We start from the raw sequence: 111,059 nt of genomic DNA, 5'->3' as shown, positions 1-111,059 counted from the left end.
CAGCGGCAGCACCTCGGCCCGCAGCCAATTGCGGGTGTAGCGGGTATCCGCGTTGCTGGCGTCTTCCAGCCAAGGCTGCTGCCACTCGCTCAGCGCCGCCGTGAGCTGCGCCCGGCTGACTCCCAGCCAGGGGCGATGAAGGGGGCCGCGCTCGGACGCGATGCCGCTCAACACCGCTTCGCCGCGCAGCAGTTGCCACAGCACCGTTTCGGCTTGGTCATTTTGGGTGTGGGCCGTCAAGATGAGCTGTGCGCCGCGCTGCTTGGCGGTGCGTGCCAAAAAAGCGTAACGCAGCCGCCGCGCCGCTTCCTCGGTCGTCCAGCCGCGCTCGGCGGCTACGCGGGCCACTGGAGCCGTTTGGGTAACGTACTCTGCGCCCAAGCCCGCGCACAGTTGACGTACCCACTCGGCGTCCCGTTCGGATTCGGGCCGAAGTTGGTGATCCAAATGGGCCACCACCGGCTTGATGCCGAGCATTAGCAGCGCCCGGAGCAGCGCCACGCTATCGGCCCCGCCGGATACTCCAACGACAAGCGGTGGTACGTCCGGCGCAGCATACCGGCGCAGTGGTGTGAGCAGCGGCGCGAAAACAGAGGCGGGCATCTGCGCTGCATGATAGGGCGGCCGCGCCGGTCTTGCCCGTCTCTTGCCCTTAAGACGGCTGGCCGCGCATACTGGCTCCATGTCTTTACGTTCCGGCCAAGCGGCTCCCTTGTTTGAGGCCAGAAGTGACGATGGGCGGCGCGTCGCCCTGCGGGAGCTGCGGGGAGAGTGGGTGGCGCTGTTCTTTTTCTCGGGAGCGCTGACCCCAGCGGGCCGCCTAGAAGCTCAGCAATTTGAAGCGGTGCAGCGTGACTTTCAGCAATTGGGCGCTCAAGTCATCGGCGTGAGCAGCGATACCGAGGCCAGTCAAGCGTTGCTGCGCCAGACCTGTCAGTTGAGTTTTCCCCTGCTGCCGGATGCTCAGCGCCGTATTGGCAAGGCTTACGGCGTGCTGGGCGGCGCTCTGGGCCTGCTGGGCTTCAACCAGCGCCGCACTTTTTTGATTGATCCAGCAGGCCGGGTCGCTTACGTGTGGCGCGGCGTCAAACCAAACCGCCACGCCGCCGAGGTGCTGTGCGAACTCAGCCGGCAGCAAGGGCAGGCGGGGCCGCGCTCCCAGCAGATTTCGCACGGGCCGGTTTAAAAAGCAGGTTCATGCCGCTGCCTGCCGACGTTTTCTCCGCCCTCAGAGCTTGGCGCTGGCTTTCATAGCCGTGAGTTTCAAGCTGTCGCCCGCCATACTCTGGCCCTGCGTAGCCTGAACGCCGAAGTACCCGTGCCCGGCTTTGGCGGCCCGGTCGAGGGCGCTGCCCGACAAGCTAAAGCCGGTGACCACACCGTTTTGCACCGTTAAAGTGCCGACTTTTTGGCTAATCTCGCCGCTGGCGTCGCAGATTTGGGCCTTACTGCTGGGTACGGCGTTGCAGCTCGGCAGACTGCTGCGCAGGTACACCGCCACCCGCTGAAGGTCGCCCGCGCCCGCGTACATGACTTGGCCGCTGACGCTGACGTTGCTCAGGATGCCTGGAATGGAAGTGCCAGAAAAGGCGTCGCTGCCGTCATAGGCGACGTAACTTTCAAAGCCCGCGCTGGGCGGCAAAGTCAAGGTCTGGTCGGGAATACTGGCGGCGGGCAGCGGCACCATCCCGCAGGCGCAGAGGGCTGCGGAGAGAGCGGCCAGCAGGGTAAAAGTCTTCATGGCGCTCAGCTTAAAGGACTGCTTCTCACAGCAATCCGGCAATTGGCGTGCCAGACGTAATAAATCTCCTATTGCCAGCGCCCACAGCCCACTGCGTTTCTCGGCGTGGAATACTTTCAGCATGAATGTGAAGATCAAAACCCAAGCGCTGCGCCGTCTGCGTGGCCGGTACCCTTTCGGTCACACCGGCGATATTGCCAGCGCCGATGCTGGAATAACGGCAGGCGAAGTGGTGGACGTCCTCACCGAAGAAGGCCGGTTCGTGGGGCGTGGTTACTTCAATGCCGCTGGCGCGACGCCGCTGAGGATGCTGACCTTGCAGCGCGAGGACATCAACGAAGCGTTTTACCGCAGGCGCATTCGGGAAGCCCTCCAGCGGCGCGAAAACCAGATTCACCGCACCGACGCCCTGAGAGTCATTCACGCCGAGGCCGACGGCCTACCGGGCGTGGTGGCCGATCAATTCGGCAATTCCTCATCTGGCGGGGTCTTGGCGGTGCAGCTGCGCAACGCGGGCACCGAGCGCCACCGCGATTTGATTCTCAGCGCCCTCAAAAAAGAAACCGGCGCGGCGGCGGCTTACGAGCGCAGTGATACCGGCGAGCGCCGCCGCGAGGGACTTGATCTCAAAACCGGCGAACTGTGGGGCGAAGTTCCAGCACGGGTGCGCTTTGTAGAAGATGATTTGGAGCTGTTTTTCGAGTGGAAAACCGCCCAGAAAACCGGCTTTTTTCTCGATCAGCGCGACAACCGCCGGATGATGGCCGAGCTGGTGCGGCCCGGTCAGAATTTTTTGGACGTCTATTCCTATACCGGGGGCTTCAGCTTGCAGGCGGCCAAGCGGGGCGCGACCACGCTGGCGGTAGACAAAGACGTTGCCGCCCTCGCCACGCTGGAAGCGGTGGCCCGCGCCAACAAACTCAAAGCGGGCGCGAGGCTGGGCGACGCGCTGGAGGTCTTGTCGCAGCTTGAGCGCGAAAAGCGGCGCTTCGACGCCGTGGTGCTCGACCCGCCCACCCTCGCCAAGCGCCGTGACGACGTCCCCAACGCCAAACGGATCTTCACGGCGGCGGCCACCAGCGCCCTGAAGATGCTCAACCCCGGCGGCCACCTGCTGATCTCCACCTGCGCCCATTATTTGCGTGTCGATGATCTCTTGGACGCCGCCCGTGTCGCGGCAGGTGAAGCTGAGGCCGCCGCTCAGGTCGTGGCCATCACTTACCAACCCGCCGACCATCCTTACATGTTGGCAGTGCCGGAAAGTTTGTACCTTAAAAGTGTATTGCTCAAAAAAGAGTGAGTTGGCAGATGCCAAGGAGCGGCAGTGTTGCCCCCGGCGGGACAAACATCACACACGCCGCTGATTTTTAGTGTATAGTTTACCCTTAGTGTCCGTCCCCGTGCTTGCGGGTGACTGACCGGGCCGAGAATGCCACGAACCGCCTGCAACGCCTTCACCGTGTGTTAGAACCAAAAAGGCAGGCAGGTAGATTAAATTAGGTGGCAGGGTTGTTGCACCGGACAAAAAAGCTTTGACATGCAAGGTTGGAGATGAGTGAGATGACTCCTAAATGCGGCATGAATGAGGCTTTCACCGGCGAGCGTGCAAAAAACCCCGGCAAAGGTACTCAATGTTATTTAGTGAACTGATCAACCCCGAACTTGCCGCACGCCTTGAAGCCCAGGGCATCACCGAAGCCACTCCTATTCAAGTCGAGAGCCTGCCGCACACCTTGGCCGGCCGTGACTTGATCGGCCGCGCCCGCACCGGCACCGGCAAGACGCTGGCTTTCGCGCTGCCGATCATCCAGAGCTTGGAGCCCAGCCGTGAGCGTGGCCGCACGCCCCGCGCCCTGATCATGGCCCCGACCCGCGAACTGGCCAAGCAAGTCGCCGAGCATTTCAACAAAGCCTCGGGCAACTTGGAAGTCTTGACCATCTACGGCGGCGCGGCTTACGGCCCCCAAGAAAAGGCCCTCTCTCGCGGCGTGGACATCGTCGTGGGCACCCCCGGACGCATCATCGACCATATCGAGCGCCGCAACCTGATGCTCGACGCGGTGCAGTTCGTGGTACTCGACGAAGCCGATGAAATGCTCAGCGTAGGGTTTGCCGACGCCATCGAAGAAATCCTCAAGGCCACCCCTCCTGAGCGCCAGACCATGCTGTTCAGCGCCACGCTGACCCGCGACATCTTGCGCATCGCCAAGCAGTACCAGAACGATCCGGTGACGGTGGATCTGGTCGGCGAAGGTAAGAGCCAGGCTGCCGTGAGCGTCGAGCACCTCAAGATCCGTGTGGGGCGCACCCGCACCCGCTTGCTGGCCGACTTGCTGACCGTCTACAACCCCGAACGCGCCATTATCTTTACCCGCACCAAGCGTGAAGTGGACGAACTGGCGATGGAACTCATCCATCGTGGCCTGGAAGCCGAAGCGCTTCACGGCGACCTCGCCCAGAGCCAGCGTGAACGCGCCCTCGGTGCTTTCCGCGCCGGACGGGTGCGTGTGCTGGTCGCCACCGACGTGGCCGCCCGTGGCCTCGACATTCCTGAAGTGGATTTGGTGGTGCAGTACCACTTGCCGCAAGACCACGAAAGCTACGTTCACCGCTCGGGCCGGACGGGCCGCGCTGGGCGCACCGGCACTGCCATCGTGATGTACGGCGACCGCGAGCAGCGTGACCTGCGCAACTTGGAGCACGCCACCGGCGTTCACTTCCAAGAGCGCCTGCACCCCACCCCCAAAGAAGTCCGTGACGCTTCGGCCAGCACCGCTGCCGATCAGGTTCGCAAGGTGGACTCCGAATTTGCCGAGCCTTTCCAGCAAGCAGCCGAGCGCCTCTTCAGCGAACTGGGCATCGAGGGTCTGGCCCGCGCTCTGGCCCGCATCGCCGGAGCGGTGACGGCTGCCCGCAGCGTGAGCCTGCTCAGCGGCGAAGAAGGCCAAATTACTGTGATGCTGCGTGGTCAGCGTCTCAGCGTGGCCCGCACAGTCGCTCTGATTGCCCGCAGCACCGACATCGACAGCCGCGCCCTGGGCAAAGTGCGTTTGTTCCAAGACGGCGCGGTGGCTGACTTGCCCAGCGAACTGGTTGCCAAGTTGCTGGCCGCTTCGCCCCTCGATGACCAGATCGAAGTCAGCGTGCCGGACGAGTTGCCCGAACTCACCGACGCCCCGCAGCGTGAGCGTTTCAGCGACAGCCGCAGCGGTGGCGGTTACCGTGGCGGAAGCCGTCAGGGTGGCGGCGGCGGCGGAAGCCGTTTCAGTAACGACCGTGGTGGCAATGGCGGCGGCAGCGGCGGGAGCAATTTCCGTGGCCGCAGCAGCAGCAGCCGTGAAGATTTCGGCAGCCGCGAGTTTGTTCCCAGCGGCCCCGAGCGCAGCGGCAGCAGCGAGCGGCGGGATCGCCGTTAAGCGCTAAAAACTATTGAGCAGGGCGGGTGTCTGGAGAAGACGCCCGCCCTGCTTTTTGGTTTGGGGGGCTGGGTTGTGGGTTCGTTTTCCCCCACTCCCAGTCCTCTCCCCGTTGGGAAGGAGGGAGCTGATCGCTGCGCTCGTTACTGTGACTGTGCGGGGTGACTTTTGGTCAATGCCTCCGGTGTTCTCTACGACTGGGACTTCTGTTCTGTTTTGGCCGACGCGGTTTGTACTTTCCCAGCTTGGCGTGTGGGAAGGCAAAAGTGGGTGGTTGGAGAGCTGCTAGGCTTGCTGAATCAGCTTGGAGACGATCAAAGCTCCGCCCAGAATCGCCGGAATGCCGCCGCCCGGATGCACCGCCGTACCGACTTGCCAGAGCTTGGCCGACACGCGGTACGGCTGAGGATGAAACGGCCCGCTGCGCCACGCCGGATACGCCGCGCCGTAGATCGCGCCTCCCGCCGTGCCGAGTGCGGCGTAATGGACTGGATCAAGCGCCTGAATGTCCAGCGCCTTGCGGAGGAAATTTGGCACGCCCAAGACCCTTTCAACCCGCTCTATTTGCCCGCGTACCCAGGGCTGAGTGAGGTTGAGCGCTTGCCCCGACGCGGGAACGGTGAGCAGCAGCGCCAATTTACGGCCATCAGCGTGAACGAGCGCCAAGGTGTCAGGCGGCAGCGCTTGGGCCTGCACGGCCCGCCGGAAGGTTTGAAAATTGGACGGCGCAATGATGCTGGTGGCGGGCAACGGCACAAGCTCAGCAAAGGCAGCATAGATCGCCAAGCCGCTGACGGTGCGGGCCTGCGGCTTGCTAGTCTGCCCGCTCAACTCGGCCCGCCGCGCCGGATCGAGGGCGCTGACGATCAAATCATGCCGCGCCGTTCCGCTGCCTAATTTGAGAATGCCCCGCGCCGCGTCCAAGTGGATCACGGGCGTTTGTTCTAGCAGTGTGACGCCCCGCTCACGGCAAAAGCGCAGCAACTCGTCGAGCAAGCGCGTCATCCCACCGGCGGGCCGCGACACCTCGGCGGCGATCAGGGCCGGAAGCAGCGCGTAGAGGGCGGGCGCGTCTTTTGGACTCAGGCCCGCGTTCAGCGCGTGGGTGTTGAGCGCGTGAGCCAGCAGCGGCGAAAAATGCTGGGCGCTGATCCAGCTTTCAGCGCTCAGGTGGCCGCCCAGCACCCGCCCGACACGGGCACTCGCCCGCAAAAATGCCGGGTCATTCAAGCGCGGCGGCCGGGTCAGCAGAGTTTCGACCTCAGCTTGAATGGGGCCAACCCGCGCTAGGTAGCGCTGCCACTCGCCGGAGAGCGGATGATCCGGCGGCACCGGCAGCGCTACGGCTCCGAACGGTGTGTGATGTAGGCCCAGCCCGCCTTCAAGCGGCTGCAAATCAAGCGAGTCGGGCTCATTCAGTGCGGCCAAATAGTGCCGCCAAACGCCCGGAAAGGTAAACAAACTCGGCCCCGTGCCAAACGCCAACCCGCCCACCGACAGCCTTGAGAGTTTGCCGCCGAACTCGCCCGCTTCATACACCGTGACGGAGTGGCCCGCTTCAGCCAACAGCGCCGCCAGGCTCAGTCCCGCGAGGCCGCCGCCGAGAACGCCTATGGATCTTTCCGGTTGTTGGCGGTACGTTGTTTGCCCCACTCTTTTCCTGTTTCCCACAGCCCACTAGCCTTTTGCCAGTACATACACCAGTTGCACCCCGCTCACCGCGCCCACGATCCACGGCGAGACGATGCTCAGCGGGTACAAGCGGGCGGCCTGCTCGGAAGTCGGGCGGCGCAGCAAACGGAGCGCCATACCACCGCACACCAGCCACAGCGCCGAGCTGCTCAGCGGACTCAGCGGCCACAGCAGCGCTCCGGCGAGGGCAAACCAAGCCAGTGCGTAGCGGGCTGCTCCGGGTGCGCCCAATGTAGTCGCCACCGTGCGGGTGTGGGCGTCGGCGTCGGCGGGAATGTCTTGCACCGCGTCAAAGGCGTGCTTGCCCACCGCGTAGGCGCACAGTGCGGCGCAGGCCAGCGCGGGCACCGCCGCGCCCACCATCAGCGCCGGAATCAGCAGCGGCAAGGCGTAAGCCACGTTGGACAGGCCGTCTAAAAAGGGGCGGGTTTTGAAGCGCAGCGGGCGCAAGCTGTAAGCCGCGAACAGCCCCGCACACAGCAGCAGCACGCCGTAAGCGGCGGGGGAGAGCAGCCACGCCAGCGCCAGCAAAAACGGCAGGTTCAGCGCCAGGATCAGCCACAACAAGCTGTTTTCCTCGCCGGAGCGCAGCCTCGCGCCCTGCCAGCCGCCCTTGCGCTCGCTGCGGGCATCCTCGGCCATGTCGGAGAAGTCGTTGAGGCCGTAGATCAGCAAGTTGAACGGCAAGCTGAGGTAAACCAGCAGCAGCAACCAGCCCGCGCTCATGTTCCAGAGCTGCCCCGACAGCCACAGGCCCGTGACCGCCACCCCAAGCGTGTTGACCCACAGCGCAGGCCGCGAAACGAGCAGCACTTGGCGCAGCGGTAACAAGTTGAAGGCAGAAGAACGGGGTTGCAGTCGGCTCATGGGGCAAGTCTCACTCCGGTCAGTATAGAGGCGCGGTTCGGGGCGTTTTGTCTGGGTCGGTCTGAACCAACAAAAACGGGAGAGCGGTTAAACTGCTGCCTATGGCCCGCCGCGTTGATCCTGTTCAAGACCGCCTGCGCCGTGCCGCCTTGGAGCAGGCCGCCTACCAAGCCATTTTCGAGTGCGGCTTTGCCAGCGTGACGCTTGGTGATATCGCCGCCCGAGCGGGAGTCAGCAAAGGCACGTTGGTTTACCACTTCGGCAGCAAAGAAGAGTTACTGGCTGCCGTGATGCGCCGCTTCGTGCGAACTGTCACCGCTGCCACCCGCCGCGCCCTTCGGCAAGCGCCCAGCCCTGAAGCCAAGTTGCAGGCCTACGTCGAAAACCAGTTTTACGGGGTGCTCAACACCAAGCGGTTTTACACGGTGTCTCTCGATCTGCTCTCGGCGGCGGCCCGCAGCCCCGCGCTGATGAAGGTGCAGCGCGACTTTGTGGCGGCCAGCCTCAGCTTAGACCTTGAACTCTCGGCGCTGGGCGGCGGGGCCGACCTGGCAGCGCGGGCTTGGCAACTCCGCGCCCTGGTCGACGGCCTGAGCGTCCGGTTTTTGGCCGATGAACAGCCGGATTTGTACCTCTACCGACGAATTTGCCTGACGGGTCTGAGAGCGCTCTTATGGCCCCCTTGAGAAGGCGAGAAACGAGGCCAAATTGCCCCGCCGCCTATGCTAGGGTTTGATGGATGAGAAACGCTTTTATCGTGTCTGCGGCGCTGCTGTTAGTCGGTACGGTGGGGGGCGGCTATACCGCTTACCATCTGGGAACAAGCCATGAAGAAAAAGCTGCTGGGAGCGCAGGTGAAACCAAAAGTCCCGCAGCCGTGATGAACAATGACGCGGCCTCGGCGGGCGTCAGTCCAGCGGCTGGTCAGGCTCCGGCAACCGGCGACGCTGCTCCCGCCAGCACCGAGGGCAAAAGTGTCAGTGACGCTTCCGGCGCGGCTGCGGCTCCTGCTGCGGGCGAGTCCGGCACCACCCCGGCGGGCACGCCAGCGGGTAACAAAGCCGACAGCTTGTCGGCGGGTAGTATGCCGACGAGCGGAGCCAGTCAGAGTCCCAACGCGGCGGGCAACAAGCCCGGCGACAACCAACCGGCGGGCAACGCCAGCGCCGCCGAGGGCGCTTCTGTCGTCGCCACAGACCGCGCTTCGGGAACGTCGTCCACCACTGCTGCGCCCGGTGCGCCCACCAAGCCCACCAATGCTGCCAACCCCTCAGGCAGCGCTCCTGCGCCGGACAGCACCAGCGCCGCTGCGGCTGCTCCTGCCAGCGGCGCGGCCACCTCCGGCGACGCGGAGGCCGGCAAGCTGATTTTTGCCGGAGCCAAGAAGCCGGAAGTCAACTGCGCGGTGTGTCACGGCGCACAGGGCAAAGGCGGCGTGGGAGCCAACCTGACCACCCCCGACGGCCCCAAGGGCTGGGACGAAACGCAGTTCTTGATGGCGCTGCGCCAGGGCCAGACGCCTCAGAAGATGCTCAACGCCACCATGCCGCGCTTTGCTGACACCCAGCTCAGCGACACCGAGATCAACGACATTCACGCCTTCATCAAAACCCTGCCTTAAGGAGCTGGACTCCGCGCGTATTTGTGCCCAAACATGTTACTTCCGCTCGCTTAGGCAGCGGTAGCGATGTGTTTGTCTTTTATTTATGCTGGAACCTTTAGCAGCCGAGCATCCATTTGGGCCTGAACTTGGCGCATTACCTTGACGGGATGAAACGCCGCCTTCTCGCTTTGCCTTTGCTGCTCACCCTGGGAGTGGCCCTTACCGCCTGCAACCCGGTGGGCACCCTCAACCGCGCCACCAGCCTCAGCGGCCTGAGCGTTACCCACGACCTCCACTACGGCTCCGACCCGCGTAACGTGCTCGATATTTACGCGCCGCAAGGCGCTGCCAACAAAGCGGTGGTGCTGTTTATTCACGGCGGCTCGTGGGACAGCGGCAGCAAAGACGAATACGTGTTCGTGGGCGAAAGCTTGGCGCGGGCCGGATACGTCACGGCGGTGATGAACTACCGCCTTGCCCCGCAGCACCCTTACCCTGATTACGTAATCGACGCTGCCAGCGCCCTCAAGTGGCTGCAAGACAACGCCGCTCAGTACGGCGGCAACGGCCAGCGCCTCTACGTGGTGGGCCACTCGGCGGGGGCTTTCAATGCGGTGGACGTGGTGGACGACAGCCCCTTTTTGAGCGACGCGGGTGTGCAGGCAGGCACAGTGCGCGGCGTGGTGGGCATCGCCGGCCCCTACGACTACGATTTCCGTCAGTTTCCCACCAAAACGGCTTTTCCGGCAGGCGGCGATCCGGCCCAGATTATGCCGACCCAGCATATCCGCGCCGACGCGCCGCCCAATTTGCTGCTGGTGGCGGGCAACGACCAAACGGTCGATCCCAGCAACGGCGAGAAGATGAAAGCCGCCCTTCAAGCGGCGGGCGTGCCGTACACCTACACGGTGTTGCCGGGCCTGAGCCACATCACTGTCGTGGCAGCGTTGTCGCGCCGCCTGACCTTTTTGGGCGGAACCCGTCAGGCCGTCTTGGACTTCTTGAACACCCAGGAAGCCAGCGCCGCCAATAAATAAGCACGAAAATCACCCGCTGTGCCTAGACAACCCTGATCTGCGTCAGGTTCAACTCACCTTGGGATGAGCCTTTCATGATGGGATGGATGTTGTGTGTCGTTTGCCCCTCTTCCGTACTCTGCGTTCCGTGCTGCTGTTCAGCTTGGCCAGTTCAACCGCGTTTGCCGCTGTCACCGTTCAAAAAGGCGATACCCTCTTCACTCTCTCGCGGCGCACCGGAGTCAGCGTGGCGCGGCTGCAAGCGCTTAATCAGCTGCCCAGCACTCTCATTCGCGTCGGCCAGGTGCTCAGAACGGGCGGGCCGCTGCCCGTCACCAAAGCCGCGTCCAAAGTTGCCGCTCCACCGCCGAAAACTGCCAGCGTCAAGCCGCAAAGACTCAGCCGCTACACTGTGCGCTCCGGCGACACCTTGAGCAAAATCGCATCCAAAATTGGCGTCAGTGTCCGCGCTTTGCAGGGAGCCAACCAGCTCACCGGCACGCTGATTTTGGTGGGCCAAGTGCTCAAGGTGCCGCCCGCCGGCGCGTCGGCCGCCCGCGTTCCGGCGCTACCGCCCAACACCGAAGCCCGCGTCGTGTACACCTACCGCACGGTGGGCGTGCGCGACACGTTCGTGACGCTGGCCCAGACCGCCCAGCAAAACGCCAAGCTGACTTCGGCGCAGTTTATGGATCTCAACCATTTGAGGATCGCCTGGGTTTATCCCGGCATGAAAGTGCTGCTGCCCCAGCGTATTCCAGTGCCGATTCCGCCCGCGCCGCGCCGCCGCGCCGTGAGCTTATCGGCCGTCCGTGTGCTCGACACCGCCGTGCAAGTGGTCAGGGTGGATTTGCGCTGGCGCGACGTATTGGTTTCTCCGGTGCTGCCTTTGCGCGGGATTGGCAGCAGCGCCCGCGTCAGCACGCTGGCCCGGCAAAGCGGCGCGACGGCGGTGATCAACGGCAGTTATTTTCATCCGCGCAGCTATATTCCGGCGGGCGACTTGGTGGTGCAGGGCAAGCGCTTGTCGTGGGGCCGCATTCCGGTGGCGCTGGCGATCACGCCCGACAACCGCGCCTACATTGGCGGGGGCGGTGGCGCAGGCAGCAGCGGTGTAGGCAGCAACTGGACAGGCATGGAAACGGTGATTGCCAGCGGGCCGCAAATCGTGCGCGGCGGTCAGATCAGCACCGCTTACTCGCGCGTCTTCCAAGACCCCGCGCTGTTTGGCCGCGCCGCCCGCAGCGCCATCGGCCTGAGCAGCAACCGCGACCTCATTTTGGTCAGCACCCACGCCCGGCTGACCATCAGTGAAATGAGCAAAGTCATGGCCCGCCTCGGAGCCAAAGACGCTTTGCTGCTCGACGGCGGCTCCAGCGCCGGGTTGTCTTGGAACAACACCCCCATTTTGGAAAGCGTCCGCAGCGTGTCATACGGTATCGGGGTTTTTTCGGAGTATTCGGGGCGGCGGTATTCGCGGACTTAACGTCCCGCCCGCACGTCCTCGATCAGTTCGCGGCCTATCTCCAAAGCCACCGGCCCCAAAGGACTCAGGCCCGCGCCCAGCACGGTGCTGAGTTTGGCCTGCCGGGCGCTGCTGAGGTGGTTCCAGCGCTCCAAGTCGCTTCGCCACAGCAGGGCGGCTTCGTCGCGCACAAAGCGCACTGCGCCGTCAAAATAACCGGCTTGCTGGGCGAGTTTGGCACGTTTTTCGGTTTGCACCAAGTTCAGGCCGCGTGTGGCCAGCAGCACGCGGCGGGCTTCGTCTGCGCCGCCAAAGCCGTAGAGCTGGTCTAAATGATAGACCGCTCTGGGAAAGGCCAGCCCCGCCTGCGCCCGCCAGTGGTGCGGCAACCGCACGCCGCCGTCCGGCCAACTGGCGGGCCAGAGGTGCAGGTGTGTCAGCAGCGCCGGATAAAGGCGGCGAGTGGCGATTCGGCGGGTTTCGGTGAGCGCCAAGAGTTGCCCGGCAATGCCGCTGCCGCGCCTGAGCCACTCGCCAGCGGCGCTGAGTTCGGCGGCGGCTTGATCAAGGAGGGCGGTTCTGGCTGCGCTCAGTTGCGGCGCGGACGCTTGCCGGAGTTGGCGGCCCAACTTGGCGAGATTTCCACTGGGGTCATACACGGCCTTACCGTTTGCCAGCCACTCCAGCGGAGCCTCAGCCCGGTACAGATCGGCCCAGTCTTCCAGCTTTTCGTACGGAAACTGCCAGAGCTGCACGCCGTTTTGTGTCGTTTGCTTGGCGTCGCTCAGGCCGCGCTCAAACACCAACAGCGCCGGGCGGCTGCCTGCCCACGTGGGGGCGCTGCTCATGACCTCGGCCACCGCCCTGACTTTGCGCTCCGCCGTCAAGCGCTCAAGGAGGAGCAGGGTGGATTCGGTCAGAGCGCTGGTGGGTTCGTCGCGGATTGGGGCAGAAGGCATCAGGCCATACTGTACAAAGGAACCCGAATCAGAATTGGAGCGGCGAGTGGATAGTTCTCTGGCACACGGGGGAAGCTGCACAGGCCTTTACCTTCGGCCCGCTGGCGACTATGCTAGCAGCGTGATTCGCGTACTGACCAACGTAGCCTGGTGGTGGCCCAAGTTCCTTGGGTGATGTTCGGCTGCTTTCAGATTTGATTTCAGCGCCGCGCCCAAGAACGTCATCGTTCGGGGCGCGGTTTTTTGTGGTTTCGCTGCTCGACTTCAGCTCCATAAGGAACTTGTATGACCTCAACCACCCAAACACCTGTCACTCAACCCTTCACCGAAGTACGCGAGCTCAATGCCGACCTCGATACGCCGGTCAGCGCTTACCTGAAAGTGACCGGCGGCGCGAAGAAACTGAGTTTTCTCCTGGAAAGTGTGGAAGGCGGCGAGCGTCAGGCCCGCTATTCGTTTATCGGCGTGGGCGAAATCGGGCGCTTTACCTTGAGGGGCAAGCAAGCCACCCTCAGCGGAATTTTGGCTGAAGGTTCGGACGCTGAAACGTTTGAAACTGCTGATCCGCTGGACTTGCTTTACAGCCGCGTCATCAGGCCGATTCACTTGCCTGCCGAGAAGTTCAGTGGCCTGCCGCCCTTTTTTGGTGGCGCGGTGGGGTACGCTTCCTACGACCTGATCCGGGTCTACGAGCAGTTGCCCGACCACAACCCCGATGAACTCAACGTGCCCGACGCGCTGTTTATCGTGCCGGAAGGCTTGGTGATTTTTGATCACTTGCGTCACCGCCTTTACGCGGTAGCCATTTCGCAAGATCAGGCGCAGGCGCGGCGGATCGTCGAACAGTTGGAAGCCGATTTGCGCGGCCCGCTGCCCGCCGTACCCGGACGCGAGAAAGCTGAGCCGATGACCTTCAAGAGCAACATGACGCCCCGCGAGTACGAACAAGCGGTAAAAAAGTGCATCGAATACATTCACGCTGGAGACGTTTTTCAAGTGGTGCCGTCGCAGCGCTTTTCGGCGGAGCTGACGGTGGAGCCGTTCGCGCTCTACCGTGCCCTGCGCGGCATCAATCCCAGTCCGTATCTGGGGTTTCTCAATCTGGGCGAAGTGACTTTGGTGGCCAGCAGCCCCGAGAGTTTGCTGAGAAGCGACGGCGTCAGCATCGTCACCCGCCCGATTGCCGGAACACGGCCACGCGGCAAAACGTCCGCTGAAGACGAAGCGCTGGCCGCCGAGCTGCTCGCGGACGAAAAAGAACGCGCCGAACATCTGATGCTGGTGGACTTGGGCCGCAACGACATTGGCCGGGTGGCCGAATACGGCAGCGTCACGGTGGAAGACGCCTTCTCGGTTGAGCGCTACAGCCACGTGATGCACATCGTCAGTGGGGTGCGCGGCAAATTGCGGGCAGGGCAAACCCCGCTGCACGCGCTGGCCAGCGCCCTGCCGATGGGAACCGTCTCGGGAGCGCCCAAAATTCGGGCCATGGAAATCATCGATGAAGTGGAAACGGTGCGGCGCGGGCCTTACGGCGGCGCGTTCGGCTACATCGCCTTCGACGGCAGCTTGGACATGGCCCTGACCCTGCGCACCATGGTGATTACCGGCGGCAAGCTCCACATTCAAGCTGGAGCGGGCATCGTGGCCGACTCGCACCCGCCCACCGAGCAAGAGGAAACGCGCAACAAAGCGGCGGCGCTGATGCGGGCGGCGGAGCGGGCAGCGGCGGGCCTGTGATGATTCGGACAGCGACTGTTGACGACTTGCCTGCGTTATTTGCCTTGCAGCATCTGGCCTTCCAAAGTGAAGCGGAACTGTATCCCGAAACGGTCATCTCGCCGATGCGCCAGACCTTGCCGGAATTGGAAAGCGAGTTCTCCCAGTTCGAAACGCTTATCGCTGAGGAGGATGGCAAATTGATCGGCTCGGTGCGCGGGCAGATGGTGAGTGAGTGCGGAGAGATCGGGCGGCTGATGGTGCGTCCGGAGTGGCGCGGGCGAGGGCTGGGGCGCAGACTCGTTCAAGAAATGGAGTTGGCGCTGGGCGTTCAGACCTTCAGACTGTTTACGGGCGAGCGCAGCTTGAGTAACCTGAGGCTTTACGAATCGCTCGGCTATGTTCGGGGCGGCCAGTTTGCCTCGGGGCCGATCAGTCTGGTTGAACTGACCAAAACGGGAGTTGTGGTTTAGATGGCCCAGGTCAAGATCTACGCCCGCGCCGCGCACCTCGCGCTGTACCGTCAGGCCCTTTCGGACGCCATTCACGCGGCGGCGGTGCAAACATTGGGATTGCCCGAAGACAAACGTTTCCACCGCTTTTTTTCCTTGCAAGACGTGGACTTTATTTATCCGCCTGACCGCAGCGCTGCCTATACCATTCTGGAAATTTCCATGTTTGAAGGCCGCCGGGCCGAAACGATTCGGTCTTTTCTGCGGGCCTTGCAACAGAAGGTGCCCGCCAGCGCCGGAATGCACCAGAATGATCTGGAAATCACGCTCTTTGAAACGCCCCGCGCCCATTGGGGGATTCGCGGAAAGATCGGCGACGAACTTCAACTGTCTTATGAGGTCACGAAATGAACGACGCTTCAACACCCGCTCCCCGCATCCTTATCATTGACAACTACGACTCGTTCACCTTCAATCTGGTTCAGTACTTCGGTGAACTGGGCTGTGAGCTTACGGTTTGGCGCAATGACGCGTTCACTTTGCAAGAAGTCGAAGCGCTTAACCCCGACGCCATCGTAATTTCACCCGGCCCCTGCACGCCGCTTGAAGCTGGACTGAGCGTGGAGGTGGTGCGGGCCTTCGCGTCCAAGTACCCGCTGCTGGGCGTGTGCCTGGGCCACCAGAGCATCGGTGAGGCGTTCGGGGCCACCATCAAACGCGCTCCGATTCCGGTTCACGGCAAAACCAGCCGCGTGAGGCACGACGGCCAGACCTTGTTCGTGGGCCTCGGCGAGGAGGTCACCGTGACGCGCTATCACAGCTTGGTGGTGGAAGACTTGCCGCCCGAGTTGCTGCCCACCGCTTGGACGACCGATCAGACCCCCAGCGGCGAATACCGCGCTCTGATGGCCCTGCGACACCGCGACTATCCGGTGTTCGGCGTGCAGTTTCACCCCGAAAGCATTGCCACCGAAGATGGCAAAGTGATGATCCGTAACTTTTTGGCCGAAGTCAGGCGGCACCAAGCGCAGGCTCCGGCATGATTCACGCCCGCTTGATGAACGGCGAGCGGCTCAGCCAGATCGAGGCCGCCGCTTTTATGGACGAGGTGATGAGCGGCGATATCAGCGCCACCCGCCTCGCTGCCGCGCTCTCGGCCCTGCGGGTACGTGGCGAAACGCCCGAAGAAATAGCAGGATTTGCTCAATCGATGCGGCGGCACGCGGTGCGGGTTCCGGTGACGGCGCATCCGATTTTGTTAGACACAGCCGGCACGGGCGGCGACGGAGCCAACACCTTCAACATCTCCACGACGGCCGCTTTTGTGATCGCGGCGGGCGGCGTGCCGGTTGCCAAGCACGGCAACCGGGCCGCCAGTGCCCGCGCCGGAAGTGCGGACGTGCTGGAAGCTCTGGGCGTCAACTTAGACGCGCCGCCTCAGCGCTCGGCACAGGCCATCGACGAGTTGGGCGTGGGCTTTATGTTTGCCCGCAATTACCACCCGGCCCTGCGCCACGCCGCGCCGGTTCGCACTGAGCTGGCTTCGCGCACCGCTTTTAATGTGCTGGGGCCGATCAGCAATCCTGCCGGGGCGACCCATCAAGTGGTGGGCGTCTACAGCCCCAAACTGACCCGCACGCTGGCTGAGGTGCTGCGGCTGCTGGGCAGCAAAGCGGCGCTGGTGGTGTCGGGCGAAGGCCTGGACGAACTCACCGTTTGCGGCCCCACTCAGGTCAGCGAACTGCGGGCGGGCGAGGTCACCGACTCGGTGCTATATCCGGCAGATGTGGATTTGGACACGTACCCGCTCAGCGCTCTGGTCGGCGGCGACGCCCATGAAAACGCCGCCTTCACCCGCGCCATTTTGTTAGGCGGCGGCACAGCAGCGCAGCGGGATGTGGTGGCGCTGAACGCCGGAGCAGGCTTGTATTTGGCCGAAAAAGCGCCAGACTTGCGCGGCGGGGTGAAGTTGGCTCAGGGCATTTTGCAAAGCGGCGCAGCGTGGGATCTTCTGGAGCGGTACGCGGCGTATACGCATCAGTGAACGGCCTCACGCACCCAAGATCAAGCCGATCTTAACTGAGTTGCAACTCCGCCTTATCCCAATTCCGATCCCCAGCCGCTAAGCTAAAAAGATGAGTAAAAAACATACCTTAGGTCTGTGGGTAGCGGTCGCGGCGCTCGGCCTCAGCGTCACTTTGGGCCGGGCTGGAGCGCAGGCTGACACGGGCTCATCCTCAGTGGCGTCTGCTCAGCCCGCATCAGCTCAGCTCGGAGCCGTTCAACCTTCCGGCCTCCGCAGCGCCCTCGGTGCCGAGCGGCGTTTCGTGGACGTGCCGGGTTTCGGCGCAGTCGCCTACTATCTCGATACGCGCGGCTCGGGCCGCCCCCTGGTGCTGACCACCAGCATTAACGCCGCCGCCAGCGCTTACGAAATGAAGCCGCTGTTTGACACTTACGTCGGCACGCGGCCCATTTATGTGCTGGAATGGCCCGGTTTCGGCAGTTCAGACCGCCCAGATGTGCAGTACACCCCCGAACTGATGACCCGCGCCCTTACCGCCCTGCTCGACAAGATCGGTCAGGATGTGGACGTGGTGTCGCTCTCGCTCGGCTCGGAATTTGTGGCGCGGGCGGCGCTGAGTGATCCGCGCATCAAGTCGCTGGCGCTGATTTCGCCCTCGGGCCTCGGCAGTGCACGCGGCGGCACTCAGCGGGCACGTGATGAGGACGGCGGCCAGAAGCTGTATGACCGCCTCAAAACCTTCGGGACGCCGCTGTTTGCCCTCATTCGCAGCCAGCCCAGCGTGTTGTATTTCCTCAATCAGAGTTTCGTCGGGCCAGTGGACGACGGCCTGTTCCGTTACAGCTTGGAAAGCTCCGATCAGCCTGGTGGCAAGTACGCCCCGCTGTATTTCATCAGTGGCAGGCTGTTTACGCCAGACGCCTACGAGCAGCTTTACAGCAAACTGAGCATTCCGGTACTGGTGCTTTATGACAAAGACAATTTCGTCAACTTTGACCGCCTACCGGAGTGGGTCACCCAGGGCAACGTGAGCGCGACCCGCATTGTGCCGAGCAACGGCTTGCCTCAATTTGAAAAGCTGCCGGAAGTCAAAGTGGCGCTGGATGGGTTTTGGCAAAGCATGGGGCTGCAAGGCAAATAAAATTTGACAGTTTACCGATTGAGAAAATGGTGGTTTGCGTTCAGCGTCTTCTTCATAATCGTCTCTTTATTTGAAATCCTCACTTCTGATCCCAAGATATCATCTTTTGACTACACATTCGGATGTTTACTTTTGTTTACTTCGATATGCTGGCTTTTCGTTTCTGCTCTATCAAAAATAGTGATCACGTCCAACTCAATTTCCAAACAGAGCCTTTTCGGCAGCTGGGAAATTAAGGGGGCGGATATAGACGGAATCGCTATTGAGTTTGTTTCGAGGTCACCCGGCCTCATTCTGAAACTCCGTACTGTTCACGGAAAAGTCGTATCCATAGATTTCAATTCCTACAGCGGTCAGCAGGAAGCGTGGCGGGAAATCCGTAAGATGGTCGCGCCGGATGTGGTTCGGGGACGCTGGCCCAAGTGCCTGATCTAGTTACCAGACCGCGACAAGTTTTGAACTTGGATGGTCGGGTTGAAGCTGTGCAGTGTTGTCTCCGGTATCCTCAGTTCATGAAATTTCTCCGTCCTTCATTGGCCCGCGCTTGAGCGTCCGTATTCTGGGCGGCGTCGCCAAGGGCCGCGCCCTCAAGGTCCCGCAAAGCGCCCGCCCCAGCACCGCGCGCCTCCGCAAGAGCTTATTCGACTTGCTCTATTCGCGCACGCCCGACGGCGCGACATTCATTGACTTGCACGGCGGCAGCGGCGCAATCGGCCTGGAAGCGGCCAGTCGCGGCTACCAAGTGACCCTGATCGAAAAGGATTCGCGGGCCATCAAAGACATCGAGCAGTCGGCGCGTGATCTGGAACTGAGAGTACGGGTGCTGCGCGGCGATACCAACGTGCTGATCGGTCAATTGCCGCCGCATGACATTATTTTTGCCGATCCGCCGTATGCCCAGGACGTTCCCAAGCTGGCCCGCCAGATTCTGGGAAGCCCGCTGATGGGCGAGGACTCGCTCTTAATCGTGCAGCATCCCAGCCAAACCCGTTTTGACGAAATGGAAGGCTTTGCCGCCGAACGCCGCACGTACGGCAGCAACGTACTCACCCTTTATACCCGCCAGCCCGCCGGAGAGTTGCCATGAGCCAACCACCCAAAACCTTAGAAAACAGAGGCATGAACGCCGTATTCCCCGGTAGTTTTGACCCGGTTACCAGCGGTCACATGGACGTGCTGACCCGCGCTTCCAGAATCTTTGATCACGTGACGGTGACCGTGATGCACAATGCCCGCAAGCAAAACAAACACCTGTTCAGTTTGGAAGAAAGAATGGCGATTCTCAGTGAAGCCGCTCAACATTTACCCAACGTCAGCATAGATACCTTCGGCGGCTTGCTGGTGGATTATATGCGATTGCAAAACCGTAGTATTATCGTGCGCGGCTTACGGGCGGTATCGGATTACGAATATGAACTGCAAATTGCCCATCTCAATCGGCAACTCGGGGATGTAGAGACGGTTTTTATTATGGCAGCGACCCGTTGGAGTTTTGTCTCCAGCAGTATAGTGCGCGAAATCGCTTCTTACGGCGGCGAAGTAGACGAAATTGTGCCGCAAGCCAGCGCCAAAGCGCTGAGGCTTAAATTTGCCGACGTGCAGCGGCCCGAATAGGAGTGACGTTAGGCCAATATTCATGCGGTGTAATCGGTGGGGTGTGCTGTGCTTGAATAAAAGTGCTTTGACACTTTGAATGACCTTCTCAAGAAAAGAATTCAGGAGGATACCTATGAGAACCATCAAACTTGGCACTACGGATTTAGATGTTCCTGTCGTGGCAGTCGGCTGCATGAGGCTCGATACCATTGACCGCGCCGACGCTCAAGCGTTTGTTCAAACGGCGCTGGATCAGGGCGCGACCTTTTTTGACCACGCCGATATTTATGGCGGCGGCAAGTGCGAAGAAATTTTCGCCGACGTCATCGAGATGAGCAGCAGCGTGCGTGAAAAGATCATCTTGCAATCCAAATGCGGGATTCGCAAAGACTCGTTCGACTTTTCTAAAGAACACATCCTGAGTTCGGTAGACGGCATTTTGAAACGCCTCAAAACCGATTACTTGGATATTTTGCTTCTTCACCGCCCTGATGCTTTGGTCGAACCTGAAGAAGTCGCCGCCGCCTTTGACCAATTGGAACAGGAAGGCAAAGTTCGGCATTTTGGAGTGTCCAACCAGACCCCGCGTCAGATTGAGTTGCTTAAAAAGTTCGTCAAGCAGCCGGTTGTTGCTAATCAATTGCAGCTCAGTATCACCAACGCCAGCATGATTACTCGGGGCTGGAATGTGAATATGGAAAATGCTGAAGCGGTTGACCGTGACGGAGGCATTCTGGATTACTGCCGCTTACACGACATCACCATTCAGCCCTGGTCGCCATTTCAATTTGGCTTTTTTGAGGGTGTGTTTTTGGATAACCCCAAATTTCCCGAACTCAATGCCAAGATTGACGAAATCGCCGCCAAATACAATGTCAGCAACACGACGATTGCGATGGGATGGTTGCTGCGCCATCCGGCCAAGATGCAGCCAGTGACGGGCACCATGAATGTGCAGCGGCTCAAAGACTGCGTCAAGGCCAGCGAGATTAACTTGACGCGGGAAGAATGGTACGGCGTGGCAACGGCGGCGGGGTACGTGCTGCCGTAAGCGGGAAGGAACGGGGTGCGGCTCTGACCAGAAGTCTTACGCGAGAGGACTGGGCTAGAGCCGTTTTTTGAATCAACCTGGGGAAGCATGGAGCCGACATCGCGTGGCTGTTCCATTCATACTGCAACATCATGGATGACTGCACGTCTACCGCCGAACCAGAAATTGAACCTGAGTTTGGCGAATTGCCGCCCCACTCTGACTCAAGACCTATCCCGAAGGCGCGACCCGACAAGTCACTGTCAACGTCTATGAACGAAACCGCGCCGCCCGTGAAGCTTGCATTGCTTACCACGGCACCATCTGCTCCGTTTGTGACTCGGACTTGGAAGAGTTTTATGGCCCCGTCGCTTACGGCTTTATCCACGTTCACCACTCCAAACCTCTTTCTGAAATCGGTGAACGGTATACCGTAAATCCAGAAACCGACCTCATGCCGGTTTGCCCCAATTGCCACGCCATGCTGCACCGCACCCAACCGCCGCTGACCACAGAGCAGCTCAGAGAACTGATTCAGGAGGCCCACCGATGACCCAATCAAGCCCATATCCTCAAACGATGGCCGAGCGCATTCTCTCTCAGCGCGGCGGCGGCACCTTTTACGCGGGCGACCTCGCGGTGGTGGAAGTTGATCAGGTGATGGTGGTGGATTCCATTGCCCAGAGTTTTATCGAGCGGATGCAAAAAGACCTCGCCGCCGTGCCCAAGTACCCGGAGCGCGTGTCCATCGTGATTGACCACGTGGCCCCCGCCAGCACCGTCAGCGTGGCGCAGGCGCAAAAAGAAGCCCGCGAGTACGCCGCTCAAACTGGCGTGCGCCTCTTTGACGTGGGGCGCGGCATCTGCCACCAAGTCTTGATGGAAGAGGGGCTGGCGAGGCCGGGTTGGATCGTGCTGGGCAGCGACAGCCACTCCACCACTTACGGCGCGGTGGCGGCCTTCGGCACCGGCATGGGAGCCACCGACATCGCTCTGGCGGCCGCCAGCGGCAAAACTTGGCTGCGGGTGCCGGAAAGCGTCAAAGTCACCTTGACGGGCGAGTTGCATCGCAGTGTCAGTGCAAAAGACGTGGCGCTGGAAATGATCTCGCGGCTGGGAGCGGACGGGGCCACCTATCAGAGTGTGGAGATTCATGCGGGCGACAAGTTTACGCGCGGCGAGCGGATGACGCTGGCGAATTTGTGCGTGGAAGCGGGCGCAAAAGCCGGCTTGGTGGTGCCGGGCGGCGAGATTCTGGAAATGTACGACGTGCCGGAGTGGATCTACCCGCAGGAAGGCGCGAAGTACGTCCGCGAACTGGAGATTGACCTCTCGGTGCTGCGCCCCCGCATGAGTGCGCCGAGCGAAGTGGACAACGTGTATGACGTGTCCGAGTTGCGCGGCCTCAAGGTAGATCAGGTCTTCATTGGCACCTGCACCAACGGGCGCTTGGATGACTTGCACGCCGCCGCCGAAGTGCTGCGGGGCCATAGAGTTGACCCGACCACCCGCCTGCTGGTAATTCCCGCCAGCAGCGAAGTGATGGAAGCAGCGATGGCTGACGGCACGCTGCTGACCCTGATTCAAGCGGGCGCAGTGCTGGGCACGCCGGGCTGCGGGCCGTGCATGGGGAGGCATCAGGGCGTGCTGGCCCCCGGCGAAGTCTGCGTGAGCACCAGCAACCGCAACTTCATAGGCCGCATGGGCGACAAGGACGCCAAGATTTATCTGGCCTCGCCCGCAGTGGCGGCGGCAACAGCGGTGATGGGGAGGATTGCTTTGCCGGAGGATTTGGGAGCGGCGTAGTGGTTCCTGAATCATTTGCTTCAATGAACTGTGCCCAGGTTGAGTGGCGAATTGGGATTTACTCCAAAACCGTAGCCGATAGGGAAGCTGTTTTACTTCAACGTGAGGGCGAAAGAAAGAAGAGCGGTCATCCGGCGATACTCAATCCGGCTGAACAGTTTCTCCTCACACTCGCGTAACTAGAGTTGCCGTGCTTGTGCCGCTCCCTATCACTCGATGAGATTTATGTTGGCTTGCTGAGCTGATTCAGTTCAGCACCCGCTCCCCCGCTTCCGCCGCGCCCTGCGAGACCCAGGCGTTGGCCCAGTCGGCACGGAAAAGGTAAGTGGCGTCCTCGCCTTCGCGGGCGTACCACAGCCGCACGCCTTCGTGTGGGCCACCGCGCATGGGTGACCAAGGCATCAGGTAAACGGTTTCTCCGGCGCTCAGGGTAGACAGGAGTTCGCCGTCTGCGCTGCGGGTACGCAGCCAAGCGTTGCCACTGGCGGGCGACCAACCCGCCAAATGGAGGGTGTGGCCGGAGGTGTTGACCAGTCGGGCGGCGTTCACGTCCAGCGTTAGCTCAAGGTCGGCGACTGCTGGAGTTACTGCGCCTTGCCAGCGCCGTAAAAAAGTGGGAGACACCTTGAAATTCGGCGCGATCACGTTGAAGCGCTTGGGATACAGCGTTGCGGAGAGCAGCAGGGCCAAGCTGTAGAGCGTCAGTGCCGCTGCGCCGAACAATAGATTGGCGCTCTGCATTTGCACCCCCCAGCTTACCGACAGCAGCCCAGCGATCAGGAGCAGCCACATCAGGCCGCCCTCAGCCGGTCTTGGCGGCCCCCGCAGGCGCAACACCGGCCAGTAAGCGGCGATCAGCACCAGGCCCGCGCCCATGCCAAACAGCGCGGGCACGTCTAGCACTGGTGCGGCCAGTAGCGAGGTCAGGCCCAGCGGCATCAGGATGCCCAAGCGGGGCCACAAACTCCTCCGGGCCGACTTGGCGACTTGCCACAGCCAAGTGATCGCCACGCCGAGGAGCACGGCGGCATAAAGGGGAGTGAGTTGGGTCAAGGTCGTCATGATTGGTCGGGTTCCTTGGGAGTTGGGCGGTGGGGTGTCAGGTGTGGCAAATAGGGAAAGATATGTGGACTCAGAAGCAGTTCTCAGGTGGGCTTAGTGGTCTCAAGGCGCGTTTGCTGTGGTGACTACACAGGACTGACTGAACGCTGTTCTGTTATTCGGTTCGGCTCAGTGCTGCCCGTGACGGGTCATTTCATATACCAAATGGCCGAGTTCGTCACGCAGCAGGCCTTCCCAGGCGGTTTGCACGGCGTTGAGACTGCCCGGCAAAGCAAAAATCAGGGTGTGGCCCGCCAAGCCTCCCACCGCCCGCGACAGCATCGCCGCGCCGCGCACTTCCTGATAACTCAGCATTCGGAACAGTTCGCCAAATCCCGGCATCGGTTTGGTGATCAGCGATTCCACCACCGGAATGGTCACGTCGCGCCCGGTGATGCCGGTGCCGCCGGAGGTAATCAGCACCTGAGCCTCGGCCATTAAGCGCAGAATGGCGGGGCGAATGAGCGTGGCGTCGTCTTTGACCAGCGCCGAGCCGCTGAGCTGGTGGCCTCCGGCGGTGAGCTGGTGGCGCAGATAGTCGCCGCTGGTGTCGTTGTCCGGCGTGCGGGTGTCGCTGATGGTCAGCACGGCAGCGCGAACGTGGCGGGGTGCAGCTTGTTGGTGGTCATCACGGCCCATGCGCGTCACTTTACGCCGCTTGGCGAGGAGAGTGAGCAATTAAGGCACGGTTGAGGTGCTTGATCAGGGAGTGGGCCGCTCGTTCAGTCCGTCTGGCCCCGCTCTTAGTACCGCCAGCGGCCCAGCGGGGAGGGCGTTCCAATCGGCCTTGCTCAGCCGCGTGCGGCGGTGAAACAGCTTGAGGTAAAGGGCGGCCTGCTCCTTCAAAAAGGCCCGGTAATGGTCGTCGTTGCCTGCCTGCACGCATTCCAGCGCCAAGTTCTCCAACTTCTCGCTGAGTGCCAAGAGCGCCAGAAAGCGGGCCGCGTCGGTGCCGCTGTTGCCCAGCATGTCCGGCAGGGCGCTCAGGCCCGAGGGGTCGCGGGCCAGCCGCAGCGCCGAGCGCTTCACGTTGGGGTCTTCCAACGTCAGGGCGCAGGCGTGACAGGGCTGCTGCTTGCTCGGCTCTCCGCACACTGGGCAGGGCGCGTAACCCTGCTGCTCGCGCCAACGCCGGGCGCGGGTCACGGCTTCGGCGGCCCTGAGCGCCACGTCGTGCAAGCTGTCGGGTGCGGCCTGCGCCAGTTTGCGGGCGCGGGCGCGGTCAGGGGCGGGCAGCACTTCTGGCAGCGGCGCGGCAATGTGCGCGTTCAGGCGGCCCACCGAAAAACGCAGTTCGGTCACGCTCTGGTCGCCGAGTTTTTCTTGCAACAATTTCAAAAATGCCGGGCGCTGCAAAGTCAGGAAGTGGGCCATGCTGCTATCTCTGACCTCGACAAAGAGGGTGTTGCCCTGCTGGCTGCGGGCGCGGGTCAGGCGGGCCAAGTCGGAGCCGACCACCTCCGGCCACAGCAAAATGCTGCGGGCCTTCGAAACCCCGCTCTGCAAGCGGTGCTTGGACAAGGTGGTGCCCAGCACGTCGCGCAGGCCGCGTGTGCCGCCTGTTCTGCTGCCCCCTCTGCCCGAGAAGCCGCGCCCCCGCGTCATCCGCCGACCTGTTCCAGTGCGGTGTGTTTGGTGGCTTGTTCAGGCGTGCTGCTTTGTTCAGGAGCACTGTTCTGTTCAGGAGCAAAGATGCCCGACTCGGCCCGGAAGCTGAGCGCCGCGCCGGGGGCTTTTTCGGTGCCGGTCACGATGGCCTGCGGCACGCTGGCGGCCAGGCTCAGCAAAAAAGCCCGCCGCGAGGGATCAAGTTCGGCAGAAAAGTCGTCGATCAGCAGCAGCGGCATTTCACCAAAGCGCTCGTGCAGCAGCTCGAACTCGGCTTTCCTTAGGCTCAGGGCGATGGTGCGGGCCTCGCCCCGACTGGCGTATTCGCCCGCCGGGAAGTCGCCCAGCGTCAAGCTCAGGTCGTCGCGGTGCGGGCCAATTACCGTCGAGCCGCGTGCCCGTTCCTCGGCGGCCCGGCGGGTAAAGTCGGCGCGGAAGGTTTCGGGGGTGGTGGTTTCGCTGAGTCCGAGTTTCAGCGGTTTACTCGATCCCAGCGCGGCGTTGGCCTCAAAGGCCAGTTCGGCCAGCCGGATCACGGCGCGGCGGCGCACGTCCATGATCTCGCTGCCAAGTTTGGCCAGCGTTTCTTCCCAGATGGGCATGGCCCAGTCTTCTCCAGCCTTCAGCGCGGCGTTGCGCTGGGCGACGGTGCGCTCATAGCGCGAGAGCTGTTGGCCGTAGCGGGCGCTGATTCGCGAGAGGAGTTCGTCGAGGTAAGCGCGGCGCACACTCGGCGCACCGTAGACGAGTTCCGAGTCCTCGGGGCGAATCCAGACGGCGCTGCCGCGTGGGAGCTCCTGCCCGCGCACCCGCACGCCGTCAGCCTTGAGGGTGCGCCGCCCGCGTCCCAGCCCGACTTCCAAGACGCTGAGGCTGCCGCCCTGCCATAGATCGGCCCGCACGTAGGCCTCGCGCTCGCCCTGCAAGATCAGTTGTTCGAGGCGGGTCACGTCGCTCAGGCCGGTCAGGGCCAGATAAACGGCTTCCAGCAAGTTGGTTTTGCCCGCTCCGTTCGGCCCCCACACGGCGCTGACGCCCGCCGGAAAATGCAGCGTGGCGGGCGCGAGGTTGCGGTAATTGAGGGTGGTGAGGGTTTGCAGGAGCATGCAGGCATTCTAGCGGGGACGTCTAGGTGCGAACTAGGAGCAAAGGGGAACTTCACCAAAATCGGCCAAGCGCGGGTCTACTCCCTGAGCCGCCAGATAAGCGCCCAGCTCGAAACCGTGCTGGACCAGGTCGCTGAGCAGGGTACGGGCCTGCTCCCAGACGCGCTCGGCTTGCTGCTGTGGCAAGTAGCCCGCGAGCGCCGCGCTCAAAAACTCGTCTTCGTCCACCACTTCGGCCCGTTTTCCGCGCCAGATCAGCACGTCGAGGTAGTGGTCGTGCATCGTCCAGACGCCGCCGTCCTCGCTGATGGTGGCCAGATCGAGGTAGTAATCGTGCTCGCGCACGCCGTAAAAGTCGTAGCGGCAGATTTGCAGCCCCAGTGCGGGCAGCAGGTGGGCGTGCCAGGCCCGGATGCGCGGGTGGGCCACGAAGCGGCGCGAAACGAACAGCCCGTCGCTGTGCTGGCTGTAGCGGTCAACAGGGCGCAGGCCGGTGTTGGTGTGGTGCAACTTGGCCGCGAGGTCGTGGCGCTCGATTTTGGGCGGCTTGGCTGGAGCCAGTGGGCAAGAAAGCGGCCCAGAGAGAAGGGGAGTGGCCCAGTCGGTAAAGAGCGCTTGTGCCGCCATACCTCACCCTACAAGATGCCCTCTCTCAAAAAAATACAGGACGCTGAGCTGTGTAGACGCCTGCCCAAGCATGAATACTTTGAATCCGTAGGAGTTGGAGCGGCGACCTCGCTCTCAACACATCGCTAGACTGGAGCCATGACCCACGACCCAACGTCCGGTGAAGCGCAGCCCCGTTTCTCTTTCCTGCCCGTTCCCACTGAAGCCGAGGTGCCCGAAAGTGTCGCCAAGCTCTGGAGCAAGGCGCAAAGCAATCTGGGCTTCGTACCGAATGTGTTCAAAGCGCAGGCGCTCAATGGCGAGCAGTTTCAGGCGTGGTGGAGTTATTTCAATTTGCTGCTCAATAAGGAAGGCCACCTGCCGCCGCAGGAGCGAGAACTGGTGGCGGTGGTCGTGAGTAGTCTCAACGCCTGCCTTTACTGCGCGGTGTCGCACGGCGCGGCGCTGAGACTGACGGGCATGGAGGCAAGCAAAGCCGACGCGGTGGCCGTCAACTGGCGGCAGGCTCCGCTGAGTGCGCGTGAAGCGGCCCTGTGCGCCTACGCCGAAAAGCTGACCGTGACGCCGGCCCAGATGACCGAAAGCGACTTGGGGGCCTTGCGGGCGGTGGGTCTCGGCGACCACGAAATTATGGAACTGGTGCAAGTCACCGGGATGTTCAACCTGACCAACCGCGTGTCGAGCGCTCTGGGCTTTGTGCCGAACGCGGAGTACTTCTCGGCGGGTCGGTAAGCGGCGTCCGCGTGAGGCCTGAAGCGCGGTGACCTTTAGCCCTCAACCGAAACGCAACATCACAGGCGACGCTAGCCCAGTCTACGTTCCCCCAACTACTCGGCAAGGCGTGGTACGGCCTCCCACTCGACGCGGAGGGGCGGCGGTTCGGTGTGCCCCTCAGGAGAACATTCATGCTCAGCCCCATTCCTGCCCGCCACGACCACACTCCCGCTTATACCGCTGCCCTCGGCTTGCCGCAAGGAGAAAGTGTCACCCTGCGCGTCTGGACGGGTCTGCCGGTGACAGGCGTATCGCTGAAAGTCGTGCGGGTGGGCGAAATCGAATACCTGCCCGCCGAAGCCGTGACGCTGCCGAACTGGAGCGGTGAGGGCCAGTGGTTCGAGGCCCGCTTGCCCATTCACGCGGGGCGGGTGCGCTACGCCTGGGAACTGCGCCTCCCGGACGACCACCTCAACCTGACGGCGGCGGGTCTGACGCACGGGCGGCGCGGCTTTCGGAGTTGGTTTCAATATCTGGCCGGACACATTGCGCCCGAGTGGGCCTGGCAGAGCGTCTTCTACCAGATTTTCCCTGACCGCTTCCGCGACGGCGATTCCAGCAACAACGTGCGTGAAGGTGAATACCAGTATCAGGGCCGCCCCATCGAAACGCGCCCTTGGGGAGCGCCGATTGACCAGGCGGGCGACGTTCACGCCCACTATGGCGGCGACTTGCGAGGCATTCAGGACGCTTTGCCTTACCTCACCGATCTGGGCGTCAATGCCCTGTGGCTGACCCCGATTTTCGTTTCGCCCAGCAACCACCGCTACGACATCTCGGATTACCGCCACGTCGACCCGCACCTCGGCGGCGACGCAGCCTTTGACGACCTGATCGGCGCGGTTCATGCGGCCAACCTCAAGATCGTCCTGGATGGCGTGTTCAATCATGTCGGCAACGAACACGCCCTGTTTCAGGCGGCGTTAGCGGGGGCCGAGCGCGAGCGGGCCATGTTCACCTGGCGGGATGAGCAGGAAAAAACGCAGCATGAGTTGCCCTACCACGCTTTTTTTGATGTGCCCACCCTGCCCAAGCTCGATTACCTCAGCGGCGACGCCGAGCAGGAGTTCTTGGCGGGCGAGCAGAGCGTGGTGCGCCAGTGGCTGCGGCGCGGTGCGGACGGCTGGCGGCTGGACGTGGCCCACATGATCGGCAAGGGCGGCACCGACGAGGGCAACTTGGATCTGCACCGCTCGCTCAAGCGGGCCGCCCGCGCCGAGAAGAGAGACGCTTACGTGTTCGGCGAGCGCTTCTTTGACCCAGAAGCTGCCCTTGATGGCAGCGGCGAAGACGGCGCGATGAACTATCACGGCTTTGGCCTGCCGCTGATGCAGTGGTTTTCGGGCCACAGCTACACGTTCACTCCCAGCCGCTTGGGTGGCGAAGAACTGTGCGCCCTGTTGGCCGATACTTATCACGCTCTGCCGCCGCAAGTGGCGCTCAGCATGTTCAATCTGCTCGACTCGCACGACATTCCCCGCGCTCTGTTTCGGCTCGGCGGCGATACCCGCAAGCTGCGGGCCGCTCTCACTTTGCTGCTGGCCTACGCGGGCGTGCCGTGCCTGTACTACGGCACCGAGATCGGGCTGTCGCAGGCTCAGGAGGGCGCAATGCCGTGGTGCCGCGAGAGCATGCCTTGGAACGAGGCCGAGTGGGACACCGAGTTGCGGGCCGAGGTTCAGCAGCTCATCAAAGTGCGCCGCAACGCGCTGGCCCTGCAACAAGGGCATTTGCGCTTCGTGTTGCAAACGCCGGACGCCGTCGGCTTCGTGCGCGAGTACACCGCCGGAAGCGGCCACGCCGAGCGGGTCTTGGCGCTGGCCTCACGCACCCCTGAAGCCATCATGTTGACCTTACCGCAGGGCGACTGGACGGACTTGCTCAGCGGCGAGGTGCTACGTGGTCAAGTCAGCCTAGACCTCAGCACGGGGCGGCTATTGGGACAAGGCCAAGCAGACTGAGCAGGGCGCTTACATCTCCCAGGTTGAGCGGTACTTTCGTGCGTCTAACCGCTCTGAGAGTTCTACGGCCACGCTCAGCGTCTTTTCCAGCCTTGCGGCAATCAAAGGTTTCAGGGTGTCACCTTCCCAGTCCTCGCCCACCGCGTAGACGTGATACGGGTTGAGGATGCATTTGAAATCGGTCAGCAGGCCCAGCGCCAGCGGGTGATGCGAAACGTAGCTGTGCATCAGGCCGCCTGCCACCAAAAAGGTCACGACCTTGTCGAACCAAACGGCGGTCAGGCCGCGCGTGGTGCTGTGAGAGCCAGTCAGCTCGATCAGGTTTTTCGCGCCGCTGCCGGTGGCCCAGTTGTAGACTGGCAGCGCCAAAATTACCCCGTCGGCCTGCTCAATCGCCTGACGGTACAGATGCACGTTGGGGTGCGCGTAGGTGGCGTCGTCGTCAAAGGTGGGCAGCGGCGTGTCGCGCAAATCCAGCAGCGTGACTTGGTGGCCTTGCTGACTCAGGCGCTCGGCAGCAAGTCGCGCCAGCATTCGGCTGCGGCTCTGGGGGCTGAGGCTGGTGGAGAGGACGGTGAACTTCATGCCGCCAGCCTAACGCCTTTCCTCACCGCTACAAGCTGCGCTTCAAATACTTCTCGCCGCGCTCGGTCAGCCGCAGCAAGTGAAAATCTGGCGTTTCGTCGCCAAAGTTGCGGCACATGCTTTTGAGGCTGCACCCGTTGCACGAGCAGTCGCCGTTGCCTTGCACGGCTTCTTGCACGTAACCTCCGGCGTAGAGGGTTCGCAGCATGCCTTCAAGCGCTTCAGGCGAGCTGCCCAGATGGCGCGAGAGTTCCGGCAGAGTGCGGGGATTTCCCGCCAAGCTGCCCAAAATGGTAGAGAGGGGAGAAGTCATAGAAAGTGCCTCGCAATCTGGTACACGATCAGGCCCGCCACCCAGGCGATGCCCATTTCGTAAGCCACCGTCATCCAGGCCACCCGCCGCCCGTGCTCGGCTTGCATAGCTCCGATGGTGGCCACGCAAGGCGTGTACAGCAGCACGAAGACCAGGTAAGCCAGCCCCGCAGCGGGCGTAAAGGCTTTGGCCAGCGCCTTGGCCAGTGGCGTTTTCTGCTCGGCGCTGGAATCGGCCCCCAAGCTGGGCAGGGCGATCAGGGTGGGCAGCGCCTGCACCGAAGTCTTGACTGCTTCCCAAGTGGAGAGCGCAGTTTGCCGAAGGCCGGCCACCAAGCCCAGCGGCTCGGCCCGTTTGGCTTCTTCGCCCAGGTAGATCTGGCCCAGCGTGCCGACCACCACTTCTTTGGCGATAAAGCCGGGAACGAGCGCCCCCGTCGCTTGCCAGTTGCCGAAGCCCAGCGGCGCGAAGATGGGGCTGACCGCCTCGCTGGCCCGTCCAAACAAACTCTGGGCGGGAGCGACTTCACCGAACGCCTGGCCGCTGACGGCCGGAATGGAGAGCAGCACCCACACCACCGCGACGGTGGCCAGAACGGTGGTGCGGGCGCGTTTGGCAAAGCTGGCGGTGCGGCGTGTGGCGTGCGTCCACATCACTTTCCAAGCGGGGAAGCGGTAGGGCGGCAGCTCCAGCAGCACCCCGCTGCCCTCGGCGGGCAAGGAGGTTTTGCGCAGCACCCAGGCAAACGCGAACGCCACCGCCATGCCCAGCACGTACATGCTCCAGACCACCCACGCGCCCGCTTTGGGAAAGAGCGCCGCCGAGAAGATCACGTAGACCGGCAAGCGGGCCGAGCAACTCATAAACGGCAAGATCATGCTGACCAGTACCCGGTCTGATTTGCGCTCCAGGGTGCGGGTGGCGTAGACGGCCGGCACGTTGCAGCCGAAGCCCAGGATCAGCGGAATGAAGGCGCGGCCGTCCAGCCCCAGCCCGCGCATGGTGCGGTCAGCAAGGAAGGCGGCGCGGGCCATATAGCCGCTGTCTTCCAGAAAGCTCATGGCGAGGTAGAGCACCAGCAGGGTGGGCAAGAAACTCAGCACCGTGCCGACGCCGGGAATAATCGCGCCCACCACGACGTCTTTGAGCAGCGGAATGCCGCCCAGCAGGCTCACCGCCCAGCCGCTCGCCACGTCTTGCAGCGGCCCGCCGATCAGGTCTACGAACGGCGCGGCGATGGTAAACGTCAGCCGGAAGACCAGCAGCACCAAGCCGAGGAAAATCGGAATGCCCAGCCACGGGTTGAGCGCCAGTTTGTCCAAGCGCTCGGTCAGGGTCAGTTTGAGTTCGGCATTCGGCACGGCGCGGCGGGCAATGTCTCCGGCGCGGGCGTAGCGGGCCTCGGCAATTTCAATCAGCGGATCGAAGCCGCCGAGTTCCAGCGCGGCGCGGTGGGCGTCGGCAGCGTCCACGAGTGGCGTGTGTCCGGTGGCGCTCAGTCGGCCCCGCAAACTCGGATCGCCTTCCAAGAGGCTGAGTGCCAGATAGCGGTAGGCGTGCGGCGGCAAGGTCGCTAGAGCTGCCATCTTGTCTTCCAAGTCGGCGGCGGCGGTTTCGATGGCTTCCGGGTAGCGCAGCGGGTGGCCGATTTGCGCTCGGCTCAGCGTGGCATCGAGCAGGCCCGCCGTGCCGATATTCTTGACACCGACTGTTTCCACGACCGGCACGCCGAGTTCTTGGCTCAGCGCGGCGGCGTCCACTTCCAGCCCTTTGTTCTTGGCTTCGTCCACCAAGTTGAGGGCCAGCAGCATCGGCACCTGGAATTCGAGGAGTTGCAGCGTCAAATACAGATTGCGCTCCAGGTTTCCGGCGTCCACCACATTGAGCAGCACGTCCGGCGCTTCGTCGAGCAGGGCGGTGCGGGTAATCAGCTCTTCGGGGGTGTGGGGCGAAAGCGAATACGCGCCGGGCAAGTCGAGCAGGTGAATGGTTTGCTCGCCGCGCTTGAGGTGCGCTTCCCGCTTTTCTACCGTGACGCCCGACCAGTTGCCGACCTTCAGGCGGGTTCCGGCCACCGCATTGATCAAGGTGGACTTGCCGGTGTTGGGGTTGCCCACCACCAAGGTGCGCGGCTCGCGGTGGGCACGCAGGCGGGCGACGGTGTCGGCGCAGGCCGCTTCGTCTACACGCGGCGAGGGCGGGGGGGAAGCGGTCACGAGCGCCTCACCGTCACGCCCACCAAGTCGGCAGCCCGCAGCGCCAGATCGGTATTGCCCAGCCGCAGATGCACCGGGTCGCCCATCGGCGCGAGGCGCATCACGTCCACTTTCGCGCCGCGAATAAAGCCGAGTTCAAGGAGGCGGCGGCGCAGCGGATGCTTGGGATCAAGCGCGACCACATACGCCGCCTCGCCGGGTTTGAGGGTGCTGAGCGTGACATCGCTGGGAGAAACGGTCATAATCCTGACTATACTACTCGGATTAAGGTGGATTTCAAGGGCCTGCGTTACGCAATTCGTCTCAGAGCGCGGCTACCGCTTCGTGGACGCCCGTTTCGCCGCTGACGATTTCAAAAGTGTGGCCAATGCTGCCTGCGTTCTCCAAGCAGGCCACCACCACGCGGGCCACGTCCTCGCGGGGAATCTGTCCTCTGGGAGCGGGCTGCGCCAGCGTGATCTGGCCGGTACCGGGCTGGTCGCTCAGGCCGCCGGGCCGCACAACTGTAAACGCCAGTCCGCTTTGCTGCACGTGCGCGTCTGAAACAGCTTTGACCTTGAGGACGGGCATCAAAAACGGCGGCATTTGTTCTGGGCGGTCTACGCCCATGCTCGACACCACCACCAACCGCTTTGGCCCCTGCTGGGCTAAGGTGTCAGCCACGTTCACCAGCGCGTCCCCGTCGATGGCCTGATATTTGCCGCTCATTCCCGCGCCCGCCGCCCAAACCACCGCGTCCGTGCCGTCCAGCACCTGCTGCCACTCGCCCGTCAGGTCGCCCATCACCGGGGCCGCGCCGTGGAGGCTGAGCATATCGGCCTGCTCCTGCGTGCGAACCAGCGCCCGCACTTCGTGGCCCGCCTGTACCAACTGACTCGCCACTTGCCGCCCAACCCCGCCCGCCGCTCCGATGACTGCAATCTTCATGCCTCAAGGCTAAGCGGACGGGCCGTCAATCAGATTCAAAACAGATGGGCAAGGGGTGAAGGGCTATTGGCTTTACGCTTGACTGGCGCTGGCCTTGCTCGCTGCTGCTGTGTCATTCAGGCTCGTCTGCACAGAGGTGACAGCCTTAAAAGCCCAGCAGTCCCAGCGCCGCCGTCGCGGTGAGTTCGCTTTTAAACGGCTGGATCAGGGCGGCGGTTTTGGGGTCGGCCTCCAGCTTGACGGCGGTGTTCAAATCCGGCAGCTTGCCATTTTTCAGCTCGGTAGCGATTTTGCCGAAATCGATGTCCGGCAAGCCCAAAGCGCGGTTCACGTCGTCTCTGAGGACGTTGTAACGCTCTCGGCTGAGCTTCTCGCTCGCCAAGCCCGCCGTCTGCGCCGCCCGTACCGCGCCCACCGAACTGCCCACGCCCCGCAGCACGCCCGTCACTTGCCAAAAGCTGGGCGTCTGCCCATTTTGAACTTGCTGGAAAATGGTCTGGACGCTTGCGAAGTTGCTGCCCAGAGCCTGACGCTCGGCCCGGCGAATCCGCACGAACTTTTCGATATCGGCCTTGCTGGGTACGGCCCGAATGTTGCCGCTGGCCGCCGGAACCCCCGCCGACTGACCCGGGGGCGCTCGCAGCCCGTCTACAAAAACCGCCACTGGGCGATAAACCAAAAAGTAGCCCGCCGTCAATAAGACGATCAGCAGCACCAAGGAGCCGCCGCAGCCGCATCCACATCCCCGTCTTGCCCACATGCTCCTGATACGGGGGAAGGGTGCGGAAAGTTGCAGTTAGAGGTTTAGACGGCCCTAAACCCAAATGGCTACAAACCCTAGTACCTACAAACCCAGCAGGCCCAGCGCCGCCGTCTCCAGCAGGTCAGTGCGCTTCGGCTCGATCAGCGCTTTGGTCTGCGGATCGGTATCGGTGTTGACGGTGCTGCCGAGATTAGAGAGGTCGCCGCTCCTCAGTTGGCTAAACAGCTTGTCAAATTCAACGCCAGGCACGCCCAGCGCTCTATTGACTTGGCTGCGAACGGCGTCGAAGCGCTCGCGGCTGAGGTTTTGCTTGGTCAGCGCCGCTTTCTGAGCGGCTTTGGCGTCGCCCACCGAGCCGCCCAGTTCGCGCAGCGCTCCCGTCACCTGCAAAAAGCTGGGGGTGTTGCCGTCTTTGATGCCTTGCCAGAGGTTTTGTAAACTCGAAAAACTCTCGCCCAGCGCTTGGCGTTCGGCGCTGCGAACTGCCAGGAATTTACTGAGTTCAGCTTGGGTAAGCGGCGTTTGGGGTTTACTGGTCTGATCAGGGGTGTTGGCCCCAGCACTTTGCGCCAGCAGCTGGCCGCTAGGCTGCGGAGTTGAAGCTGCCGCCGTACTGACCAACACCAAAGTCAGGGGAAGCGCGAGGCGGCTGAAACGGAAATTGTACATAACCTCAGAGTAGAGCGGCAAGCTGAAGGGCAGTTGAATAATCGGGTGAAGTCGGCTTAAGCCCGCCTTACTTCGCTCAGCACCGTCAGCAGCGCCACGCCTCCTTGCAACTCGGCGCTCAGCAGACCGCCCGCCGCTTCGTTGCTGACGGTCAGGCCGCTGCCCATCGGCACGTCCACACCCGTCAGCGGCCAGCGAGCGCCGCGCAGCGTCAGCCCCCGCAGCGGCGAGGCGGCCAGCACGCTGAAGGTCTGCCCAGTCTGCAGCGCCAGATGCACCGGAGAGCTTGGCAGCAGTGGATAGCCCGCTTCGTTGCCGCTGTGCAGCACTACCTTAAGCCCTTCGCCAGCGAGTCGGCAGGCCCCCATCGCCAAAGCGAAGGCGTGGTCAAAGCGGCCCCCGAACGCGCCCAGAATGATGAGTTCGGTCGCGCCTCTTTCTCGGGCCACCGACACGGCCAATTCGAAGTCGGTGCTGTCTTTGGCCGCCGGATGCACTTCGCGGGGCGCGTCCAGCGTCAGGCCGTCCGAGGAATCAAAATCGCCCACCCAGGCGTCTACTTGGACATCCAGGGCAGCGGCGTGCCGCACTCCCCCGTCGGCGGCGACGACGAGGTGCGGGCGGGGCAGGGCGGCGAGGGCGGGCGTGAGAACCAGTCGCCCACCCACCAAAATCCAAGCGAGCATGGCGGCCACTCTAGCGCAGCGCTGAGCACCGTACTGAGGGCGGCACTGACAGCACCCACAGCGGACAACACCTACGGCAAGTTCAGCGCGGCCTTGATGTCGGCCAGCATCGTGTCCACATTTTTGCTCAGCCCGTCCAGCGCGGGCGTGGCGGCGCGGGCTGGATTAAACGCCGACAAATACACGATGCGCGGCCCACTGCGGGTATTCAGGCTGCCCTCACTCGCCACGGCCAACTGCGCGAAGCGCTCGCTGCCGTCCGGCAGCGTATAAGTCAGGCCGACGAGGCGGTAAGCGCCCGCATCTTCGCCGGGGGTGACGCTGAATTTCAGCTTGGCGGCGGCGCTCAGCGTTGCGGGTGTGGCCGCCGCCAGCATCGCTTTGACAGCCACGGGGTTGAGTGGATCGCTGGTAAACAAGCCGCTGACGTCACCCAAACTCAGGGCCGAGAGCGCTGCGCCCAGCAATTGCACGGTGCTGGCCGCCTGCGCGGCAGTGGGGCTGCTCGGCGTGGTGGTCACGGTGCTGCTCGTCACGGTGGTGACCGTTGCAGAGGGTGTTTGAACGGTGGCTGCTGTGCCGAGCGGCGCACCGGCTGCCACCGTCAGGTAAGGCTTGATGGCGGCGCTGCCGCTAAATTTCTGCACCAATTTGCCCGCGCAGTCGGCGGCGGCTTTGCTTTCGTCGCTGTCAAAACTCACGCCGCTCCACCAATACCAGGAGCTGTATCCGGCGCTGGTGCCTTCGCAGGTGTCTTGCCAAATCACCGTGCCAGTGGCCGCGTCGTCGATTTCAAAGCTGGCCTTGACCGTTTTGGCATTCAGGCAACCGACAATCGGCAAGCACACGCCGCCCCCACCCGTGATGTCGTTGATGCCCGCCTTCATCACCAGGTTGGCTCCCGCCGACTGGCGCACTGGCCGCACAGAGCCGCTGGCTTTGAGGGCCTGAGTAATGGCCGTGTCGAACGAGGACCAGACGCTGTAGCCGCAGTAGCCGCCGCTGCAATAGTTGTCGCCGATATACACCACCGCTTGCGGCCCGCTGTAGGTCGGGGCTTGCTGCGCCGAGGCCGCTCCCAACAGAGCGAGGCTGAGAACACCGAAAAACCGTAGATTGTTTGCGCTTTGCTTCATGACCTCTCCTGACCGCCAGCAGACTAAAAGCGTGGTTTCGTTCAGTCTAAAGGCCTGTGCGTCAAAACGGTGTCAAATGCTGAGGCGGTCATCCGGCACTTCACGCACCCTGCTTTGATCCAAGCTCAGCCGCAGCACACCGCCGCTGGCTTGTTCGGCCTCGCGGCTGCTCAGGTGCAGGGTGATTTCACCGAGTTCGTGGGCCACCCGCACGGTTTGGCCCTCTTCGGTGCTTTGCCGAAAAGTGACGCTGTAACTCGGCCCCTCGCCCAAACGGAAAGCACTTTCGGGAACCAGCAGCGCCGTATCTCCCCGCCCAAATACGTTCGGCTGACCCAAAAACTCGGCCACCCAGGCTGTCGCGGGCGTCCCGAAAACTTCAGCGGCCCCGCCCACCTGCACCACTCGCCCGCTGCGCATCAGCGCCACGCGGTCAGCCAGCGCCAAAGCCTCGCGCTGATCGTGCGTGACGATCAAGACGGTGGTGCTGAGGCTCTCAAACAGCGTCCGCAAATCCTGACGCAGTTGGCCCCGGAGTTGCTCATCCAAATTGCTCAGCGGCTCGTCGAGCAGCAGCAGGGGCGGGCGCGGCGCGAGGGCGCGGGCGAGGGCCACGCGCTGCTGCTGCCCACCCGATAGCTCCCCGATGCGCCGCCCTTCCAGCTGCGAGAGGCCCACCAATTCAAGCGCCTCACGGGCTTGCTGCTCGGCCTGCGCTTTGCTCTTGCCACGCCTGCGCGGGCCGTAAGCCACATTTGCCAGCACCCGCAGATGCGGAAAGAGGGCGTAATCTTGAAACACGAGGCCCAGGTTTCTGGCTTCCGGCGGCGCACGGCTCACGTCTTGCCCCGCCATCCACACCTCGCCGCTGTCTTGCCGCTCCAAGCCTGCCACCATCCGCAGCACCGTGCTCTTGCCGCTTCCCGACGGGCCGAGCAGGGCCAGCGTCTGGCTTGTCTGTAGGCTGAGGCTCACCCCACCGGCAGCCACGACTGGGCCGTAAGCGCGGCTGAGGCCAAGCGTTTGCAGAGCGGGGAGATCAGTCGGCACGGCGCTCAGGGTAACGCTTTGGGCAGCGGGGAAAGGCGAACTGGCAAAAAAAGCCCCCGACCACTTCGGCGGGGGAGACTTCGACTTTTGAATTTGGGTGCGAACTCTTTTCCGTTAAAGGTTAAAGCCGAACATCCGCATCTGGCGCTTGCCGTCTTCGGTCATCTTCTCGGGGCTCCAGGGCGGTGACCACACAAAATCCACGTTGACGCGATTGACGCCGTCTAGGCGCATCACGGCCATCTCGGCGTCCGAGCGAATCAGGTCTTGCACCGGGCAGCCGACCGAGGTCAGGGTCATGGTCACGTCCACCACGCCCTCGGCATTGATGTCCACGCCGTAAATCAGGCCCAAGTCCACCACGTTCACCGGAATTTCAGGGTCTTTGACGACTTTCAGCGATTCCAAAATTTGCGCTTCGTTGGGCAGGTTACCCGCAGCGGGCGCGGCGGCAGGATTGATACCGTTACTGATTTCGTCGCTCATACTGCTCCTGTTTGGGTGGGCAGGCCGGTGTCTTGCCAAGCAATCGTACCGCCGGTCAGGTTGACGGCCTTGTTGTAGCCGTGATCGAGCAGAAACTGGGTGGCCCGTCCGCTGCGTGCGCCGCTGCGGCAGATCAGCACCAGTTCTTTGTCTTTGGGCAACTCGGCGTAGCGCGTCTCAAATTCGCTCAGCGCCATGAGCTGTGCGCCCTCGGCGTGAACTTCTTCGTACTCGTTGGCTTCGCGCACGTCGATCAGCAGTGCGCCGTGTTGAAGGCGGCGTTGAGCTTCTTTTGGACTCACTTCTTGCATAAACTCCAGCATAGCCCAGACCTGAGCGCCGATTGTGACAGGCCCCGAGTTGACCCCGGTACGCTAAGATTTTGGCGATGAATCCCAGTCCTCCCCACCTCTTCATTGACCTGCGGGCCGCCGCACTGCGCGAAGTCGAGCCGCTCGGCTCACTCATTTCCAATCCCCACCGGATGCTGAGTTTGGCGCAAATCGAAGAAGGCCAGCACGGCCTCACCTCGGCGGACGGCCCGGTGGTGGTGATTTGTGAACGGGGGATTCGCAGCAGCCTGGCAGTTCGTTTTCTGCGCTCGGACGGGGTGGACGCGCAGGCGTATGAAGGCGGCGTTCTGGCAATGAAGCAAGCGCTCTCGGCGCGGTGAAGGGAGAAGGGCCGCCCGCCATTCACGCCCTGCACGGTTTTTTGGGCAGCGGCAAAACCACGTTTGCTCGCCAACTCGAAACCGAGTTGCCCGCCCTGCGCTTTTCCAGCGACGAGTGGATGGTCACGCTCTACGGCCAAGACCCACCCGAAGCCCTTTTCAGCGAGTACCGCTTCCGCATCTACGCGTTGATGCGCCGCTACTGGACACGCGCCCTCGCTCTGGGCCTGCCTGTGGTGCTCGACGAGGGTCTCTGGACGCGCCGCGAGCGTGACGACCTGCGGGCAGAAGCGGAGCAGCTCGGCGTCCCGCTGATTCTCTACGCGCTCAGCACGCCCGAAAGCGTGGCCCGTGAGCGTATTCGGCAGCGCAACCAAGAGCCGCACAGCCTCTGCATTGCCGAGAACACCTACGACCTGTTTCGTCCGCGCTTCAAGCCGCTGGAACCTGATGAGCTGCACATCCTAATCTGAAGCCAACAAAAAACCCCAGCCAATTCGACTGAGGTCTTTTCATACTTTGGTTGCAGGGACAGGATTTGAACCTGCGACCTCCGGGTTATGAGCCCGACGAGCTACCAGACTGCTCTACCCTGCGTTACCTTGGTGCTTGGCCGGATTTCCGGCGCTTAGGAATAGTACAGCCGAGTTCAAAACCTGTCAACCCCGACGAGGTTACAAAGTGGATCGGCTCAGTGCGGCCCCGGGGACGGCTTGATTGTCTTGGCCGCTGGCCTGTATAGTTTCTTCTTGGCCACAAGTGGGGCTAGGCATATCAACAGCGTCCGTGTAAGTTGGCGCGGCCCAGACCCCCAGACGACACCGCCAACAAGGTGTCCGCCTGGCCCAAGGAGGCAGCAATGCCGAAGATGAAGACCAAAAAGAGTGCTGTTCGCCGGATTAAAATCACGGCGACGGGTAAAGTGATGGCGTTCAAGAGTGGCAAACGCCACCAGAACACCGGCAAGAGCGGCTCGGACATCAGCAACAAAGGCAAAGGCTTTGTGCTGGCCAAGAGCGAGTGGGCGCGTATGAAACTTGCTCTGCCGGGAGGGAAATAAACTATGCCACGCACCAAAACAGGTATTGTCCGCCGCCGCCGTCACAAGAAGGTGCTCAAGCGGGCCAAGGGCTTTTGGGGTTCACGCTCCAAGCAGTACAAGATGGCCTTCCAGACGCTGCTCAACGCCGCGACTTACGAGTACCGCGATCGCCGCAACAAAAAGCGCGATTACCGCCGCCTCTGGATTCAGCGCATTAACGCCGGTGCCCGCCTCCACGGCATGAACTACTCCAACTTCATCGCCGGACTGAAGTTGGCCGGTATCGACCTCAACCGCAAGGTGCTGGCCGATATTGCCGCCCGCGAGCCGGAAGCCTTTGCCATGCTGGTGGAGAACGCCAAGAGCGCCCACAGCAACAAGCAAGCCGCTTAAACTCAATCGGCACCGCCCAAACCGCTTCTCTGGGAGCAGTTTGGGCGTTTTCTTTTGAGAATTGGGCGTTTGCTGGCTCGGCTTTGTGATCAGTCCTTTACCCGTTTCTACGCCGCAGGCCCCAGCCCAGCGCTCCGCCCAGCACCACGCCCCATACGGCGCTGCCCAGTCCCCACCAGCTCAGCCCCGAGGCGGTGACGAAAACGGTGACGGCGGCGGCCTCGCGCCAATCGGCCTCGCCCAGCGCCGAAACCAGACTGTTCGTTGCCGTGCCGAGCAGTGCCAGGCCCGCCAGTGCAGCGATGAAGGCGGGCGGCACGGCCCCCACTGCGCCCGCCACCCAGCCCGCGAAAATGCCCAGCAACAAATAGAAAAAGGCGCACGACAAGCCTGCCACGTAGCGCCGCGCCGGGTCGGGATGGCTTTCCTCGCCCGCGCCGATGGCGGCGGTGATGGCAGCGAGGTTGGTGGTGTGCGCTCCAAAGGGAGCCGACAGCAGCGAAGTCAGGCCGGTGGCCCAGATCAGCGGCGAGGTCGGTACCCGCCCATAGCCGAAGGTTCGCAACACCGCCACGCCCGGCAGGTTTTGTGAGGCTAGCGTCAGCAGGGTCATCGGCAGGGCCAGCGAGAGCAGCCCGTGAAGCGTGAAGTGGGGCGCGGTGAAGACCAGCGTGCCGAACACGCCCGCTCCGCCAGCGGCCCCGACTTGCCCGGTCAGCACGGCCACGGCCACGCCTGCCAGCAGTGAGAGCAGCACGGCGTAGCGCGGCGCAAGCACCCGACCGATCAAAAAGCCGCCTATCATTGCGCCCACCAGCAGCGGCGCAGTCGGCAGCACTTTGAAGGCGCTGATCACGAAGGGAATCAGCACGCCTGCCAGCAGCGCGGCGGCCAGAGGCCCCGGAATCCGCGCCGTGATGCGCTCGAAGGCCCCGCTGATGCCGATGGCGGTGATCAGGGCGGCGCTGATCAAGTACGCGCCGATCATCTCCGGCAAGGTCAAGGCGCTGGCCTGCGTGGCAATCAGCGCCAGTCCGGGTGTCGTCCAAGCCGTCAGAATCGGAGCGCGGTAGCGCCAGCTCAGCAGCCACCCGCTGACGGCGATGCTGATGTAGACGCTGAAAATCCAACTGCTGGTCTGGGCGGGGCTCAGGTGGGCGGCTTGGGCAGCGGCAATCACGAGGCCGATGCTGCTGGCCGCGCCGACCAACACCGCGATAAATCCGGCCAGCACCGCCGAGAATGAAACGTCGCGTTTCAGGTCACTCAAGGTCGGGGCGCTGAAGTGGAGTTCGCTCATGGTTCGAGTCTGCGGGCCGCGCCCCCCACCCAGACCTCGCTGGCTCCGCTCGGCTGTGGGAGGTACTGGGCGCTGAGGCGGGAGGGTTGCCCCGGCATCATCTGAAGGCCGCGCACCAGCGGTTCGTCTTTGGGCAGCGCTCCGCGCACGCTGAGGGCTCCCACCAAGCAGGCGAACATGTTGCTGCTGGCGGCGTCCTCGTCAAAGCCCTTCAGCGGCCCGAACGCCCTCAAGCTCACCTCGGCGCGTTCAGCTTCCAAGGTGTAGACGATCAGGCCGGTGGTGGCGGTGGCGCGGCCCAATTGCTTTATTTGTTCAAAATCAGGTTGAAACGAAGTCAAAGCCTCCAGCGTCGGCACTTCCAAAATGAGGTTGGGTCGGTTCGTGCTGGCGATCTGGACATATTCGAAAGTCAGGCCGAGGCTGCTCACAGCTGCTCCCGGCGCGGCGCTCACGCTTACGTCGCCCTGCTTCAGCAGCCACTCGCCGCCGCAAAGCTGAGCAGGAAATTCTTGGCCGTTCATCCAGACGCTTGAGACATCGGCAATCTGGCCCGCCGCCTGGAGGTGGCTTAGGGCTGCTATCGCCGCGCTGTCGCTCTCGCCCTTGTCGCGCAGGGGCGTGAAGACGCGCAGGTGTGCGCCGCCCGTGTCCGCCGCCTCGATGAAGACTGAAAGCGGCGTGCCGGCTTGCTTGGCCTGAGCCTGCAAATCGCCCTCGGCAGCCGTGAACAGTGAAACGAGTTTGCCGCCTTCGGTGCGCGGCGCGGCGTAAACGCGGTAAGAAGTGGGGGGGGCATCGGTCATCTGAGCAGTCATCTGGGAGCTATTGTGCCGCCCGCCGCACAGAATTCAAATACTGCCGGGTACCGAGCGAGCGCACAAGCTGTCCGAAAGGCCGCCCCAAACGGTAAAACCCATGGGCAGGCTGGCTATCGGCGCTCAGACTGAAGGTCACGCGGTCATCTGGGTGCCACTCCACCACAAACAATTCCTCGCCGCGTTCAGGGTGGCCGGGCAAGCTGCCGTAAGCAAAGCCGTATTGCCTGACGCCGTCCAGCACGCGCACGACGCGGCAGCCGAAAGCCAAACACAGGCCCGCGCCGGTGAGCAACACCAAGACGGTTTGCCCCTCGGCGGGCGGCTGGTCGTCCGGGTACAGCCGCAGCCAGCGCGATTGATGGGTCTGCCAGCTCCTCAGAGCCGCCTTGCCGCGTTCAAAGGTCGCCTGACCGGTGCCGAGCAAAACGGTGTGCTGCTCCATCTCGGTTTGCGGATCAAGCGTGACGCCGATGTGACTGTAGGTCGGATTCAAGCTGCTGACCCGCTTCAGAACGCGGCTGAGGGCGGCGGGCGTGGTGCGGGTCAGTTGCATCTCACCCCTGCCGCATCAGTTCCCTGAGCTGAAATTCGTGCCGAACCGGGTGCATCACCGCGTGTTCCAGCATGGCGTCTACCCAGTACGGCATTCCGGCGAAGTAGAGTTCGGGGTCAGGTTCCATTTGAGCGTCTGTCACGGCGGCCAAAGGCAAGCGCCAACGCGCCAGCAGATCGTCGAGGTACTGATCGGTCTGCGTAGGCAAGTTCCCGATGTCCGGCACAGGCCCAATTTCAGGCGTGGGCAGCTTGAGGTTCTGGCAGATTCTGAGTAGATAAATTCTGGCCGAGCGCAGGATGTGGTGGAGCAAGACGTCGAGCGATTGGTAATGCTCCTCTGCTGTAATCGGCAAGCTGATCCCTTGTGCCTTCGCTTGTTTCACTGCCTCCACGCACTGCCGAAGCTGCTGTTCGTGGAGCAGCACCAGCGCTCTGGCTCCGCGTGATCGGTAGTGGGCGAGTTCTTCAGGCATGCCCGAACTTTAACATGGCTTCCTGTGCTGGGCCGCTGCCCTAAGCCGAAACCCATTCGCGCAGCAATTTCTCCAAGTGGGCGTCGTCCAGTTCGTCTTGTTCGGCCAAGGCCTTGATGTGATCGGTCACGCGCCGCAGCGCGTCCTCGCCGTAGTGCAGGCCCATTTCGCGGGCTTTATAAGCGATGGCGTGTTTGCCGGTCACTTTGCTGGCGGCCTGAATGCGCCGGCCCACCCCGAAAACCTCCGGCGGAATCGCTTCATAAGCGCCGGGATTGAGATAAATCGCTTTGAGGTGCATTCCGGCTTTGTGGTTGTAAGCAAACTCGCCGGTGAGGTAATTGTTCCAGGGAATAGACAAGCCCACCATCCGGGCAATCATTTGATCCAACTGGGGCAGCATATCGAGATTGTATTTGTCGATCAGGCCCTGCGGATCAAGAGTGAACATGCGGGCCAAGAAGCCGCCGAGCGGGGTGATGCCGTTGCGCTCGCCGATGCCCAAAATGGTGGTGTCGATGTGGGTGGCTCCAGCTTCAACCGCTTCGTAAGCGTTGCTGATCGCGCAGCCGGTGTCGTTGTGGCCGTGAAACTCGATGCCGCACTCGCTGTGAATGACTTTGCGAACCTCGCGCACCAGCGTATAGACCTGCCTCGGCGTGGCGACCCCCACCGTGTCGGCCAGACCCACTCGGTGTACGCCCAGATCGCTGACGGCTTTATAGACGGCCATCAAATCGGCTTCTTCGCTGCGGAAGGTGTCTTCTGCCGAAAAGCGCAATTCCAAATTGGGGTGGTTGGCTTTGATCCAGCCGATGACGGTTTGGGCCGACTCGATAATCTGGCTGATGTTTTTGCCGTGGCTGAATTCGCGCAAGAAACTGGAAGTGCCGAACAGCAAATCTAGGCCGTCCACGCCAGTATCCACCGCCCGCTGCACGTCGTCCATGGCGCAGCGCACGTGGGTCAGCAGTTTGGCCTTCAAGTTCAGGCTGGCTAGCTTGCGGATGTCGGCGGCAGTGGCCGCACTCACCATTGGGGTGGTCAACTCAATGTATTCGGCTCCAAAGGCGTCGAGGGCTTTGGCAATTTCGATTTTGTCGTCGGTCTTGAAGTTGCCGCGTGCAAACTGCTCGCCCTCACGCAAAGTGGAATCGATAATCGCCCACGAGCGGGCCTGAATCGGCGGCGCGGAGACGCGGTCAGTGGGGGTGTCGGTGGCGGTCATACGGCGAGTGTAGCGCCAAGTGTTTACGAATGTCAATTCAGATGACCATTAACTTGTCATTTGAAAGGCTGTGTGGATCAGCTATTCGGCACTGTGAACAGGGCAATGGGCATCCGGAAGCGTACACTGAATCACATGGATAACTTCACGCTGTTCAGAACTGATCTCATCGGTCAGGACACAGTGATTCGCACCCCCTTCGGCGATCGGCGCGTGACTTACGCCGATCACGTTGCTTCGGGCCGCGCTCTGCGGTCGAGTGAAGCCTTTATCGTCGAGCGCGTTTTGCCGCTGTACGCCAACACCCACACTGACGACTCGGCCACCGGAGCCATGACCACCCACCTGGCCCACCAAGCCTGTGAGTATGTCAAAACCCAGCTTGGCGCGGATAAGAATTGCACTTTGGTGTGGTGCGGCTCGGGGAGTACCGGAGCGGTCAAGCGTCTTCAAGAAATTTTAGGCTTGGCGGTGCCGCCCACTTTGCTGGCAAAACTGCGGGCCAGTTTCCCGCCCGACGAGCGTCCGGTGGTGTTCGTGGGGCCGTATGAGCACCACAGCAACGAAGTCACCTGGCGTGAAACGCTGGCCGACGTGGTAGAAGTGCCGCTTTGTCCGAGAGGCGGAATCGATCTGGACGCGCTGCGAACGCTGCTCAAAGCGCCGGAATACCGCAGCCGCCAGAAAATAGGCTCGTTTAGCGCCGCCAGCAACGTGACGGGTTACCTCAGCGACACCCGCGCTCTGGCCCGTTTGCTGCACGCACACGGCGCACTGGCGTTCTTCGATTTTGCCGCGTGTGCGCCGTATCTCAAGATCGACATGCGCTCTGGGCGGCCCGACGGCTACGACGCCGTGTTTCTCAGCCCCCACAAATTCGCGGGCGGCCCTGGCACACCGGGCTTGTTGTGTTTCCAAAACCAGATTTACCCAGCGGGCGCACCCACCACAGCCGGCGGCGGTACGGTGAGCTATGTCAGCCGCACGGCCCATCACTTTGTCGAAGATATAGAAGCGCGGGAAGACGCCGGAACGCCGGCCATTCTCGGCAAAATTCGCACGGCGCTGGCCTTCAAAGCCAAAGAGCGCCTCGGCATAGACGCCATTGCAGAGCGCGAACACGCTTTGATCAGCCGCGCCATTGCCCGCTTGCGCACCCATCCGCGCCTTCAATTGCTGGGCAACCTGGACGAACCGAGGCTGGCGGTGCTGTCGTTTTTGGTTCGCACTGAAGACAGCTCCATGCTGCATCCCCGCTTGGTCGTGCGCCTGCTCAACGACCTGTTCGGGATTCAGTCCCGGGGCGGTTGTGCCTGTGCCGGCCCGTATGGTCACGCGCTGCTCAATATCGACGATCAAACCAGTCAGCGCTACATGCACTGCGCTCTGGGCGGTCTGGGCGGCCTCAAGCCCGGCTGGACGCGCCTGAATTTCGCGCCGTGGACGAGTGAAGCCGAATTTTTATTCCTGCTCTCCGCGCTTGAATTTGTGGCGGACTTTGGTGAGCGGTTCGTGCCGCTGTACGACATGGACTTTCACACCGGCACCTGGACGCACCCGGCTGACCAGCCGCTACCAGACCTGTTTGATTTTCCGGTTCCGGCGCGTCAGGAGGGTGAGGTGCCTTATGCGGCTTATCTGGCCCAGGCGCGGGAGTTGGCGAGCACGCTGCGCTCCCCAGAGGCGCGGCCCATTCCGCCTGAAGTGCCGGGGGAGCTGGTGTTTTTTAGCTACTGATACAGCTTCCGATACCCGAATAAATGCCTGAGACTGTGTTTTGCTCAGGCATCTATTCGGGTAAATGCGCTAATGCACACTGCCCCGGCTAATGGTGTAGCTGCTGGTGTTGAAGTTGAAGATCAGGGGGCGGCCATCGTAGACGAAATTCAGGCCCCCAGAATTGGAGAAGCCGCCCTTTCGCAAATCCAGACACTCGGAAACGACCCGGTAATCGCCGCCTTTGGTGAGTTTCGGAAACGTCTTGCCGAGCATAAACTTGTTTTTCCCGTCTGGAGACACGTAAACATCCAGAATCTGCTTGTTTTCTTCCCAGAGGCGGATGCGGATTTTGGTGCACGCCGCTTCTGCCGGGGTGACCATAATATTGATCAGAATGTCGGAGTTTAAAGTTGAACTGGACGCTGCCGCCGCCAATGGGTGACCCGTCAGAAAAAATGTGAGAATGCAGAGATACCGCTTCATAGCTGCTCCTTCGGAACGCCAATCAATATCGAGGAACGAGCGGCAAAGTGCTCGTCAATCGTCCACTCGTCCACTTCTTGAAAGTGCGGACAGGATAAGCACTTCAGCCTTAACACCCTCTTACAATTCCGGACGTGCTGCCCTTGTTTGTCTTCAGGGCGTCAGGCGGTTGCGGTCACGCGGGAAGGCGCGGGCGTACCGGACGTTGGCAATGCCCAGCAGTTTGGCGGTCAGGCGCTCGGCCCCGATCGCAAAGCCGCCGTGCGGGGGCATGCCGTACTTGAAGACTTCCGAGTAGCCGCTCATGGCCTCGCGGTTCATTTTGTAGGCGTCGATCGACTCCATCAGCATGGCGTGGTCGTGGATGCGCTGACCGCCGGAGGTGATCTCGATGCCCCGGAACAGCAAATCAAAGCCGCGTGTCAAATCGGGGTTGAGGCTGCCGTCTTCTTGGTGGTCGGCGTGGGTGTAAAACGGACGGGCGGCGCGGGGATACTTGGTCACGAAGACAAAGTCGCTGCCTTCAGTCTCGGCGTAGTGCTGGCAGAGCAATCTCTCGGCTTCGGGGTCGAGGTCCTTACCGCCCACCTGATGCCCGAATTTCTCAGTGACGAGCGCTCTAGCGTCCATCAGCGTGATGCGGGGTATGCGCTGCGGCACCTTCGGAATACTCGCGCCCAGCAGCTCGAACTCGGCGGCGCAGCTTTCGCCTAAGCGCTCCATCGCGAAGCTCAGGAAGCCGGTTTCCAGCTCCATCACGTCGTCCTCATCGTCGATGAAGCCCATTTCCACGTCTAATGACAGGTATTCATTCAGGTGGCGGCTGGTGGCGTGCTCTTCGGCGCGGTAGACCGGGGCCACCTCGTAGACGCGCTCGAAAACACCCACCATGATCTGTTTGTAAAGCTGGGGACTCTGGGCCAGGTAAGCCTGCTCGCCGAAATAATCGAGCTTGAAGAGGTTCGCGCCGCCCTCCGCGCCCGCCGAGACGATCTTGGGCGTGCTGATTTCGGTAAAGCCCTGTGAGCGCAGGTAGGTGTGAAAGGCGTAGACGATCTCGCCCTGCACCTTCAGCGCCGCCCGTTCGCGCAGACCGCGCAGCGACACGTAGCGGTAATCCAGCATGGTTTCGGGGTTGACGTTCCATTCCATCTTGGGGATTTCCAGCGGCGAGGCCTGAGTGGCCGCCGACAGGACTTTCATGCTCTCGACCTGCACCTCGTATCCTCCTGGCGCTTTTTTATGGGCCTTGACCGTGCCCAAAATTTCCACGCTGCTTTCCGGCAGGGGCAAGCTGAGGTGGCTGCCGACGCACTGGGCCAGGCCGGTTTTGTCGCGCAGCACCACGAACTGCACCCCGCCGAGGTCGCGCCGGGCGTGGACGAAGCCTTGCAGCTTGACCATTTGGCCCTCAAGCTGGCCGAGGTCGCGGGTCAGGGTGCGGGCGAGTTTGGGCTGGGTCTGGGTTGGCTCGGTTGGGTTGGTCATTTCTCTCCTGGTGGCTCAAAAGGTGGCTCAAAAAAAGCCCGACTCCTCATTGAAGTCGGGGGCGCGGTCAAACTCGGGGGCGTCCCCTACTGGGGATCGTCATTCAGGTTGTCGGCAAAACGGGTCTTCGGAAAGCTGGGGCCGCACATGGGCGTTAGTGTAGCGGCGCGGCGCGGCCACAAGCAAGGGCTGAGCTAGGGGAGTGGAGCGCTTTATGCTGAGCGCATGACTTACGCCCACGAGCGCCAGATTGCCGAACACCTCGCCCGCCAAGCTGGAGAACTGCTCCTGAAACACCGCGCCGCCGGATTCAAAGTGGCTTACAAAACCTCCAAAGACGACCCAGTGACGGTGGCCGATACCGAGGCGTCGGAGTTGATCGTGGCCGGACTGCGGGCCGAGTTTCCCGAAGACGGCATTCTCTCCGAGGAACTCACCGACACCGCCGAGCGCCTCAGCAAGCGCCGCGTCTGGATCATCGACCCGATTGACGGCACTAAAGAATATGTGGACGGCAGCCCCGATTTCGCCGTCAGCATCGGCCTCTCGGTCGACGGTGAGGCGGTGCTGGGCGTGGTGAACGCGCCCGCCCATGACGCCCTTTACAGCGGCGTGGTGGGGGAGGGCGTCTTCAAGAACGGCGAGGCTGCTGGTTTCAGCGCCCGCCCGCCTGAACAAGCTCTTATTTCCGTTTCTGACACCGAGTTCAGGCGCGAGTTGCACCGCTACCCGCTCGCCAACCTGCGCCCGTCCGGCAGCATCGCTCTCAAGCTGGCCCTGATTGCGGCGGGCGAGGCCGACGCCACCTTCACCATGTCGCCGCGCAGTGAGTGGGACATTGCGGCGGGTATGGCCCTGATTGCGGCGGCGGGCGGTCAGGTGACGCGGCGCGGCGGCGCTCAGATTCATCTCAACTCGCCCCAGCCCAGCATCCGGCAGGGCCTGATCGGAGGCCGGAGCGACGTGGTGGCGTGGCTGGAAACCGAACTCCACCGCCTCGCCGTGCCGGAGCAGCAATTAGGGTTGGTTGAGAGTGACGAAGCCTGGGCTCTGCTCAGCCGAGCCGAGCAGGAACGCTTGCGCGGCCAAAGCCACCTGCACATTCGCCACGCGGCGGGGCAGGTGGTGGCGCTGGTGCTGCTTGACGCGGATGGGCGGGTGCTGCGCTCGGAAGGCGACGCCCTGCATCTGGGGGTGCTGACCCGTGACCTGACGCGGGTGTACGGTGCGCTGAGCTGAACTTGGCTGGGCTACCGTGAAAAGGAACGCAGCCAGCGGTATGCGCTCCGCACGCCGAGGAAGATCAGCCACAGCACCCCGCCAGCAGAGAACGCCACGACCAGAAACCCTGCTGCCTCAGTCAAGCCGGGCTGAAGGCGGGCGGGCAGGTGGGGCAGCGCAAAGACAAACAGGAAAATGGCAGCCCAAAAGAGCAGGTAAAGGCCCAATGGCGTGCGCCACTTCACCTGATACACCCGCACCCGCCGAATCTGCGCCCGCATCTGGGGGCTGAGCTTGCGGACGCGGTAAAGCGTGCGAACCCAGACGCCCAGCCCCAGAACAGGCACGAGAATCATGGCCTGTGGCACGATAATAAAGCGCCACGCTGGCGATTGCCGCGAAAATGGAAACGGCAAATACTCGTGAACCAGCGCTCTAAACTGCTCCTGCGCTGCGGCATTGGCGGGGTCGAGCCGAATGGCCGCCAGCGCCGCCGCGAAGGCTTCCTCAGCGCGGCCCTGACGGAGACTGACCCGCGCAAGCAAGTTCAGCGCTGGAGCAAAGTTGGGATCATCGGCGAGCAGGGCACGCAACAGGTGTTCGGCTCGCGTGGGTTGCCGAAGGTCCAGGAGCGCCTGAGCCAGAAAAAGCTGAGCCATGCGGTGCTGCGGCTCAAGGTGCAGAGCGGCGGCGGCGTGCGTCTGAGCGAGCTTGGGCTGATTCATCATCAGGTGGAGCTGCGAGAGCGAGGCGAGGGCGTCGGTGTTGTCCGGCTCTAGCCTCAGCGCTTCATGCACGGCGGCCAGCGCCGGTTCAGCGGCCTTCCAAGCTTTGGCCCACCGCCGGAAGCGGCCAAAGGTCAATCCCTGCACCTGAGCGTTCCAAAGCGCAAGGCCCAGTCTTAGGTGCAAGTGACTGTCCGAGGGGCCAAGGCTGACGGCCCGCTGCGCGGCGTTCAACGCCTGCGGAAAATCGTCGAGTTCAGTGTAAATCTGGCTGAGCAGCCGCCACAGCGTGGGGTTGTCGGGATAGTGGGCCAGCGCCCGCGTCGTCTCGGCGGCGGCTTCACGGGGACGGCCCAAGTCCAGCAAAACTAAGATGCGTGACCAAGTTTGCTCGGTGTCGGTGGAGAGTTCTGGGGCGTCAAATGGGGTCATTGGGTCGTCTCATGGCTCAGGCTTCAGCGTCCGCCGGATTTGCCGCGCAGATAGCTCAGCAAGTCGTCGTATTCGCCGTCATCGTTGGCAAATTGGGCGGCGTTTTTGGCCGTTTCAAACCACGTCTTGGTGCTGGGCCGCACCTCACGCAGCGCCCGAATGAAGTCGGCCTGGCGAATGGGCCGCACCTTGCCGCTTTTGATGGCGTCCTCCATCGCCAGTTCGGTGGCCGAGGCAACCAGATGCGTCAAATCCGCTCCGGAAAAATCGGCTGTTTTGGCGGCGAGGGCAGGCAGATCGAGCGCTTCGGTGGGCCTTGAGCACGTCTCCAATTCCAAGAGGTGCCGCCGCGCTTCCAAGTCCGGCGGCAAGACCAGCAGAGTGCGGTCAAAGCGGCCCGGACGCCTCAGCGCGGGGTCGACGTCCCAGGGGCTGTTAGTGGCGGCCAAGACAAACACGCCCTCGTTGCTGGCCTTGGCACCGTCGAGCTCCGAGAGGAGTTGGCCCACCACGTTGGCCGCGCTGTGGCGCATTTGGCTTCGGCGGCGGCCCAGCGCGTCCACTTCATCCAAAAACAGCACGCAGGGCGCTCGGCGGCGGGCCAGCGCGAACACCTCACTGAGGTTGCGCTCGCTCTGGCCCATGTACATGTCCAGCACATCGGATAGACCGACGTTGATGAATTTGGCGCTGAGTTCACCGGCCACCGCGCGGGCGATAAAGGTCTTGCCGCAGCCGGGCGGGCCGTAGAGGAGCAGCCCGCCGCGCAGGGCCGAGCCGTACATTTTGAGGAGTTCCGGGTTTTTGAGCGGAGCCAGCAGCGAGAGTTCCAAGCGCCGCTTGACATCTTCCATGCCCGCCACGTCCGCTAAAGTCACGCGGGGCGTTTGCAAGTCCCAGCGCTGATCGCTGGTCTCTCCGTCTGGCTCATGCTCCACCAATTCAGCGTGATCCGTGACGGCCAGCACGGGCTTGGGTAAAGGGGCCGCGCCCTGAATCACGCCCGTCAGCGCGTCGTGGAGGTGGTGATAGCGGGCGGCGGTGTCGGTCTGGCCCATTTCGTCGGCGGCCCACGCCGCGAGCTTGAGCGCTCTTACATTGTCCGGCTCGCTGCTCAGCGCCGCTTTGGCCTGCTCCAGCGCGGCGGCCGCCTGACCGGCTTGCAGCAGCAGATCGCTCAGATGCAGCTTCAGCTCCGTGTTGTTGGGGTCTTGCTCGGCGGCCAGTTGAAGGGCGCTCAGCACACTCTGGTGAACCATAGATACCTCGTTGCGGCGTCGGTTTCGCCCTGCTTGGTTTGAAGGCTCAGTTTAGCTTGCCGGGCCAACAAAGTGCCGACCCAAATCAGTAGCCCGCGCCACTTCCCCCTGACTTCGGCTAAAGTGGGAGGATGATTGCCATTGTGACCGACTCGACGAGCGACCTCTCGCCGGAGTTAATCAAGCGCCACCACATCACCAGCGTGCCGCTCTACGTGCTGTTTGGCGGTGAAATGCACCGCGACGGCATTGACATCCAGCTCGGCCAACTCTTCAAGGGAGTCAAGGAAGGCCAAAAAATTCCTTCTACCAGTCAGCCCAGCCCCGCCGAGTTTGCCGCCGTATACACCGAAGCGCTGGGGGCGGCGGACGAGGTGCTGAGCCTGCATATCAGCGGTCTGCTTTCCGGCACGGCTGGCAGCGCCCGGCTGGCCGCTCAGGATTTTGGCGGCAAAGTCACGGTGCTCGACACCAACACCACCAGCATGGCGCTGGGCATGATGGCGATCCGCGCTGCCGAGATGGCCGGAGCGGGCAAGAGCATGGCCGAGATCGTGGCCGAGCTCGAAAAGGTCAAGGCCAAAGGGTACGTGGTCTTTACCGTCGAAACGCTGGATTTTTTGCGCCGCAACGGGCGAATCGGCGGCGCACAGGCGCTGCTCGGCGGGCTGCTCAACATCAAGCCGATTTTGTCGGTCAAGGGCGGACGGGTCGAGTCTTCAGGGCGCGAACGCGGTCAGAAAAAAGCCACCGCCAACTTGGTCGGTCAGGCCCGTGACTACATCGCCAAATTCGGCCCCTCGCGCTTTGCCTTCATGATGACGCCGGGCGGCGACGCCAACGTAGCGGAGCTGCGCTCGGGGCTGGCCGGAGCCGACTACGAAGATGTCGGCACCTTCGATTTCGGCGCAGTGGTCGGCACCCACCTCGGGCCGGGCAGCTACGGCATCGTGATGGAACCCCTCAACCCTTAAGCCGGTTAGAAAGCACCTATGGCGCTCAAATTGGGCCGTTTTCTGCTGTTGGCGGGCGCACTGGGGGGCGGCTACGCGGCGGTGCGCTGGAATGCCCAGTCTGCTCCGCCCACTCCCCTCGCGGTGAAGTTCGTTCCAGCGCCGCTTCACCCCGCGCCTCCAGATCCGCTTCCCAAAGTGATGGAGCCGCCACCCGTTTCTGAGGTTTCACCTCCCCAGACGCCCGCTGACGGCTGCGTCTCGCCGCTGCCCAGCTTGCCCGCTCCCAAGCCGCCCGCTGGACTGAACGGGCAACTGGGGCTGTATGCAGCGGTGATCGACCCCCAGACCTTGCAGCCGCTCCGGGCCGTTTCGTCCTTGCCCAACGCCGAATTTCCGCTGGCGAGTACCTACAAGCAGGCGGTGTTGTGGGCGCTGCTGCGGCAAGTCGATGCCGGAACCTTTGACCTGAACCAGAAGTTCAGCGTCAATAGGCGAACCCAGAGTCTCGGTGCGTACCCCTACGACGGCAGCACCGCCAGGGCACTGGCCGAGCGGATGATTCAGTTTTCCGACAACACCGCCACCGATCTGCTGCACCGCAAAGTGGGCCTGCAAAATGTGCAGAACGTGGCCGACGACCTGAAGTTGTGCCGCACCCGCCTCATTTTGCCGACCAAGGATTGGTGGACGGCGCAGGCGGGGTTGTCGCCCACCTTTGCTGGAACCAAGTTGTGGGCCGAGGCAACCGGCAAAAAGCGGGCGCAACTGGCGGAGCTGATAGACCAAGACGCTCAAAAACAGCGCCCCGATTATTTGCAGCGCAAATTAGATGAGTATTTTGACCAGCGCTACGACGCTGCCGATGATCTGAGCGTCCACAACTTCAGCACCCCTTACGAACTTTCAACGCTGGTGGCCAACGAGTTCTTGCGCTCTGGCCTGACCCCCAAATCTCAGGAGATTCAGCGCAAGCTGATGGCGCTGGGCTGCTGCAAGTCGGGCCTGCTGCCGATTCCGGTGGAGATATGGGGCGGCAAAGGCGGCAACGGCTGGAAAATCCTGACCTTCAGCGGCTACTTCAAAACCAAAGGCGGTGAGCATGTGGTCTACGCCTTTATGCTGCACGGCTCGGAGCAGACCTACACCATGCCGCTGACCCGCAGCGCCTTCAAATGGATTCGCTCGGCGCTGGGCGAAATTCTGGTGGCAGGCGACGGGGGCAAGACGCTGGACGCGCCTGCCCCCCCGCCAAATCCGTAGGTTACTTCTTACCCCTAAACTACTTCTTAAAGGCCACGCCTTCGCGCCCAAACAAGCGAGTCGCCAGCAAGGTCAGCGCTCCCGCCGCCAGCACGTTGCCGCCCAAGCTGAGCAGCAGGTGGGGGCCACTGAGAGCGCCCTTGACCGTGTCTAGGATCACCAACATGCTGCCGATCAGCGGCGCGGCGTAGAGGCCCGCTCCGGTTTTGAGAAAGTCGGCGTACTGAAGCATCACGGCGGGCAAGATAATCAAGATGGTCAGCGGCGCGATGTAGGTCTGGGCTTCTTTGACCGAGCGGGCAAACAGCGACAGCGTCAGCAGCGCGGCGCTGAGCAGCAGGGCCACCGAGGCGGCGGCCAGCAGCACCGCGCCGAACCCGGCGGGGCCGAGCGCCAGCGAACCGCCAAAAGCCTGCTGAATGGCGCTTTGCGAAGCGCTTTGCCCGGCGGGTGTGAGCAGTAGCGCCAGTGGAGCGCTGAGGGATAAGCCGATCACGCTGAAGGCGGCGGCCAGCAGCCCGGTCAGGGTGGTGGCCACCAGCTTGCCCATCAGCACCGTGCTGCGCGGCGCGGGCGTGGCCAGCAGCGCTTCCAGGGTGCCGCGCTCGCGCTCTCCGGCGGTGGAGTCGGTGGCGGCGGCGGTGGCTCCGGCCAAGATGAACTGCAACATAAAAAACGGAATGATAAAGGCCAGTTGCCCGCTGCTGGCTTCGACCGCGTTGCTGGCGTTCACGGTGCTGAGCGTAATCGGCGTCAGCAGCGCCGGACTGAGCTTGAGTTCAGCCAGCTTTTTGCTCACCAGGTCTTTGTTGTAGGTCTGAACCACTGACCGGACTTTGCTGGCCGCGCCGCTCTCGGCTTTGAGGTTGCCAACTTTGTAAAAGAGTTGCAGGGTGCCGCTCTTTCCCGCCTCGCTCGGCAGAGGGGTGGTGGCCTTCAGGGCCGCGTCCACGTCTCCCTTTTGCACGGCGGCGGTGGGGTCGGTCACGCTGACAAGCCGCACGCCTTTTTCGGTTTTGCTGTCGAGGGTCAGTTGGTTTCTCAGGGCGTCCGGCAATTTGCCCACCACGCCCACCGTTTGCCGCGTCTGGGCCTGGCCGCCCAGCAAGGTGCCGAGCAGTAACGGCAGGCCCACCGTGAACAGCGGAATCAGCAGCAGCGGAATCAGGATGCTGCTGGTCAGGGTGCGCCTGTCTCTCAGGGTGGTGAGCAGTTCCTGCTTGGCAACCGTCCAGACGCTAGCCACGGAGCACCGCCTGACCGTGCTGGTTTTGTTTTTGTTCAGACAAGAGCTTGAAAAAAGCCCGTTCCAAATTGCTCTCGCCCGAATCTGCGACCAGCTCCGGCACCGTGCCGACTTTCAGCACTTCGCCGCCCGCGATGACGGCCACGCGGTCACACAGTTCCTCGACCTCGCTCATGACGTGGGTCGAGTAGACGATCAAGCGCTCACGGGTTTTGAGGGCCAGCACCAAGTCGAGTAGGATGCGGCGGGCCAGCACGTCCAGGCCGCTGGCGGCTTCGTCTAGGAGCAGCACGGGTGGGTCGTGAATCAGGGCGCGGGCCACCACGATCTTTTGTTTCATGCCCGTCGAAAAGCCGCCGGCCCGGATGTCGAGGAGGTCATGCAAGTCCAGTTGCTGGCTGAGCGTTTCGATGCGCCCATCGGTTGCGGCGCGGCTCATGCCGTACAGCGAGGCAAAATAACGCAGCGTCTCGCGCCCGGTCAGGCGGTCATGCAGGCCCATGCCGCCGTTGACGAGGCCGATACTGGCCCGCACCCGCTGAGCTTGACGCACGATATCGTACCCGTTTACGCTGGCGGTGCCGGATGTGGGGGAGAGCAGCGTGGCCAGCGTTCTGAGCAGGGTGGTCTTGCCTGCGCCGTTGGCTCCGAGTAGGCCGAAGACCTCGCCGCTGCCGGCTTCCAGCGTGATGTTTTTGAGGGCCTGAAAGTCGCCGTACGCTTTACCGAGATTTTGAATCTTGAGCATCAGTTGTTTCCCTCGTCGCTGAAAATGTCTTCGATTTTGATGCTGAACAGCCGCGCCAATTTGAAGGCGAGCGGCAAACTCGGATCGTATTTGCCGGTTTCTAGGGCGTTGACCGTTTGCCTGGACACGTCTAGCTTATCGGCCAAGTCGGCCTGAGTCAGGTTGTGCTCGGCCCTGAGCACTTTGATGCGGTTTTTCATGTGGGGCCAGACCAGTGTGAGCGAGTCATTCATCTGCCCCCCGCGCGGCCAGGTTGCCGCGAATGACAGCTGTACCATAGGCCAGCACCGCGAACACCAGCACCGTCCAGAGTGGAATGATCACGCCAATGCTGGAGCTGGCGGCAAAGACCGCTGAGGTGGCAAGCACTGTCGCCACGAAAGCGGCGGCGCAGGCCCGCTCCTGAAGCCGCTGCCCAAACTCGTCCATCTGGCGGTAGGCGCGGCGCAACAAGATGAAGATACCGAAGGGCAACACAGTCGGGAGAGCCGTCAGAAATCCGGTCAGGGCATCTGTACCATCCCCAGTTGTGCGGCTGCGGATAAGCCAAGCGAGCGCGGCAATGCCCAAGATGGTCAGGACGTAGACCGAAAGTTTGCGGAGTGTGCGTTGCACGCGGCGTTCGCGGCTGGGAAGTGGCGTGACCTGCTGTGTCTTGGTCACGCCCGCTCCCCCTTCGCCAGCACTGCGCCGCGCACCACTGCCGCCGTATACGTCAGCATGCCGAACACGTACACCGCCCACAGCGGAACAACCACGTTGGCGTAGCTTGCCACCGCGAACGCCACCATCGTGGCGACCATGCTCAGGAGGAAGGCGAAAGCGCAGGCCCGCTCCTGCTGACGCTGACCGAACTCGTCCAGCTGGCGGTAGATGCGCCAGAGCATGTAACCCATGCCCACCGGCAGTGCGGCGAGCAGGCCCAGCGACATCCCTTTGAAAAAGTCGTGGGCATGGCCCTCGGTGCGGGACTGGAGCAGCGCCACGACGATGGCAATTACCGTGATAGCTACGGCGGCACCCACCATCCCCCACATGCTTTGCCAGACGCGGCGCTCGCGCTTGGTGATTTTGGGCTTGTCTTGTCTTGTCATCATGTCTTGTCTCCTTGTCTTGATGTCTAGTTTCCTTGACTAAAGGTAAGCCTGCGCGAGCTTAATGTCAAGTGAGGTTGACATCGCACAACAAAAAAAGCCCCAGCACAGGGCCGGGGCGAAGGCGAAAGGGCCCGTTTCAGTCGTCCAAAGCCTCGAACCCTACCAGCCCGTCAAACAAGCCCCGCATCGGGAAGGCGGGAAGGCCGGTGCGGGTGCCGCCGATCGAAAAGCCCTCGGTGCTGAGCATCCGCTTTTCCATTTCGTCGCGTTCTTCCTGCGACATCTGCCCCATGCGGCTGTTGGGGCCAGTCTGCGAGCCGTGCGCGATGAGCGCGGCCTTCTTGCGCCCAGCCTGTGCCGATACGTCCATTTTCACGGCGATGGTGTTGTCGGCCACGCCGTAAATGTTGGGATCTAAATCCTGACCCATTCGCGCCAGCCCCTGCGCGGCTTCTACGCTCAGCGCACTGAAATACAGCCGCATCAGGCCGCCGCCGCCGAGGTTGCCGCTGCTAAAAAAGGCGGCGGCGGCGGCGCGGTGAATAATTAGGTGGTCAATGTGACCGTAACCGCCGTGCGGGTCGAAGGTAATCAGGATGTCGGGCTTGACTGAAGCAATCAAATCGCGGATTTTGAGTTCGGCGGTAAATGGATTGACGTTCATCAGCGCCAGCGGGTCGTCGTAGCGGGTGCGCTCATAGCGGCCCGAGTCGTGGTAATCCAGAAACACCGGATCGGGAATGCCCAGCTCGGCGGTGGCCCGCTTGAGTTCGTCTTCGCGGTGCTGGCCGAGGTCGGTGATGGTCATGTTGGGGTCGCTGATCTTACCGGCCTCGCCGCGTGTGGCGCAGGCCAGCACCACATTGACGCCCCTTTGGGCGTAGTGGGCCAGGGTGCCGCCTACGCTGAAGGCTTCGTCATCGGGATGGGCAAATACGGCCAAAATGGTGGGCTGCTGCGTCGTCATAGCACTGATTCTAGCTGGCCTGAGGGCGCTCGTTTGCGGTCAAAGCTGCTGCCTGCCCCTCTTTGCCCTGACATTCGCCGCGTATAATCCGCATTCATGTCCGCTCCCTTGCCAAAATTGCCCTTCGCCACTTCGCTCAATCAGCGCTTCAATCTCGAAGAACCTGAAATGAAAATCGCCGTGCTGTGTCATTCCGGTGCGGGCGGCTCCGGCGTGGTCGCCACTGAGCTGGGCCTGGAAGTGGCGCGGGCGGGTAACGAAGTGCACTTTGTCGGCAACGCCGTGCCGTTCCGGTTGCAGGGCAGCAGCGGCGCGAACGGGCCGTACTTTCATCAGGCCAGCGCGTTTGCTTACGCCCTGTTTGACCAGCCCTTTCCCGAACTCGCCGCCGCCAACGCCCTGACCGAAGTGATTCAGGAACACGGCGTACAGCTCACCCACGCCCACTACGCCATCCCGCACGCCAGCTCGGCGCTGCACGCCCGCAGCATCACCGGCAAAACCAAAGTCATTACCACCCTGCACGGCACCGACGTGACTTTGGTGGGCGCAGAACCGGCTTTTCGCCACACCACCCGCCACGCCATTCAGCAATCCGACGCGGTCACGGCGGTCTCGCAGTTTCTGGCCGACCTGACGCTGGAAACGCTGAACGTAGAGGTGCCGATTGAAGTGATCTACAACTTCGTCGACACTCAGCGCTTCGTTCGGGTCACCGACCCCGCCATTCGCGCCCGCTTTGCCCACCCCGACGAAGCCCTGCTGCTGCACGTCTCGAACTTCCGTCCGGTCAAGCGTGTCGAGGACGTGGTGGAAGTGTTTGCGCGGGTCGCTTCCGAGATTCCGGCGCGGCTGCTGATGGTCGGAGACGGCCCTGAGCGCAGCCGCGCCTTCGAGCTGGCCCAGCAGCTCGGGGTGATTGGCCGCGTTCACTTTCTCGGCTCGTTTCCCGACGTGCAAACCGTGATGGGCATAGCCGACCTCTTTTTGCTGCCCTCCAACAAAGAGAGTTTTGGTTTGGCAGCGCTGGAGGCCATGAGCTGCGAAGTGCCGGTGGTGGCCGCCCGCGCCGGAGGCATTCCCGAAGTGGTGGAAGACGGGGTGACGGGCCGCTTGGCCGAGGTGGGCGACGTGGACGGCATGGCGCACGCCGCGCTGGACATCCTCAAAAACCGCGAGACGTATTTGCGGATGGGGCAGGCGGGCCGCCGCGCCGCCGTGGAAAAATTCCATCCGAGTTTGATCGTGCCGCAGTATTTGGCGGCGTACCGGCGGGTGTTGGGGAAAGGCTAAAGCGCTGTCAGCAGGAGGTAAGACCATTTCTCTCTGAGGGCTGAAAAGCCGAGAAACATGACGTCCAGAACCCCCCGCTCCTGCGTGGCCGTGCTGCTCGGGAACAGGGAATAAAGCGCTGAGCAAGTCTTGGCGCTTTTTCCAGATGCTGCGACTCCCAGCTCCTTCCCGTGAATCTTTTATGGGAATTCAGTATACTTTTACACATGAAGACCGTCGGGCCATTCGTGGCCGCTCGCCCGCTCGATAGCCGTGCCAGTGGCAGCCCAGCGCGGCCTGTGGTGACGCTCCACGCGCTTGACCGCCTCACGGGGATGCCCGCACTGGTCTACTTGCTGCCGCAGTTTTTGGAGCCGCTCCAATTGCCCAACAGCCCTTCGCTGCTGCCTTACTTGGAAGCCGGACAGCAGGGCCAGCAAGCTTACCTTGCCTGTGAGTTGCCGCCGCACGCCGGGCTGGCCAGCGACCCGCTGCAAACCGCGCTCGGCGGCCTCAGGGCGCTCAATGCCTTGCACGAAGCGGGCCTGATTCACGGCGGCGTGGAGCCGTATCAGCTCTGGGAGTGGGACGGCGTGGTGCGGCTGGCCGGCGCGGGCTTGCCCTGGGGCGAGGCGGCGGGCGCACTGGCCGCGCCGGAAGGCGGCAGCAGCCCCGCCGCCGACCTCTACGCGCTGGGCGTGACCTTGCTGCGTATGGGGCCGCTGCCGGTGGGCCTGAGCGACTTGCTCAGCCCGTATCCGGCTCAGCGCCCCAGCGCCCGCGACGCGCTGGCCCGTATGAATGCTGGGCCGCCGCTGCCCAGCGAACCGGGCCCGCTGATGGTGCAAGCGCCCCTGCACCCGCGCACAGAGCCGGTTAGAGCTGAGCCGGTTATTCTGCCGCTGATCGCTGATCCGGATGAGCCAGTGGGCGCTCAAAACGCCGCCGTCCACAACCACAGCGTCCCCATTTTGAGTTGGGATGAAGTGGACATCCCTGAATCATCCCTGAGTACGCTGGGCGCGGCTGAACTGGCACCGCTAGCACAAGAGCAGCCGCCTTCTCAAACGACGCCGGAAGCTGGGCAATCCGAACTGCTCGACTTTCTGGCCGCTTTTCCCAATGGCGAAGAAGCGGCGCATTTACCAGTGGCCGGGGCAAGTCCGGTTCAAGGCGCTGATCTTCCGGCTGCCGATTCGGTGATGGCGGAATCGCTGCCAGTGGCCGGTGAAGCGCCATCTAGAGTGCCAGACGAAGCCAGCCCAGATGAAGCGCCGATTGAAAGCGTCTCCGGCACCGGAACAAGTGCAGAGCCAGCTTCCTCCGCCGTTTCGCCTGAACCGCCGCACAGCTTAGACGATTCGGCAGCGGTGCTCGAAAGTGCTGAAACGATTTTCTTGGCGTGGCCAAGCCAGCCGGAAGATGCGTCGCTCCCCGCTGAACCGCTCAGCCACGAGCCTGCGTCCGACGAACCCATGCCCACCACGCCGCAGACACCTGAGCCAGCTTCGGAACCCCACGACTCGGCAGCGGGCCAGACCATCATCCTGGCTGCTGAGCCGCCGCCTTTGAACGTGCCGAATTCAAGCGCCGCGCCGTCACCTGCCGCCGAGCTTGCAGCTTCCACCTCGACTCAGTCCGCCGCCGAGCAACCTACTGACGCCCAACCTGACCTCGGTCAACCCGACTCTATTGAGCCCAGTCGCGTGCCCACTCCTGAATCCACTCAGCCAGATGAAAGCCGCTCTGGCGACTTGCCCGCGCCCACCGCTGTTTCGCCCCGTCAACTCAGGCCCGTCAAGATTGGCTGGAGTCAGGACGGTTCGTGGCAAGTCAAGAAAGGCGCTCGGGAGGGTGGAAATCAGCTCGCGGGCGCAGGCGGCGTGGTCGGCAGTACCGTTGCGCCTGCATCCGATGCGGGTGACAGCCTGACGCCGTTCGTGCGCCAAACCTCGGCTGCGCCTGCCGCATCAGGCAGATTCAATCCGCTGTGGCTGCTGCTGTTGGTGATGGCTCTTGTGCTGGTGGTGGTGCTGGCCCGCACCGCTTTCCGGTCGAGCAGCGCTGCCCTGAGCGCTTCGGCATGCTGCACCGTTTCGGCCCGCGTGGTGGGCAGCAGCGGCCAGAGCCTCAGCGCTCCGGTGCGGGTCAGCGTCAGCAGCGCTCCGGTGGGAAGCCGCCTGAGCGCCGGAACCCTCGTCGGTCAGGCTCCCGGCCCACTGGCGCTGGACGTTCCGGGGGCTTACGCGCTCAAGGTCGAAGGTGACGGGTACGCCGCCCAAACCGTGAATGTCACGGTGCCGGCCACGCAGCCGCTGACCATTACTCTGCAGTAAAACTGGCACAAGCAAACAAACGGGGCCGCACCTTCGGATTAGTGCGGGCCCGTTCTGTGTCAGCAATCTAGCTGCTTACGGCAGGTCGAACCCGCCCATCCAGTCATGCACTTCAGCCTTGACATTTTCGCCTCTCAGCGCCCGGTCAATCAAGTTGGCGATTTTGGGCATGTCGCTTTCGAGCATGCCGCGCGTGGTCACGGCGGGCGTGCCGATGCGGATGCCGCCGCCGTGCAAAATCTTTTCGGTGTCAAACGGCAAAGTGGACTTGGAAATGGTGATGTGAACGGCGTCCAGCGCTTTGGTGGCTTTGGTGCCGTTGAGGCCCTGCGGGCGCAAATCTAAGACGAACAAGTGGTTGTCGGTGCCGCCCGACACCACCCGGTAGCCGAGAGCTTGAAACTCGGAAGCCAGCGCCTGAGCATTTTTAATGACCTGAGCGCTGTAGGTTTTGAATTCCGGCGTCAGCGCTTCGCCAAACGCGATGGCCTTGCCCGCGATCACGTGTTCCAGCGGCCCGCCCTGATGGCCCGGAAAGATGGCCCGGTCGAGCTTGGCGGCAATTTCCAGATCGCTGCTGAGCAGCAGGCCTGAGCGCGGCCCGCGCAGGGTTTTGTGGGTGGTGGTGGCGACCACGTGGGCGTGGGGCAGGGGGCTGGGATGCACGCCCGCCGCCACCAGTCCGGCGATGTGGGCAATGTCGGCAAACAAAATCGCGCCCACTTCGTCGGCAATGGCTCTGAACGCCGCGAAGTCAATGATCCGGCTGTAAGCGCTGGCACCCGCGATGATCATTTTGGGTTTGTGTTCGTGGGCGAGGCGGCGCACCTGCTCCATGTCGATCCGCTCGCTGTCCTTGTCCACCTGATAGCCGACGATCTGATAGCGCATGCCCGAAAAGTTGACGGGGGAACCGTGCGTCAGGTGTCCGCCGTGCGCCAGATCCATGCCCAGCACCGTGTCGCCCTGACTCAGCAGTGCGCCGTAGACCGCGATGTTGGCGCTGCTGCCTGAATGCGGCTGGACATTGGCCCACTCGGCCCCAAACAGCGCTTTGGCCCGCTCGATGGCCAGCGTTTCGACTTTGTCCACCACTTCGCAGCCGCCGTACCAGCGCTTGCCCGGATAGCCCTCGGCGTATTTGTTGGTGAGAATGCTGCCCACCGCTTCGCGCACGGCGGCGCTGGTAAAGTTTTCGGAGGCGATCAGTTCCAGGCCGTAGCGCTGGCGCTGGGCTTCTTCCTGAATCAGATCGAAAACGGCGGTGTCGCGCTGTCCGGCGGCGGGTCTGGCGAGGGTATCAGTCATGCTCTGAAGCGTAACACAGCCCGCCCAGCGGCGGTAAGGGACATCGGCGCTGGGCATTGGCGTGCCGGTTGAAATGGAGGCAGCCTCCTTTACACTGAGGCCGTGTTGAAGTCGGTCAAACGATCAGTCGGCGGCAGGCGCGTAGCGTGGAGCCGCCTGTTTCGCCTCGCACTGGACGTGCTGTTCACTTTCGCGTTGCCGTACGCCCTGCTCAATCCTTCTCCCTTCGGTCTGCCGGACTTGTCGCGTCCGCTGGGCAATTACGGCGTCTACGTGCTAGCCGGCGTGCTGCCGACTTTGTACATCGTCTTAGACACCATGCACCGCCGAGTGCTCAATCCCTTCGGCTTGTTTTTGCTGGCCGGAGCGCTCAGCGGCGCGGCGGTCAGTTTTCTCAAGTTAGACGGAGTGGCGTTTGCCCTCAAAGACGCCATGCATTCGGCGCTGCTGATGCTGGCCTGCGGGGTGTCGCTGCTGCTCAGGCGGCCCCTCTTCGAGTTTTTGTTTTACGGCCTCGTCTCGCCGGAAACGTCTGAGCGTAAGCGGCAACTGGGCGCAGCACTCTCGCAGCCGCAGGTGCGCTTGGCACTGGGCTGGGCGACGGCGCTGGTGGCCCTCAAAGCGGTGATGCTGGGCACCGTCAGCTATCTGGTGGCCCTCTGGTTGGTTACGCTGCCGTTTGGGGTGGCGGGCTTTAACGCTCAGGTGGCCCGCGCCCACGCCCTCACTTTTCCGGCGGCGATTGGGCTAGATATCCTGTTTTACGGCGCGGCGGGCTGGCTGACCTTGCGGGCCACCCGCCGCTTGACCGGGGGCCGTGCTTGGCCCTGGCAGGAGGGTTTCTGGCACGACCTAGAGCGCTCGACTCAACTGGAGCGGCAAAGCGCTGAGCTGTCTGAACGCTGAGCTGTCCGGCATGCTGGATTCCACCGCGCCCTGATCTGCTTTATTTACCATCTGGTCATGACCCGCGCCGCGCTCCTCGCTTTGCTGCTGCTTTCTTCGGCCCAAGCTGCTGCTCTTATTCATCTGCGTCCCTCGCTCAACGCGGCGGGTATCATCACGCATGGGCCGCGCACCCTCAAAACCGGTCAACCCAAACAGGTGGCGCTGACCTTTGACGCCGACATGACCCCCGGCATGGAAAGCGAACTTAGAAGCGGCAAAGTGAGGAGCTTTGACAATGAAACGGTGGTGCAGGCGCTGGAAGCCGCCAACGTTCCCGCCACCTTTTTTCTGACCGGCATGTGGGCGCAGGTGTATCCGGCCTCAGCGCTGGCGCTGGCTAAGCATCCCAGTTTTGAAATTGAAGACCACAGCTACGATCATCCGGGTTTCTCGCAGCCGTGCTACGGGCTGGCCAGCATTGCCGACGCCCAAAAGAGCGCCGACATCGGGCGTTCTCAGCGGGCCATCCAAACCGCCACTGGCACCACGCCTCAGTATTTCCGCTTTCCGGGAGGCTGCGCCAGCGAAAGTGATGTGCAGAAGGTGGAGGCGGCGGGCCTGACCGTGGTTCACTGGGACGTGATCGGCGGCGACGCCAACCAGAAGAGTCCTGCGGTGATCGTCAGCGACGTGCTCAGCCGCGTCAAGAGCGGCAGCATCGTGGTGCTTCACGTCAGCGGCGGCCACGCGCCCGAAACTGGCGTGGCGCTTCCGGCCATCATCAAGGGTCTGAGAGCTGAGGGGTATCAGTTGGTGACGCTCAAGACGCTGCTGGGCCGACCTTAGCGGCTATACTTTGCTTCTGCTTGCTGATCTGCCCATCAGGGCGGCGGCAAAAGGGAGAGATGCCATGCAAGAGTTACTTGAAAAATTGGCTGCGCTCCGGGAGTATCTTTGACGTTCCCGGCAAAACGCGCCGCCTCAGCGAACTTGACCGCGACCTGAGCAACCCCGACCTCTGGAACAACCCTGAACGGGCCAGAAATGTCAACCAAGAAGCGGGCGGCCTGCGCAAAATCGTAGACGCCTACACCCGCCTTCAATCCGACGCCACCGGCCTCAGCGAAATGCTGGAGATGGCCGACGCTGAAGAAATCGAGATGCTGGCCGAGGAGCAAACCCGCCTCCAGCGCGAAGTGGACGAGCTGTACCGCGAGACGCTGTTTATCATGAAGCACTCCGACGCCGCCGCCATCGTGCGGGTCAAGAGCGGCGCGGGCGGCACCGAGTCGCAAGACTGGGCCGGCATGCTCGAGCGGATGTTTATGCGCTGGGCCGAGCGGCGCGGCTACAAAGTCGAACTCTTGGATCAGCAAGACGGCGACCAAGCTGGAATTACCTCCGCCGAGTTCATCATCCGGGGCGAAAAGGCCTTCGGGATGATGGCCCCCGAAAACGGCGTTCACCGGCTGGTGCGCGTTTCACCGTTCGATTCCAACAACCGCCGCCACACCTCGTTTGCCAGTGTGGACGTGGTGCCGGAAGTGCCGGTTGAAGAAATCAACATCCACATTCCCGACTCGGACTTGCGCCGCGACGTGTTCCGTTCGCAGGGCGCGGGCGGGCAGGGCGTCAACACCACCGACTCCGCCGTCAGATTGACCCACCTTCCGACGGGTATCGCGGTGGCTTCGCAGGTCACGCGCTCGCAGATCAAAAACCACGAAATTGCCCTGCAAATCCTCAAGCAGCGCCTCTACGACGTTGAAATGCGCAAGCGCGAAGACGAAGAAGCCCAAGCACGCGGCGAGCAGAAGAAGATCGAATGGGGTTCGCAGATTCGCAGCTACGTTCTCGACAAGCAGTACGTCAAAGACCACCGTACCTCCGTGATGCGTCACGACTCCGGCGCGATTCTCGACGGCGACCTGGACGAGTTCATGTGGGCAGGCCTCGAATGGCTGGCTGGCAAGCGGGCGGCTGAGGAATTAGAGGTAGAAGAGTAAAGTTAGGGCGGGTAAATGACTGACTTTGACGCCTTGCAACGCGCCATCGGGGCGTCTTTAGGCTCACGGCAAGCTGAGGCGCGGGCCTGCGAGGCGTGTTTGACGGCGCTTTATCAGGCGCTGCGCCATGCCAATGGGCCGGGCTTGCCGCTCAACAATGTGATGATGGAACCCGCCTCCGATCTTTTTCGGAGCATCAAACCTGCGCCGCTGGGCAGTTGGCACGCGGCGTGGTTTCGGCTGGGCCTGTGTGAACTGCGTGTGCAGGTGCGGCGCGAAGGCAGCGACTTTGTGGGCGAGTACGGGCCTTCCGGCCACTTCCGAATGCATCTGCTGAGCGAAATGGAGATGCTGGGGCTGGGGCGAGAAGTGCTGAGCCAGCTTATCCGCTTGTACGACGCTGACGCGCAGGTCAGCCGCTTGAAGAATTAGCGGCGGCACAATGAACAGCGGCGCGGGCTGCGGGTGGTAGCACTTTATTTCGGTTTATTAACACTCAAGGTCACGAAGTTTGCGTATTCAGTTCATTGAGCAAGCTTTTGCTGTTCACCTGGTACGTTCTCTGTCCTACTCGAGAAAGTGACGGATACAACGCCCCAACCGCCAGCTACGAGCAGAGTACCGATCACGACAAGGCACATCATAGTTTTTTCTCGAGATGCCAGAGTGAAGACGAACGAGAAAGCTCAACTCGCGGAGCGCTTTTGGTTTTCTGTGTAGTGCCCATACTACTTTTTGTCGTCTCCACGTAGTCGCTGTTTTTGATCAGGTGAGTGAAGACACTGGATCTTGTAGATCATATGCTTAATTCATCACTCTATTTCGGTTGATTTACAGTGATGTTAATGAAATTGGTAAACTTTTTGATAGATGCGATCCCCTCTAAATCTTGGTTCCCCTTGACGGGCGTAATGCCAACGCCAAAAGTGATTTCCGGTACACCATTAAACTGATAGAGGTCAGCCCAAGTCTCATAATCTTTGCGCCAGCCGGGAGAGAAAGCTAGTGGCTCTAGAAGTGCTTGAAAGCCTTTAACGAGTTGCTCAGTCGGCGCATCTGATGTACAGCAGGAGCCATTAGGAGAATTTTCTGTAAAAGTCAGCACACTCGATAGGGTATAGTTTGAGGTCGCGCCGAGCTTCAATGGTTTTGGTTAAAGTCTGAAACGCTTCAGATGGCTGCACTATTCGTCCGTTAACAGAACCACTAGTTAGCGCAGCACCAATGGATATCGCCTGAATTTTGGGTTTCGACTTGGATGCCATACTTGATATCTGCAATCTTATGAGGTATAGACAATATATCTGAGAGATTCTAAAATATCTAATCTCAAGTCAGGTATTCAGTGTCATTTGGTACTCTCTGAGCTATTTCGGATCATTGACAGTAATAGTAATGAAGGACTGATATGGTTTAATCGCCACTGAGCCGTCAAATTCTCTATTCCCCTTGACAGCGCCAACATCTATTCCAAAGGCAGGCAACGTACCGTCTTTAAGCTGGTAGAAAGCGCCGTACACCCCATAGTCTTCGCGCCAACCATCAGTGTAAGCCTTAGCATTGAGACTATTCTCGAGCTGCTGAGCCAACCATGCAGGCTCTTTTGTTGAGCCATAACAAGCCATTCCCTTCATACCCGCTTCTTTATAAAGAGGGTAGACACTGCAATCCAATATTGTAATCTTCCCCGCGAGGCTGTCTTGAACGGTCTTTTGAATTTCTTGCAGCACTAATTCTTGACTGTTCATATTTTTTCCTCCTTTAGAGGGAGCTGTTAACATCCCTATGCCCACTCCTCCCACGGCAAGAACTCCCAAGATGAGGAAGGGGCGTATCATGGTCTGCTCTCTGGATGCCAAGAGTCCCAAACAGTTGGTAATCTAAGCAAAATTTGCGCCCGCACTGCATTCGGAATTTCAACCCCTCCGTCCCGCATCTCAACGAAGGCGCTGTCTTTCAGCGGGTAAATCGGCGGGCCGAAGCCGGTCATCATCGGATGCCGGTAATCGCTTTCGGTGGTTGGAAGCTTGAGCTGCTGACCCAACTGCTTGTCAAACTCGTTCATCGGCAGGCGTGAAGTTCCTCCGAGCAGTTTGACGGCAGCGGTTCGGAAACCCGCATAGGTCTTGCTCACCTGCGGGTCTTTGGCAAGCTGCTCCACGCTCGCCAGCATGGTGTTGTAAGCGATGTTGGCTTCAAAGACGTCCTGATACAGCCCCGCTGCCCGCATGGCCTTGACCGAAGTGGTTTGGCGCTTGGCCTCGATGTTGATGCGCGGATCGTTGGCGGTGGTGTAGTTGCCCGCCGCGACCATGCCCACGTCCTGCGGGGCTTTGGCATCCAGCGTCGCCTCGTCGCGCAGGCCCGAACGCACCAAAGTCTGCTGATCGGCGTCGTGCGCTCCACGTCCGCGCAAGTAGGTGCTGAGCATCGGCGTAACGTGGCCGGAACTGGCACGGGTCAAATCCAGACTGTCGGCCTTGAGGGTAATCGGTGGGTAAGGCCCGGCGCTGCCTTTGGCCTTGCTGACGCGGTCAAAGTAAGTGATGCTGCCCGGTAAGTCGCCGTCGCCGGAGGTCGGTACCACGTCGCCGTCGATGCGGTAATGGCGGGAAGCCACGCCCTGATTGCCGTGAGCCGCGTTGTACTTGGCGACTTTGTCCACGTCTGCTTTGGCAATGGCAGGCGACTGAAAGGTCACGACTTGACGGGTCTGGGCCATGAAGCGGGTCGCCGCGATTTGGGCCAGTGCGCCGCCGAGCGAGTGCCCGGTCAGGGTCAGCGGGCCGTATTTGGCGGCGGCCCGCATATTCACGGCGATCAGGTCGGCGTTGGCATTGATCTGGTTGTAGCCGACTTGGGCAGGCGCGAGGTCACCGATAAGGGTATCGAGCGAGCCTTCAGCGCTTTTGGGATCGCGCGGCTTAAACTGGATTCCCTCGGTGCCCCGGAAGGCGACGATGGCTCCCGGCCATTTGGCTTTGCCAGGAACCGGCGTAAAGACCCGCATCTGAAAGCCCCATTTGCCCTGAATAGCCGCCCCAGCTTGGTAACCGAAATGAGTCAGGATGTCGTGCGGATTGGCTCCCCGGCGCGGTTCTTTGGTCATATCTTGCAGGCCACTGGCCGAGTCGTTGAGGTAGCTGTAGCCCACCGCCAACTGCTCCAGAAAAGCGTCATGGGTGAGCTGCGGCTCAGAAAGAGGGTCAGGAAGTAACTTGAGCAGCCGCTCTCTGGCATTGGTATCGCGGATTCGCTCGCCCAGCACGGCATAAAGGCTCTGGCCGTAGCGACTTTGATAAGCGCTCAGCACGGCGGGAAGTTGCCCTGAGGCCCGCAATTGGTTCAACATGGGTGCCAAGCCCTGAGCGCCTTCGAGTGACGAGTAACGTGGCCCCGACCAAAAGCCTTCGTCCTTGACCAATTTCCGGGTCGAACCCAGGCGCAGATCGGCGGCATTCTCTACTCCGAGGAGCAGCGTGGCGGGCGTGCCCTGCGTAGCCTCACGCTTGGTCTGCGCTTCAATAAGGTCATGGAGTTGCTGTGCGGCCTGCGCCGGAGAGCTGGCCGCACCCTTTGAGGTATTGGCCTGCCGGGCCAGTTCCTGCTGCCGCCGCAGTTCCAAGCGGTCTAAAGGCGAGCCACTTGACTCAGGCGGCTTTGAAGCTGCGGTGTGCGCGGTAGGGAGCGGCGCAGGACTGGGTATTTTTGGCAGCGCGGGCTTGGGTGTACCGTCTTGCTTTTGCTGGAAGTCGGCCATAGTTGAGTTTACCTTTGTGCCTTGCGCTCTGAAAGTGAGCTGTCAAAATCCCATGCGGCGAGCTTAGACTGAGCTTAGCGCGAGAACTCGTCCTTAAAACTTTGCAGAACCGTCAGCCGTTGTTTGGCCGCAGCGTCCATACAGTTGGTAACGCTGACATCAGCCAAACTTCCGCCTTTGTAAAAGGTCTTATAGAGCTTGCAGTCAGCTGTTCTCGTCCTGATCCATAAGTTCTCGGCAGCTTGCAGATTTTTGAGCATGTCCGTGGCTTTTTTGTCGCTCAGTGTGGCCACGAGTTGTTGATATTCTGCGTTGAGTGCCTTTTCGGATTGCTTGAGATTTTGATCGGCGCACTTCTGCATGTCGCTAATCGTTTCCGACTTGCACACGTCAGTCTGGGCGAAAGCAGGCAGACTGAGTATCAAAGTTGCGCTCAAGACTACTGGAGAGAGGAAAGACTGGGCAGTGAGTTTCATAGCCGCTCCTTATGAATAAACCGCTTGCTGTAAAGAGCGAAGCCGCCCACTTGAAGACAACAGCGGGCGGCCAGACAAGAAGAAGAAGAACTTACTTTTGCAGATTGGTTTTGGGAGCGTCGGGTGCTGACGGAGAAGTTGCAGTGGCCAGTGGCTCAGTTTTAACGTCTGTTCTGGCTTCCGAGATCACGCTGCCAAACTGATCGGCGTGGGCTTTTTCGGCGGGCACCCTAAAATCGCGCACTGGTACGTCGCGTGAGGCGTAAGCGATGTCTCTGGCGGCTTGCTGGGCGGGGGTGAGGTGCAGATTGCCGCGCTCGTCCGCGTGGGCTTTTTCGGCTGGGGCACGGAAATCGCGAATCACCACTTCTTTGCTGGCTTTAGGCGCTTTAGGAGCTTTGCCCGCGTCTCCAGCTTGCTTGGTCAGGTTTTGGGCCAACTCCTCCAGCTTGGGCGCGATCACCCGGTCTTGCAGCAGCTTGAAGGCCAGCGTGCCGAGGGTTGCCAGTAGCGCTCCGCCAATGCTCGACGCCGGGCCTTTATGGCGGGCTTGGGCTTTTTCAAAGGCCTTGCGCTCTTTTTTGGAGAGCGTGTCGTCCACATAGATTTTCTTGGTCTTGCTGAACGAGCGCCCCAGCACCAAACCCAGCACCGCGCCGACGCCGGTGGCGATGCCCAGCATCTTCAGCGGCTCTTTTTGCATCTGCACTTGCAAGCTGGCCTGCTGGCCGAGCCGGTCGACCGAATCTTGCAGCCGCATCCGGGCTTCTTCGCGCTGGGTCATCAGTAACCTTCCTTTTTCATGTCGTCCTTGTAAGTGGGTTCAGTGCTGACGCTGATTCCGGCGGGAGCCGACTTGCTCTTGTCCGGCACATGCGGGCCCGCATCGTCGTTGCCGTGCTTCTGGTGCTGGGGATTATGGGCAACGGTACTGGACTGGGCGCTGTTGCGCTCGGCAATGCTGCCCTCGCCTGCATTTTTGCCGGCGGCCAGCGGGGCAGTCGGCACGATGTCTTCTTTGCCACCTCTGACGCCTTCCACTTTGGCTGCGCCGTGTAAATGCACTTCTTGCACGCGGCCCACTTGCTGGCCCTGCGGCACGCTGGCGCGGCCGGCCACGATGGTGTCGTCGTCACGGAGTTCGCCTGCCTGCTGGGTGTACGGCGTTTTGAGGTCGTAGCTCTCAGCGGTTTCGTCGTCCTTAACTTTGGCCGAGAGCCTGCCCAGCCCGATGACCACCAACAAGCCCGCCATGCCGAAGCTGGCCAGTGCGATAAACAGTGCGGCGGCCCAAGCCCCCAGCCCCAAGCGCATCAAGCCGTAAAACAGCGCCAGAATAATAAAAATGAGGCCCAAGGTCAGCGGCGCAGTGGCCGCCAGCAGCAGCACCACCCCAATGCCCTTTGCTTTGACCACGTCCGTGGCCCGCTTGGTCAGCACGCCCGCTTCGGTCTTGATTAAATTCACTGCGGCGTCAAAGACATCTATCAATGACCCGCCGAGACCTTTGTTCTGTTCCATGTTTACATCCTCCGTGCCAATGTTGATTTTGGTGCACCGACTTCAGCGTCACTTCAAATGCCGAGTTGGGTTCAGTCTGAAGGTGCAGCGCCCCCCGCCATCATCTGCCTAGCATAATGGCAGTATGTCTGGCTCTGGGCAACTTGAACAAAGCGTCATTGAAGGAACCGTAAACTTCTCGTCTGTGGGGAGCGCTGCGGCCCGCCCCATTTCACCGTCTGCTCGCACGCCGGCGCAGCGCAGCAACATGCTGGATCTCACCGCCCGGGGGTACGCGCTGTGGCGTGCCCACTCGCTGAGTCTGCTCACTGGCGGCCCGCTGCCGCTGAGCCGTGAGGCCGAGTATTTCCTGTCGCTGTGCCGCCCACAAGCGGGGCAGCACTGGCTTGATGTGGGCACCAGCGCCGGATTTTACGCTGGGGTGTTGGCCCGCGCCGGAGCCGAGGTGCTGGCCTGCGACATCAGCCCCGCCATGCTGCGTGAAGCGGCCAGACGTGAGCCGGACTCGCGCATTCAGTACGCTCTCCTCAACGCCGAGCACACTGGCCTGCCCGCCGAGAGTCTTGACGGTGTGAGCATCGGCGCGACCCTCAACGAAACGGCGTGTCCCCAGCAGATGTTCGCCGAAGCCCAGCGCCTGCTGCGTCCCGGTGGCCAGTTGTGGGTGATGGCTTTGGGGCGCGACGGCACTGCCAAGCAGGCGCTGCTGAGTCGGCTGGGCGGCCTGAGTTTCCCTGACGAGGCCCAGCTCGACGCCTGGCTGCCACAGATGCGCTGCGTGGACGGCTGGCGGCGCTCGAATGTGCTGTTTCGGCACTGGATCAAGCCAAATGGACAAGGCGACGTTTAAGGCTGTAAGCGTGAGCAAGTCTGTAAGCATAGGCGCTCTTTGCCGCCGGACTTTGCCTCTAGACTGCTCACCTAAGGAGGGGGACGTGAGAGAAGGCCTCAGCAGCGGCTGGACATCCAGTGGACGGACATCCAATGAACTTAGCAGCGCCTTAGAGCACTGCCGGACGCTGACCCGTCACCATTCCAAAACGTTTTACTTCGGTTCGCGTTTTTTTCCTTTGTCTCAGCGCCAAGCGGTCTGGGCGGTTTACGCTGCTTGCCGCCAGGGTGATGACATTGTCGACGAACCGGGCGGCGGCCCGGCGGTGCTGGAAGAATGGTGGGACGCCACACGCACTGCGCTGAGCGGCTCGGGTTTTTCTGCTCAGCACGCCCACCCGGTCGGCAAGGCGCTCCGCTGGGCCGCCTCGCAATACACCATTCCTGCCGAGGCCTTCTATGAGCTGTTTTTGGGCCTGCAAATGGACTTGAAGATGGACGCCAGCGGCCAACCGTGCGCCGACTTTGCCGACCTTGAACTGTATTGCCGCCGGGTCGCGGGCGTCATCGGTTTTATGATCGCGCCGATTTGCGGGTACAGCGGTGGAGAACGCACGCTCGACTATGCGCTGCGGCTGGGCCAGGCCATGCAGCTCACCAACATCTTGCGCGATGTGGGCGAAGACCTCGAGCGGGGCCGGGTGTATTTGCCGCAAACCTTGCTCGACGAGTACGGTGTGACCCGCGCCATGCTGGAAGCTGGGCAAGTCACCCCGCCTTACCGCGCCTTGATGCGCTTCCTGACCCAGCAGGCGCGGGCGTGGTACACCGAAGGCCGCGCTGGGCTGCCGTACTTGCACGGCTCAGGCCGCTTGGCGGTGACGGCCGCCGCCCGCGCTTACGAAGGCATTTTGGCCGACTTGGAAGCCAACGACTACGATAATTTCAGCCGCCGCGCCCATGTCAGCGGCCCGCGCAAACTGTTGATGCTGCCCGGCGCGTGGTGGGAAGTCAAATCGCAGCCCAAACTTGCCTAAGCCACTGGTTTTTTCTAACTTCTCCCACATACTCTGGCGGCCCAGCTTTCAACTGTGCTGACGGCCCACACGCCAGAAAGGAACTCCTATGTCCATTCCGACTTCTGCCCATTCCATCACGACTGCGCCTTCCCGCGAAGCGTTCAGCTCCCGACGCAAAACTGCTTTGATTATTGGCAGCGGCATCGGCGGGCTAAGCCTCGGCATCCGCCTTCAGAGCCTCGGCTTCGACACGACCATTTTGGAGCGTATGGACGCTCCCGGCGGACGGGCTTATCAGCGCCGGGTCAACGGCTACGTCTTCGACATGGGGCCGACGGTGATTACTGTGCCTCACTTTATCGAGGAACTGTTCGCCCTTGAGCGTGACCGCGCTCACCTGTCTGAGCCGGACTTTCCCAACGAAAACAGCGCCGAGCCGCCTTCGCACGACCACACCGCCAGATACGTCAAGCTGGTGCCGATTTCACCGTTTTACCGGATCTATTTCGACGACGGGACTTTCTTTGATTATGACGGCGACCCGGTACATACTCGCGAGCAAATCGAAACGCTGGCTCCCGAAGACCTGAGCGGCTACGAGCAATTTCAGCGCGACGCCAGAGCCATCTTTGAGCGCGGCTTTCTGGAACTCGGGTACACCCACTTCGGTGACATGCCCACCATGCTCAAGGTGGTGCCGGATCTGATGAAACTCGACGCTGTTCGCAGCCTGTTTTCATTCGTCCAGAAATACTTCAAGAACCCCAAGATGCAGCAGGTCTTTTCCTTTGAAACTCTGCTGATCGGCGGCAATCCACTGAGTGTGCCCGCCATCTACGCCATGATTCACTTTGTCGAAAAGACCTGGGGCATTCATTACGCGGTGGGCGGCACCGGCGCTTTGGTGCGCGGGATGGTGAAAAAGTTCGAGGAACTCGGCGGCACGCTGCGCTGCGAGGCGGGTGTCGGCGAAATCCTGACCGCCAAAGAAGGCCGGAAAACGGTGGCGCGTGGCGTGAAGTTGGAAGGCAGCGGCGAAGAACTCCACAGCGACATCGTAGTCAGTAACGGTGACTGGGCCAACACCTATCTCAAGCGGCTCGACAGCAAGGCCCGCAAGATCAACTCGGATACCCGCGTCAAGCTCGCGCCGCAGAGCATGAGCTTGCTGGTGATCTATTTCGGCTTCCGCGACGACCCCGCCCGCCCGCTGAGTTTGCGCCACCACAACATCATTCTGGGGCCGCGCTACGAAGAACTGCTGCGCGAAATCTTCGGGCAAAAGGTGCTGGGCAAGGATTTCAGTCAGTACCTGCACGTGCCTACCCTGACCGACCCCGATCTGGCCCCGGCAGGCCACCACGCCGCCTATACGCTGGTGCCGGTGCCGAACAACGCCAGCGGAATCGATTGGGCGACGCAGGGCCCGCGCCTCGTGGACAAGGTGCTGGAAATGCTCGACGAGCGCGGCTACATCCCCAACCTGATGGGCCGCCTGACCCACCTCGACTACGTGACGCCGGACTACTTCGAGCAGACCCTCGACAGCTATCAGGGCAACGCTTTTGGCCTTGAGCCGCTGCTGGTTCAGTCGGCCTTTTTCCGGCCCCATAACCGCTCCGAAGACGTGACCCATCTCTATTTGGTCGGTGCCAGCGCCCAGCCCGGCGCGGGTACGCCCAGCGTGATGATGTCGGCCAAGATGACGGCCCGCTTGATCGCTGATGATTTTGGTATTCATCCGTCCATCGCTGATTGAACCTTGGACGACTTACTCGGGTCATAGGTCGTGAAACGCTTTTTAATCAGGTTGCTGCTGTCTGTTGTTGTTCTGTGGGGTTTTACCGCCTTGATCAAAAGCCAGATCACCCCTCAAGCTTCGCAAGAGATGCAAACGCTTGAAAGACTGACTCGGGACTTCTATCAACCCGGTAAGATAGAAGTCTATCAAACGAGCTGGAATGTGAATCACACCAAGCTGTGCGGCTCGCTCGATTAAAAAGCGAAAGAGGCAGCACGGTTCAACCCCGAGTCGCAACAGGTCTTCAGAGACTCTTTTACTCCGTATGTTTCTCTTGCATGGAGGAGGATGAGGGGTGGGATGAAGAACAAAGTCCTACTCAATATTCACGACGCCGTGAATTTGAAGCGCAACCGCAAGGCCGTATTCTTCGTCACTGAGGACAAGAGAAATGTCTTCGCAACGGATAGAAAAAGCTGGAGTTTTTGTTCCTTTCGGTTGGCTCAATCTCTCACCTTACCGGAACCGGTCAAGGGAAGAATATTCAAGTTCTCTTGGTAGAGGCAGTCTCTTCAGCGGCTTCCGAGCTGATCTGAACTGGGATGCACACCTCAACATTCAGGTTTGCATGAAGGCCGAGAGGAAAATACGCTGGAGACAAGTGTCGGCTGGGCGCGGCCCCAGCAAGCCCTTGACCAAAAAGAGTTGGGCTTTATCTCACCAGTCTCAAACGGTTTTGTGTAAAAATAACAGAGTTGCGCCCAGCTCAAAAAACTGATGGCAGGACATTTGAAGTACACCTTATTGAGCGACGCACTGAACCCATTTGGAGAACCACACTATAGCGCACCTTGCCTCTGGAGGCTCAATGTTTAACCCACCTACCGTCGAAGACCTGCAAGAAACCCGCCGCGCCAACGAAAAACTGGTGCTGGCTGCGCTGGACAGCAAACCAGAGTGGGTCGAGACGGAACTCGCCAAAACCACCAGCTTGGCGCTCTCGCACCTACGTGCGGCGCTGGCCAGCTTGCTCGACCAAGGCCGGGTGCGCCGCTTGCCCGGTACCGGTACCCGCGCCGTGTACGGTCTGGCCGATCCGGGCCTCGCCGACGTGCCCGCCACCCCGCTGACGGCGGACGCCAAGAAAATCCGCGACTACCTCGAAGGCCGCGCCGACAGCGCCCTGCACATGGCCGATCAGCTCCGCATGACCCGCGAAGACATCATGGTGGCCCTGAGCTTGCTCAACGCCCACAAGCAGATCACCTGCACCTTTGTCGGCAGTCTGGTGGTCTTCCGCCTGCGCGAGGCTCAGGCCCTGATCGACCAAAAAGACAACAAGAAAAAGCAAGTGGCCTAAAGCCTCCTGCGCTTTCCTGAGCGGCTCTCCCCATCTGGGCGGGCCGCTTTTTTTGGCTGAGGAGCAATGCCGAGACGCCCCCTTTGCGGATAGGCGGCCTTTCGTCACATCCGCGCCCATCCAGACCCGGCAAATGCGGCAGACTGAGCGGCAATGCGTTTAACTCTCCTCGGCTCAACTGGTTCTATCGGCACGCAAACGCTGGACGTGGCCCGTGAACGCGGCGACACGCTGGTGGCGCTGGCAGCGGGTAAAAACCTTGACCTCCTCGAAGCCCAAGTCCGCGAATTTCGCCCCGCTCTGGTCAGCGTAGATGAAGCGGTGCTCAGCGAAGCCAGACAGCGCTTCGGTTCGCTCGCCCGCGTGATCGCCGACGAACGCGAAGTGGCTGTCCAAACGGCGGAGGTCTGTGTCAATGCCATGAGCGGCCTCAAAGGCCTTGCGCCCACCCGCGCCGCGCTGGAAGCGGGCAGGGCGGTGGCGCTGGCGACCAAAGAAGCCATGGTGATCAGCCACCACCTGATCTGGGAAGCGGCCGAGCGCGGTGGCGGGCGGATCGTGCCGGTGGACTCCGAACACACCGGCATTTATCAAGCGCTGGCGGGCGAAAACATGGACGACGTCGCCGAGCTGATTCTCACGGCCTCGGGCGGCCCGTTTCGGCAAGGCCCCGCTGACCTGAACCAGGTCACTCCGGCGCAGGCCCTCAAACACCCGTCGTGGAGCATGGGCCGCAAAATCACCATCGATTCGGCCACTCTCTTTAACAAGGGGCTCGAAGTCATGGAAGCCGCCAGCTTGTACGGCGTGAATGTGGAAAAGGTGGGCGTGCTGGTGCATCCGCAGAGCATCGTTCACGCGCTGGTGCGCTTTTGCGACGGCAGCCTCAAGGCCCAGCTCGGCCCCACCGACATGCGCCTGTCCATCGCCTACGCCATCGACGCCGCTCCCACAGGGATGCGCGGCCCCGGCGACGTGCGCGGGGCGCGGCGCAGGGGAGAGGTCGCGGGTCACCTCGGCTTTCACCTGAATGGCCAACTCGAATTTGCCGACCCTGACTTGGAGCGCTTTCCCTGTCTGGCACTGGCTTACCGGGCGGGTGTGGCGGGCGGCTTACTTCCCACTGCCCTCAACGCCGCCGACGAAGTGGCGGTGGAGGCCTTTTTGAGTGGTCAGCTCAGCTTTTTGGGGATCGCCCGCGTTCTCGAAACTGTGCTGGACGAAACCCCCAATGGAACACTGACTTGGGACACCCTCGCCGAAACCGATGCTTGGGCGCGGCGGCGAACCGGCGAACTCATTCACGCTGGAACACTGAACAACCGAACACTGAAACCAGAGGTCAACCTATGAATTTCTTGCAAGGCATTGCCTCGGCCCTCACGCCCGCCGGACTGATCTGGACGCTGCTGATCATCACGGTCGCCACCTTCTTGCACGAGCTGGCGCACTACGCCCTCGCCCGCTGGCAAGGCGTCAAGGTCAATTCGTTTTCTATCGGCATGGGGCCGGTGCTGGTCAAGCAGATGTGGCGCGGCACCGAGTGGCGGCTGAGCTTGCTGCCCATCGGCGGCTACGTGGAAATCGACGGCATGGCCCCTGATCTAGAGGACGGCACGGCCCGTGCGCCGACGCGGGGATTTGCGGCGCTCAGTCCGCTCGGCAAAATCGCGGTGTTGCTGGCCGGGCCGGTCATGAATTTGCTGGTGGCGTTTTTGATCATCACTGCCACCCTCAGCGCCAACGGCCTGACTACCCCGATCGAGAGTCAAATCACTATTTCGCAGGTTCTGCCCAACTCGAAGGCTGAGGAGCTGGGCCTCAAAGCGGGCGACACCATCACTGCTATTGACGGCTCAGCCTTGCCGCAAAGCTACCGTGAGGCCGGCCAAGATAAACCCGGCTGGCAGCGCCTCGCCTCGGTGCTGGGCGTCAGCGGAGCGCACCGCCTGACTATCGAGCGCAGTGGGCAGACTTTGCAGGTGCCGTTTGACTGGACGGCCAAAGTCGGCGGCGTGCAGCAAAAGCTGGGCGTGGCGTATGGGCCGGGCCAAAAGGTCACGCCGCTGAGCTTGCCTGGGGCCGCCGTACAGTCCGGCAAAGTGCTGGTGGGTGCTGTGCCGCAGGTACTGAACGCCTTCAAGAACTTGTTCGTCCGCTTCTTTACTCTCAACCTTAAAACCGATGAAGGCGTGGTCGGGCCAGTTGGCACCGTGCAGGTGGTGTCGCAAGCGGCCAGTCTCGGCGGATGGACGCTGCTGGGCATCGCGGCGGCGATCAATCTCAGCCTCGGTTTTTTCAACTTGCTGCCGATTCCGGGTTTAGACGGTGGCCGCATTTTGCTGGTCTTGGTCGGCGTGCTGCGGGGCCGTCCCCTGACCTTCGCGCAGGAGCAGGCGGTGACGGTGGCAGGCTTTGGGCTGGTTATGCTGCTGACGGCATTCGTATTGGTGCGCGATTTGGCACGCTTTTTCTGAGCAGTTGATGCTCGGCCGACAGTTCAACTCACCAGAAATCCGTGTGCCGGGAGAAACATTCCTCGCACGCGGATTTTCGTAAGTGGCCCTGAAAAGACTTCCAATAAAAAAGGCCGTCCCCGAAGAGACGGCCTTCATGTTTCAGCGCTGGCTTAAGCTTTGCCGACGCTGCCCAGCACCCGCATTTTGTGCTCGATGACTTGGCTCATCACTTCGCGGGCGGGGCCAAAGATTTTGCGGGGATCGAATTCTTTGGGGTTGGCGTGCAGCACTTCTCTAATGCCCACCGTGCTGGCGAGGCGCAAATCGGTGTCCACATTGACCTTGGCGATGCCGTGCTGGCAGGCTTGGCGCAAATCGTCGTCGTCGATGCCCGCCGCTTCACCGATGTCGCCGCCCGCTGCCCGGAAACGCGCAATGATGTCGGCTGGCACGCCACTGGAGCCGTGCGCCACCAAAGGAATGCTGGTCATCTCTCCGATTTTGGCAATGCGGGCCTGATCGATGTAGGGGCGGCCTTTGCCTTTGAAAGCCCCGTGCGAAGTGCCGATGGCAATGGCGAGGTAATCGGTGCCTGTCTGCTCGATGAACTGCACCGCTTCTTCAGGATCGGTCAGGAAGGCGTCTTTTTCGTCCACGATGATGTTTTCTTCGATGCCGCCGAGCCTGCCGAGTTCGGATTCCACCGAGATTCCCATGGCGTGCGCGGCTTCCACGACGCGGCGGGTTTCGGCCACGTTGTCTTCAAAGTTGTGGTGCGAGGCGTCGATCATCACCGAGGTAAAGCCCATCCGAATGGCGTTGAGGGCGCTGGCGTAGCTGCTGCCGTGATCGAGGTGCAGGGCCACCGGCACGCTGGCGCGGTTGGCGAGGTCTTTGACGATGTTGGCCAAATCTTGCCCGCCGTACTTGATGGCCCCTTCGCTCATCTGCACGATCACCGGCGAGCGCAGCTTCTCGGCAGTGTGAATAATCGCTTGGGTGATTTCCATGTTGTTGGTGTTGAACGCGCCGACGCCGTATTTGCCAGCGCGGGCGGGCACCAAGATAGCTGAACCGGTAACGAGCATGTGTGTTTCCTCCTGAAAGAAAGCGGGGGGGTGAGCCAAAGGTTGCGCCCAACACCATAGCAAGTGCGGCGCTTGAGGTTGGCGAGTGATATAGGCGGCCCCACCCGCCGGGCTATGCGAGATAACCGGAAGCAGGCAAGCACGGCGGCTTGGCCTTCTCAGGCGGCAGGGGAGTACCATGCAGCATGACGACTCTTGATACTCCAGCCAGCGATCAAGCGCAGCAACAAACCAAGGCCGCCCTCTGGAACGACGCTTTTTGGAAGTCGCGTTTGAGTGACCGCGCCCAGAGCATGACCGCCAGCGCCATCCGCGAAATTCTGAAAATCACCCAGGAACCCAGCGTGATTTCGTTCGCGGGCGGCCTCCCCGCACCGGAGCTGTTTCCGATGGAAGCCATCAAGCGGGCCTTTGACACGGTGATGGAAAAGTACGGCCCCGCTTCGATGCAGTATTCCACCACCGAAGGCCACCTGCCGCTGCGCGAGTGGATCGCTGGGCAGCAGGGTGTTCCCGCCGACCGGGTGCAGATCATGACTGGCAGCCAGCAGGGTCTGGATTTGCTCGGCAAAGTGCTGATCTCCGAGGGCGACGTGGTGCTGGTCGAGAGCCCGACCTATCTGGGGGCCTTGCAGAGCTTTCAGCCGTATCTGCCGCGCTACGTGGAAATGCCCACAGACGAGCACGGCATCGATATAGACGCGCTTGAGGCCCTGCTCAAAACAACCAAGGCCAAGCTGCTCTACGCCGTGCCGAATTTCCAAAACCCAACGGGCCGCAGCCTCAGCCTGGAGCGCCGCGAACGCCTCGTCGAACTGACCAATCAGCACGGCGTCATCGTGATTGAAGACGATCCTTACGGCAAACTGCGCTTTACCGGCGTAGAATTGCCGAGTTTGTACCACATTGCGCTACGCAATGCAGGCGGCGATCATGATAAAGTCAACGTCATTTATTCGTCGAGCTTTTCCAAGACGTTGGTGCCGGGTCTGCGCGACGCTTGGGTGCAGGCGTCCATGCCGATCATTCAAAAGCTGATTCAGGCCAAACAGGGCGCCGATCTTCATACGCCGACCCTCAATCAAATGATCGTGGCCGAGTTGGTTGAAGATACCTTGCCCAAGCAAATTGAAATCGTCAAAAAAGCGTACGGCGAACGGGCCAAGTATATGCTTTCGCAAATCGGTCAGCATTTTCCGGAGGGCGCACACTACACCGTACCGGAAGGTGGGATGTTTTTGTGGATAACATTGCCTGAAAGCGTCAACACGGTCACTTTGCTGAGTGAGGCGGTCAAGCGCAAAGTCGCCTACGTGCCGGGCAGCCCCTTCTTTGCCCTCGGCGGTGGCGAAAACACCTTGCGTCTGAGCTATTCCAGCGCCAACCCTGAGCAGATTGAGCGCGGCATGAAAGCGCTGGGCGAGACTTTCGCGGAAGCGCTATCGAAATAAAAGGAAGTGACGCGCAGTCGGCGGTGAGAGGTTAAAAAGCCTACCCGTCAAGACCCGCAACAACCCAAGAGCTTGGCCCACTTTGAACAGAGAAGTGGGCCGAGTTTGTTGCTGTTTTGTCTCTCCACTGACTTCTGACTGTTCTCCTTCCTGTATCCTGCGGTCACTGTGAGCGACACGGCCAGCCAGTCAAATGCGGATCAGCCCGCTTCTCCTCTTCCTGAAGGAGGCGACTTCAAGGCCCGGATGCGGCTGCTGGCCCGTCAGTACGCTGCCGATCTGCCCGCGCTGGATACCCACAGCCTCATGGACGGCGCACTCCTGCAAGCGGCGGGGGTGCGGCTGGAGTTCATGCCGATGGGTGAGCGCGACGGGGCTTACGACCCCGAAAACAAAGTCGTGCTCATCAACTCGCTCGCGCGCCCAGAGCGGCAACGCTTCACGCTGGCCCACGAGATCAGCCACGCGCTGCTGCTGAGTGACGATGACCTGCTCAGCGACCTGCACGACCAGTATGACGGTGAGCGGCTGGAAATGATGATCGAGACGCTGTGCAACGTGGGCGCGGCGGGCATTTTGATTTCGGACACGCTGATGAACGATGTCCTGACACGCTTTGGCCCCAGCGGGCGGGCGCTTCACGAGTTGGTCAGGCGGGCCGATGTCAGCGGCAGTGCGGCGCTCTACGCCTTACTGGAAGCGGCCAGCGGGCAAATCCTTTTGGTGGTGTGTGCCGTTACGGGGCGGGGCGAGGCCAAGCAGCTCACGGTCAGGGCCAGCGGCGCAACCGAAAGCGTCAAATACCCGCTCAGGCCCGGCACGCCGATTCCCGACGAGCATCCCATTCAAATTGCCCTGGAAACGGGCCTGGAGATCAGCGCCAAAAGCTACGTGCCGTTTCGTTCGGGGCGCAAGATGCCTGCTTGGGTGGACGTGTATCCAGACGGCAATGGGCGGCGGGTGTTCGCCAGTTTCAACCTTGATCCGGCGCGTTTCGGCGGCGAGTGATCCAGCGGCAAGCAGTACAGCGGTGGGTGGACGGCGACAGCTGGACGGCGCGGCGCGGCCCACAAACCCCCGCTGAGCACAGTCTGACCAGCCAAGATCCCGACGGCGAAGACCACGCCCGCGTCATCCACAGTTACGCTTTTCGCCGCCTGCAAGGCAAAACGCAGGTGCTGGGCATTTTTGGCGCGGAGAGCGGCGACTTTTACCGTACCCGCCTGACCCACAGCTTGGAGGTGGCCGAACTGGGCCGCGCCATGCTGGGTCAGTTGCAGCGCCGCGCCGCCGTGCAGAGTGCCGACTGGGCCGCCGTATTGCCCAGCCGCACTTTGCTGGCCAATATCTGCCTCGCCCACGACCTCGGCCACCCGCCCTTCGGCCACGCGGGGGAGCGCACTTTGGACGCGGCCATGCGCGGGCTGGGCGTCCCTGATCTGGGCGGTTTTGAAGCCAACGGGCAGACGCTGCGTCTGCTGAGTCACCTCGAAATCGGGCCGGAACAAGGCGACTACGGCCTTAACCTGACCCGCCGGGCGCTGCTGGGGGTGCTGAAATATCCAGTGGCTTATTCGGCAGCCGTCCACTCCGGCGCTCGCCCGCCCAAGTGCTACCTCGACACCGAACAAAAGGTGGTCGACTGGATTTTGACTCCGCTGAGCGAGTCGGGCCGTGCCGCTTTCACCGCGCTGGGTGGGCGCGAGCGCAGCTTCGATTGCCGCTTGATGGAACTGGCCGATGACGCAGCCTACGGCGTCTACGACTTGGAAGACGGCGTGAACCTTCACTTGCTGGAGCGCGGCGCTTGGGACGCGCTGGCCGCCCATATGCCTGAACTTAGCCAAGTGCCGCAGCTTCCCAGTTGGGCCAATCTGGTTTTCAGCGCTGACGAGGCCGAGCGCAAACGCGGCGTCGCGGCCCTCTCGCGGGCGCTCGTGACCGGCATAGACGTCAAATGGCAGGGCCGTTTTGACGAGCCGCTGCTGGATTTGTGGGCTGCCTTCACGCCCGCCGCCGCCGCCTTGCAACACTTCCTAACCCGCTTGGTGTGGGAACAAGTCATCGACACCCCGCAGGTGCGCGGGCCGGAAGCCGGAGCGTGTCAGCAGCTTCTGGCGCTATTTGAAGCGGCCCAAGCCGAGCCGCTGCGCTGGCTGGGAGCCGAGTCGCGCAGGCGCTTGGCCGGAGCTGAAGGCGCGGCGGAGCGGGCGAGGGTGGTTTGCGATTACGTGGCGGGCATGACCGATCTTTTCGCGCTGCGTCAAGCGGGGCGGCTGGGCTGAGGAGGCAGTGAGGGGGAAGTTTCCCCATATCTCACCCCCAATGAATCCGTCATCAGTTCCAGCTGAGCGCTTCCTCACCGCCAGCCCTTAAAATGCTCGCTATGCGCCGCTTCGCCTTTGTTCTGTTGCCCTTTCTGGCACTCCCCGCCTTAGCCGATTCCTGCGACGGCGGCATCAAGCCGATGCAGCCCAACTGGATCTGGACTTACCGCGACACCGACAAAGACGGCGTGGAATTTTATGAGATGCGCCGCGCCCTGACGGCCAGTGGCTACACCGACACCTACACCACTTCCGGCAAGCCGCCCGCGCCGCAGAGCTTCAAGTGTGACAACGGCGCACAGATCAACATCACCGCGCCCAGTATTGGCGGAGCTGAAATTACTAAACTGGTGGTCACGGGCGTCAGTTTTCCTGCGCCTGCCAACTGGAAAACCGGCTACGCCTGGCAGTACATCATGAACTTGCAAGGCCGCAAATCCGGTTTTAATGCCAAGGCCGCCATTACCTTTGATTACCGTATCGTGGGCCGCGAAAAAGTCAGCGTGGCCGCCGGAACCTTTGATGCGTGGAAAGTGGAGATGAACGGCAACGTGGACGCCCGCGTGGCCGTGCTGCCAATTCGCCAGAAGTTCTCCGAAACGCAGTGGATCGCTGAGGGCGTCGGTATTGTCAAGATCGTGCGGGCCAACAGCAGCTCAGAACTCGCCTCACTCAAAAAGCAGTGACCCAGAGGCCAAGCTGAGCAACGCTGAATGAAGAACCGGGGCAGGCCTGCTCCAAGTGTTAGCTTAAGCGCATGACACAACCAGACGCTGCTCCTGAAATGCCCAAACTCAAACCCGGCGACGCCTTTCCCGCTTTCAGCTTGCCCGACGCCCACAACCAACTGCACAGCCTCAGCGACTCGGCGGGCCAATATCTGGTGCTGTATGTCTACCCCAAAGACAACACCCCAGGCTGCACCAAAGAAGCCTGCGATTTCCGCGACAACATGGCCCTCAAGCAGCACGGCGCACAGGTGCTGGGCCTCAGCATGGACGACGCCGAGAGCCACGCCTCTTTCGCCGCCGAACACAGCTTGCCGTTTGCGCTGCTGTCCGATCCCAGCGCCGAGTTTCTCAAATCGATCGGCGCTTACGGCACCAAAAACATGTACGGCAAAGTTTCCCAGGGCGTCAAGCGCACCACCTTTTTGATCGGCCCAGACGGAAAACTCGTCAAGGCCTGGTATGCCGTTAGCGTGGACGGCCACTCGGACGCGGTCGTCAAGGCCATCGAAGCCGACCAAGCGCGGGCCTGAGATGTCACCCGATTTGGAAGTTCTCAAAAAAGAAGCCGCCATCCGCGCCGTTTCGCTGATCGAAAGCGGAATGCATCTGGGCCTCGGCACGGGCAGCACCGCCAAGTACGCCATCGAAGAACTGGGCCGCAAAGTGGCGGCGGGCGAGCTGTCGAATCTGACCTGTGTGGCGACCAGTCAGGCCAGTGACGTGCTGGCCCGCTCGCTGGGGCTGGACGTCGGGCCGCTGACGCCGCAAGCGTTTGACATTGCCATAGACGGAGCCGACGAAATCGCGCCCAACCTAGATTTGATCAAGGGCCTTGGCGGAGCGCTGGTGCGTGAAAAGCTGGTGGAAGTCCAAGCCAAGCGCCTGATTATCATTGCCGATCACACCAAACTGGTGCAGACTTTGGGCCAAAAAGCGCCGCTGCCGATTGAAGTCTTGCCGTTCGGCGTAGACAGCACGCTGGAGCGCCTCAAAGGATTGGGCGCGGTGGGCGAGTTGCGCCGTCAATCGGGTGAGCTGTACATCACTGACAATGGCAATCTGATTTTCGATGCCCGCTTTGCTGGTCAAGACTTGGCGGAGTTAGAACGCACCCTCAAAGGCACTTTGGGCGTGGTAGAAACCGGACTTTTCCTCAACATGGCTGAGCGTGCGTTCGTGGCTGCGCCGGAGGGCGTGCGTGAGGTGGTGCGTTAAGTAAGTCTCAATCTTATTCACTCCCGTTTGATAAACGCTTCACAATGGGTCATGGACGTTCAAACCCAGATTGACCAAACACCCTTTCCGGACGGTACGCAAGTCAGCAGTTACGAGGAAATGGAAGGCCGCGTGTTCCGGATTCGCCAGCGATCAGGTGAAGTGCGCCGAGGTTTGGAGATTTTGTTGACTGATGAAGCGGCCCAGAGGTACGGCGAAGAACCGATGGTCGCCACTGTGTTGCAGCAGCTTCAAAAGCATGCTGAAGCAGGTCTGCCTGTCTTGGAAGCGGGCAAAGAATACGAGCGCTTGGTGTTTGTGGGCGACTGACAGCGCAGAGGTGTGCGGCACTCAACTGTCTCTTAACACTCAGTAAACTTGACATGACCACACTCAAGTCCGAGAATAGAGGGACTTGAGGAGGTTTTCTTGAATCCCGAACACTTCACAGAATCATCCGTGCAGGCCATCGCCGAAGCGCAAAAGCAGGCTCAGGCGGCGGGCCACCAAACCCTGACGACTTGGCATGTGCTCTCCGCGCTGCTGGACAATGACGTGGCATCCCGGCTTCTGACCCAAGCGGGCGGCGACCTGAGTGCCGTGCGCCGAGACTTGGAGCGCGAACTCGGCAAGTTGCCCCGCGTGCAAGGCGGCGAGGGGCAGACGTACCTCGATCCTGCTCTGGCCCGCGCTTTTACCAAAGCCCACGACATTGCCAAAAGCATGGGCGACAGCTTCGTGGCTCCCGACGCGCTGTTCATAGCGCTCAGGGGCGAGATCAAAAATCAGGTTTTGCCCAGCGCCGCAGAGCTGACAGCGGCGGCGACGGCGGGCCGCAAAGGAAAAACTGTGACCAACAAAACCAGCGATCAGCAATTTGAAGCGCTCGAAAAATACGGCACCGATTTGACCCAGCGGGCCAGGGACGGCAAGTTCGACCCGGTGATTGGCCGCGATGAGGAAATTCGCCGCGCCATGCAGATTCTGCTGCGCCGCACCAAAAACAACCCTGTCTTAATTGGTGAACCGGGTGTCGGCAAAACCGCCATCGCTGAGGGTTTGGCCATGCGAATCGTCAAAGGTGACGTGCCGGAAGGGCTGAAAAACAAAAAGATCATCGGCCTCGACATGGGTAGTTTGCTGGCGGGCGCAAAGTTCAGAGGCGAATTTGAAGAGCGTTTGCGCGGCGTGATCGATGAAGTGGTGGCCTCGGCAGGCGAGATTATTTTGTTCGTGGATGAGCTGCACACCATCGTCGGCGCGGGCAAAACCGAGGGCAGCCCTGACGCGGGCAATATGCTCAAGCCAGCGCTGGCACGCGGTGAGCTGCACCTGATCGGCGCGACGACGCTGGACGAATACCGCGAAATTGAAAAAGACCCCGCCCTTGAGCGCCGTTTCCAGCCGGTGTTCGTCGATGAACCGAGCGTGGAAGACACCATTTCGATTTTGCGCGGCATCAAAGAGCGGTATCAAGTCCACCACAACGTAGAAATTACCGATCCTGCTCTGGTGGCGGCGGCGCAGCTGTCTCACCGTTATATCGCAGATCGCCAGTTGCCCGATAAAGCCATTGACCTCATAGACGAGTCGGCGGCCCGTTTAAGAATGGCACTTGAATCGAGCCCAGAGCGGATTGATCAATTAGACCGCCGCAAACTGCAACTTGAAATCGAGCGGGAAGCCCTCAAGCGCGAGAAAGATCAGGATTCACAAAACCGCCTCCTCGATATTGAAGCGCAGCTGGGAACCATCACCGACGAGTTGACTGAAGTGCGGGGCCGCTGGGAAGCCGAGCGCGGCGAAATTGCCCAGCTCCGCGAGAAGCGTGAATCGCTGGACGCCGTGCGAACGGACATCGAGCGGGCACGCCGCGACTATGACCTTCAAAAAGCCGCCGAGTTGGAATACGGCACGCTGCCGCAACTCGAAAAAGATGTGCAAGAGCTGGAACGCAAGCTCAAGGGCGCGGAATTTGCCCACATGGAAGTCACTGAAGACGACATTGCCGCTGTGGTCAGCCGCTGGACAGGCATTCCGGTCAACAAGCTGATGGAAGGCGAGCGCGAGAAACTGCTCAAGCTGGAAGAAGAACTTCACCAGCACGTCATCGGCCAAGACCGGGCCATCGTCAGTGTGTCGGATGCCATTCGCCGCTCGCGGGCAGGCCTCAGCGACCCCAACCGGCCCATTGGCAGCTTCATGTTTCTGGGGCCGACCGGCGTGGGCAAAACCGAGCTGGCCAAAGCGCTGGCCGAGTATTTATTCGACTCACCCGACTCGATGGTGCGGCTGGACATGTCCGAGTACATGGAGAAATTCAGCGTGCAGCGCCTGATCGGAGCGCCTCCCGGTTACGTGGGCTACGAGGAAGGCGGCCAGCTTACCGAAGCCGTGCGCCGCCGCCCGTATGCCGTGCTGCTCTTCGACGAAATTGAAAAGGCCCATCCTGACGTCTTTAACGTGCTGTTGCAAGTGCTCGACGATGGCCGCCTGACCGACGGGCAAGGCCGCACGGTGGACTTCCGTAACACCCTGATCATCATGACCAGCAACACTGGTTCGCCGCTGATTCTGGAAATGCAGGCACGTGGCGACGACGCCGAAGACATCCGCGACGCTGTGATGGGCGCACTCCAGCAAAATTTTCGCCCGGAGTTTCTCAACCGCGTGGACGACATTATCGTGTTCGACGCACTGACGCCCACCGATCTGCGCCGCATCGTGGAAATCCAGCTGGGTGGCCTGCGCCGCCGCCTCGCTGAGCGGCGCGTGAGTCTCAACCTGACCTCCGCCGCCCTCGACAAGCTGGCCCATGACGGCTACGATCCAGCTTTTGGCGCTCGGCCCCTCAAACGGGTGATTGCCCGCCAGATTGAAACGCCACTGGCCAAAGAGATTCTGGCTGGACAAGTGCCGGACAACAGCAGCCTGAATATCGATTATGACGGCGAGCGCTTTGGGTTTGGGGTGGGGGCTTTGAACTGAGCGAGTAAACTAAACCGCCGCTTCCAGAAACGGAAGCGGCGGTTTAGTTTACTCTGTTGAGAATGACCGTCTATTTTATGGTGAGAGGATATCAATTTGACCCAGATCATTTTCTGGAACGCAGTGGGTTGACCCATCCCACAATGCATATCTGGCGTAAAGGTCAGAAAAGTTTACCATCAGGACGGATATTTGAGTTCTCTGGCCTCAGTCTGGAGGCGAGTGAAGCTCACAACGAAAGCTTTAACGATCAGGTGATTAATACTGTGGCCTTTCTCAAAGAGCAGAGCAAGGCTTTGAGCCACTTGTTGACTTTGAATCAGGACATCTCCACCGTTTTTGAATTCTGTATCGAGGATAGAGATGTGCGACTTCAGACTGAAAATTTGCCACCCGAACTCCTGCGGCTCGCTGGAAATTTGAACATTGGAATTGACGTCACTCGGTCTTCCTGATCTGAAGCCAAGAAGGAAGGGGAGTTACAGATTCCAGTTTCATCTATTCTCCTTCATAAAAGCATCTCAAGCCAAAGCCATTCTGGAATCCGCATTTTTTCTATTCTCTTTGGTTGGGCTTCGCAGCTATTTCATGATCGTTCGACCGAAATTCATGATATCTAGCCTTACTGTTGAATCTTCAGAGGCAGGTTGCTAGAGTAAGAAAATGATGAGAATAATAAAATTGGGTTTGGCGAGTGCGCTCACGCTGAGTTTGGCGGCGTGTGGAAGCGGCATTGTCAAGCCCGATGACGGAACATTGGAGGCCACTGCCGTCACGCCTTCCGGCATTTACGCGTTCAACTGTCATCCGACAGGACAAGGCGGCGGGCCTGTGGAGATCAATGACGATATGAGCTTTTCTTGTTCCAGCGCCGATGCTAAAGCCAATTTGACCGTTTTACTGAAGAAAACGACCTCCACTGTTGAGGAAAAATCGGTAACGAAGCGCAGTATCAGCGTCGTGCTGCTCATCTACGGGCCGCCTGCCGTGAATTACGCTGCCTTGGATGAGAACGCTTCTTATGGCGGTGTTCTTAATCGGAGTTTAAGTGGTAGCTTCACAGCAACTCCGACCAAAGGAATTACTATCAAAGGAAAATTCAATTTCAGTGCTGATTGATCCAAAAAAGCGGCCCCCGCTCAAATGCAGGGGCCACTTTAAATTGAACCTTAAGCCGTGGCTAGGTCTTTTTCCACGCCGAACATGCCCATATCCACGTCCAACGACTCGCCGCCCGCTTTGATGGTGGCCGAGAGCATTTTGGTTTCAGGGAAGAGTTTGTCGAAGTAGAATTTGGCCGTTTGCAGCTTGGCCTTGTAGAAGCCGTCCTTGTCTTTGCCCGCTTTTATGGCGTCCAGCGCAACTTTGGCCATCTTGACCCACAAGAAGGCGTAGGTTACGTGGCCCATGTAGCGCAGGTAATCCACGGCGGCGGCGTTGGCTTCATCCGGGTTTTGCATGGCTTTTTGGCCGATCACCATCGTCAGGGTGGCGATTTGTCCGGCGGCTTTGCCGAGTTGGTCGGCGTAGCCTTGCAGTTCCTCGTCGTCCGCGACTTCATTGACCAGCGCTTCGACCTGCGAGGCCAGTCCCTGCAACTTCTTGCCGCCGTCCATCAGCACTTTGCGGCCCAGCAAATCCAGCGCCTGAATGCTGTTGGTGCCTTCGTAGATCATGCCGATGCGGGCGTCACGGACATACTGCTCCATGCCCCATTCGCGGATGTAGCCGTGTCCGCCGAAGACCTGCTGGCTTTGCACAGCGATGTTAAAGCCGTTGTCGGTCATAAAGGCTTTGGCAACGGGCGTCAGCAGCGCCACCAAGTCGGCGGCTTCTTTGCGCTTGGCCTCGTCGGGGTGGTGGTGCTCGGTATCTAAGCTCAGCGCCAGCCACAGCGCCATGGCGCGGCCCGCTTCCGAGTAAGCCCGTCCGGTCAGCAGCATCCGGCGCACGTCGGGGTAGCTGATGATCGGGTCGGCTTTTTCGCTGGGCGTGACGCGGGGTTCGTGGCGCATCTGGAGACGGTCTTTGGCGTAGGCCACCGCGTTTTGGTAAGCGATTTCGCCCAGACCCAGACCCTGCATCCCGGTGCCGAGGCGGGCGGCGTTCATCATGGTGAACATATTGTTCATACCCTTGTTGATTTCGCCCACCAGGTAACCCGTTGCGCCGTCAAAGTTCAGCACGGCGGTGGCGTTGCCGTGAATGCCCATCTTGTGTTCCAGCGAGCCGCACACCACGCCGTTGCGCTCCCCAATCGCGCCTTTTTCGTTGACCAAGAATTTGGGCACGAGGAACAACGAAATCCCCTTGGTGCCTTCGGGACTGCCTTCCAAACGCGCCAGCACCAGGTGAATGATGTTGTCGGTGAAATCGTGCTCGCCTGCCGAGATAAAGATTTTGGTGCCGCTGATGTCGTAGCTGCCGTCACCGTTATCCGTTGCTTTGGTGCGGATGATGCCCAGATCGGTTCCGGCGTGTGGCTCGGTCAGGCACATGGTACCTGTCCACTCGCCGCTGACGATTTTGGGCAGGTACAGGGCTTGCAGTTCGTCGCTGCCGTGTGCCACGAGGGCGCTATATGCTCCGTGCGACAAGCCCGGGTACATGCTCCAAGCTGTGTTGGCTGAGATATTCATTTCGGAAGTGGCGATATTGACCACGTGCGGCATGCCCTGACCGCCCCATTTGGGATCGGCGTCCAGGCCCGTCCAGCCTGCCTGACGGAACTTGGTGTAAGCGGCCTTGAAGCCAGTTGGCGTGGTCACGTTGCCCTGTGCGTCACGCACGCAGCCTTCCTGGTCGCCCACCGCATTGAGCGGCAACAGTTCATTTTCGGCAAAGCGGGCGGCTTCCTCCATGACCTGATCCATCAAGTCGGCGTCGGCAGTCTCGTTGCCCGCGTAATACGGCATGGCGCTGAGGGCTTCGTCGGCCTTCAACACTTCGTACATCACAAACTTCAAATCGCGGAGTGGCGCTTTATAGCTGGGCATAAGGGTATTCCTCCTGAGTGGGGTGAGGGCTAAAGTGTGCTTTCTTGTGGTTTTTACTTGTACTGAGTCTAAAACTTTTTGGTGCGTATTGCTAGCGGGTATTCGTTAAGGTCACGGGCGACTGTCAGTCCCCTTGCACTTTCTAATCTGCGGCCCCACTCTCTCGCTGCTTGTACCGCCCAGCATGGAGGCTTTACGATACGTGTTATGTCGACTGCCCCGCCTGCCGAAGCGGGGGCACTGCTGCGCCGCCGCCGCGAGCAAAAGGAGCTGAGTCAGGAGCAGGTGGCAGCGGCGGTGGGCCTTCGCAGCGCCAATTATCTGAGTTACTTGGAAACCGGCAAAGTCAACCTCAGCCGCAGCAAATACTTCATGCCGCTGGCCCAACTGCTCTCGCTCAGCGCCGAAGACGTGGGAGCCATCGCGCCTGCGCTGCGTCTCACCGGACTGGGTTCGCCCATCATGCCGAGGGCGCTGCAAGACGCCGTTGCCGAGTACGGTGACAAATTTGCCGAGTTGCTCGATGCCGATTGGCAAGACACCTTGGCCGGGGCACGCTTCCGGGGCGGCGGGCCGGAAACGCCGGAAGACTGGCTGGATTACTACCGCTTTATTCGCCGCTACACCAAGCCGAGGGCGGGCAGCTAAGTGGACGAGTACCTGTTTCAGCACTTCACCCAGTACGTCGAGCAAGTCCACGCGGGAGCCGAGTATCAGACTGACTTCCGCTTGCTGGCCGCCAATTTGGGCATCCGGGTGCGGCCCAGCCAGCACAACTCGCTGGTGTGGGGTGAGCCGCCACTGATTACCCTCAGTAGCAGCGAATACGGCGCACGGCAGGGCTTTAGCGCCATGCACGAAGTCGCCCACCTGCTGCTCAAGGAATGCGGCGCGGAGGCCGAGCTCCTGCACCATTTCGGCGGATTCGAGGAAGCTGCGCCGCACATCGAAGCGTGGTGCAACCACGCCGCCGGACTGCTGCTGTTGCCCGCGCCGCTGCTGCAAGCCGCCGAGCGCCAATATGGCTTGAGCGCCCAGACGGTTCTGAATTTGTATGAAGCTGGAGCGGGCCGGGTCAGTTTGGGAGCGGCCCTGCGGCGACTGGTCTACGCCGACTCGCAGCGCCGTCTGGCCGCTTTTGTCAGCACGGCGTCTCGGCGGGTCAGTGACCTTGCCAAACTCAATATCGCCCTGCCATTTTGGTTTGCCGACCCTCTGCCGTGCGGCATTCCCGCCGCCGCCGAGCAACAAAAAACCTTCGCGCTGGGCGGCAGCGAAGGCTCGGTGATGCGGGTGCCGAAAAGAAGCTTGAGTTTAGGCCTGTTGGTGGCGGAGCGCTGAAGTTGAGTGAAGTGTTGAATTTATCGGCTCAGCGCCGCGCGGTTGGCGTCACCATGCTCTGAGCGCGGCCCTGGAAGTAAGCGCTGGCTCCGGTGTTGCTGTCGCGGTCGCGGCGCGAGAAACGCCAAACCAACTTGCCCACTTGGGTGTTGACTTCTACCCTCGGATCAAGCTCGGTGAGGGCGCTGGTCAGCGTGTCAATGTCGGCCCGCCAGTCTTCTTTGCTGACGGTGGTGCTGTGGTGCCCGTAATCTTCCAAAATTTTAATGAAATACCCGCCATTGCGGTTTTCGGCTTTGTAGCGACCTTGGAGCGTGTTCATCCCTTGAGTTTACACTTAATCTCCGTCCTCAAACACAGGGCCGCTGTGCCGGGAGGCATTTCTTCTTGAAGTTTTTTTATACCCCCAGCCCGCCGCGCGGCGTCACGTCCACCCGCACCCGCGCTTTGAAACTGCGGTTGAGCGCTTCCAAGAGCGCCGAAAGCCTCGCTTCGTCACGCACCCGCAGCATCAGATGATACGGATACAGCCCCCTGACCCGCGTGACCGGACTGGGCGCTGGGCCCAAGACTTCGGCGGAAGTCGCTCCGGCGGCAAACAAGGCCTGCGCCACTTCATCGGCTCCGGCGCTGGCGCGGCTTTGATCGCGGGCGGTGATCAGCACCTGAGCCAGCGTCGCGTGCGGCGGATAGTGCAGCGCCCGGCGCAACTCGTACTCGCTGCTGGGAAAACTCAGCGCGTCGAGCCCGTCCACCACGCTTCTGAGCGCTGGATGCTCGGCCTGAAAGGTCTGAACCAGCAGCAGTGGAGCGCGTTCGGGGTGCCAACTGATGAGCTGTCTGAGCAGCCGGTGGTAGCGCTCCGAGGCGCGGAAGTCCGATAAGTTCAGCCACGTGTCGGCCAGCGTGATGCCGATCAGGGCCAAGTTGGGCAGCGCTTCTTGCGACAGCAGCGCTTGGGTGCCCACCACCACGCCGCTCTCCCCGTTCATCAGAGGCGTCAGGTCGTCTTGGTGGTCTTTGTCGAAGCGGTAGACCGGGCAGCCCGACAGCAGGGTTCCCGCTTCGGCGGCAATCCACTCGGTGCCGGGGCCTTTGGCGCTCCACATCATCTCGCCGCACACGTCGCAGCGCTCAGGTATGCCCTGCGCGTAGCCGCATTGGTGGCAGGTCAGTTGGCGGGTGTGTTGGTGCAGCCGCAGAGGAATATCGCAGTTGCGGCACTGCGGGGTATGTTCGCAGGCTGGGCAGCGAATCAGCGCCGAATAGCCGCGCCTCGGAGCCAGCAGCACCGCTTGCCGCCCGCGCTCGGCGACTTGGCGCAGCACTTTGGCGAGGTCGTGCGAAATCGGGTAGCCCGATCCAGACCCGCGCAGCTGCACTGCACTGAGCGGCCCCATCTCGGGTTGGGGGGCGGGGTTGGCGTAGTCCACGATATGCAGGCGACTGCGCGGCGCGTCTAGCACCACCCCCGCGTGCGGCACACTTTCCACTGCTGGAACCGTACCGACATAAGCCAGCGGTGTTTGCAGGGCGCGGGCCATTCTGGCGGCCAAGTCCGGCACGAACACCCCCGAGCCCGACAGCAATTTATAAGCGTCGCTGCCTTCTTCCATCACCACCACCAGGGCCAGATCGGCGATGGGCGCGGGCAGCGCCAGCGCCGAGCCGATGACCAGCCTCGCCGCGCCCGACTGAATGAGTTGCCAAGTGTGTTCGCGCTGCACTTCGCTGAGAACACCTGAAAAGAGCGCGGCCTGTGTACCGGTTTCCTCAGCCAGGCCGCTGAGTGCATCCCAAGCGCGGCGCAGCGTGGCGGCTTCGGGAGCCAGCACCAGCACGCCGCGTCCGAGCTCCAAGCGGCGGCGAATGCGGGCGGCGAGGCGCACGAAGCGCTCGCGGTCACGCCCGCCGTGCAAGCGCCACACCAGCTCCTCGGGCAAATCATCGGGCACAGGGCGCGGCGCGGCGGCAGGCAGCGGCAGAGCGGGCGGCGGTGCGGGAACTTCCACGCTGTCGGCCCAGCGGCGGGCCAGCACACCGGCAACCTGACTGCCCGACACGCCAGCGGCCTGCGCCCAGGCGCTCTGGGTTTCAAATTGCCCAGCTGCCCGCAGCACCTCCCAAGCGTGGGGTAGCTGAGCGTCAAGTTGCACCGGCTCGGCCCAGCCGCGCTGCAACACCGCCATCACCACGCTGCTGCCCACGCCCGCTCGCCGCCCCCACTCGCTTAGGCCGCTGACCGGTCCATGTTCGCGCAGCCATTCCCAAGCTTTTTGTTGCCGGGCTGTCAGCGCAACTGGACTAGCAGGCAGGGCTTGCCAAGCGGTCTGAACGCGCTGCTCGGCGGGAACCTGCGCCCAAGGCCGCGCTCTGTAAACGCTGGTCATGCGCGGCAGCAGGGTGAAATCTTCTTCCAATAGCCCTTGTTCGCGCACGGCATCAAGCAGGGTTGGAGCAAAAGCACTGGCGTCTGTCCAATCGGGAGTGGGCGTGTGCGGCCCAAAGACGCTCAATTCGGCGTCCTGCACAGCCCGGACGCGGTGACGGTAGCGCGGCGTGAGTCCGACGCCCAGCAAGTCCGAGAGCAGCAAGCCGGTGGGCACCCGCGAAAGGGCGCTGAGACTGGCCACGCCTTCCAAAAAGCCCTTGCCGACCCACGCCGCTTCGTCTAACACACCCGCCACTTCGCGCAGCTTGTGTCCGCTGCCCGCGCCTCCGCCCACCACCACGCCCAGCGCCAAGTCGCCGCGCCAGGGCACCAGCACCCGCCGGCCCAGTGGCAGCGCTTGTGAGCCGTGCAGCGCGGCAAAATCGTAAGCTGGCAGCGGCAACGGCAGCGCCACCGACCAGACAGCGGCGGTGGGCGAAGTGGCAACGGGAGAAGCAAGCAAAGCGGCAGACATGCGAGCGGCAGTATCCCGCCTCGGGGGTGTGCGGGTCTGTGGCCCAAGGTGGGGTGCTAAAAATTATAAAAAATCAGAAACAAGATTAAACAATTCGTTTAATCGATAGCTTGGAGAATTTTATATTCAACTGTCAAGCAGTTCGTAAAACGGAGCGCATTTTTGTGACAAGTCGTCTCACCGCGTCCGCTGTACGCCGTCGAGTGCCAATTGATAATTGGGAGCGAGCCGAGCGGCGCGGCTGTAAGAATCCAGCGCCTTAATTTTATCGGGGGCGGCGTCTTGTCCAGACCGCTCGTAAGAAAGACCCAAGTAATACAGGTACTCGGGTGTGGTGCTGGCCAACGCCACTGACTTGGTGAGATTGTTGCGGGCTTCTTTTAAGTTGCCCTGATCGAGCTCTAAGCGGCCCATATAATAATAGAACTCTGGATAACGCAGTGGATCGAGTTTGATCGAGGCCAAGAGCTGAGTTCGGGCGGTTTTGGCGTCTTTGGCCAAATACGACACCACCCCGTATTGACCCACCGCATACGGATTTTGAGGCGCGACGCGGGCCGCCTGCGCCGCTTCAGATTTGGCGGCGTTGATGTTGCCGCTCAGGGCCAACAACTTGGCGTAATAAGCTCGGTTGAAGGGATCGCTGGGATCAGCAATGACGGCCAACTGTAAATAATTGAGCGCCTGCGGAATATCACCAGTGGCGTAATACATGTCGCCGATATTGTATAAGATGATGCCGTTGTCAGGATTGAGGGTGTTGGCTTTCTTGAATGTTTCGATGGCTTTATCACTTTGCTGCTGCAAACGGTAGATATAGCCGCGCTCATTATAAACTTTAGATAAATTGAGATCGAGCTTATCGCTTTCGCCGCCGCGTGTCGCCGCTTCGCCCGCATCCAGCACCTTGAGGGCGGCGTCTAAGTTGCCCAAAATAGGACTGCGGTCGGAGGTGCCGACATACTGAGCTTGGTACGCCTGCGCCAGAGCCAAGTAGCCGCTGACATTGCGCGGGTCTTGTGCCACCAGCTTTTTGAGGGTGTCGAGCGCTGGGCCGTAGAGCCGCAGCCGCGACTGGGTGCGTCCCAACCCCAAGAGCGCTCCGCTGACAGACGGATCGGCCTCCGCCGCTGCGCGGAACGCCAGATAAGCGTCGCCGAAATTGCCTTGGTCGTAGTACAGCACGCCCAGCGCCACATAATTGGCGGCAGGCGGCCTCGGCTTGGCGGGTAAGCCGGCAGCGGGCGCGGGGACGGGAACGCTCGGGGCAGTGGTCGCCGGAGGCGTGGAGCTTGGAGCAGCCGGCGCGGCGGTTTGTGCGGCGCTCAGTGTGAGGTTCAGCGCGACCAGCAAGGCGGCGGCGCGGCGGCTTGGAACTCGGCGGCCTCGGACTGAATTTTGGGGCCCTAAACCTTGAGCCAAACACAAATCCAAAACAACCTTGGGCCACGCCGAACGGGGTGCCAGATTCGGGGCCATCTCTGCGTTGCTGTTGGGCATCGCCGCTCAGTATAGGGAGTTTTGGAGGAGCGGGCATGAAAAAGAAGTGATGCAGGCAAATCTGGAGGTGTGAGCAGCGCCTTTTCCCACTCCAGACGCCGCCCCAAGGTTCAGGGGTCTGGACGCTTATGATGCGGTCATGACGACGCCGATTCATATTTCACTTTCGCAAAAAGTGCAAAGTCTCAAGCCTTCTTCCACGGTGGCGGTCACGTCGCGGGCGCTCGAACTCCAGCGCTCCGGCGTGGACATTCTCTCCTTGTCGGTGGGGGAGCCGGATTTTGATACCCCGCCGCATGTGGTGGCGGCGGCCAAAGCGGCTTTGGATGCCGGCAAAACCCGGTACACCAACGTGGGCGGCATTCCTGAACTGCGTGAAGCGATTGCCGCCAAACTCCAGCGCGAAAACGGCCTGACCTACGCGCCCGAAGCGGTGGCCGTCACCAGCGGCGGCAAGCAAGCGCTGTTCAACGCCTTCTTCGCGCTGCTCGATGCGGGGGATGAAGTGCTGATTCCCGCGCCGTACTGGGTCAGCTATCCCGAAATAGTGTCTTTTGCAGGCGGCGTGCCGGTGGCGGTGCCGACCACGCCCGAAAGCGGTTATCAGTTGGACGCGGAGGCGCTGCGGGCTGCCGTCACTTCCAAGACCAAGCTGATCGTTATCAACAGCCCCAGCAATCCGACCGGCGCGGTCTATCCGGAACAGACCTTACGGGCGGTGGCTGAGCTGGCCCGTGAAAAAGATTTGCTGATCATCACCGACGAGATGTACGAGCACATCGTCTACGACGCCCAGCACGTCAGCATTGCCCGCTTCGCTCCGGAGCGCACCCTGACCATTAACGGTGCCAGCAAAGCCTACGCCATGACCGGCTGGCGCATCGGCTACGCGGCGGGGCCGTTGCCGCTGATTCAGGCCATGAACGCCATTCAGAGCCAGAGCACCAGCAACGCCAACAGCATCGCCCAGTGGGCGGCGGTGGCGGCCATCAGCGACAGTTACGAATTTATTGAACGTAGCCGTGCCGCCTTTTGGGAGCGCCGTGACCGGATCGTGGCGGGCCTCAACGATCTGGGGTTGCCGACGCCCACTCCGCAGGGCGCGTTCTACGTGATGGCCGACACCACGTCCATTCATCCCGACGAACTGGAGGCCGCGAGGATCATCTTGGACGAAGCGCGGGTGGCTGTCGTGCCCGGTACCGACTTCGCCGCTCCGGGCCGGGTGCGCCTGAGTTACGCCGTGAGCATGGAGACCATCGAGGAAGTGCTGCGCCGATTCAAAGCGCTGCTGGACAGCCGTTAAGCAGGCTTCATGAACGCTTGAAGACCGAACTTCTTACCCAGTCGCGGCTTGTCAGCGGTATCATGACAACATGTCAAGAGCGTTTACCAAAGAAGACAGTGGGGTTCGCTGGGAAGCGCCCGCCGAGGCCAAAGCCTACCGCCTACTCTGGGACGGGAGCGGCGACAACGACGTGCTGCGCGAGTCTGATGATCTGCTCGAGTTGCTGAAGTGGGCGCAGGCGAGGGAGCAGGGGAGATACCTGGTGCAGAGTGCGGACGGCAAAGTGTTGGCGCAGGTGCTGGAAGCGGCCTAAACGCCGTGCTATAGCAACACCAAATCGTCTCTGTGCACCACTTCTGGCCCCTGGTTAAAGCCCAGTGCAGCCTCGATGGCGCTGCTGCGGAGGCCCACGATGCGGCGCAAATCCGCTGAGCGGTAACGGGTCAGGCCGCGTGCGATCTCCTCGCCGCTGGGCGCAAACAGGCGCACGGTATGGCCGCGCTCAAAATCGCCTTCCACGCCGCGCACGCCCACGGCCAGCAAACTGCTGCCGCGCTGGCGCAGCGCTGAGGCCGCTCCCTCGTCGAGTAGGACCCGCCCGCTGGCAATTTCAGCCAGAATCCAGCGCTTGCGGGCTTCGAGCCTGGAGCCGCCCGCCACAAAACGGGTGCCGATGGCCTCGCCCGCCGCTGCCCGCAGCAGGGCGTTCTCGGCGTCACCGGGGGCCACGATAACCGGCGTTCCGGCGCGGGTGGCGATTTCGGCGGCTTGAATCTTGGTGTGCATTCCGCCAGTGCCTCTATGCGAGCCAGCGCCGCCTGCCAAAGCCCACACCGAAGCGTCGATGCTGCTCACTTCGGGAATCAGCACGGCGTCGGGGTGGGTGCGCGGGTCGGCGGTATACAGGCCCGGCGCGTCGGTGAGAATCACCAGCAAATCGGCTTCGGCGAGGTTGGCCACGAACGCCGACAGCGTGTCGTTGTCGCCCACTTTGAGCTGGGCGGTGGCCACCGCGTCGTTTTCGTTGATGATCGGCAGGACGCCCCGCGCCAAGCAGCTGTCGAGGGTGGTGCGGGCATTCAGGTAACGGGTACGGTCTCGGAAGTCGGCGGCGGTCAGCAGCACTTGGGCCACCTTGAGGCCGTAAATCTCGGCGAGGGTCGCGTAGGTGTGCATCAGTACGCCCTGACCGACTGCGGCCAGCAGTTGTTTTTCGGCCACGGTGCGGGTGCGCGGCGGAAACCCCAGCGCTTCCCAGCCTGCCAGTACCGCCGCCGACGTGACCAAAATGACTTGGTGCCCACCGGATTGCAGCGCCGCGATCTGGCGCACCAAATCCACCATACGGGGCCGGTCGAGGCGGTCAGAGCCGCCAGTGAGCACCGAAGTGCCGAGTTTGAGAACGACGCGCATAGCTTAAGAGTCTAGCGGGGTGAGGCGGGGGTTGTGGCCTGAGGCTCGCTCAAAGTTTCATGCCCTTCAAGACGATGGCGGCCAGCGCTTTGGCGGTGGTGCTCAGTTCAGCGCTGGCGTCGTCCGCGCCACTTTGGGCAATGGCGGCGATCAGTGCGCCGGTCATCACCGACGTTTCGTACATCGCCTGAAGATCGCTTTGTTTGCCTTTCATCACGCCGGAATCCACCAGCAGGTCATTGAGGCCGCGCTGCAACGCTTCCGTTTCAGTCTCGCCCAGCTCCGCGCCGGTCTGCACCTGAAGACTGATCCCGATCAGCAAGGTCAGTCCGCTGGCCAAATTGTTTTTCCGAAACTCCGGAATGCTCTGGGCCGCGTTGAAAAGTTGCAAACAGGCGTCGGCCATCTGCTTTTGATCGCTCGCCTTTTGCACCATCGCCGCGCAGTTCTTTTGCTGAGTCGGAGCGCCCTTGAAGGCGAAATCGGTTTTGGAAAGCTCGTATTTGTACTTGATGGGTGTGGCGGGGGGCTTAAGGGCCTGCTGAACCACCTTGGCGGTGAAATCGGGTCTGACGGTGGCCGCCACATACCCCACCGAGCGCTGCGCGAAGCTCTGGTAATTTTGAAAGGAAGGGGTGAAAAATTGAGCCTGTCCACTGCTCAGCAACGCGCCCGCTGCCAGCATCACTTGCCACCTGTTCGGTTTACCGTGCCGGACGTTGCCCATCCTGTCTCCTCAAGTTTGGCTCAAAAGAATAACGAAGTGGCGGAACGCCGTTTTGAAAACTCCTCACAGCCTTTGGTTCAGCGCTTGTTGGGTAACAATCATAGCTGACCTTCCGTCTATTTTCAAGAAAACGCGCTGAATTTGCCGATTAGGAGAGCAACTCTTGGTCAGGCCGCTTGATTTGGCGCTTTCAACTTGTTGCCCGTAAAGCTCAGAGCCAGCAGCGCTGCGCCGACGAAGGCAATCGCCAGAGAACCCCACACGAAGCCCTGCGCGGGATGGGCGTTGGGCGCGGCCAGCAGCAGCGGACTGAGAAACTGGCCCAAAAATACCGCGCTGCTCATGCCCGCCACGATGCGCCCACGCCACGCCGCCGGGGTGATGTCGGCCAGCCAGGTGTAGAGGTTGGGCAGCACCAAGCCGCCGCCGAGGCCGCCCAGCACCAGCGCGGGCAGCAGAGCGGCAATACTGTGGGCCTGCGTCACCACACTCCAGCCCGCCGCCAGCAGCAAAAAGCCGAGTGCCGCAACCCGGCGCGGATCGAAGCGGCCCGAAAAGCGCGAGTACAGCAGCGAAGTCACCGCCGCCACCAGCGTAAAAGTGCCGAGCAGCAGCCCGGTGCTGGCGGGCGCGGCTCCCAAGGACTTCATCAAAAATGGCCCCTGCGCGGGCATCAAATAAAACACCACCATATAAGCCAGCGCCAGAGCGTAGACCAGGCCGATGGCGGCCCAGCGCGGCCTTTCACCGAGGTCAAGGCTGTGATGGGGCTTGGGCACGCCCCTAGGCAACTTGAAGACCAACGGGAGCAAGCAGAGCGCCACCAAGTAAATGCCGAACGGAGCACGCCAGCCAACGCCCGCCAGCACCCCGCCGAGCGGCAGCAGCACCGCGCCGCCGAAACTGCTGAAGGCCGCTTGCTGACTCAGAAACTGACCGCGTGCTGGGCCGCTGAAGAAGTCGTTGATCAGCGCTCCGCTGGCGGTCATGGTGCCCGCGACGGCGAGGCCCAGCACGACGCGCCCCACCAAGAGCATTCCCAGCGAGCTGACGAGTAGGCCGCTGGCTCCGCCGAGGGCGTACAAGAGCAGCGAGCCGATCAGCACGGGCCGCCGCCCGTAGCGGTCTGCCAGCACGCCGCTGAGTGGAGCGCTCAGCGCAATCGCCAGGCCCACGATCGTCAGCGCCAGTTTGACGAGCAATTGAACGTTAGGCTGTGAAGTAAAGTGGGCTTGCATCGCCGGCAGTGCGGGCGCGATGGTGGCCCCCGCCATGATGGTCAGCGCGGAAAGCAGCAGTAAGGTCAGGCGAATTGAAGCCTCTGGCGCTGCGCCCGCTTGGTCTTTGGGCGGCGTGGCAGAGGAAACGGTGGCGGGAGCGGTGCGGGTCATGGAAGCCATCATAACTTCAAAAAGTAAATTGGTTTGTTAGACAAAGCCAGTTCGAGCGTTCGGTTTCATTTGTAGAGAGGGCTGCCGATTACAGCACCAACACCCCTTGGTGCTTGGCTTTTTCCTGCGGCTCCACGTGAATGGTGACGCTCACGCCCTCCACCGCCAATTGTAGGGCGTCTTCCAAGCGGTCACAGATGGCGTGGGCGGCTTCCACCGTCATCTCGCCGGGCACCACCAAATGAAACTCCACGAAGGTGAGCGCTCCAGCGTGGCGGGTACGCAGGTCGTGGGCTTCCAAGGCTCCCTCGCCCTCCAAGCTGATGGCCTGCCGGATGCGTTTTTCGGTGTCGGGATCTACGGCGGCGTCCATCAAGCCGCCCACACTGTCGCGGACGAGGCCGTAGCCGCTCCATAAGATATTGAGGGCCACCAGTGCGGCGAGGAGCGGATCGAGGATAAACCAACCGGTCAGCTTGGCCAGCAGCAAGCCGCCCAGCACGCCCACGCTTGTCACCACGTCTGACATCACGTGCCGCCCGTCGGCCACCAGCGCCGGAGAACGCCGCGCTTTGCCGGTGCGCAGCAGCACGCCCGCCCAGACAAAGTTGATGACGCTGGCCCCCGAGCTGATGAGCAGGCCCAGCAGCGGCGCTTTCACTTCGTGCGGGTTGAAGAGCAGCGGGTAGGCCGTCCAGAGAATGCTCAGCGCGGCCAGCACAATCAGCACGCCCTCGGACACCGCCGAAAAATACTCGGCTTTGCTGTGGCCGTAAGGGTGGCCCGCGTCGGCAGGGCGGGCACTGACCCGCAGCGCGAAGTAAGCCCCGCCCGCCGCCGCCACGTTGATGATGCTCTCCAAGGCGTCGGAATACAGCGCCACGCTGCCGGTCAGCCAGTAAGCGAGAGATTTGAGACCCAGCACCAACATTGCCACCACAACGCTTTGCAGCGCGGTGCGAATGGCGTGGTGGGGGGATGAAAGCATTGGCACAGAGTACAAGATGAAAATGGGTCAGCGTGCGGACACTAAACTGGCTTGATGTCTGCCGCGCCGCCCCCACCAACTGGACGCCGCCCCGTGCGGCCCGCCGAAGTTGACATCTGGCACGAATGCTCGCGCTGCCGCTACCCGATGCTGAGATGGTCGGCCCTGTGCGGCGAGGTGCCTCAGCGGGGTTTGCCGCAGTTTGAATTCCCGCTGCCTCCTCCAGCCGAGCCTTTCTCCTTTGCGCGTTTACTCTTCACTCCACGCACCAAGCGGGGTGGTGGATCTGTGCTTGTGGTTGGTTTGTATTTGATCAGGCTGGTGATAGACGAAATTGAGGTTCGGCTGCGAAGGTGCAAATATCGCCGCTTATTCGGCGTCGCCAGGCCGGACGACTGGGTCTGCGCCAACTGCCTGCACCGCGAGTCTCCAGTTCGGATAGCTACACTGGGCGAATGACCGAAGCCAACCTTTCCCATGTTCCCATCACCGAGTGGGCCGCGCTGGTGCCGGAGTTAGATGTCCGCGATCTGGCGCACAGTCAAGACGTGTACACCCGCTTGTTCGGTTTTACTGTCAACTACACCCGCCCCGGCTTTGTTTACCTCAGCTTGGGCCGCATTCAGTGGATGCTCTCGCAAATCCGTGAGGGCGGCTCTTGGCAAACCGGAGCGCTGGACTATCCGCTGGGGCGCGGGATCAATTTTCAAATCAGCGTGCTGGATGTGGACGCGCTGTACAAGCGGCTGGAAGCGGACTCCTATCCTATTTATGTGCCGATGAAGACTTCAATTTATCTGGAAGGCGGCACCGAGCATGAGCAGCGCGAATTTCTGGTGCTCGACCCCGACGGGTATCTGCTGCGCTTCACCGACTGAGGCCTTCTGCCCACAGCGTAATCCCGCCGCCTTCGCGCTAGACTCTGCCGATGACTGTGCGTGACCTTCTCTCCGAACTCAACCCCAATCAGGCCGAGGCTGCCGCCCACTACGAAGGCCCGGCGCTGGTCATCGCAGGCGCGGGCAGCGGCAAAACCCGCACCCTGATTTACAGGATTGCCCATCTGATTCAGGCGCATCAGGTCGACGCGGGCCAGATTCTGGCCGTGACTTTTACCAACAAAGCCGCCGCCGAAATGCGCGAACGCGCCTCGCATCTGATCCCCGGCTCAGAGCGCTTGTGGATGAGCACCTTTCACTCGGCAGGCGTAAGGATTTTGCGGGCCTACGGCGAATACATCGGCCTGAAGCGCGGCTTTGTCATTTACGACGACGACGATCAACTCGATATTCTCAAAGAAATCATGGGCAGTATTCCCGGCATCGGCCCCGATACCCATCCCCGCGTCTTGAGAAGCATTATCGACAAAGCCAAGAGCAATCTGCGCTCGCCGAACGACTTGGACAAGTGGCCGGAGCCGTATATCAGCGGCCTGCCACGCGACGCTGCCGCTGAGGCGTTCAGGCGCTACGAAACCCGCAAAAAAGCCCAGAACGCGATTGATTTTGGCGACCTTATTACCGAAACGGTGCGGCTGTTTCAGGAAGTGCCGGGCGTGCTGGCAAAGGTGCAAGACCGGGCCCGATTTATTCATGTGGACGAGTACCAAGACACCAACAAAGCGCAATATGAATTGACGCGGCTGCTGGCTTCAAGAGACAAGAATTTGCTTGTGGTGGGCGACCCCGATCAATCGATTTACAAGTTTCGCGGCGCAGATATTCAAAATATTCTCGACTTTCAAAAAGATTATACGGGTGCCAAAGTCTACATGCTTCAGCACAACTACCGTTCCAGCGCCCGCGTGCTTGGCCTCGCCAATAAACTGATTGAAAACAACACCGAACGCTTAGAGAAAACCCTCCTGGCCGTCAAAGAAGACGGAATGCCGGTGATGTTTCACCGCGCCAACGACCACCGGGGCGAAGGTGATTTCGTGGCCGAGTGGGTGACTCGGTTGCACGCCGAGGGCCAGCCGTTCAGCAAAATGGCAGTGCTGTACCGCACCAACGCACAGTCCCGCGTGATCGAAGAATCAATGCGGCGCGTTTCCATTCCGGCCAAGATCGTCGGTGGAGTCGGCTTTTATGACCGGCGCGAGATCAGAGACATCCTGGCCTACGCCCGCCTGAGCATCAACCCAGTCGACGACGTGGCCCTGCGCCGCATCATCGGGCGGCCCAAGCGCGGCATCGGCGACACGGCCCTAGAAAAGATGCTGACTTGGGCGCAGATCAACGGCACTTCACTGCTGACCGCCTGCGCCAACGCCGAGAGCATTCTGGAGCGTGGAGCCAGCAAGCCCGTCGAATTTGCCAAGTTGATGGAAGCCTTTTCTGAGGCCGCCGACAATTACTCGCCCGCCAGTTTCCTCAAATTCCTGATCGAAAGTAGCGGCTACCTCGATCTGCTGCGCCAGGAAGGGCAAGAAGGCCAGGTGCGCCTGGAGAACCTGGAAGAACTGGTCAACGCCGCCGAGGAATGGAGCCGCGAGAACGAGGGCGGCATTGCCGAGTTTTTGGATGACGCCGCGCTGCTCTCCAGCGTGGACGATATGCGAACCAAAATTGAAAACAAAGATCAGCCTGAAGACGCCGTCACACTGATGACCATGCACAACGCCAAGGGCCTAGAGTTTCCCAGCGTGTTTATCGTGGGCGTGGAAGAAGGGCTGCTGCCCAGCCGCAACAGCCTCAATGAGCAGGGCGGCATCGAGGAGGAGCGGCGGCTGTTTTATGTCGGGATCACGCGGGCGATGGACAGGCTCTTTCTGAGCGCCGCGCAAAACCGGATGCAGTACGGCCAGACCAAGAGCGCCGAGGACAGTAGGTTTTTGGAGGAACTGGGCGACGGCTTTGACAGCATCGATCCTTACGGGCGGGTAATCGACTACAAGCAAAAGACTTGGCGCGACTTCAGGCCCGTTGGCCCGCAAACCGCGCCCAGCGCCGTGAAAAACACCAGCCCGCTGACTTCGGAAATGGCGTACCGGGGCGGCGAGAAAGTCAAGCACCCCAAATTCGGGGAAGGGCAAGTCTTGGCGGTGGCAGGTGTGGGCGACAAGCAGGAAGTCACGGTGCATTTCGCTTCGGCGGGCACCAAAAAGCTGATCGTCAAGTTTGCCAATTTGAGTAAGGCCTGAGCGTAAGGGTAGCTAACGCCGAGACACCAGATGCCGCACGCCCTCGCTCGGCAAGTTGAGGAGAGCGGAGCGCAAAAATGGCGGCATCAGTTGAGCTTCTTCTAAGCGCTCCAAGCTGACCCACTCAAAAGCACTGGTCAAGTCAAATTGATTGTCAAACGGCTGCTCAGGCAAGTCAGGCGGTGACTCGGCCAGATAGTAAAAGCCGATTTCATGCGTGAATTGGCCCTCATTCTCGAAGAAGTTTTCCAGCAGGTAGCTTAGTTTGAGTGGCCCCACCGCTTGCCCCATTTCTTCTTGTATTTCGCGTTTGGCGGCGCTGAGGCTATCTTCACCAGCTTTGATGCGGCCCCCTGGCAAGTAGCACCAAGACGCCCCATTTTCGCGGCAAATCAGCAACTTGCCGCCGCGAATAAGAATCACGGCGGCTCGGCTCAAGAAACGGTGCTGGCCCAAATGGATGTCTACATCAGTCATGCAACCAGTGTGCGGTCTAAATGCATCCACTCCGCCAACTGGCTTATTTCACCGAGATACGAACCGGCTGGGCGCTGATTTTAGCGGTTTGTTCCGGCTCTCCGGCGAACCCCTGAAACCAGCCTTCCACCATGTACTCGCCCGCTGGCAGCTTGAGGGTGCGCTCAAAGGTGGCGCTGCCGCCAGCCGCTGCGGTGCGTTCAACCATTTCCTGCGTGCAAATGCGCTTATCGCCGGTCGGATAGACCACTTCCCGCGTGCCGACTTGCAGCACCCGGATGCTGGGAACTGCCGCACAGTTTTGATCGCTGTCGCGTCCGGCACTGAAATTCATCGGTGAGAGCTGGCCGTTTTTCAGCGTCAGGCTGATGCTGAATTCAGTGCCCACCGTGCGCGGAATCTGTAAGATGGCGCTGACCCCTTCCATTGACCTGACCGCCCGCGCGGCCATGTTATTGGTGTCTGGCAGGGTTGGGGCCGAGGTGGACAGCGGCACCGCAGGCTGGCTGCCAACGGGCGGAATTTCGGGCAAGGTGCTCTGCGCCGCAGCGGGCAGTGACAGAAGGCCCAAGAGTAAAAGGGGCAACAATTTGTTCATGCCGCTCAGTCTAAATGACGGGGGTGACCAGGCGCTGATGAGCGCTTAAGGCTCTGAGATGGGCGGGGGAGGCAAAACCGGAATGGGCGTCGCTGGAAGGCTGGGCGCGGGCAACGGCACCAGCGGCGCGTCCGGCTGCGGCGCACGGGGCAACGGTGTCAGTTCGGGAAACGGCTGGGGAGCGGTGGGCGTGGGCTGAGCGCTCTGGCGCTGAATTTGATACTGGGCTTGCTGCGCGTAATCGTCGGCAATGCCCTGCGCGATGCCCTGCGCCAAAGCCTCGCGGCCCGCACCGCTCATCAGCAGCCTCAAATCATCCGCTTGGGTTAGGTAAGCCATTTCGATCAGCAAACTGCGCTGCGAAGTCGGGCGGGTCAGGGCCAAACTGCTGACCCGCAGGCCCGGCACGCTCAGCGGCGGCAGAGCGCTGGTGCGCAGTTGTGGCGCGGAGCGCGGGATACTCCGCAGCAAAGCGCTGGCCAGCCCCCAGGTCATCGGGTGAAAACTGTAGAGTTCCAGGCCGCGCCGCTGCCGAGGATCAACGCCGTCTGGTAGGGCGTTGGCGTGAATGCTGATCAGCAAATCGGCCTTGAGGGTTTCGGCTAGCAGCGGGCGGTCATACAGCGCCACCCGCACGTCACGGTCACGGGTCAACCGGGCGTCGGCTCCCTGCGCCCGCAGCAGGTCTGCCACCCGCGCCGCAATCGGCAGTGTGATGTTTTTTTCCGGCTCACCCAAGCTGCCCGCGCCGCCGAGTTCCGAGCCGCCGTGTCCGGGGTCGATCAAAATCACTCGGCCTTTGAGCGGCTGGGCAACATCGAGGCTGGGCGCTTTGCGCAGGTGCAAGATCAGTGCGCCTTGCTGATAGCTGACAAAGTAGCCCCAATTTTGAACTTGCGGCAGCCTGACGCTCAGTTGCAGTGCTGAACCGCTCGGCATCCAACTCAGTTCCGGCGCGTTGGCGGCGGCGAGCCTTCCAGCAGGCAAGCTGGCGCTGGCGAGCGTCAGGGTCAGGCCCGCGTTGGAGCCAACCGAAGTTTCCTCCAGGCTCAGGGGCGTGCGCTGGGCAATCGGTAGCCGAATTTGCCACTCATCCGGCAAATCGAGCAGTTGCGGCGTGCCTGCGGCGGCTTGCGGCGGCGGCGTGCCGATGGGCAACAGCGTCAAGACCGATTTGAGCGCGGTGGCCAGGCCGCCCGGCCCCTGCACCAGGTAGTCTTCACCCAAATTGCCCAGAACACTCAGCCGCTGGCCCTGCTTGGGAAACAGTAGATCGGTGGCCTCAGGGCCGGTGGCAAAAGCGCTGGTGCTGGGATTGACGCCCAGGCCGACGTCCGCCGCGCTCACTTCGGCCACCCGCGCCGCGCCGCTGGGGTTGGAGGTCACTTTGCCACTGGCGGTGGCCGTCACGGTTTTGCCGTCTGTGCCGGTCAAGCTCACTTTGATTGCGGCAGCGCTGAGCGCCAAGTTTTCCGGCAAAGTCAAGGTGGTCTGATACCAGCCGGCGGCTCTGGGTGGGCGGGCGCTGGCGGCTTGCTCGGTGAGGCGAAAAGTCCCCCAGCCACTCACGGTCACGCTGGCTTTGCCGCCCGGCGAGCCCTGAAAGCCCACCGCCAAGCTGCGCCCTTCAAGCGGCACGCGGGTATACAGCGTCAGCGGCTGAGCGGGGCTGAGCGTGCCGGCTTTGATGGCGGTCGGTCTGGCACTCAGGGCGCGGGGCGGGCTGAATGTGACATTGAACATCACGGCGCGGCTTTGGCTGCCGAGTGTGCTGACCAATTTGAGGGCGTTCTTGCCGGCGCTCAGCGGCAGCCATTCCATGAATAGGCCGTCTGCGCCGACATTCAGCGCCCGCCCATTGACGCTCAAGCTGGCGCTGGGGCTGACGTGACCTTCAAAAATCACGTGGTCATACGGCACATTCGAGTTGGCCGGTGGATACGCCACCACGATTTCAGGCGCGGCGGCGTGAGCACTGGAAAAGAGGGTCAAAGTCAGAGCAAAACCGCAGCAAAGGCGCATGGCCGCTACCTTAGCGTCTGCTTTTAAGGGCAAGCTGAGCTGTGCTCGTTGGCGGTTGATCCCTTCCCATTTCCAGCAACCTGTTCACGACCCGCCTGCTTAAAACCGAACTTCTAACCCCGCGCCGGCGCTCAAGCCCGACTTGGTGTCGGTTTTGACGCTGGCCCGCCAACCGAGTGGCCCCACCAACGGCCCGCGCAGGCCGCCTTCCAAATAAATGCCCACGCCAGAATTGGTGTTGCCAGCCGTGTGATAAGCCAGCCCGCCGCTCAGGAAGGCGTCGGTGCCGGTGAACGGCAAATTGAGGTCGCGCAGGGTGCCGCCCGCCCGCACTTCGCTCAGGCCGCCCGCCGCGCTGCTGGTCGCCGCGCCCGCTTCAATGCCCACCGTGCCGATAAACGGAATCGGCAGGAGGGCGCTGCCCACGTGGGCGTCTAAGCCGTTGGTTCTCAAATCGGCTCCAGCCCACAGCACGGCGGCTTGGGCGGGGGCAAAGCTGGCCGCGCCCAACGTAAGGGCGGCAACCACAGCAAAACGGGGAAGAAGGTTCATACGGCTCAGGGTAAGCGGCCAGCATGAAGGCTGTCTGATGCGGGTCGAGCGGCCTGACATTCGGTGCTGCGCTCACTCCGTAGAACCTACACCTTAAGCGAGGCGCAGTTTCTTGCGCTCGGCCACCGCCAGCTCGTCGACCCGGTCGTTTTCGGCGTGGCCCGCGTGCCCTTTGACCCAAACGAACGTCAGGGCGTGCTTGTGGGCCTGCTCCACGAGTTCTTCCCACAAATCCTGATTTTTCACCGGATCGCCGCCGGCTGTTCTCCAGCCGTTGCGCTGCCACTTGAGAATCCAAGCGTCGGTAAAGGCTTTGCG

The 111,059-nt window shown here is 61.7% G+C and carries 115 protein-coding genes and 1 tRNA gene (2 of these 116 only partly in view); 57 read left to right on the top strand and 59 right to left on the bottom strand.

From position 1 onward, the window contains the following. Positions 1-603, bottom strand: partial view of a tRNA lysidine(34) synthetase TilS gene (tilS, locus tag EHF33_RS05295; protein ID WP_124868540.1) — the beginning only. 1,044 nt of this gene lie to the left of the window's left edge; the window shows 603 of its 1,647 coding nt (coding positions 1-603); the start codon lies at positions 601-603; its stop codon lies off the left edge, out of view. 79 nt (positions 604-682) lie between these two features. On the opposite strand from tilS, the gene EHF33_RS05290 reads away from it, so the two are divergent. Beyond that, complete coding sequence (locus EHF33_RS05290; RefSeq protein WP_124868538.1) at positions 683-1,186, top strand: peroxiredoxin; 504 nt, start codon at positions 683-685, stop codon at positions 1,184-1,186. A 42-nt stretch (positions 1,187-1,228) separates the two neighbouring features. Here EHF33_RS05290 and EHF33_RS05285 read toward each other — a convergent pair whose 3' ends face one another. Further along, a complete protein-coding gene (locus tag EHF33_RS05285) occupies positions 1,229-1,741 on the bottom strand; it encodes a hypothetical protein (RefSeq protein ID WP_124868536.1) in 513 nt (170 codons plus the stop codon). 121 nt (positions 1,742-1,862) lie between these two features. Here EHF33_RS05285 and EHF33_RS05280 point away from each other — a divergent pair, with 121 nt between their 5' ends. Beyond that, complete coding sequence (locus EHF33_RS05280) at positions 1,863-3,041, top strand: class I SAM-dependent rRNA methyltransferase (protein WP_124868534.1); 1,179 nt, start codon at positions 1,863-1,865, stop codon at positions 3,039-3,041. Between the two features lie 331 nt (positions 3,042-3,372). Then, complete coding sequence (locus EHF33_RS05275; RefSeq protein WP_124868532.1) at positions 3,373-5,157, top strand: DEAD/DEAH box helicase; 1,785 nt, start codon at positions 3,373-3,375, stop codon at positions 5,155-5,157. Positions 5,158-5,442: 285 nt separating this feature from the next. Here EHF33_RS05275 and EHF33_RS05270 read toward each other — a convergent pair whose 3' ends face one another. Then, on the bottom strand, positions 5,443-6,810 hold the full coding sequence (locus EHF33_RS05270) for a phytoene desaturase family protein (protein WP_241191271.1): 1,368 nt from the start codon (positions 6,808-6,810) through the stop codon (positions 5,443-5,445). Between the two features lie 24 nt (positions 6,811-6,834). Beyond that, positions 6,835-7,716 (bottom strand): UbiA family prenyltransferase, encoded by an 882-nt coding sequence (locus EHF33_RS05265; RefSeq protein ID WP_124868530.1) that lies wholly within the window; start codon positions 7,714-7,716, stop codon positions 6,835-6,837. 101 nt (positions 7,717-7,817) lie between these two features. Here EHF33_RS05265 and EHF33_RS05260 point away from each other — a divergent pair, with 101 nt between their 5' ends. From EHF33_RS05260 to EHF33_RS05245, 4 genes are all read left to right on the top strand, one after another. Next, the gene (locus tag EHF33_RS05260; protein WP_124868528.1) at positions 7,818-8,402 is read left to right on the top strand and encodes a TetR/AcrR family transcriptional regulator; all 585 of its coding nucleotides are present in this window, start codon (positions 7,818-7,820) and stop codon (positions 8,400-8,402) included. 53 nt (positions 8,403-8,455) lie between these two features. Beyond that, positions 8,456-9,337: a c-type cytochrome gene (locus EHF33_RS05255; protein WP_124868526.1), complete on the top strand. Its 882-nt coding sequence runs from the start codon at positions 8,456-8,458 to the stop codon at positions 9,335-9,337. Between the two features lie 149 nt (positions 9,338-9,486). Continuing rightward, positions 9,487-10,356 carry an alpha/beta hydrolase gene (locus EHF33_RS05250; RefSeq protein WP_124868524.1) on the top strand — a complete coding sequence of 290 codons (870 nt, stop codon included), beginning with the start codon at positions 9,487-9,489 and terminating at the stop codon, positions 10,354-10,356. A 127-nt stretch (positions 10,357-10,483) separates the two neighbouring features. Further along, on the top strand, positions 10,484-11,821 hold the full coding sequence (locus EHF33_RS05245) for a LysM peptidoglycan-binding domain-containing protein (protein WP_241191270.1): 1,338 nt from the start codon (positions 10,484-10,486) through the stop codon (positions 11,819-11,821). Here the strand turns inward: EHF33_RS05245 and EHF33_RS05240 are convergent. Further along, positions 11,818-12,759: a hypothetical protein gene (locus EHF33_RS05240; RefSeq protein WP_124868520.1), complete on the bottom strand. Its 942-nt coding sequence runs from the start codon at positions 12,757-12,759 to the stop codon at positions 11,818-11,820. The two genes, EHF33_RS05245 and EHF33_RS05240, sit on opposite strands and share 4 nt — an antisense overlap. 285 nt (positions 12,760-13,044) lie before the next feature. Here EHF33_RS05240 and trpE point away from each other — a divergent pair, with 285 nt between their 5' ends. The 11 genes from trpE (at position 13,045) to EHF33_RS05185 (ending at position 22,529) form a co-directional block, all read left to right on the top strand. Continuing rightward, positions 13,045-14,499: an anthranilate synthase component I gene (trpE, locus tag EHF33_RS05235; protein ID WP_124868518.1), complete on the top strand. Its 1,455-nt coding sequence runs from the start codon at positions 13,045-13,047 to the stop codon at positions 14,497-14,499. Further along, on the top strand, positions 14,499-14,951 hold the full coding sequence (locus EHF33_RS05230) for a GNAT family N-acetyltransferase (protein ID WP_124868516.1): 453 nt from the start codon (positions 14,499-14,501) through the stop codon (positions 14,949-14,951). The genes trpE and EHF33_RS05230 overlap by 1 nt, the downstream gene beginning before the upstream one ends. Further along, positions 14,952-15,341 carry a tautomerase family protein gene (locus EHF33_RS05225; RefSeq protein WP_124868514.1) on the top strand — a complete coding sequence of 130 codons (390 nt, stop codon included), beginning with the start codon at positions 14,952-14,954 and terminating at the stop codon, positions 15,339-15,341. Further along, entirely contained in the window at positions 15,338-15,973 is a 636-nt protein-coding gene (locus EHF33_RS05220; RefSeq protein ID WP_124868512.1) for an anthranilate synthase component II, read from the top strand. The genes EHF33_RS05225 and EHF33_RS05220 overlap by 4 nt, the downstream gene beginning before the upstream one ends. Then, positions 15,970-16,974 carry an anthranilate phosphoribosyltransferase gene (gene trpD, locus EHF33_RS05215; protein WP_124868510.1) on the top strand — a complete coding sequence of 335 codons (1,005 nt, stop codon included), beginning with the start codon at positions 15,970-15,972 and terminating at the stop codon, positions 16,972-16,974. The genes EHF33_RS05220 and trpD overlap by 4 nt, the downstream gene beginning before the upstream one ends. 91 nt (positions 16,975-17,065) lie before the next feature. Further along, the gene (locus EHF33_RS05210) at positions 17,066-18,097 is read left to right on the top strand and encodes an alpha/beta hydrolase (protein ID WP_124868508.1); all 1,032 of its coding nucleotides are present in this window, start codon (positions 17,066-17,068) and stop codon (positions 18,095-18,097) included. A 544-nt stretch (positions 18,098-18,641) separates the two neighbouring features. Next, complete coding sequence (locus EHF33_RS05205) at positions 18,642-19,184, top strand: RsmD family RNA methyltransferase (RefSeq protein WP_124868506.1); 543 nt, start codon at positions 18,642-18,644, stop codon at positions 19,182-19,184. A 32-nt stretch (positions 19,185-19,216) separates the two neighbouring features. Then, positions 19,217-19,711, top strand: coding sequence for a pantetheine-phosphate adenylyltransferase (gene coaD / locus EHF33_RS05200; protein WP_124872858.1), 495 nt, complete (start codon positions 19,217-19,219; stop codon positions 19,709-19,711). 115 nt (positions 19,712-19,826) lie between these two features. Next, positions 19,827-20,744, top strand: a complete 918-nt coding sequence (locus tag EHF33_RS05195) for an aldo/keto reductase (protein WP_124868504.1) — start codon at positions 19,827-19,829, stop codon at positions 20,742-20,744. A gap of 325 nt (positions 20,745-21,069) precedes the next feature. Then, complete coding sequence (locus tag EHF33_RS05190; RefSeq protein ID WP_206431606.1) at positions 21,070-21,276, top strand: HNH endonuclease; 207 nt, start codon at positions 21,070-21,072, stop codon at positions 21,274-21,276. Further along, positions 21,273-22,529 carry a 3-isopropylmalate dehydratase large subunit gene (locus EHF33_RS05185; protein WP_124868500.1) on the top strand — a complete coding sequence of 419 codons (1,257 nt, stop codon included), beginning with the start codon at positions 21,273-21,275 and terminating at the stop codon, positions 22,527-22,529. The genes EHF33_RS05190 and EHF33_RS05185 overlap by 4 nt, the downstream gene beginning before the upstream one ends. Before the next feature lie 246 nt (positions 22,530-22,775). Here the strand turns inward: EHF33_RS05185 and EHF33_RS05180 are convergent, their stop codons facing one another. The 5 genes from EHF33_RS05180 to EHF33_RS05160 form a co-directional block, all read right to left on the bottom strand. Then, entirely contained in the window at positions 22,776-23,591 is an 816-nt protein-coding gene (locus EHF33_RS05180) for a hypothetical protein (protein ID WP_124868498.1), read from the bottom strand. 168 nt (positions 23,592-23,759) lie between these two features. Beyond that, positions 23,760-24,269, bottom strand: a complete 510-nt coding sequence (locus tag EHF33_RS05175) for a MogA/MoaB family molybdenum cofactor biosynthesis protein (RefSeq protein WP_124868496.1) — start codon at positions 24,267-24,269, stop codon at positions 23,760-23,762. A gap of 63 nt (positions 24,270-24,332) precedes the next feature. Continuing rightward, complete coding sequence (locus EHF33_RS05170; protein ID WP_124868494.1) at positions 24,333-25,235, bottom strand: DciA family protein; 903 nt, start codon at positions 25,233-25,235, stop codon at positions 24,333-24,335. Then, complete coding sequence (recF, locus tag EHF33_RS05165; RefSeq protein ID WP_124868492.1) at positions 25,232-26,344, bottom strand: DNA replication/repair protein RecF; 1,113 nt, start codon at positions 26,342-26,344, stop codon at positions 25,232-25,234. The genes EHF33_RS05170 and recF overlap by 4 nt, the downstream gene beginning before the upstream one ends. A gap of 33 nt (positions 26,345-26,377) precedes the next feature. After that, a complete protein-coding gene (locus EHF33_RS05160; protein WP_241191269.1) occupies positions 26,378-26,971 on the bottom strand; it encodes a DUF402 domain-containing protein in 594 nt (197 codons plus the stop codon). Positions 26,972-27,109: 138 nt separating this feature from the next. Between EHF33_RS05160 and EHF33_RS05155 the strand changes: the two genes are divergently transcribed. Further along, complete coding sequence (locus tag EHF33_RS05155) at positions 27,110-27,703, top strand: peroxidase-related enzyme (RefSeq protein WP_124868490.1); 594 nt, start codon at positions 27,110-27,112, stop codon at positions 27,701-27,703. Positions 27,704-27,876: 173 nt separating this feature from the next. Continuing rightward, complete coding sequence (locus tag EHF33_RS05150) at positions 27,877-29,706, top strand: alpha-amylase family glycosyl hydrolase (RefSeq protein WP_124868488.1); 1,830 nt, start codon at positions 27,877-27,879, stop codon at positions 29,704-29,706. Positions 29,707-29,715: 9 nt separating this feature from the next. On the opposite strand, the gene EHF33_RS05145 is transcribed toward EHF33_RS05150, so the two are convergent. From EHF33_RS05145 to EHF33_RS05090, 12 genes are all read right to left on the bottom strand, one after another. Further along, positions 29,716-30,291, bottom strand: a complete 576-nt coding sequence (locus EHF33_RS05145) for an NADPH-dependent FMN reductase (protein ID WP_124868486.1) — start codon at positions 30,289-30,291, stop codon at positions 29,716-29,718. 28 nt (positions 30,292-30,319) lie between these two features. After that, on the bottom strand, positions 30,320-30,604 hold the full coding sequence (locus EHF33_RS05140) for a FeoC-like transcriptional regulator (protein WP_124868484.1): 285 nt from the start codon (positions 30,602-30,604) through the stop codon (positions 30,320-30,322). Continuing rightward, complete coding sequence (gene feoB / locus EHF33_RS05135; RefSeq protein ID WP_124868482.1) at positions 30,601-32,820, bottom strand: ferrous iron transport protein B; 2,220 nt, start codon at positions 32,818-32,820, stop codon at positions 30,601-30,603. The genes EHF33_RS05140 and feoB overlap by 4 nt, the downstream gene beginning before the upstream one ends. Continuing rightward, a complete protein-coding gene (locus tag EHF33_RS05130; RefSeq protein ID WP_124868480.1) occupies positions 32,817-33,062 on the bottom strand; it encodes a FeoA family protein in 246 nt (81 codons plus the stop codon). The genes feoB and EHF33_RS05130 overlap by 4 nt, the downstream gene beginning before the upstream one ends. Before the next feature lie 61 nt (positions 33,063-33,123). Next, positions 33,124-33,747 (bottom strand): SDR family oxidoreductase, encoded by a 624-nt coding sequence (locus EHF33_RS05125; protein ID WP_124868478.1) that lies wholly within the window; start codon positions 33,745-33,747, stop codon positions 33,124-33,126. Between the two features lie 145 nt (positions 33,748-33,892). Then, complete coding sequence (locus tag EHF33_RS05120; RefSeq protein ID WP_241191268.1) at positions 33,893-34,462, bottom strand: hypothetical protein; 570 nt, start codon at positions 34,460-34,462, stop codon at positions 33,893-33,895. Positions 34,463-34,591: 129 nt separating this feature from the next. Further along, positions 34,592-35,179, bottom strand: a complete 588-nt coding sequence (locus EHF33_RS05115; RefSeq protein WP_124868474.1) for a hypothetical protein — start codon at positions 35,177-35,179, stop codon at positions 34,592-34,594. Between the two features lie 56 nt (positions 35,180-35,235). Further along, positions 35,236-35,865, bottom strand: a complete 630-nt coding sequence (locus EHF33_RS05110) for a thiamine diphosphokinase (RefSeq protein ID WP_124868472.1) — start codon at positions 35,863-35,865, stop codon at positions 35,236-35,238. Positions 35,866-35,936: 71 nt separating this feature from the next. Beyond that, positions 35,937-37,001 carry a hypothetical protein gene (locus tag EHF33_RS05105; RefSeq protein WP_124868470.1) on the bottom strand — a complete coding sequence of 355 codons (1,065 nt, stop codon included), beginning with the start codon at positions 36,999-37,001 and terminating at the stop codon, positions 35,937-35,939. Between the two features lie 72 nt (positions 37,002-37,073). Further along, on the bottom strand, positions 37,074-38,051 hold the full coding sequence (locus tag EHF33_RS05100) for an ABC transporter ATP-binding protein (RefSeq protein WP_420889952.1): 978 nt from the start codon (positions 38,049-38,051) through the stop codon (positions 37,074-37,076). A gap of 114 nt (positions 38,052-38,165) precedes the next feature. Beyond that, positions 38,166-38,537, bottom strand: a complete 372-nt coding sequence (locus EHF33_RS05095; RefSeq protein ID WP_124868468.1) for a metal-sulfur cluster assembly factor — start codon at positions 38,535-38,537, stop codon at positions 38,166-38,168. After that, complete coding sequence (locus EHF33_RS05090) at positions 38,534-38,848, bottom strand: rhodanese-like domain-containing protein (protein WP_225430062.1); 315 nt, start codon at positions 38,846-38,848, stop codon at positions 38,534-38,536. The genes EHF33_RS05095 and EHF33_RS05090 overlap by 4 nt, the downstream gene beginning before the upstream one ends. A gap of 77 nt (positions 38,849-38,925) precedes the next feature. Here EHF33_RS05090 and EHF33_RS05085 point away from each other — a divergent pair, with 77 nt between their 5' ends. Both EHF33_RS05085 and EHF33_RS05080 read left to right on the top strand, forming a co-directional pair. Further along, complete coding sequence (locus tag EHF33_RS05085; protein ID WP_124868464.1) at positions 38,926-39,210, top strand: rhodanese-like domain-containing protein; 285 nt, start codon at positions 38,926-38,928, stop codon at positions 39,208-39,210. Then, positions 39,207-39,683: a P-loop nucleotide/nucleoside kinase family protein gene (locus tag EHF33_RS05080; RefSeq protein WP_124868462.1), complete on the top strand. Its 477-nt coding sequence runs from the start codon at positions 39,207-39,209 to the stop codon at positions 39,681-39,683. Before EHF33_RS05085 ends, EHF33_RS05080 begins: the two co-directional genes overlap by 4 nt. A 47-nt stretch (positions 39,684-39,730) precedes the next feature. On the opposite strand, the gene EHF33_RS05075 is transcribed toward EHF33_RS05080, so the two are convergent. Beyond that, a tRNA-Met gene (locus EHF33_RS05075) sits at positions 39,731-39,807 on the bottom strand. A 262-nt stretch (positions 39,808-40,069) separates the two neighbouring features. Between EHF33_RS05075 and rpmI the strand changes: the two genes are divergently transcribed. Next, on the top strand, positions 40,070-40,270 hold the full coding sequence (gene rpmI, locus EHF33_RS05070) for a 50S ribosomal protein L35 (protein WP_124868460.1): 201 nt from the start codon (positions 40,070-40,072) through the stop codon (positions 40,268-40,270). A gap of 3 nt (positions 40,271-40,273) precedes the next feature. Then, positions 40,274-40,645 (top strand): 50S ribosomal protein L20, encoded by a 372-nt coding sequence (rplT, locus tag EHF33_RS05065; protein ID WP_124868458.1) that lies wholly within the window; start codon positions 40,274-40,276, stop codon positions 40,643-40,645. A 97-nt stretch (positions 40,646-40,742) separates the two neighbouring features. On the opposite strand, the gene EHF33_RS05060 is transcribed toward rplT, so the two are convergent. The 5 genes from EHF33_RS05060 to lysS are packed head-to-tail and all read right to left on the bottom strand — an operon-like array spanning position 40,743 to position 45,022. Beyond that, positions 40,743-41,945, bottom strand: a complete 1,203-nt coding sequence (locus tag EHF33_RS05060; protein ID WP_124868456.1) for a benzoate/H(+) symporter BenE family transporter — start codon at positions 41,943-41,945, stop codon at positions 40,743-40,745. Further along, on the bottom strand, positions 41,942-42,751 hold the full coding sequence (locus EHF33_RS05055; RefSeq protein WP_241191267.1) for a PhzF family phenazine biosynthesis protein: 810 nt from the start codon (positions 42,749-42,751) through the stop codon (positions 41,942-41,944). Before EHF33_RS05055 ends, EHF33_RS05060 begins: the two co-directional genes overlap by 4 nt. Before the next feature lie 19 nt (positions 42,752-42,770). Next, positions 42,771-43,319 (bottom strand): DUF1990 family protein, encoded by a 549-nt coding sequence (locus tag EHF33_RS05050; protein ID WP_124868452.1) that lies wholly within the window; start codon positions 43,317-43,319, stop codon positions 42,771-42,773. Between the two features lies 1 nt (position 43,320). Further along, positions 43,321-43,794 (bottom strand): hypothetical protein, encoded by a 474-nt coding sequence (locus tag EHF33_RS05045; RefSeq protein WP_124868450.1) that lies wholly within the window; start codon positions 43,792-43,794, stop codon positions 43,321-43,323. Positions 43,795-43,834: 40 nt separating this feature from the next. Beyond that, entirely contained in the window at positions 43,835-45,022 is a 1,188-nt protein-coding gene (gene lysS, locus EHF33_RS05040; RefSeq protein ID WP_124868448.1) for a homocitrate synthase, read from the bottom strand. Between the two features lie 135 nt (positions 45,023-45,157). On the opposite strand from lysS, the gene EHF33_RS05035 reads away from it, so the two are divergent. Further along, on the top strand, positions 45,158-46,759 hold the full coding sequence (locus EHF33_RS05035; RefSeq protein WP_124868446.1) for an aminotransferase class V-fold PLP-dependent enzyme: 1,602 nt from the start codon (positions 45,158-45,160) through the stop codon (positions 46,757-46,759). Positions 46,760-46,828: 69 nt separating this feature from the next. Here EHF33_RS05035 and EHF33_RS05030 read toward each other — a convergent pair whose 3' ends face one another. Together EHF33_RS05030 and aspS are read right to left on the bottom strand one after the other, a co-directional pair. Beyond that, complete coding sequence (locus tag EHF33_RS05030) at positions 46,829-47,224, bottom strand: hypothetical protein (RefSeq protein WP_124868444.1); 396 nt, start codon at positions 47,222-47,224, stop codon at positions 46,829-46,831. Between the two features lie 153 nt (positions 47,225-47,377). Then, positions 47,378-48,712, bottom strand: coding sequence for an aspartate--tRNA(Asn) ligase (gene aspS / locus EHF33_RS05025; protein ID WP_124868442.1), 1,335 nt, complete (start codon positions 48,710-48,712; stop codon positions 47,378-47,380). A 225-nt stretch (positions 48,713-48,937) separates the two neighbouring features. Here aspS and EHF33_RS05020 point away from each other — a divergent pair, with 225 nt between their 5' ends. Next, positions 48,938-49,951 (top strand): 3'(2'),5'-bisphosphate nucleotidase CysQ family protein, encoded by a 1,014-nt coding sequence (locus tag EHF33_RS05020; RefSeq protein ID WP_124868440.1) that lies wholly within the window; start codon positions 48,938-48,940, stop codon positions 49,949-49,951. 11 nt (positions 49,952-49,962) lie between these two features. Here EHF33_RS05020 and EHF33_RS05015 read toward each other — a convergent pair whose 3' ends face one another. Both EHF33_RS05015 and EHF33_RS05010 read right to left on the bottom strand, forming a co-directional pair. Beyond that, positions 49,963-51,090 carry a tetratricopeptide repeat protein gene (locus EHF33_RS05015; RefSeq protein WP_124868438.1) on the bottom strand — a complete coding sequence of 376 codons (1,128 nt, stop codon included), beginning with the start codon at positions 51,088-51,090 and terminating at the stop codon, positions 49,963-49,965. A 23-nt stretch (positions 51,091-51,113) separates the two neighbouring features. Then, on the bottom strand, positions 51,114-52,349 hold the full coding sequence (locus tag EHF33_RS05010) for an ATP-binding protein (protein ID WP_124868436.1): 1,236 nt from the start codon (positions 52,347-52,349) through the stop codon (positions 51,114-51,116). A 131-nt stretch (positions 52,350-52,480) separates the two neighbouring features. On the opposite strand from EHF33_RS05010, the gene EHF33_RS05005 reads away from it, so the two are divergent. Both EHF33_RS05005 and EHF33_RS05000 read left to right on the top strand, forming a co-directional pair. Then, entirely contained in the window at positions 52,481-53,323 is an 843-nt protein-coding gene (locus tag EHF33_RS05005; RefSeq protein WP_124868434.1) for a DegV family protein, read from the top strand. Positions 53,324-53,341: 18 nt separating this feature from the next. Then, positions 53,342-54,565, top strand: coding sequence for a serine hydrolase (locus EHF33_RS05000; RefSeq protein WP_241191266.1), 1,224 nt, complete (start codon positions 53,342-53,344; stop codon positions 54,563-54,565). 19 nt (positions 54,566-54,584) lie between these two features. Here the strand turns inward: EHF33_RS05000 and EHF33_RS04995 are convergent, their stop codons facing one another. The 6 genes from EHF33_RS04995 to EHF33_RS04970 all read right to left on the bottom strand — a co-directional run bounded on the left by EHF33_RS04995 (position 54,585) and on the right by EHF33_RS04970 (position 58,623). Next, the gene (locus EHF33_RS04995) at positions 54,585-55,811 is read right to left on the bottom strand and encodes an ABC transporter permease (RefSeq protein WP_124868432.1); all 1,227 of its coding nucleotides are present in this window, start codon (positions 55,809-55,811) and stop codon (positions 54,585-54,587) included. Beyond that, positions 55,804-56,559 (bottom strand): ABC transporter ATP-binding protein, encoded by a 756-nt coding sequence (locus EHF33_RS04990; RefSeq protein WP_124868430.1) that lies wholly within the window; start codon positions 56,557-56,559, stop codon positions 55,804-55,806. The genes EHF33_RS04995 and EHF33_RS04990 overlap by 8 nt, the downstream gene beginning before the upstream one ends. After that, positions 56,559-56,759, bottom strand: a complete 201-nt coding sequence (locus tag EHF33_RS04985; RefSeq protein ID WP_124872850.1) for a helix-turn-helix transcriptional regulator — start codon at positions 56,757-56,759, stop codon at positions 56,559-56,561. Before EHF33_RS04985 ends, EHF33_RS04990 begins: the two co-directional genes overlap by 1 nt. Before the next feature lie 25 nt (positions 56,760-56,784). Then, positions 56,785-57,222 carry a hypothetical protein gene (locus tag EHF33_RS04980; protein WP_124868428.1) on the bottom strand — a complete coding sequence of 146 codons (438 nt, stop codon included), beginning with the start codon at positions 57,220-57,222 and terminating at the stop codon, positions 56,785-56,787. Then, positions 57,219-57,656: a hypothetical protein gene (locus EHF33_RS04975; RefSeq protein ID WP_124868426.1), complete on the bottom strand. Its 438-nt coding sequence runs from the start codon at positions 57,654-57,656 to the stop codon at positions 57,219-57,221. Before EHF33_RS04975 ends, EHF33_RS04980 begins: the two co-directional genes overlap by 4 nt. A 136-nt stretch (positions 57,657-57,792) precedes the next feature. Further along, positions 57,793-58,623, bottom strand: coding sequence for a PIG-L deacetylase family protein (locus EHF33_RS04970; protein WP_124868424.1), 831 nt, complete (start codon positions 58,621-58,623; stop codon positions 57,793-57,795). 168 nt (positions 58,624-58,791) lie between these two features. Here EHF33_RS04970 and bshA point away from each other — a divergent pair, with 168 nt between their 5' ends. Then, positions 58,792-59,916 (top strand): N-acetyl-alpha-D-glucosaminyl L-malate synthase BshA, encoded by a 1,125-nt coding sequence (gene bshA / locus EHF33_RS04965; RefSeq protein WP_124872848.1) that lies wholly within the window; start codon positions 58,792-58,794, stop codon positions 59,914-59,916. Positions 59,917-60,122: 206 nt separating this feature from the next. After that, positions 60,123-62,231 carry a PEGA domain-containing protein gene (locus EHF33_RS04960; protein WP_124868422.1) on the top strand — a complete coding sequence of 703 codons (2,109 nt, stop codon included), beginning with the start codon at positions 60,123-60,125 and terminating at the stop codon, positions 62,229-62,231. Positions 62,232-62,306: 75 nt separating this feature from the next. On the opposite strand, the gene glyA is transcribed toward EHF33_RS04960, so the two are convergent. Then, positions 62,307-63,539: a serine hydroxymethyltransferase gene (glyA, locus tag EHF33_RS04955; RefSeq protein ID WP_164473410.1), complete on the bottom strand. Its 1,233-nt coding sequence runs from the start codon at positions 63,537-63,539 to the stop codon at positions 62,307-62,309. Between the two features lie 102 nt (positions 63,540-63,641). Here glyA and EHF33_RS04950 point away from each other — a divergent pair, with 102 nt between their 5' ends. The 4 genes from EHF33_RS04950 to EHF33_RS04935 all read left to right on the top strand — a co-directional run bounded on the left by EHF33_RS04950 (position 63,642) and on the right by EHF33_RS04935 (position 66,865). Beyond that, positions 63,642-64,445 (top strand): VC0807 family protein, encoded by an 804-nt coding sequence (locus EHF33_RS04950; RefSeq protein WP_124868418.1) that lies wholly within the window; start codon positions 63,642-63,644, stop codon positions 64,443-64,445. Between the two features lie 57 nt (positions 64,446-64,502). Continuing rightward, positions 64,503-65,273 (top strand): polysaccharide deacetylase family protein, encoded by a 771-nt coding sequence (locus EHF33_RS04945; RefSeq protein ID WP_124868416.1) that lies wholly within the window; start codon positions 64,503-64,505, stop codon positions 65,271-65,273. A 64-nt stretch (positions 65,274-65,337) separates the two neighbouring features. After that, positions 65,338-66,433, top strand: a protein-coding gene (gene prfB, locus EHF33_RS04940) for a peptide chain release factor 2 (protein WP_206431605.1) whose coding sequence is annotated in 2 segments (ribosomal slippage) — positions 65,338-65,382 and positions 65,384-66,433 — 1,095 coding nt in all. Because the reading frame shifts where the segments join, the coding sequence is not laid out codon by codon here. A gap of 15 nt (positions 66,434-66,448) precedes the next feature. Further along, a complete protein-coding gene (locus EHF33_RS04935) occupies positions 66,449-66,865 on the top strand; it encodes a hypothetical protein (protein ID WP_124868412.1) in 417 nt (138 codons plus the stop codon). 385 nt (positions 66,866-67,250) lie between these two features. Here the strand turns inward: EHF33_RS04935 and EHF33_RS04930 are convergent, their stop codons facing one another. The 6 genes from EHF33_RS04930 to EHF33_RS04905 all read right to left on the bottom strand — a co-directional run bounded on the left by EHF33_RS04930 (position 67,251) and on the right by EHF33_RS04905 (position 72,190). Further along, a complete protein-coding gene (locus EHF33_RS04930; protein ID WP_124868410.1) occupies positions 67,251-67,538 on the bottom strand; it encodes a hypothetical protein in 288 nt (95 codons plus the stop codon). A 262-nt stretch (positions 67,539-67,800) separates the two neighbouring features. Next, the gene (locus EHF33_RS04925; protein ID WP_124868408.1) at positions 67,801-68,181 is read right to left on the bottom strand and encodes a hypothetical protein; all 381 of its coding nucleotides are present in this window, start codon (positions 68,179-68,181) and stop codon (positions 67,801-67,803) included. Between the two features lie 86 nt (positions 68,182-68,267). Then, a complete protein-coding gene (locus EHF33_RS04920; RefSeq protein WP_124868406.1) occupies positions 68,268-70,193 on the bottom strand; it encodes a Tle-like phospholipase domain-containing protein in 1,926 nt (641 codons plus the stop codon). A gap of 74 nt (positions 70,194-70,267) precedes the next feature. Further along, positions 70,268-70,669, bottom strand: a complete 402-nt coding sequence (locus EHF33_RS04915; protein ID WP_124868404.1) for a lysozyme inhibitor LprI family protein — start codon at positions 70,667-70,669, stop codon at positions 70,268-70,270. A gap of 91 nt (positions 70,670-70,760) precedes the next feature. Continuing rightward, the gene (locus EHF33_RS04910; protein ID WP_124868402.1) at positions 70,761-71,453 is read right to left on the bottom strand and encodes a hypothetical protein; all 693 of its coding nucleotides are present in this window, start codon (positions 71,451-71,453) and stop codon (positions 70,761-70,763) included. Beyond that, entirely contained in the window at positions 71,453-72,190 is a 738-nt protein-coding gene (locus EHF33_RS04905; protein ID WP_124868400.1) for a phage holin family protein, read from the bottom strand. The genes EHF33_RS04910 and EHF33_RS04905 overlap by 1 nt, the downstream gene beginning before the upstream one ends. A gap of 184 nt (positions 72,191-72,374) precedes the next feature. Between EHF33_RS04905 and EHF33_RS04900 the strand changes: the two genes are divergently transcribed. From EHF33_RS04900 to EHF33_RS04870, 7 genes are all read left to right on the top strand, one after another. After that, positions 72,375-73,040: a class I SAM-dependent methyltransferase gene (locus EHF33_RS04900; protein WP_241191265.1), complete on the top strand. Its 666-nt coding sequence runs from the start codon at positions 72,375-72,377 to the stop codon at positions 73,038-73,040. Between the two features lie 169 nt (positions 73,041-73,209). Further along, positions 73,210-74,058: a phytoene/squalene synthase family protein gene (locus tag EHF33_RS04895; protein ID WP_420889956.1), complete on the top strand. Its 849-nt coding sequence runs from the start codon at positions 73,210-73,212 to the stop codon at positions 74,056-74,058. 88 nt (positions 74,059-74,146) lie between these two features. Beyond that, a complete protein-coding gene (gene crtI, locus EHF33_RS04890) occupies positions 74,147-75,799 on the top strand; it encodes a phytoene desaturase family protein (RefSeq protein WP_124868394.1) in 1,653 nt (550 codons plus the stop codon). Positions 75,800-75,829: 30 nt separating this feature from the next. Further along, entirely contained in the window at positions 75,830-76,039 is a 210-nt protein-coding gene (locus EHF33_RS04885; protein WP_124868392.1) for a hypothetical protein, read from the top strand. Between the two features lie 610 nt (positions 76,040-76,649). Further along, a complete protein-coding gene (locus EHF33_RS04880; RefSeq protein ID WP_124868390.1) occupies positions 76,650-77,141 on the top strand; it encodes a transcriptional regulator in 492 nt (163 codons plus the stop codon). 153 nt (positions 77,142-77,294) lie between these two features. Then, positions 77,295-78,494, top strand: a complete 1,200-nt coding sequence (gene dxr / locus EHF33_RS04875) for a 1-deoxy-D-xylulose-5-phosphate reductoisomerase (protein WP_124868388.1) — start codon at positions 77,295-77,297, stop codon at positions 78,492-78,494. Continuing rightward, a complete protein-coding gene (locus EHF33_RS04870; protein ID WP_124868386.1) occupies positions 78,491-79,618 on the top strand; it encodes a M50 family metallopeptidase in 1,128 nt (375 codons plus the stop codon). The genes dxr and EHF33_RS04870 overlap by 4 nt, the downstream gene beginning before the upstream one ends. A gap of 152 nt (positions 79,619-79,770) precedes the next feature. Here EHF33_RS04870 and fba read toward each other — a convergent pair whose 3' ends face one another. Next, positions 79,771-80,688 (bottom strand): class II fructose-1,6-bisphosphate aldolase, encoded by a 918-nt coding sequence (gene fba / locus EHF33_RS04865; protein WP_124868384.1) that lies wholly within the window; start codon positions 80,686-80,688, stop codon positions 79,771-79,773. A 293-nt stretch (positions 80,689-80,981) separates the two neighbouring features. Here fba and EHF33_RS04860 point away from each other — a divergent pair, with 293 nt between their 5' ends. The 10 genes from EHF33_RS04860 (at position 80,982) to EHF33_RS04815 (ending at position 90,519) form a co-directional block, all read left to right on the top strand. After that, complete coding sequence (locus EHF33_RS04860; protein ID WP_124872846.1) at positions 80,982-82,139, top strand: aminotransferase-like domain-containing protein; 1,158 nt, start codon at positions 80,982-80,984, stop codon at positions 82,137-82,139. A gap of 168 nt (positions 82,140-82,307) precedes the next feature. After that, the gene (locus EHF33_RS04855; protein WP_338135032.1) at positions 82,308-83,147 is read left to right on the top strand and encodes an ImmA/IrrE family metallo-endopeptidase; all 840 of its coding nucleotides are present in this window, start codon (positions 82,308-82,310) and stop codon (positions 83,145-83,147) included. Next, a complete protein-coding gene (dgt, locus tag EHF33_RS04850; RefSeq protein ID WP_124868382.1) occupies positions 83,144-84,424 on the top strand; it encodes a dGTP triphosphohydrolase in 1,281 nt (426 codons plus the stop codon). The genes EHF33_RS04855 and dgt overlap by 4 nt, the downstream gene beginning before the upstream one ends. Before the next feature lie 101 nt (positions 84,425-84,525). After that, complete coding sequence (locus EHF33_RS04845; protein WP_124868380.1) at positions 84,526-85,152, top strand: TapB family protein; 627 nt, start codon at positions 84,526-84,528, stop codon at positions 85,150-85,152. Between the two features lie 71 nt (positions 85,153-85,223). Further along, positions 85,224-85,727: a thioredoxin-dependent peroxiredoxin PrxQ gene (gene prxQ / locus EHF33_RS04840; RefSeq protein WP_124868378.1), complete on the top strand. Its 504-nt coding sequence runs from the start codon at positions 85,224-85,226 to the stop codon at positions 85,725-85,727. Position 85,728: 1 nt separating this feature from the next. Next, on the top strand, positions 85,729-86,412 hold the full coding sequence (gene rpiA, locus EHF33_RS04835; RefSeq protein ID WP_124868376.1) for a ribose 5-phosphate isomerase A: 684 nt from the start codon (positions 85,729-85,731) through the stop codon (positions 86,410-86,412). 51 nt (positions 86,413-86,463) lie between these two features. Beyond that, complete coding sequence (locus tag EHF33_RS04830) at positions 86,464-86,742, top strand: hypothetical protein (protein ID WP_124868374.1); 279 nt, start codon at positions 86,464-86,466, stop codon at positions 86,740-86,742. A 99-nt stretch (positions 86,743-86,841) separates the two neighbouring features. Beyond that, positions 86,842-89,400, top strand: a complete 2,559-nt coding sequence (gene clpB / locus EHF33_RS04825; RefSeq protein WP_124868372.1) for an ATP-dependent chaperone ClpB — start codon at positions 86,842-86,844, stop codon at positions 89,398-89,400. A gap of 62 nt (positions 89,401-89,462) precedes the next feature. Next, positions 89,463-89,855, top strand: coding sequence for a DUF4279 domain-containing protein (locus tag EHF33_RS04820; RefSeq protein ID WP_124868370.1), 393 nt, complete (start codon positions 89,463-89,465; stop codon positions 89,853-89,855). Positions 89,856-90,087: 232 nt separating this feature from the next. Beyond that, positions 90,088-90,519, top strand: a complete 432-nt coding sequence (locus tag EHF33_RS04815) for a hypothetical protein (protein WP_124868368.1) — start codon at positions 90,088-90,090, stop codon at positions 90,517-90,519. Positions 90,520-90,569: 50 nt separating this feature from the next. Here EHF33_RS04815 and EHF33_RS04810 read toward each other — a convergent pair whose 3' ends face one another. Next, the gene (locus tag EHF33_RS04810; protein WP_124868366.1) at positions 90,570-92,396 is read right to left on the bottom strand and encodes an acyl-CoA dehydrogenase C-terminal domain-containing protein; all 1,827 of its coding nucleotides are present in this window, start codon (positions 92,394-92,396) and stop codon (positions 90,570-90,572) included. 207 nt (positions 92,397-92,603) lie between these two features. Here EHF33_RS04810 and EHF33_RS04805 point away from each other — a divergent pair, with 207 nt between their 5' ends. After that, a complete protein-coding gene (locus tag EHF33_RS04805; RefSeq protein WP_124868364.1) occupies positions 92,604-93,044 on the top strand; it encodes a helix-turn-helix domain-containing protein in 441 nt (146 codons plus the stop codon). Next, on the top strand, positions 93,045-93,737 hold the full coding sequence (locus EHF33_RS04800; protein WP_124868362.1) for an ImmA/IrrE family metallo-endopeptidase: 693 nt from the start codon (positions 93,045-93,047) through the stop codon (positions 93,735-93,737). Between the two features lie 28 nt (positions 93,738-93,765). Here EHF33_RS04800 and EHF33_RS04795 read toward each other — a convergent pair whose 3' ends face one another. The 3 genes from EHF33_RS04795 to EHF33_RS04785 all read right to left on the bottom strand — a co-directional run bounded on the left by EHF33_RS04795 (position 93,766) and on the right by EHF33_RS04785 (position 98,143). Further along, positions 93,766-94,059, bottom strand: a complete 294-nt coding sequence (locus EHF33_RS04795) for a hypothetical protein (protein ID WP_124868360.1) — start codon at positions 94,057-94,059, stop codon at positions 93,766-93,768. A 76-nt stretch (positions 94,060-94,135) separates the two neighbouring features. Further along, positions 94,136-96,643, bottom strand: a complete 2,508-nt coding sequence (gene priA / locus EHF33_RS04790; RefSeq protein ID WP_124868358.1) for a replication restart helicase PriA — start codon at positions 96,641-96,643, stop codon at positions 94,136-94,138. Between the two features lie 177 nt (positions 96,644-96,820). Beyond that, entirely contained in the window at positions 96,821-98,143 is a 1,323-nt protein-coding gene (locus EHF33_RS04785; RefSeq protein ID WP_241191263.1) for a tetratricopeptide repeat protein, read from the bottom strand. Between the two features lie 139 nt (positions 98,144-98,282). On the opposite strand from EHF33_RS04785, the gene EHF33_RS04780 reads away from it, so the two are divergent. Together EHF33_RS04780 and EHF33_RS04775 are read left to right on the top strand one after the other, a co-directional pair. After that, positions 98,283-99,449 carry a pyridoxal phosphate-dependent aminotransferase gene (locus EHF33_RS04780; protein ID WP_124868356.1) on the top strand — a complete coding sequence of 389 codons (1,167 nt, stop codon included), beginning with the start codon at positions 98,283-98,285 and terminating at the stop codon, positions 99,447-99,449. Between the two features lie 70 nt (positions 99,450-99,519). After that, positions 99,520-99,744: a hypothetical protein gene (locus EHF33_RS04775; RefSeq protein WP_124868354.1), complete on the top strand. Its 225-nt coding sequence runs from the start codon at positions 99,520-99,522 to the stop codon at positions 99,742-99,744. Positions 99,745-99,752: 8 nt separating this feature from the next. Here EHF33_RS04775 and proB read toward each other — a convergent pair whose 3' ends face one another. The 4 genes from proB to mntE all read right to left on the bottom strand — a co-directional run bounded on the left by proB (position 99,753) and on the right by mntE (position 103,950). Further along, on the bottom strand, positions 99,753-100,844 hold the full coding sequence (proB, locus tag EHF33_RS04770; protein WP_124868352.1) for a glutamate 5-kinase: 1,092 nt from the start codon (positions 100,842-100,844) through the stop codon (positions 99,753-99,755). 49 nt (positions 100,845-100,893) lie between these two features. Then, positions 100,894-101,571 (bottom strand): DUF6683 family protein, encoded by a 678-nt coding sequence (locus EHF33_RS04765; RefSeq protein ID WP_124868350.1) that lies wholly within the window; start codon positions 101,569-101,571, stop codon positions 100,894-100,896. Between the two features lie 167 nt (positions 101,572-101,738). Further along, positions 101,739-102,962: an MFS transporter gene (locus tag EHF33_RS04760; RefSeq protein ID WP_124868348.1), complete on the bottom strand. Its 1,224-nt coding sequence runs from the start codon at positions 102,960-102,962 to the stop codon at positions 101,739-101,741. An 88-nt stretch (positions 102,963-103,050) separates the two neighbouring features. After that, a complete protein-coding gene (gene mntE / locus EHF33_RS04755; RefSeq protein WP_124868346.1) occupies positions 103,051-103,950 on the bottom strand; it encodes a manganese efflux transporter MntE in 900 nt (299 codons plus the stop codon). Between the two features lie 455 nt (positions 103,951-104,405). On the opposite strand from mntE, the gene EHF33_RS04750 reads away from it, so the two are divergent. Both EHF33_RS04750 and EHF33_RS04745 read left to right on the top strand, forming a co-directional pair. Beyond that, positions 104,406-104,828, top strand: coding sequence for a bleomycin resistance protein (locus EHF33_RS04750; RefSeq protein WP_124868344.1), 423 nt, complete (start codon positions 104,406-104,408; stop codon positions 104,826-104,828). Positions 104,829-104,878: 50 nt separating this feature from the next. After that, positions 104,879-107,092 (top strand): ATP-dependent helicase, encoded by a 2,214-nt coding sequence (locus EHF33_RS04745; protein WP_124868342.1) that lies wholly within the window; start codon positions 104,879-104,881, stop codon positions 107,090-107,092. Positions 107,093-107,104: 12 nt separating this feature from the next. On the opposite strand, the gene EHF33_RS04740 is transcribed toward EHF33_RS04745, so the two are convergent. From EHF33_RS04740 to rnhA, 5 genes are all read right to left on the bottom strand, one after another. Further along, positions 107,105-107,569, bottom strand: a complete 465-nt coding sequence (locus EHF33_RS04740) for an NUDIX hydrolase (RefSeq protein WP_124868340.1) — start codon at positions 107,567-107,569, stop codon at positions 107,105-107,107. Positions 107,570-107,612: 43 nt separating this feature from the next. After that, a complete protein-coding gene (locus EHF33_RS04735) occupies positions 107,613-108,167 on the bottom strand; it encodes a hypothetical protein (RefSeq protein ID WP_124868338.1) in 555 nt (184 codons plus the stop codon). Positions 108,168-108,212: 45 nt separating this feature from the next. Beyond that, on the bottom strand, positions 108,213-110,159 hold the full coding sequence (locus EHF33_RS04730; protein ID WP_164473409.1) for an N-acetylmuramoyl-L-alanine amidase: 1,947 nt from the start codon (positions 110,157-110,159) through the stop codon (positions 108,213-108,215). Positions 110,160-110,288: 129 nt separating this feature from the next. Next, a complete protein-coding gene (locus tag EHF33_RS04725) occupies positions 110,289-110,741 on the bottom strand; it encodes a hypothetical protein (protein WP_241191262.1) in 453 nt (150 codons plus the stop codon). A 93-nt stretch (positions 110,742-110,834) separates the two neighbouring features. Next, a protein-coding gene (gene rnhA, locus EHF33_RS04720; RefSeq protein WP_124868334.1) for a ribonuclease HI crosses the window boundary here: on the bottom strand, positions 110,835-111,059 show its final stretch. It continues 339 nt past the right edge of the window; 225 of the gene's 564 nt are visible here — the last part of the coding sequence; the start codon falls outside the window, past its right edge; its stop codon occupies positions 110,835-110,837.

Source organism: Deinococcus psychrotolerans (genome assembly GCF_003860465.1).
Lineage (GTDB): Bacteria > Deinococcota > Deinococci > Deinococcales > Deinococcaceae > Deinococcus > Deinococcus psychrotolerans.
This window is presented reverse-complemented; position numbering and strand designations above follow the sequence as displayed.

Bases quoted from the DNA above. Each gene is read 5' to 3' on its own strand.
- EHF33_RS04735 (WP_124868338.1), bottom strand. From the start codon at position 108,167: ATGAACAAATTGTTGCCCCTTTTACTCTTGGGCCTTCTGTCACTGCCC.
- EHF33_RS04745 (WP_124868342.1), top strand. From the start codon at position 104,879: ATGACTGTGCGTGACCTTCTCTCCGAACTCAACCCCAATCAGGCCGAG.
- rpiA (WP_124868376.1), top strand. From the start codon at position 85,729: ATGTCACCCGATTTGGAAGTTCTCAAAAAAGAAGCCGCCATCCGCGCC.
- EHF33_RS05180 (WP_124868498.1), bottom strand. From the start codon at position 23,591: ATGACGACCTTGACCCAACTCACTCCCCTTTATGCCGCCGTGCTCCTC.
- EHF33_RS04810 (WP_124868366.1), bottom strand. From the start codon at position 92,396: ATGCCCAGCTATAAAGCGCCACTCCGCGATTTGAAGTTTGTGATGTAC.
- dxr (WP_124868388.1), top strand. From the start codon at position 77,295: ATGCGTTTAACTCTCCTCGGCTCAACTGGTTCTATCGGCACGCAAACG.
- EHF33_RS05195 (WP_124868504.1), top strand. From the start codon at position 19,827: ATGAGAACCATCAAACTTGGCACTACGGATTTAGATGTTCCTGTCGTG.
- EHF33_RS05220 (WP_124868512.1), top strand. From the start codon at position 15,338: ATGAACGACGCTTCAACACCCGCTCCCCGCATCCTTATCATTGACAAC.
- EHF33_RS05280 (WP_124868534.1), top strand. From the start codon at position 1,863: ATGAATGTGAAGATCAAAACCCAAGCGCTGCGCCGTCTGCGTGGCCGG.
- EHF33_RS05155 (WP_124868490.1), top strand. From the start codon at position 27,110: ATGACCCACGACCCAACGTCCGGTGAAGCGCAGCCCCGTTTCTCTTTC.
- lysS (WP_124868448.1), bottom strand. From the start codon at position 45,022: ATGACCGCCACCGACACCCCCACTGACCGCGTCTCCGCGCCGCCGATT.
- EHF33_RS04760 (WP_124868348.1), bottom strand. From the start codon at position 102,962: ATGACCCGCACCGCTCCCGCCACCGTTTCCTCTGCCACGCCGCCCAAA.
- EHF33_RS04985 (WP_124872850.1), bottom strand. From the start codon at position 56,759: ATGAAAAACCGCATCAAAGTGCTCAGGGCCGAGCACAACCTGACTCAG.
- EHF33_RS05090 (WP_225430062.1), bottom strand. From the start codon at position 38,848: ATGCAAGAAGTGAGTCCAAAAGAAGCTCAACGCCGCCTTCAACACGGC.
- EHF33_RS05240 (WP_124868520.1), bottom strand. From the start codon at position 12,759: ATGCCTTCTGCCCCAATCCGCGACGAACCCACCAGCGCTCTGACCGAA.
- EHF33_RS04740 (WP_124868340.1), bottom strand. From the start codon at position 107,569: ATGACTGATGTAGACATCCATTTGGGCCAGCACCGTTTCTTGAGCCGA.
- EHF33_RS05020 (WP_124868440.1), top strand. From the start codon at position 48,938: ATGACTTACGCCCACGAGCGCCAGATTGCCGAACACCTCGCCCGCCAA.
- EHF33_RS04795 (WP_124868360.1), bottom strand. From the start codon at position 94,059: ATGAACACGCTCCAAGGTCGCTACAAAGCCGAAAACCGCAATGGCGGG.
- EHF33_RS05145 (WP_124868486.1), bottom strand. From the start codon at position 30,291: ATGAAGTTCACCGTCCTCTCCACCAGCCTCAGCCCCCAGAGCCGCAGC.
- EHF33_RS04905 (WP_124868400.1), bottom strand. From the start codon at position 72,190: ATGGAACAGAACAAAGGTCTCGGCGGGTCATTGATAGATGTCTTTGAC.
- aspS (WP_124868442.1), bottom strand. From the start codon at position 48,712: ATGACCAACCCAACCGAGCCAACCCAGACCCAGCCCAAACTCGCCCGC.
- EHF33_RS05115 (WP_124868474.1), bottom strand. From the start codon at position 35,179: ATGTACAATTTCCGTTTCAGCCGCCTCGCGCTTCCCCTGACTTTGGTG.
- EHF33_RS04805 (WP_124868364.1), top strand. From the start codon at position 92,604: ATGTCGACTGCCCCGCCTGCCGAAGCGGGGGCACTGCTGCGCCGCCGC.
- EHF33_RS05285 (WP_124868536.1), bottom strand. From the start codon at position 1,741: ATGAAGACTTTTACCCTGCTGGCCGCTCTCTCCGCAGCCCTCTGCGCC.
- EHF33_RS05150 (WP_124868488.1), top strand. From the start codon at position 27,877: ATGCTCAGCCCCATTCCTGCCCGCCACGACCACACTCCCGCTTATACC.
- EHF33_RS05005 (WP_124868434.1), top strand. From the start codon at position 52,481: ATGATTGCCATTGTGACCGACTCGACGAGCGACCTCTCGCCGGAGTTA.
- EHF33_RS04925 (WP_124868408.1), bottom strand. From the start codon at position 68,181: ATGAACAGTCAAGAATTAGTGCTGCAAGAAATTCAAAAGACCGTTCAA.
- EHF33_RS04970 (WP_124868424.1), bottom strand. From the start codon at position 58,623: ATGACGACGCAGCAGCCCACCATTTTGGCCGTATTTGCCCATCCCGAT.
- EHF33_RS04920 (WP_124868406.1), bottom strand. From the start codon at position 70,193: ATGGCCGACTTCCAGCAAAAGCAAGACGGTACACCCAAGCCCGCGCTG.
- EHF33_RS04785 (WP_241191263.1), bottom strand. From the start codon at position 98,143: ATGCCCAACAGCAACGCAGAGATGGCCCCGAATCTGGCACCCCGTTCG.
- rpmI (WP_124868460.1), top strand. From the start codon at position 40,070: ATGCCGAAGATGAAGACCAAAAAGAGTGCTGTTCGCCGGATTAAAATC.
- EHF33_RS05225 (WP_124868514.1), top strand. From the start codon at position 14,952: ATGGCCCAGGTCAAGATCTACGCCCGCGCCGCGCACCTCGCGCTGTAC.
- EHF33_RS04960 (WP_124868422.1), top strand. From the start codon at position 60,123: ATGAAGACCGTCGGGCCATTCGTGGCCGCTCGCCCGCTCGATAGCCGT.
- EHF33_RS04775 (WP_124868354.1), top strand. From the start codon at position 99,520: ATGTCAAGAGCGTTTACCAAAGAAGACAGTGGGGTTCGCTGGGAAGCG.
- EHF33_RS05170 (WP_124868494.1), bottom strand. From the start codon at position 25,235: ATGACGCGGGGGCGCGGCTTCTCGGGCAGAGGGGGCAGCAGAACAGGC.
- EHF33_RS05250 (WP_124868524.1), top strand. From the start codon at position 9,487: ATGAAACGCCGCCTTCTCGCTTTGCCTTTGCTGCTCACCCTGGGAGTG.
- EHF33_RS04975 (WP_124868426.1), bottom strand. From the start codon at position 57,656: ATGATGACAAGACAAGACAAGCCCAAAATCACCAAGCGCGAGCGCCGC.
- EHF33_RS05140 (WP_124868484.1), bottom strand. From the start codon at position 30,604: ATGACTTCTCCCCTCTCTACCATTTTGGGCAGCTTGGCGGGAAATCCC.
- EHF33_RS04870 (WP_124868386.1), top strand. From the start codon at position 78,491: ATGAATTTCTTGCAAGGCATTGCCTCGGCCCTCACGCCCGCCGGACTG.
- coaD (WP_124872858.1), top strand. From the start codon at position 19,217: ATGAACGCCGTATTCCCCGGTAGTTTTGACCCGGTTACCAGCGGTCAC.
- EHF33_RS04750 (WP_124868344.1), top strand. From the start codon at position 104,406: ATGACCGAAGCCAACCTTTCCCATGTTCCCATCACCGAGTGGGCCGCG.
- EHF33_RS04845 (WP_124868380.1), top strand. From the start codon at position 84,526: ATGCGCCGCTTCGCCTTTGTTCTGTTGCCCTTTCTGGCACTCCCCGCC.
- proB (WP_124868352.1), bottom strand. From the start codon at position 100,844: ATGCGCGTCGTTCTCAAACTCGGCACTTCGGTGCTCACTGGCGGCTCT.
- EHF33_RS05060 (WP_124868456.1), bottom strand. From the start codon at position 41,945: ATGAGCGAACTCCACTTCAGCGCCCCGACCTTGAGTGACCTGAAACGC.
- EHF33_RS05055 (WP_241191267.1), bottom strand. From the start codon at position 42,751: ATGACCGATGCCCCCCCCACTTCTTACCGCGTTTACGCCGCGCCGCGC.
- EHF33_RS04830 (WP_124868374.1), top strand. From the start codon at position 86,464: ATGGACGTTCAAACCCAGATTGACCAAACACCCTTTCCGGACGGTACG.
- EHF33_RS04820 (WP_124868370.1), top strand. From the start codon at position 89,463: ATGACCGTCTATTTTATGGTGAGAGGATATCAATTTGACCCAGATCAT.
- bshA (WP_124872848.1), top strand. From the start codon at position 58,792: ATGAAAATCGCCGTGCTGTGTCATTCCGGTGCGGGCGGCTCCGGCGTG.
- EHF33_RS05265 (WP_124868530.1), bottom strand. From the start codon at position 7,716: ATGAGCCGACTGCAACCCCGTTCTTCTGCCTTCAACTTGTTACCGCTG.
- EHF33_RS05255 (WP_124868526.1), top strand. From the start codon at position 8,456: ATGAGAAACGCTTTTATCGTGTCTGCGGCGCTGCTGTTAGTCGGTACG.
- rplT (WP_124868458.1), top strand. From the start codon at position 40,274: ATGCCACGCACCAAAACAGGTATTGTCCGCCGCCGCCGTCACAAGAAG.
- trpD (WP_124868510.1), top strand. From the start codon at position 15,970: ATGATTCACGCCCGCTTGATGAACGGCGAGCGGCTCAGCCAGATCGAG.
- EHF33_RS05105 (WP_124868470.1), bottom strand. From the start codon at position 37,001: ATGAAGCAAAGCGCAAACAATCTACGGTTTTTCGGTGTTCTCAGCCTC.
- fba (WP_124868384.1), bottom strand. From the start codon at position 80,688: ATGCTCGTTACCGGTTCAGCTATCTTGGTGCCCGCCCGCGCTGGCAAA.
- EHF33_RS05085 (WP_124868464.1), top strand. From the start codon at position 38,926: ATGAATCCCAGTCCTCCCCACCTCTTCATTGACCTGCGGGCCGCCGCA.
- EHF33_RS05000 (WP_241191266.1), top strand. From the start codon at position 53,342: ATGGCGCTCAAATTGGGCCGTTTTCTGCTGTTGGCGGGCGCACTGGGG.
- EHF33_RS05015 (WP_124868438.1), bottom strand. From the start codon at position 51,090: ATGACCCCATTTGACGCCCCAGAACTCTCCACCGACACCGAGCAAACT.
- EHF33_RS05290 (WP_124868538.1), top strand. From the start codon at position 683: ATGTCTTTACGTTCCGGCCAAGCGGCTCCCTTGTTTGAGGCCAGAAGT.
- EHF33_RS04860 (WP_124872846.1), top strand. From the start codon at position 80,982: ATGACCGCCAGCGCCATCCGCGAAATTCTGAAAATCACCCAGGAACCC.
- EHF33_RS05230 (WP_124868516.1), top strand. From the start codon at position 14,499: ATGATTCGGACAGCGACTGTTGACGACTTGCCTGCGTTATTTGCCTTG.
- EHF33_RS05035 (WP_124868446.1), top strand. From the start codon at position 45,158: ATGGATAACTTCACGCTGTTCAGAACTGATCTCATCGGTCAGGACACA.
- prxQ (WP_124868378.1), top strand. From the start codon at position 85,224: ATGACACAACCAGACGCTGCTCCTGAAATGCCCAAACTCAAACCCGGC.
- EHF33_RS05260 (WP_124868528.1), top strand. From the start codon at position 7,818: ATGGCCCGCCGCGTTGATCCTGTTCAAGACCGCCTGCGCCGTGCCGCC.
- EHF33_RS05175 (WP_124868496.1), bottom strand. From the start codon at position 24,269: ATGGGCCGTGATGACCACCAACAAGCTGCACCCCGCCACGTTCGCGCT.
- EHF33_RS05210 (WP_124868508.1), top strand. From the start codon at position 17,066: ATGAGTAAAAAACATACCTTAGGTCTGTGGGTAGCGGTCGCGGCGCTC.
- EHF33_RS05160 (WP_241191269.1), bottom strand. From the start codon at position 26,971: ATGGCGGCACAAGCGCTCTTTACCGACTGGGCCACTCCCCTTCTCTCT.
- recF (WP_124868492.1), bottom strand. From the start codon at position 26,344: ATGCTCCTGCAAACCCTCACCACCCTCAATTACCGCAACCTCGCGCCC.
- glyA (WP_164473410.1), bottom strand. From the start codon at position 63,539: ATGACTGATACCCTCGCCAGACCCGCCGCCGGACAGCGCGACACCGCC.
- EHF33_RS05095 (WP_124868468.1), bottom strand. From the start codon at position 38,537: ATGAGCGACGAAATCAGTAACGGTATCAATCCTGCCGCCGCGCCCGCT.
- priA (WP_124868358.1), bottom strand. From the start codon at position 96,643: ATGTCTGCCGCTTTGCTTGCTTCTCCCGTTGCCACTTCGCCCACCGCC.
- EHF33_RS05185 (WP_124868500.1), top strand. From the start codon at position 21,273: ATGACCCAATCAAGCCCATATCCTCAAACGATGGCCGAGCGCATTCTC.
- EHF33_RS05045 (WP_124868450.1), bottom strand. From the start codon at position 43,794: ATGCCTGAAGAACTCGCCCACTACCGATCACGCGGAGCCAGAGCGCTG.
- mntE (WP_124868346.1), bottom strand. From the start codon at position 103,950: ATGCTTTCATCCCCCCACCACGCCATTCGCACCGCGCTGCAAAGCGTT.
- crtI (WP_124868394.1), top strand. From the start codon at position 74,147: ATGTCCATTCCGACTTCTGCCCATTCCATCACGACTGCGCCTTCCCGC.
- EHF33_RS04725 (WP_241191262.1), bottom strand. From the start codon at position 110,741: ATGAACCTTCTTCCCCGTTTTGCTGTGGTTGCCGCCCTTACGTTGGGC.
- EHF33_RS05110 (WP_124868472.1), bottom strand. From the start codon at position 35,865: ATGCTCGCTTGGATTTTGGTGGGTGGGCGACTGGTTCTCACGCCCGCC.
- EHF33_RS04880 (WP_124868390.1), top strand. From the start codon at position 76,650: ATGTTTAACCCACCTACCGTCGAAGACCTGCAAGAAACCCGCCGCGCC.
- EHF33_RS04915 (WP_124868404.1), bottom strand. From the start codon at position 70,669: ATGAAACTCACTGCCCAGTCTTTCCTCTCTCCAGTAGTCTTGAGCGCA.
- EHF33_RS05010 (WP_124868436.1), bottom strand. From the start codon at position 52,349: ATGGTTCACCAGAGTGTGCTGAGCGCCCTTCAACTGGCCGCCGAGCAA.
- EHF33_RS04780 (WP_124868356.1), top strand. From the start codon at position 98,283: ATGACGACGCCGATTCATATTTCACTTTCGCAAAAAGTGCAAAGTCTC.
- EHF33_RS04910 (WP_124868402.1), bottom strand. From the start codon at position 71,453: ATGACCCAGCGCGAAGAAGCCCGGATGCGGCTGCAAGATTCGGTCGAC.
- EHF33_RS04990 (WP_124868430.1), bottom strand. From the start codon at position 56,559: ATGCTCAAGATTCAAAATCTCGGTAAAGCGTACGGCGACTTTCAGGCC.
- EHF33_RS05130 (WP_124868480.1), bottom strand. From the start codon at position 33,062: ATGACCGTTTCTCCCAGCGATGTCACGCTCAGCACCCTCAAACCCGGC.
- EHF33_RS05125 (WP_124868478.1), bottom strand. From the start codon at position 33,747: ATGAAGATTGCAGTCATCGGAGCGGCGGGCGGGGTTGGGCGGCAAGTG.
- EHF33_RS04765 (WP_124868350.1), bottom strand. From the start codon at position 101,571: ATGGGCAACGTCCGGCACGGTAAACCGAACAGGTGGCAAGTGATGCTG.
- EHF33_RS04935 (WP_124868412.1), top strand. From the start codon at position 66,449: ATGACTGACTTTGACGCCTTGCAACGCGCCATCGGGGCGTCTTTAGGC.
- EHF33_RS05030 (WP_124868444.1), bottom strand. From the start codon at position 47,224: ATGAAGCGGTATCTCTGCATTCTCACATTTTTTCTGACGGGTCACCCA.
- EHF33_RS05275 (WP_124868532.1), top strand. From the start codon at position 3,373: ATGTTATTTAGTGAACTGATCAACCCCGAACTTGCCGCACGCCTTGAA.
- EHF33_RS04945 (WP_124868416.1), top strand. From the start codon at position 64,503: ATGACCCGCGCCGCGCTCCTCGCTTTGCTGCTGCTTTCTTCGGCCCAA.
- EHF33_RS05050 (WP_124868452.1), bottom strand. From the start codon at position 43,319: ATGCAACTGACCCGCACCACGCCCGCCGCCCTCAGCCGCGTTCTGAAG.
- trpE (WP_124868518.1), top strand. From the start codon at position 13,045: ATGACCTCAACCACCCAAACACCTGTCACTCAACCCTTCACCGAAGTA.